101 protein-coding genes, 1 tRNA gene, 1 other RNA gene and 1 riboswitch (2 of these 104 only partly in view) are annotated in these 115,343 nt (G+C 62.1%); of the genes, 72 read left to right on the top strand and 31 right to left on the bottom strand.

The window, feature by feature from the left end; genetic code table 11:
- Positions 1–2,023 carry the 3' portion of a preprotein translocase subunit SecA gene (gene secA, locus QF015_RS10175; protein ID WP_429388741.1) on the top strand. Its footprint begins 719 nt before the window's first position, so only the last 2,023 of its 2,742 coding nucleotides appear in the window; its start codon lies beyond the left edge, outside the window; the stop codon is at positions 2,021–2,023.
- A 106-nt stretch (positions 2,024–2,129) separates the two neighbouring features.
- Here secA and QF015_RS10170 read toward each other — a convergent pair whose 3' ends face one another.
- Positions 2,130–2,552 carry an Rv3235 family protein gene (locus QF015_RS10170; protein WP_310209065.1) on the bottom strand — a complete coding sequence of 141 codons (423 nt, stop codon included), beginning with the start codon at positions 2,550–2,552 and terminating at the stop codon, positions 2,130–2,132.
- A 152-nt stretch (positions 2,553–2,704) separates the two neighbouring features.
- A complete protein-coding gene (locus tag QF015_RS10165) occupies positions 2,705–3,478 on the bottom strand; it encodes a LysM peptidoglycan-binding domain-containing protein (RefSeq protein ID WP_429388739.1) in 774 nt (257 codons plus the stop codon).
- 149 nt (positions 3,479–3,627) lie between these two features.
- Between QF015_RS10165 and QF015_RS10160 the strand changes: the two genes are divergently transcribed.
- Positions 3,628–4,215: a hypothetical protein gene (locus QF015_RS10160; RefSeq protein WP_429388737.1), complete on the top strand. Its 588-nt coding sequence runs from the start codon at positions 3,628–3,630 to the stop codon at positions 4,213–4,215.
- Here the strand turns inward: QF015_RS10160 and QF015_RS10155 are convergent.
- On the bottom strand, positions 4,212–4,433 hold the full coding sequence (locus QF015_RS10155) for a helix-turn-helix domain-containing protein (RefSeq protein WP_310209060.1): 222 nt from the start codon (positions 4,431–4,433) through the stop codon (positions 4,212–4,214). The genes QF015_RS10160 and QF015_RS10155 overlap by 4 nt on opposite strands.
- Positions 4,434–4,586: 153 nt before the next feature.
- Between QF015_RS10155 and QF015_RS10150 the strand changes: the two genes are divergently transcribed.
- Genes QF015_RS10150 through QF015_RS10135 form a run of 4 tightly spaced genes read left to right on the top strand, consistent with a single transcriptional unit; the run spans position 4,587 to position 12,953 of the window.
- Positions 4,587–5,231 carry an SAF domain-containing protein gene (locus QF015_RS10150; protein ID WP_429388735.1) on the top strand — a complete coding sequence of 215 codons (645 nt, stop codon included), beginning with the start codon at positions 4,587–4,589 and terminating at the stop codon, positions 5,229–5,231.
- Positions 5,228–6,538: an AAA family ATPase gene (locus tag QF015_RS10145; protein ID WP_429388733.1), complete on the top strand. Its 1,311-nt coding sequence runs from the start codon at positions 5,228–5,230 to the stop codon at positions 6,536–6,538. The genes QF015_RS10150 and QF015_RS10145 overlap by 4 nt, the downstream gene beginning before the upstream one ends.
- Before the next feature lie 57 nt (positions 6,539–6,595).
- On the top strand, positions 6,596–11,452 hold the full coding sequence (locus QF015_RS10140; protein ID WP_310209055.1) for an NAD-glutamate dehydrogenase: 4,857 nt from the start codon (positions 6,596–6,598) through the stop codon (positions 11,450–11,452).
- A gap of 31 nt (positions 11,453–11,483) precedes the next feature.
- Complete coding sequence (locus QF015_RS10135) at positions 11,484–12,953, top strand: sensor histidine kinase (RefSeq protein WP_310209053.1); 1,470 nt, start codon at positions 11,484–11,486, stop codon at positions 12,951–12,953.
- 76 nt (positions 12,954–13,029) lie between these two features.
- Here the strand turns inward: QF015_RS10135 and QF015_RS10130 are convergent, their stop codons facing one another.
- Complete coding sequence (locus QF015_RS10130; protein WP_003804966.1) at positions 13,030–13,278, bottom strand: WhiB family transcriptional regulator; 249 nt, start codon at positions 13,276–13,278, stop codon at positions 13,030–13,032.
- Positions 13,279–13,517: 239 nt separating this feature from the next.
- On the opposite strand from QF015_RS10130, the gene QF015_RS10125 reads away from it, so the two are divergent.
- Entirely contained in the window at positions 13,518–14,018 is a 501-nt protein-coding gene (locus tag QF015_RS10125) for a hypothetical protein (RefSeq protein WP_310209051.1), read from the top strand.
- Here the strand turns inward: QF015_RS10125 and QF015_RS10120 are convergent.
- The gene (locus QF015_RS10120; RefSeq protein WP_429388729.1) at positions 14,015–18,154 is read right to left on the bottom strand and encodes an FtsK/SpoIIIE domain-containing protein; all 4,140 of its coding nucleotides are present in this window, start codon (positions 18,152–18,154) and stop codon (positions 14,015–14,017) included. The genes QF015_RS10125 and QF015_RS10120 overlap by 4 nt on opposite strands.
- A 195-nt stretch (positions 18,155–18,349) precedes the next feature.
- On the opposite strand from QF015_RS10120, the gene QF015_RS10115 reads away from it, so the two are divergent.
- From QF015_RS10115 to QF015_RS10070, 10 genes are all read left to right on the top strand, one after another.
- Positions 18,350–18,967 (top strand): acyltransferase, encoded by a 618-nt coding sequence (locus tag QF015_RS10115; protein WP_397337363.1) that lies wholly within the window; start codon positions 18,350–18,352, stop codon positions 18,965–18,967.
- Positions 18,964–20,055: a DegT/DnrJ/EryC1/StrS family aminotransferase gene (locus QF015_RS10110; protein WP_429388727.1), complete on the top strand. Its 1,092-nt coding sequence runs from the start codon at positions 18,964–18,966 to the stop codon at positions 20,053–20,055. The genes QF015_RS10115 and QF015_RS10110 overlap by 4 nt, the downstream gene beginning before the upstream one ends.
- Complete coding sequence (locus QF015_RS10105) at positions 20,055–21,041, top strand: Gfo/Idh/MocA family oxidoreductase (protein WP_310209042.1); 987 nt, start codon at positions 20,055–20,057, stop codon at positions 21,039–21,041. Before QF015_RS10110 ends, QF015_RS10105 begins: the two co-directional genes overlap by 1 nt.
- A gap of 185 nt (positions 21,042–21,226) precedes the next feature.
- The gene (gene glf, locus QF015_RS10100) at positions 21,227–22,411 is read left to right on the top strand and encodes a UDP-galactopyranose mutase (protein WP_310209040.1); all 1,185 of its coding nucleotides are present in this window, start codon (positions 21,227–21,229) and stop codon (positions 22,409–22,411) included.
- Positions 22,408–24,411 (top strand): glycosyltransferase, encoded by a 2,004-nt coding sequence (locus tag QF015_RS10095; RefSeq protein WP_429388725.1) that lies wholly within the window; start codon positions 22,408–22,410, stop codon positions 24,409–24,411. Before glf ends, QF015_RS10095 begins: the two co-directional genes overlap by 4 nt.
- Positions 24,412–24,413: 2 nt before the next feature.
- Positions 24,414–25,271 carry an ABC transporter permease gene (locus tag QF015_RS10090; protein WP_310209035.1) on the top strand — a complete coding sequence of 286 codons (858 nt, stop codon included), beginning with the start codon at positions 24,414–24,416 and terminating at the stop codon, positions 25,269–25,271.
- On the top strand, positions 25,272–26,003 hold the full coding sequence (locus tag QF015_RS10085; RefSeq protein ID WP_429388722.1) for an ABC transporter ATP-binding protein: 732 nt from the start codon (positions 25,272–25,274) through the stop codon (positions 26,001–26,003).
- Between the two features lie 73 nt (positions 26,004–26,076).
- The gene (locus QF015_RS10080) at positions 26,077–28,188 is read left to right on the top strand and encodes a DUF6541 family protein (protein WP_429388720.1); all 2,112 of its coding nucleotides are present in this window, start codon (positions 26,077–26,079) and stop codon (positions 28,186–28,188) included.
- A gap of 2 nt (positions 28,189–28,190) precedes the next feature.
- Positions 28,191–28,676 (top strand): GtrA family protein, encoded by a 486-nt coding sequence (locus QF015_RS10075; protein WP_429388717.1) that lies wholly within the window; start codon positions 28,191–28,193, stop codon positions 28,674–28,676.
- A gap of 3 nt (positions 28,677–28,679) precedes the next feature.
- On the top strand, positions 28,680–29,636 hold the full coding sequence (locus QF015_RS10070) for a glycosyltransferase family 2 protein (protein ID WP_089595595.1): 957 nt from the start codon (positions 28,680–28,682) through the stop codon (positions 29,634–29,636).
- 71 nt (positions 29,637–29,707) lie between these two features.
- On the opposite strand, the gene QF015_RS10065 is transcribed toward QF015_RS10070, so the two are convergent.
- The gene (locus tag QF015_RS10065; RefSeq protein ID WP_429388714.1) at positions 29,708–33,151 is read right to left on the bottom strand and encodes a chitobiase/beta-hexosaminidase C-terminal domain-containing protein; all 3,444 of its coding nucleotides are present in this window, start codon (positions 33,149–33,151) and stop codon (positions 29,708–29,710) included.
- A 208-nt stretch (positions 33,152–33,359) separates the two neighbouring features.
- Here QF015_RS10065 and QF015_RS10060 point away from each other — a divergent pair, with 208 nt between their 5' ends.
- The 3 genes from QF015_RS10060 to QF015_RS10050 all read left to right on the top strand — a co-directional run bounded on the left by QF015_RS10060 (position 33,360) and on the right by QF015_RS10050 (position 36,317).
- On the top strand, positions 33,360–33,974 hold the full coding sequence (locus tag QF015_RS10060; protein WP_310209022.1) for a hypothetical protein: 615 nt from the start codon (positions 33,360–33,362) through the stop codon (positions 33,972–33,974).
- A 246-nt stretch (positions 33,975–34,220) separates the two neighbouring features.
- On the top strand, positions 34,221–34,757 hold the full coding sequence (locus QF015_RS10055) for a hypothetical protein (protein ID WP_310209276.1): 537 nt from the start codon (positions 34,221–34,223) through the stop codon (positions 34,755–34,757).
- Positions 34,758–34,970: 213 nt separating this feature from the next.
- Positions 34,971–36,317 (top strand): hypothetical protein, encoded by a 1,347-nt coding sequence (locus QF015_RS10050; RefSeq protein WP_310209020.1) that lies wholly within the window; start codon positions 34,971–34,973, stop codon positions 36,315–36,317.
- Positions 36,318–36,427: 110 nt separating this feature from the next.
- On the opposite strand, the gene QF015_RS10045 is transcribed toward QF015_RS10050, so the two are convergent.
- Positions 36,428–39,172: a GH25 family lysozyme gene (locus QF015_RS10045; RefSeq protein ID WP_429388710.1), complete on the bottom strand. Its 2,745-nt coding sequence runs from the start codon at positions 39,170–39,172 to the stop codon at positions 36,428–36,430.
- A gap of 285 nt (positions 39,173–39,457) precedes the next feature.
- On the opposite strand from QF015_RS10045, the gene QF015_RS10040 reads away from it, so the two are divergent.
- The 14 genes from QF015_RS10040 (at position 39,458) to QF015_RS09975 (ending at position 50,940) form a co-directional block, all read left to right on the top strand.
- Complete coding sequence (locus QF015_RS10040; protein WP_429388708.1) at positions 39,458–40,681, top strand: CpaF family protein; 1,224 nt, start codon at positions 39,458–39,460, stop codon at positions 40,679–40,681.
- Entirely contained in the window at positions 40,681–41,535 is an 855-nt protein-coding gene (locus QF015_RS10035) for a type II secretion system F family protein (protein ID WP_310208993.1), read from the top strand. Before QF015_RS10040 ends, QF015_RS10035 begins: the two co-directional genes overlap by 1 nt.
- The gene (locus tag QF015_RS10030) at positions 41,532–42,473 is read left to right on the top strand and encodes a type II secretion system F family protein (RefSeq protein WP_310208992.1); all 942 of its coding nucleotides are present in this window, start codon (positions 41,532–41,534) and stop codon (positions 42,471–42,473) included. Before QF015_RS10035 ends, QF015_RS10030 begins: the two co-directional genes overlap by 4 nt.
- Positions 42,474–42,587: 114 nt before the next feature.
- Positions 42,588–42,827, top strand: coding sequence for a hypothetical protein (locus tag QF015_RS10025; protein WP_310208990.1), 240 nt, complete (start codon positions 42,588–42,590; stop codon positions 42,825–42,827).
- Between the two features lie 3 nt (positions 42,828–42,830).
- The gene (locus tag QF015_RS10020) at positions 42,831–43,256 is read left to right on the top strand and encodes a TadE family protein (protein WP_429388704.1); all 426 of its coding nucleotides are present in this window, start codon (positions 42,831–42,833) and stop codon (positions 43,254–43,256) included.
- 124 nt (positions 43,257–43,380) lie between these two features.
- Positions 43,381–43,773: a hypothetical protein gene (locus tag QF015_RS10015; protein ID WP_429388703.1), complete on the top strand. Its 393-nt coding sequence runs from the start codon at positions 43,381–43,383 to the stop codon at positions 43,771–43,773.
- On the top strand, positions 43,770–44,243 hold the full coding sequence (locus QF015_RS10010) for a pilus assembly protein TadG-related protein (RefSeq protein WP_429388701.1): 474 nt from the start codon (positions 43,770–43,772) through the stop codon (positions 44,241–44,243). Before QF015_RS10015 ends, QF015_RS10010 begins: the two co-directional genes overlap by 4 nt.
- A 66-nt stretch (positions 44,244–44,309) precedes the next feature.
- The gene (gene prfB / locus QF015_RS10005; RefSeq protein WP_017198502.1) at positions 44,310–45,428 is read left to right on the top strand and encodes a peptide chain release factor 2; all 1,119 of its coding nucleotides are present in this window, start codon (positions 44,310–44,312) and stop codon (positions 45,426–45,428) included.
- Positions 45,429–45,623: 195 nt separating this feature from the next.
- Positions 45,624–46,388, top strand: a complete 765-nt coding sequence (ftsE, locus tag QF015_RS10000; protein ID WP_310208981.1) for a cell division ATP-binding protein FtsE — start codon at positions 45,624–45,626, stop codon at positions 46,386–46,388.
- Entirely contained in the window at positions 46,385–47,299 is a 915-nt protein-coding gene (ftsX, locus tag QF015_RS09995) for a permease-like cell division protein FtsX (protein WP_310208979.1), read from the top strand. Before ftsE ends, ftsX begins: the two co-directional genes overlap by 4 nt.
- A gap of 55 nt (positions 47,300–47,354) precedes the next feature.
- The gene (locus QF015_RS09990; RefSeq protein WP_310208977.1) at positions 47,355–48,770 is read left to right on the top strand and encodes a peptidoglycan DD-metalloendopeptidase family protein; all 1,416 of its coding nucleotides are present in this window, start codon (positions 47,355–47,357) and stop codon (positions 48,768–48,770) included.
- 77 nt (positions 48,771–48,847) lie between these two features.
- A complete protein-coding gene (gene smpB, locus QF015_RS09985; protein ID WP_017198498.1) occupies positions 48,848–49,318 on the top strand; it encodes an SsrA-binding protein SmpB in 471 nt (156 codons plus the stop codon).
- Between the two features lie 113 nt (positions 49,319–49,431).
- Positions 49,432–49,800, top strand: a transfer-messenger RNA (tmRNA) gene (gene ssrA, locus QF015_RS09980).
- 156 nt (positions 49,801–49,956) lie between these two features.
- A complete protein-coding gene (locus QF015_RS09975) occupies positions 49,957–50,940 on the top strand; it encodes a S1C family serine protease (protein WP_310208973.1) in 984 nt (327 codons plus the stop codon).
- A 22-nt stretch (positions 50,941–50,962) separates the two neighbouring features.
- Here QF015_RS09975 and QF015_RS09970 read toward each other — a convergent pair whose 3' ends face one another.
- Positions 50,963–51,292 carry a hypothetical protein gene (locus tag QF015_RS09970; RefSeq protein ID WP_310209274.1) on the bottom strand — a complete coding sequence of 110 codons (330 nt, stop codon included), beginning with the start codon at positions 51,290–51,292 and terminating at the stop codon, positions 50,963–50,965.
- A gap of 82 nt (positions 51,293–51,374) precedes the next feature.
- On the opposite strand from QF015_RS09970, the gene QF015_RS09965 reads away from it, so the two are divergent.
- Positions 51,375–52,823 carry an MFS transporter gene (locus QF015_RS09965; protein ID WP_397337319.1) on the top strand — a complete coding sequence of 483 codons (1,449 nt, stop codon included), beginning with the start codon at positions 51,375–51,377 and terminating at the stop codon, positions 52,821–52,823.
- Positions 52,824–52,841: 18 nt separating this feature from the next.
- Here the strand turns inward: QF015_RS09965 and QF015_RS09960 are convergent, their stop codons facing one another.
- The 7 genes from QF015_RS09960 to QF015_RS09930 form a co-directional block, all read right to left on the bottom strand.
- On the bottom strand, positions 52,842–53,555 hold the full coding sequence (locus tag QF015_RS09960; protein ID WP_310208969.1) for a metal-dependent transcriptional regulator: 714 nt from the start codon (positions 53,553–53,555) through the stop codon (positions 52,842–52,844).
- 9 nt (positions 53,556–53,564) lie between these two features.
- A complete protein-coding gene (locus QF015_RS09955; protein ID WP_429388994.1) occupies positions 53,565–54,389 on the bottom strand; it encodes a class I SAM-dependent methyltransferase in 825 nt (274 codons plus the stop codon).
- Between the two features lie 171 nt (positions 54,390–54,560).
- On the bottom strand, positions 54,561–55,970 hold the full coding sequence (locus QF015_RS09950; RefSeq protein ID WP_429388696.1) for an aminotransferase class V-fold PLP-dependent enzyme: 1,410 nt from the start codon (positions 55,968–55,970) through the stop codon (positions 54,561–54,563).
- Positions 55,971–56,002: 32 nt separating this feature from the next.
- Positions 56,003–56,116, bottom strand: a riboswitch (SAM riboswitch).
- Positions 56,117–56,299: 183 nt separating this feature from the next.
- On the bottom strand, positions 56,300–57,112 hold the full coding sequence (gene hisN / locus QF015_RS09945) for a histidinol-phosphatase (protein WP_429388694.1): 813 nt from the start codon (positions 57,110–57,112) through the stop codon (positions 56,300–56,302).
- 54 nt (positions 57,113–57,166) lie between these two features.
- Complete coding sequence (gene rsgA, locus QF015_RS09940) at positions 57,167–58,282, bottom strand: ribosome small subunit-dependent GTPase A (protein WP_310208963.1); 1,116 nt, start codon at positions 58,280–58,282, stop codon at positions 57,167–57,169.
- 2 nt (positions 58,283–58,284) lie between these two features.
- Positions 58,285–59,658 (bottom strand): 3-phosphoshikimate 1-carboxyvinyltransferase, encoded by a 1,374-nt coding sequence (gene aroA, locus QF015_RS09935; RefSeq protein ID WP_310208960.1) that lies wholly within the window; start codon positions 59,656–59,658, stop codon positions 58,285–58,287.
- A gap of 6 nt (positions 59,659–59,664) precedes the next feature.
- Positions 59,665–60,180 carry a DoxX family membrane protein gene (locus tag QF015_RS09930; RefSeq protein ID WP_310208959.1) on the bottom strand — a complete coding sequence of 172 codons (516 nt, stop codon included), beginning with the start codon at positions 60,178–60,180 and terminating at the stop codon, positions 59,665–59,667.
- 181 nt (positions 60,181–60,361) lie between these two features.
- On the opposite strand from QF015_RS09930, the gene QF015_RS09925 reads away from it, so the two are divergent.
- Positions 60,362–61,156, top strand: coding sequence for a sigma-70 family RNA polymerase sigma factor (locus QF015_RS09925; RefSeq protein WP_310208957.1), 795 nt, complete (start codon positions 60,362–60,364; stop codon positions 61,154–61,156).
- A complete protein-coding gene (gene rsrA / locus QF015_RS09920; protein WP_310208956.1) occupies positions 61,153–61,413 on the top strand; it encodes a mycothiol system anti-sigma-R factor in 261 nt (86 codons plus the stop codon). The genes QF015_RS09925 and rsrA overlap by 4 nt, the downstream gene beginning before the upstream one ends.
- Before the next feature lie 88 nt (positions 61,414–61,501).
- On the opposite strand, the gene QF015_RS09915 is transcribed toward rsrA, so the two are convergent.
- The 5 genes from QF015_RS09915 to QF015_RS09895 all read right to left on the bottom strand — a co-directional run bounded on the left by QF015_RS09915 (position 61,502) and on the right by QF015_RS09895 (position 67,779).
- A complete protein-coding gene (locus QF015_RS09915) occupies positions 61,502–61,576 on the bottom strand; it encodes a 50S ribosomal protein bL37 (RefSeq protein WP_369299106.1) in 75 nt (24 codons plus the stop codon).
- A 113-nt stretch (positions 61,577–61,689) separates the two neighbouring features.
- Positions 61,690–62,304 (bottom strand): PadR family transcriptional regulator, encoded by a 615-nt coding sequence (locus QF015_RS09910; protein WP_310208954.1) that lies wholly within the window; start codon positions 62,302–62,304, stop codon positions 61,690–61,692.
- On the bottom strand, positions 62,304–63,152 hold the full coding sequence (locus QF015_RS09905) for a DUF4097 family beta strand repeat-containing protein (RefSeq protein ID WP_429388690.1): 849 nt from the start codon (positions 63,150–63,152) through the stop codon (positions 62,304–62,306). The genes QF015_RS09910 and QF015_RS09905 overlap by 1 nt, the downstream gene beginning before the upstream one ends.
- An 85-nt stretch (positions 63,153–63,237) precedes the next feature.
- A complete protein-coding gene (locus QF015_RS09900; RefSeq protein ID WP_207593932.1) occupies positions 63,238–63,837 on the bottom strand; it encodes a GDSL-type esterase/lipase family protein in 600 nt (199 codons plus the stop codon).
- A 138-nt stretch (positions 63,838–63,975) separates the two neighbouring features.
- Positions 63,976–67,779: a multifunctional oxoglutarate decarboxylase/oxoglutarate dehydrogenase thiamine pyrophosphate-binding subunit/dihydrolipoyllysine-residue succinyltransferase subunit gene (locus tag QF015_RS09895; protein WP_310208949.1), complete on the bottom strand. Its 3,804-nt coding sequence runs from the start codon at positions 67,777–67,779 to the stop codon at positions 63,976–63,978.
- Positions 67,780–68,268: 489 nt separating this feature from the next.
- On the opposite strand from QF015_RS09895, the gene QF015_RS09890 reads away from it, so the two are divergent.
- The 5 genes from QF015_RS09890 (at position 68,269) to QF015_RS09870 (ending at position 73,659) form a co-directional block, all read left to right on the top strand.
- Positions 68,269–69,621, top strand: coding sequence for a hemolysin family protein (locus tag QF015_RS09890; protein WP_429388687.1), 1,353 nt, complete (start codon positions 68,269–68,271; stop codon positions 69,619–69,621).
- Complete coding sequence (locus tag QF015_RS09885; protein WP_310208945.1) at positions 69,618–70,688, top strand: hemolysin family protein; 1,071 nt, start codon at positions 69,618–69,620, stop codon at positions 70,686–70,688. Before QF015_RS09890 ends, QF015_RS09885 begins: the two co-directional genes overlap by 4 nt.
- 143 nt (positions 70,689–70,831) lie before the next feature.
- Positions 70,832–71,800, top strand: a complete 969-nt coding sequence (locus QF015_RS09880) for a metal ABC transporter solute-binding protein, Zn/Mn family (RefSeq protein WP_429388685.1) — start codon at positions 70,832–70,834, stop codon at positions 71,798–71,800.
- A gap of 164 nt (positions 71,801–71,964) precedes the next feature.
- Complete coding sequence (locus QF015_RS09875) at positions 71,965–72,768, top strand: metal ABC transporter ATP-binding protein (protein WP_310208941.1); 804 nt, start codon at positions 71,965–71,967, stop codon at positions 72,766–72,768.
- The gene (locus QF015_RS09870) at positions 72,769–73,659 is read left to right on the top strand and encodes a metal ABC transporter permease (protein ID WP_310208939.1); all 891 of its coding nucleotides are present in this window, start codon (positions 72,769–72,771) and stop codon (positions 73,657–73,659) included.
- Here QF015_RS09870 and QF015_RS09865 read toward each other — a convergent pair.
- Entirely contained in the window at positions 73,656–74,123 is a 468-nt protein-coding gene (locus QF015_RS09865; protein ID WP_310208938.1) for a Fur family transcriptional regulator, read from the bottom strand. The two genes, QF015_RS09870 and QF015_RS09865, sit on opposite strands and share 4 nt — an antisense overlap.
- A gap of 94 nt (positions 74,124–74,217) precedes the next feature.
- Between QF015_RS09865 and QF015_RS09860 the strand changes: the two genes are divergently transcribed.
- The gene (locus QF015_RS09860; protein ID WP_429388683.1) at positions 74,218–74,871 is read left to right on the top strand and encodes an MBL fold metallo-hydrolase; all 654 of its coding nucleotides are present in this window, start codon (positions 74,218–74,220) and stop codon (positions 74,869–74,871) included.
- On the opposite strand, the gene QF015_RS09855 is transcribed toward QF015_RS09860, so the two are convergent.
- The gene (locus QF015_RS09855) at positions 74,868–75,950 is read right to left on the bottom strand and encodes a PLP-dependent cysteine synthase family protein (protein ID WP_310208934.1); all 1,083 of its coding nucleotides are present in this window, start codon (positions 75,948–75,950) and stop codon (positions 74,868–74,870) included. The genes QF015_RS09860 and QF015_RS09855 overlap by 4 nt on opposite strands.
- A 72-nt stretch (positions 75,951–76,022) precedes the next feature.
- On the opposite strand from QF015_RS09855, the gene QF015_RS09850 reads away from it, so the two are divergent.
- From QF015_RS09850 to QF015_RS09840, 3 genes are read left to right on the top strand one after another with little or no spacing between them, the layout of a single operon-like run.
- On the top strand, positions 76,023–76,931 hold the full coding sequence (locus QF015_RS09850) for a sulfurtransferase (protein WP_429388680.1): 909 nt from the start codon (positions 76,023–76,025) through the stop codon (positions 76,929–76,931).
- On the top strand, positions 76,928–78,076 hold the full coding sequence (locus QF015_RS09845) for an NAD(P)-dependent alcohol dehydrogenase (protein ID WP_429388679.1): 1,149 nt from the start codon (positions 76,928–76,930) through the stop codon (positions 78,074–78,076). The genes QF015_RS09850 and QF015_RS09845 overlap by 4 nt, the downstream gene beginning before the upstream one ends.
- Entirely contained in the window at positions 78,073–78,501 is a 429-nt protein-coding gene (locus QF015_RS09840; protein WP_310208930.1) for an HIT family protein, read from the top strand. The genes QF015_RS09845 and QF015_RS09840 overlap by 4 nt, the downstream gene beginning before the upstream one ends.
- Positions 78,502–78,562: 61 nt before the next feature.
- Here the strand turns inward: QF015_RS09840 and hrpA are convergent, their stop codons facing one another.
- From hrpA to QF015_RS09825, 3 genes are all read right to left on the bottom strand, one after another.
- The gene (hrpA, locus tag QF015_RS09835; protein ID WP_429388677.1) at positions 78,563–82,516 is read right to left on the bottom strand and encodes an ATP-dependent RNA helicase HrpA; all 3,954 of its coding nucleotides are present in this window, start codon (positions 82,514–82,516) and stop codon (positions 78,563–78,565) included.
- A gap of 13 nt (positions 82,517–82,529) precedes the next feature.
- Positions 82,530–83,522 (bottom strand): helix-turn-helix transcriptional regulator, encoded by a 993-nt coding sequence (locus QF015_RS09830; protein ID WP_429388675.1) that lies wholly within the window; start codon positions 83,520–83,522, stop codon positions 82,530–82,532.
- A gap of 170 nt (positions 83,523–83,692) precedes the next feature.
- Positions 83,693–83,863, bottom strand: coding sequence for a hypothetical protein (locus QF015_RS09825; protein WP_310208924.1), 171 nt, complete (start codon positions 83,861–83,863; stop codon positions 83,693–83,695).
- Between the two features lie 81 nt (positions 83,864–83,944).
- On the opposite strand from QF015_RS09825, the gene QF015_RS09820 reads away from it, so the two are divergent.
- On the top strand, positions 83,945–84,913 hold the full coding sequence (locus tag QF015_RS09820; RefSeq protein WP_310208922.1) for a GlxA family transcriptional regulator: 969 nt from the start codon (positions 83,945–83,947) through the stop codon (positions 84,911–84,913).
- Positions 84,914–84,929: 16 nt separating this feature from the next.
- Here QF015_RS09820 and QF015_RS09815 read toward each other — a convergent pair whose 3' ends face one another.
- The 6 genes from QF015_RS09815 to QF015_RS09790 all read right to left on the bottom strand — a co-directional run bounded on the left by QF015_RS09815 (position 84,930) and on the right by QF015_RS09790 (position 89,588).
- Positions 84,930–85,232 carry a protealysin inhibitor emfourin gene (locus tag QF015_RS09815; RefSeq protein WP_310208920.1) on the bottom strand — a complete coding sequence of 101 codons (303 nt, stop codon included), beginning with the start codon at positions 85,230–85,232 and terminating at the stop codon, positions 84,930–84,932.
- A 79-nt stretch (positions 85,233–85,311) separates the two neighbouring features.
- Positions 85,312–86,355, bottom strand: coding sequence for a M4 family metallopeptidase (locus QF015_RS09810; protein WP_397337307.1), 1,044 nt, complete (start codon positions 86,353–86,355; stop codon positions 85,312–85,314).
- A 178-nt stretch (positions 86,356–86,533) separates the two neighbouring features.
- Positions 86,534–86,606: transfer RNA gene (locus QF015_RS09805), tRNA-Arg, on the bottom strand.
- Between the two features lie 123 nt (positions 86,607–86,729).
- Positions 86,730–88,232: an FAD-dependent oxidoreductase gene (locus QF015_RS09800; protein WP_429388671.1), complete on the bottom strand. Its 1,503-nt coding sequence runs from the start codon at positions 88,230–88,232 to the stop codon at positions 86,730–86,732.
- The gene (locus QF015_RS09795; protein WP_310208914.1) at positions 88,229–89,101 is read right to left on the bottom strand and encodes an FAD:protein FMN transferase; all 873 of its coding nucleotides are present in this window, start codon (positions 89,099–89,101) and stop codon (positions 88,229–88,231) included. Before QF015_RS09795 ends, QF015_RS09800 begins: the two co-directional genes overlap by 4 nt.
- A gap of 4 nt (positions 89,102–89,105) precedes the next feature.
- Positions 89,106–89,588, bottom strand: a complete 483-nt coding sequence (locus tag QF015_RS09790; protein WP_310208912.1) for an FMN-binding protein — start codon at positions 89,586–89,588, stop codon at positions 89,106–89,108.
- A gap of 217 nt (positions 89,589–89,805) precedes the next feature.
- Between QF015_RS09790 and argS the strand changes: the two genes are divergently transcribed.
- From argS to QF015_RS09665, 25 genes are all read left to right on the top strand, one after another.
- Positions 89,806–91,470, top strand: a complete 1,665-nt coding sequence (gene argS / locus QF015_RS09785) for an arginine--tRNA ligase (RefSeq protein ID WP_310208910.1) — start codon at positions 89,806–89,808, stop codon at positions 91,468–91,470.
- A 4-nt stretch (positions 91,471–91,474) separates the two neighbouring features.
- Positions 91,475–92,947, top strand: coding sequence for a diaminopimelate decarboxylase (gene lysA, locus QF015_RS09780; RefSeq protein ID WP_429388668.1), 1,473 nt, complete (start codon positions 91,475–91,477; stop codon positions 92,945–92,947).
- Positions 92,940–94,256, top strand: a complete 1,317-nt coding sequence (locus QF015_RS09775) for a homoserine dehydrogenase (protein ID WP_310208906.1) — start codon at positions 92,940–92,942, stop codon at positions 94,254–94,256. The genes lysA and QF015_RS09775 overlap by 8 nt, the downstream gene beginning before the upstream one ends.
- Entirely contained in the window at positions 94,257–95,360 is a 1,104-nt protein-coding gene (gene thrC, locus QF015_RS09770) for a threonine synthase (protein WP_310208905.1), read from the top strand. It abuts the gene before it with no gap.
- Between the two features lie 2 nt (positions 95,361–95,362).
- Positions 95,363–96,337, top strand: coding sequence for a homoserine kinase (thrB, locus tag QF015_RS09765; protein WP_429388666.1), 975 nt, complete (start codon positions 95,363–95,365; stop codon positions 96,335–96,337).
- Between the two features lie 305 nt (positions 96,338–96,642).
- The gene (gene rho / locus QF015_RS09760; RefSeq protein ID WP_429388664.1) at positions 96,643–98,838 is read left to right on the top strand and encodes a transcription termination factor Rho; all 2,196 of its coding nucleotides are present in this window, start codon (positions 96,643–96,645) and stop codon (positions 98,836–98,838) included.
- A gap of 253 nt (positions 98,839–99,091) precedes the next feature.
- Positions 99,092–100,165, top strand: coding sequence for a peptide chain release factor 1 (prfA, locus tag QF015_RS09755; protein ID WP_014922181.1), 1,074 nt, complete (start codon positions 99,092–99,094; stop codon positions 100,163–100,165).
- A gap of 33 nt (positions 100,166–100,198) precedes the next feature.
- A complete protein-coding gene (gene prmC / locus QF015_RS09750) occupies positions 100,199–101,071 on the top strand; it encodes a peptide chain release factor N(5)-glutamine methyltransferase (RefSeq protein WP_310208899.1) in 873 nt (290 codons plus the stop codon).
- 12 nt (positions 101,072–101,083) lie between these two features.
- Complete coding sequence (locus QF015_RS09745) at positions 101,084–101,950, top strand: L-threonylcarbamoyladenylate synthase (protein ID WP_429388662.1); 867 nt, start codon at positions 101,084–101,086, stop codon at positions 101,948–101,950.
- Entirely contained in the window at positions 101,947–102,732 is a 786-nt protein-coding gene (locus QF015_RS09740; RefSeq protein ID WP_310208895.1) for a WecB/TagA/CpsF family glycosyltransferase, read from the top strand. The genes QF015_RS09745 and QF015_RS09740 overlap by 4 nt, the downstream gene beginning before the upstream one ends.
- Entirely contained in the window at positions 102,733–103,689 is a 957-nt protein-coding gene (locus tag QF015_RS09735; RefSeq protein WP_429388659.1) for a glycosyltransferase, read from the top strand. It begins immediately after the preceding gene.
- A 283-nt stretch (positions 103,690–103,972) separates the two neighbouring features.
- Complete coding sequence (locus QF015_RS09730) at positions 103,973–105,085, top strand: MraY family glycosyltransferase (RefSeq protein WP_310208891.1); 1,113 nt, start codon at positions 103,973–103,975, stop codon at positions 105,083–105,085.
- Positions 105,086–105,204: 119 nt separating this feature from the next.
- Complete coding sequence (locus QF015_RS09725) at positions 105,205–105,696, top strand: hypothetical protein (protein ID WP_310208889.1); 492 nt, start codon at positions 105,205–105,207, stop codon at positions 105,694–105,696.
- Entirely contained in the window at positions 105,683–106,018 is a 336-nt protein-coding gene (locus QF015_RS09720) for a hypothetical protein (RefSeq protein ID WP_310208887.1), read from the top strand. Before QF015_RS09725 ends, QF015_RS09720 begins: the two co-directional genes overlap by 14 nt.
- A gap of 81 nt (positions 106,019–106,099) precedes the next feature.
- Positions 106,100–106,900 carry a F0F1 ATP synthase subunit A gene (atpB, locus tag QF015_RS09715; RefSeq protein ID WP_189013094.1) on the top strand — a complete coding sequence of 267 codons (801 nt, stop codon included), beginning with the start codon at positions 106,100–106,102 and terminating at the stop codon, positions 106,898–106,900.
- 80 nt (positions 106,901–106,980) lie between these two features.
- Complete coding sequence (atpE, locus tag QF015_RS09710) at positions 106,981–107,199, top strand: ATP synthase F0 subunit C (RefSeq protein WP_011775261.1); 219 nt, start codon at positions 106,981–106,983, stop codon at positions 107,197–107,199.
- A 49-nt stretch (positions 107,200–107,248) separates the two neighbouring features.
- Positions 107,249–107,806 (top strand): F0F1 ATP synthase subunit B, encoded by a 558-nt coding sequence (locus QF015_RS09705; RefSeq protein ID WP_281450310.1) that lies wholly within the window; start codon positions 107,249–107,251, stop codon positions 107,804–107,806.
- A complete protein-coding gene (locus tag QF015_RS09700) occupies positions 107,806–108,633 on the top strand; it encodes a F0F1 ATP synthase subunit delta (RefSeq protein ID WP_142938632.1) in 828 nt (275 codons plus the stop codon). Before QF015_RS09705 ends, QF015_RS09700 begins: the two co-directional genes overlap by 1 nt.
- 85 nt (positions 108,634–108,718) lie before the next feature.
- Positions 108,719–110,356, top strand: a complete 1,638-nt coding sequence (atpA, locus tag QF015_RS09695) for a F0F1 ATP synthase subunit alpha (RefSeq protein ID WP_310209269.1) — start codon at positions 108,719–108,721, stop codon at positions 110,354–110,356.
- Between the two features lie 76 nt (positions 110,357–110,432).
- Complete coding sequence (locus tag QF015_RS09690; RefSeq protein ID WP_011775258.1) at positions 110,433–111,323, top strand: F0F1 ATP synthase subunit gamma; 891 nt, start codon at positions 110,433–110,435, stop codon at positions 111,321–111,323.
- An 84-nt stretch (positions 111,324–111,407) separates the two neighbouring features.
- Entirely contained in the window at positions 111,408–112,859 is a 1,452-nt protein-coding gene (gene atpD / locus QF015_RS09685; RefSeq protein ID WP_014922173.1) for a F0F1 ATP synthase subunit beta, read from the top strand.
- Position 112,860: 1 nt separating this feature from the next.
- Positions 112,861–113,145, top strand: a complete 285-nt coding sequence (locus QF015_RS09680) for a F0F1 ATP synthase subunit epsilon (protein WP_018776341.1) — start codon at positions 112,861–112,863, stop codon at positions 113,143–113,145.
- 10 nt (positions 113,146–113,155) lie between these two features.
- Entirely contained in the window at positions 113,156–113,587 is a 432-nt protein-coding gene (locus QF015_RS09675; RefSeq protein ID WP_310208878.1) for a DUF2550 domain-containing protein, read from the top strand.
- A 5-nt stretch (positions 113,588–113,592) separates the two neighbouring features.
- Positions 113,593–114,891 (top strand): alpha/beta hydrolase, encoded by a 1,299-nt coding sequence (locus tag QF015_RS09670; protein WP_310208876.1) that lies wholly within the window; start codon positions 113,593–113,595, stop codon positions 114,889–114,891.
- Positions 114,873–115,343: the beginning of a bifunctional lysylphosphatidylglycerol flippase/synthetase MprF gene (locus QF015_RS09665; RefSeq protein ID WP_429388654.1), read on the top strand. 2,046 nt of this gene lie beyond the right edge of the window; 471 of the gene's 2,517 nt are visible here — the first part of the coding sequence; it begins with the start codon at positions 114,873–114,875; its stop codon lies beyond the right edge, outside the window. Before QF015_RS09670 ends, QF015_RS09665 begins: the two co-directional genes overlap by 19 nt.

Genomic DNA, 115,343 nt, shown 5'->3' with positions numbered 1-115,343 from the left:
CAAAGTTGTGCTTCGCCTGCAGCCTGAAGTCGACTACGAGGTCGATGAAAAGAAGCGAACCGTAGGTGTCCTTGAAGCCGGTATTGAAAAGGTGGAGGACTACCTCGGAATCCAGAACCTCTACGAATCGGCCAACACTCCCCTGATCGGCTTCCTCAACAACGCCATCAAGGCCAAGGAACTGTTCAAGAGGGACAAGGACTACGTTATCCTCGACGGCGAGGTCCTCATTGTCGATGAGCATACCGGCCGTATCCTTGCCGGGCGCCGCTACAATGAAGGCATGCACCAGGCGATCGAGGCCAAGGAAAATGTCGAGATCAAGGCGGAGAACCAGACCCTCGCCACGGTGACTCTGCAGAACTACTTCCGCATGTACTCGAAGCTTGCCGGTATGACCGGTACCGCTGAGACCGAGGCTGCAGAGTTCATGAGCACTTATAAGCTCGGCGTCGTCCCGATCCCGACCAACCGTGACATGCAGCGCATCGACCAGTCCGACCTCGTCTACAAAAACGAGGTTGTGAAGTTCGACGCCGTCGTCCAGGACATAGCCGAACGGCACCAAAAGGGCCAGCCGGTGCTGGTAGGTACCACCAGCGTCGAGAAGAGTGAGTACCTCTCCAAGCTGCTGGCCAAGGAAGGCATCCGGCACGAAGTCCTGAATGCCAAGAACCACGCACGGGAAGCGTCCATCGTGGCTCAGGCCGGACGAAAAGGCGCCGTTACTGTTGCCACCAACATGGCCGGTCGCGGTACTGACATCATGTTGGGTGGCAACGCCGAATTTACCGCCATCGCGGAGTTGGCGAAGCGCGGTCTCGATCCCGAAGAGAACTCTGAAGAGTACGAGGCCGCGTGGCCCGAAGCACTGTCCGCAGCCAAGCAGGCGGTCAAGGATGAACACGAAGAAGTTCTCGACCTTGGCGGACTGTACGTGCTGGGCACGGAGCGCCACGAATCACGACGGATCGATAACCAGTTGCGCGGCCGTTCAGGACGCCAAGGCGACCCCGGTGAATCCCGCTTCTACCTTTCGCTGACTGATGACCTCATGAGGCTGTTCAATTCCGGCGCGGCAGAACGCCTCATGAACAGCTCCGTACCGGATGACGTTGCCCTGGAATCCAAGCTCGTCTCCCGCGCCATCGCCTCTGCCCAAGGCCAGGTGGAAAGCCGCAACGCCGAGCAGCGTAAGAACGTGCTCAAGTACGACGACGTGCTCAACCGCCAGCGTGAAGCGATCTACGGCGACCGCCGCCGGATCCTTGAAGGGGACGACCTCCATGAGAAGGTCCAGTTCTTCCTCGAAGACACCATCAACGCCCTCATTGATGCTGCAACCGCGGAGGGTACGGGCGACGACTGGGACTTCAACCAGCTGTGGGCCAACCTGAAGACGTTGTACCCGGCAACTGTTACTGCTGAGGAAATCATTGAGGAAGCCGGCGGCAAGTCCCGCGTCACGGCCGAATTCCTCAAAGATGAGATCCTGTCGGACGCCCGATTGGTGTACCAGGCCCGCGAAGAGGCCATCGGCTCTGAGAGCATGCGGGAGCTGGAACGCCGCGTTGTCCTGTCGGTCCTCGGCCGCAAGTGGCAGGAGCACCTGTACGAAATGGATTACCTCAAGGAGGGCATCGGCCTCCGGGCGATGGCCCAGCGGGATCCCTTGGTTGAGTACCAACGCGAAGGCTTTGTCATGTTCCAGAGCATGATGGAAGCCATCCGTGAGGAGAGCATCGGGTTCTTGTACAACCTTGAGGTCGAGGTAACACCTGCCGAAGATGTCGTGGTGGTCGATGATACGGCTGCGGGCGCCCACACTGAACACCATGAACCTCAGATCCGGGCGGCGGGCCTGCAGGCACCGGAGAAGCCGGCCCAGCTGCAGTACACCGCCCCGGGTGAAGACGGCGCCACCCAGACGCGCATCGAGGGGCGTGCATCCGGCCGGTCCGGCAATCCTGCAAAGGCAGCAAGCCAGGACCAGCGTAAGCCGGCAAAAAAGAAGCGCCGCTAACCTCCGGCGGATGTGCCGTGATTGATAGGTGAAAGGGTGAACCCCGGACTCGTTGTCCGGGGTTCACCCTTTTCGTTTGCCGCCGAAAATGGTTGTTCGGGCCGGCCTACCCAATTTCCAGGGCAGTCACCCGCCACACGCCGTCGATGCGTTCCAGTCTCATGGCAACGGCCCGGCACCGCTGCTCCTCCGCAACAACGATGCTTGCTTCGCAAATGTCATCGGTGATGGGGCAGGTTCGAACAGACCGAACCATGGGGCTGCGGTGCGGTTGCAGGTTGCCGCGGACCCTTGCGGCGTGCTTACGGGTGAGGGCTGCTCTGTGCTGGAGAGCCAGGTAGCAGTCTGGGTCCAAGGATCGGGACAGTTGGCTCACCGCGCGGGTACCCGCAAGTACCTCCAAAGCTGCCTGGGCAATACTTCGCGCCACCAGCCGGACGTCGATGGCCGAACCGCTGGAACCGTAGGCAGCAATGGTGCGTTTGGTGCTCTGACGGCCCAGGGGCCGGCTGGCGGTTGCAACAATCATGGTCATACCTCGTGCGTTCACTACATGAACACGGCGTTGGGGAACGCGCGGCTCGGGTGGCTTCAGCTGGGATGACGTTGAAAGTGGTTACGGCATGGACCGTGCCCCTGAGCGGGTGGTGTCCATGGTGCGGGGGCCCGGGGACCAGCCCGTCAGCCAGGCGATGGTGGTCGCAGAACCAGACCCGGAGTCAGCACCGATGGGTCGTCGCCAATGGCCCCGCGATTTGCGGCATACCATTTCGGCCACATCAGCGCGACCTCCACATCTGTCGCAAAGGGGGCCAACCGTGACGCGGCAATCGACCACAGGGAGTCGCCATCCTTGACCACGACGGTGGTGTCATACGTAGTGGCCTCTTGGCGGGAGGAGGGGCGGCTCAGCAGCCCGGGATCAATCACGGGGGACAGAGGCTGCCAGCGCGGATCGCTCATGACCGACCCGGATGTATCGGCTCGGGGCGTTTGCGACACATGGGTGGCCCTGGCGAGGGACGTAGGTGTCCACGCAGGATGCGGCGACTGGCCCGTGGTCGCGGGTGCCGGATCCCAAGCGGGGGAGGGTGTGGCCGAAGCCGCTTGGGCCATGCTGGCACCGAGGAGATTCATGCTGACAAGTGCAACAGCAAGCCGCAGCATGAAAGCCGGGCTGCACTTGGCGACGGCATTGGCGCCACGGGTTCGTCCGCTTCGATGCAGCAACGAAGCGCATATGGCGAGCAACAGGGAGAGGGTCCACCACGCCACCAGTGTTACCCCGGCGGCAGTCGCTGCAAAACCGAGGAGGTGCTCAAAGGAAAAGCTTTGCTGGTGCTGTTCTGCCCGGCGCCACTGGTCCAAGAGCGTGTTGCCCATGTAAACGAGCAGCAAGGCAAGGCCAAGAATCGATGCCGCGAAGGCGGCATCGCTGCGGAAGGTTCGTGTCATTCAAAGCCCCCAAGCTTCGTTTGATGCAATTTGATGTCATTTGACATCGCTCGCCTTATTCTGACCATGTTTTGCTGCTGCTGTCCAATCGGGGCATTAAGGCACACGCCGGATTGGCCCGCCTCCTTGTTGCAGCCTAGTCTGACTACATGAGATGGGACTCTCTCTTTGACGATTTGGAAGCACAATTTTCTGCCGAGCGCGCCTTGGAGGTGGAAACCGAGATCACTGAGCGGGCCAGGGTCGAGCTTGCGGCGATCGAACTGGGGGACCGCCTTCGCGGTGCCGCTGGAGCCGACATCAAAGTGTTCCTGACCGATGGCAGCATTATTCACGGGCTGCTGCGGCACGCAGGCGGCGACTGGCTGGCCCTGTCCGAAGGTTCGCGGGAATATCTTGTTCCCCTTGCCGCTGTGCTCTCATTCCAAGGCTTGGGGAGGCTGGCGCTTAAGCCCGCGGTGCGAATGAGGCTTCCGCTGGGGATTGCGTCCGCTTTGCGGGCGCTCTCCAGGGATCGTTCCGAACTGGAGGTCCACCTCAATGCGCAGACCGGCCAGGGCTACAAGTTGCAGGGCGTCATCGACAGGGTTGGGCGGGATCATTTCGACCTTGCCGTTGTCCCGCACGGAGAGGTGAGGAGGGAGCGCAACGTGGCATCGGTCATGACCATCCCATTCACGGCCCTTGTGGCCCTGTGCTCCCTTGGGATCCAGGACACGCTGCGCGGTAACCGCTAAGGCTGGTTTGTCTTAGTTTTTGCCTCTTGGATCATGCGGCTTGCTTCTGCATAGCGATCCTGGATGTACTGCTCCAGCATCGTTTCCTCGATCCGCCATTGTCCCCGCCCGCCCACTTGGATGGCTTTCAGCTCGCCGCTTCGAACCAGGGCGTAAGCCTGCGGGGAGTTGATTTGGAGTTGTTCGGCGACGTCCGCCAGAGTCAGGAATCGGGGCATTGGACCATTTTGCCACCGTTGGCACTGTTTGGTGTAGTTATCCACAGTTTCAAGCCTTTTGGGCTCGTTGGCTTTGGTGCGTTGGCGAGCCGCCGGTAAGAATGGGAAGGCGGGTCTGCCGACCTCGCCATCACACATCGGGGGAGCAGGAACATGAGCCAACAGGCACCCGTCGCCGGGGCAAGACTGAGGAAGCCATCATGGAAAGATCCCCGGCTTCTTATCGGCGTGCTGCTGGTGCTGGTTTCCATTGCCGGTGTCATCGCCTTGGTTGGCTCGGCGGACAGGACTACCCAGGCCTACACTGCACGGGAAGATATAGCAGTTGGTCAGGTGGTTACGGTGTCAGACCTGTCGATCGTCAAGGTGCGCTTGGACGATATCGAGCCCGGTTACGTGACGGTGGAGGGCGGCTTGGCCGACGGCAAAGTGGCGCTGCAACGAGTAGCCAAAAACCAGCTCGTTCCCCAGGAAAGTCTGGGAAACGCGGACTCCTTGAACAGGAAGCCGGTCGCCATAACCATGGAAGGCGAACTGCCCGCCCAAGCCATTGCAGGTGCCCGCGTGGACGTTTGGGTCGCCTTGCCGGGTACGACCAGCGCGTTCGATAAACCGCAGCTGCTGTTGCCGGGAGCCGAGATCGCGCAGGTTGTCCCGGGCTCCACTGGGTTGGGAGCAATGAAAACCACCCAGGTGCTGGTACTCGTGACAGATGAGCAGATGCCCATGTTGCTGGGTGCTCAAGCCAACAAGGCCAATATTTCCGTGGTGTGGAATCCGGCAGGCCTCAATCCATGAGCATTCCGGTTGTCACTGTCGGCCCGGCTCAAGAGGCTGTAGTGGGAGGACTGGAAGGCCTTCACGGACCGGTGACCGTGGTGCGCAGGTGTTCAGAGCTTGCTGAGCTGATGGCTGTCTGCCAAAGCGGTCTGGCCATGGCGGCCGTCGTAGCGGAAGGCTGTGAGGAACTCACTACCACTCTGGTGGATCGGCTGGGGGCGGTGGGTGTGTCGGTCGTGGCCCTGACGGATGATCCGTCGGAAGTCCAACGGTTGCACTCCATCGGAGTTATCGCGGCCGCCTGTGGGGTGGAACCGTCCACGCTCGCCGCCAGGATTGCCGAAGCCGTTGGTGGTGAACGCACCCGCGGCCGTCTGGGGACAGGACAGGATGCCGCCTTCGCGGATGCCGGCGCTGATCCCCTCCCGCTGCCGGATTCTGGGACCGCTGAAGATGCGCCGGACGGTTCCGGCCGTGTCTTCGCCGTTTGGGGGCCCATAGGGTCCCCCGGCAGGACCATGGTGGCCGTCAATATTGCGGCCGAGTTGGCAGCAGAGGGCCAATCCGTCCTGCTCGTGGATGCTGACAGTTATGGTGCCAGTGTGTCTGCTGTTCTCGGGCTGTTGGACGAGTCGGCGGGACTCGCCCAGGCGTGCAGGCTGGCCGACCAAGGCCTTCTGGATGTCAGTGCGCTGAAGGCGGCAGCTATGCCGGTCTTCTTGAAGGGCGGTTCGTTTCGAGTGCTCACGGGAACGACGCGCGCAGATCGCTGGACCGAGCTTCGGGCAGCGGCCCTCTCAGTGGTCCTTGAACGGGCGAAGGACATAGCAGACGTCGTTGTCGTGGACACGGGATTCTGCCTTGAAGCGGACGAAGAACTGAGTTTCGATACCCTGGCGCCCCGTCGCAATGCCGCAACGCTTCGCAGCCTGGAACTGGCCGAAGTTGTTTTCGCCGTGGGGACGGCAGATGCGATCGGAATACCGCGTCTGGTCCGAGGCTTGGCCGAACTTGAAGCAGCGGTTCCGCAGGCCTCACCCCGGGTGGTGCTTAACAAGGTCAAGAAGGCAGCGGTGGGCCATGCGCCCAAACAGCAATTAGCGGAAGCTTGGGACCGCTACGGTCCGGGCCTGGGAATCGAAGCGTACCTGCCGGCGGACCCGGCGGCCTGCGACGCAGCGCTCCTCTCGGGTTCAGTTCTCCTGGAGGTTGCGCCCGAGTCTGAGCTGCGCGCGGCCATCGCGAAACTCGTCTGTGCGTCCGTACAGCAAAAATCGCATTCTTCTGGCCGAACTACCAGAGCCCGGCGTCTTCTTAAGCGCTAGGCTCGCATTGTGGGCTGCAGAGTCGCAGCAATCAACATGTGATGGAGGCGTTTGTAGATGTCGTCAGGATCCAGCGTGGAGGATCGGTCCGATGCAGCAGTTGTCCGTGAAGGGTTCTTCGGGGATTACTATGAACACCTCGCAGAGGAGGACTCCCGCGCCTATTCGCCCGAGCTGTTGATTGCCCGGGCTACGAATCACAGAAGTGTCGCGCAGTCCCGTCTGCCCGGGAACGCCGTGGTGGAGCTCTCCAGTGAAGCTGATCGAAGCGTCGTTTACATCGTCACGGACGACATGCCGTTCCTTGTCGACTCGGTGAACGCAGAACTCGTTCGCCAGAACTGCGCGATCAGGCTGGTCATGCACCCCTTGTTCGTCGTCACCCGCGACCGTGTCTCCGGGGAACTCCGCAACATCTCCCGGGTGCCTTCGAACGTTGGAATTTCCAGCGGCGACACCGCCGCACTTCCCAGCGTCGCCCATCTCCTTGGTGACGGTGACAATGCCTCGCACATGGAGTCGTGGATTGCCGTCGAGATCGACCGCGTCACGGACGATGCCCGCTCTGAACTGATCGCAGGGCTGCAGCGCGTCCTCGGTGACGTCAGGGCCGCCGTCGAGGACTGGCCCAAAATGCGTTCCAAGGCTCTGGAACTCGCCGAAGCCCTCGGCGGAATTTCCCACCCCGAGCAAGTCGCCGAACTCCGTCAGGCCCAGGACCTCCTGCGCTGGCTGGACAACGGCAACTTCACATTCCTCGGCTATCGCGAATACGACCTCGTGCAAGAAGACGGGGAAGACGTCCTTCAACTTCGCGAAGACAGCGGACTCGGGCTTCTGCGAGCAGGCGACACCACGCGTCAGGTCCAGCACCTCACGGACGCCGGACGCAAGCGTGCCCGGGAGAAGCGGGCCCTGGTGATCACCAAGGCCAATTCACGTTCGACGGTCCACCGCCCCGCCTACCTGGACTACATCGGCGTCAAGAGCTTCGACGCTTCCGGCAACGTCAACGGGGAGCGGCGCTTCATCGGGCTTTTTGCCACAAGCGCCTACACGGGCTCTGTGCGGAACATCCCGATTGTTCGCGACAAAGTCGATGCAGTCCTGCGGAACGCAGGATTCCCGATTGACTCCCACTCCGGCAAAGACCTCCTGGGCATCCTTGAGACCTACCCGCGTGACGAACTGTTCCAGATCGAGATTCCGGATCTCGCAGCGACGGCAACCGGTATTCAGCGCCTCCAGGAACGCCGCAGGACCAAGCTGTTCCTCCGTCCTGACATCTATGGCCGGTTCATGTCGGCAGTGGTGTACCTGCCCCGCGACCGCTACACCACCAGCGTTCGCCTTCGGATCGAGCAGGAACTCCGGGAAACGTTTCACGCTGAGAGCATCGACTACGAGGCCCGCATCACAGAATCTGCCCTCGCCCGTGTCTTCTTCAGGATCAGGCTTCCGCGGACGGCAGAGTTGGCGGAAGTCAATGTGGAGGAACTCGAGCACCGGCTGATGAGGGCTTCCCGTTCCTGGAGCGAAGGTGTCGCCGAGGTTCTCCGCGAGCACCGCCCTGCGGAGAGCGCCGATGTCCTGTCTGCTCTGTGGGCGGAGGCGTTCCCGGCAGGCTACCGGGTGGACTACGAGGTCGAAGACGCCTTGGAGGACATCGAACGCTTCGAGAAGTATGGTGCGCAGGCAGAGAGGGCCGGGGAGGCAACCAAGCAAGTCAAGCCTGGGGTCCACGTTTACCTGCCTGCGGGTGCCGGCGAAGCGCTGGAAGAGGACGCCCGCGTCAAGCTCTACCTCATGGAGCCCAAGAGCCTGAGCCAGATCCTTCCCTACTTCCATAATCTCGGTCTTGAGGTCCTGGACGAGCGTCCTTTCGAAATCGAAACCGCCGATCACCGCGACTTCTTCCTTTACGACCTTGGCCTTAAATACCCCGCGGGAGTCGATCCCCTTGCTACCGGGGACCTGCTGGCAGATTTCTTTGGAGCCGCCGTCACAGGAGCCGTCGAGTCGGACAACTTTGACCGGCTGGTCCTGCGGGAAGGCATGCACTGGCGCCAGGTTGTGGTGCTCCGGGCGTACGCCAAATACATGCGGCAAATGGGCAATACCAACTCCTTTGGTTTCATCGCGGACACACTTCTGGGTAACCCGGATGTCGCCCGTGGGCTTAACGCCCTCTTCGCTGCCCGCTTCGATCCCGCCGTGCCGGAAGAACTCAGGTCGGAACGCCAGGACGCAGCGCGGACAGCACTCGCGGAATCCATTGAGCAGGTGGCAACGTTGGACGCCGACCGGGTCCTGCGTACCTTCGTCAACCTGATTGAGTCCACCCTGAGGACCAACTACTTCCAGAACAAGGAATACCTCAGCTTCAAGCTGGACCCGACCTCGATTGACGGACTGCCTTTCCCGCGGCCCATGTTTGAGATCTGGGTCTATTCACCCAGGGTTGAGGGCGTGCACCTGCGTTTCGGAAAGGTTGCCCGAGGCGGCCTCCGCTGGTCGGACCGCCGGGAAGATTTCCGCACCGAAATCCTTGGACTGGTGAAAGCCCAGACGGTCAAGAACGCCGTCATCGTCCCGACCGGCGCCAAGGGTGGCTTCTTTGCCAAGAAGCTTCCCAACCCGGCAGTTGATCGTGCGGCGTGGATGGCCGAAGGAATCGAGAGCTACAAGACCTTTATCCGGGGCCTGCTGGACATCACTGACAACCTCGTCACCTCGGCTGACGGCGAAAGGCTGGTCCCGCCGTCGGACGTTGTTCGACACGACGGCGACGACTCCTACCTCGTGGTGGCAGCGGATAAGGGAACCGCAACCTTCTCCGATACCGCCAATGGGCTGGCAGCAGAGTATGGATTCTGGCTGGGCGACGCCTTCGCATCCGGTGGATCCGTCGGCTACGACCACAAGGCGATGGGCATCACCGCCCGTGGCGCGTGGGAGTCAGTCAAGAGGCACTTCAGCGAACTTGACCTGGACACGCAGACCGAGGAATTCACTGTGGTAGGCGTTGGTGACATGTCCGGCGACGTTTTCGGCAACGGCATGCTGCTTTCCCGCCACATCCGGCTCCTGGCGGCGTTCGACCACCGCCATATCTTCCTCGATCCCGCACCCGACGCGGCTGCATCCTTCGCCGAACGGCAGCGGCTGTTCGACCTGCCGCGATCTTCGTGGGACGACTATGACCGTGCGCTCATCAGCGAAGGTGGCGGTGTCTACCCGCGCCAGGCGAAGACCATTCCGGTCTCCGAACAGGTCCGGAAGGCGCTGGGTCTGCCCGACGGCACTACGCAACTGAGCCCGCCGGAACTTCTTCGCGCGATCTTGCTGGCACCGGCAGACCTTCTTTACAACGGTGGCATCGGCACCTACGTCAAGGCGAGCACAGAGACCCACGCAGCCGTTGGCGACAAAGCCAATGACGCCATCCGCGTGGACGGCCGCGACCTGCGCGTCAAGGTTGTGGGGGAAGGCGGCAACCTCGGATTGACGCAGCGCGGACGGATCGAAGCGGCGCTTCAGGGAGTCATCCTGAACACCGACGCAATCGACAACTCGGCCGGCGTGGACTGCTCCGACCACGAGGTCAACATCAAGATCTTCGTTGACCGGATGGTGGCGGCCGGCAAGCTCGAGGCCTCGGACCGCGCGTCGTTCCTGGCCGACATGACCGATGAAGTCGGACGACTGGTCCTGCAGGACAACATCGACCAGAACATCCTGCTCCTCAACGACCGGACACGGGTTGCGGACTGGAGCCCAAGCTACGAACGCCTCATGGACTGGTTGGAGAAATCTGCAGACCTCAAGCGTGACCTCGAAGCGCTGCCCACCACCGAGACCCTGCGCGCAAGGCTGGAGCAAGGCCAGGGGCTGACGTCTCCGGAGCTGGCTGTCTTGGCCGCCTACGCGAAGATCGAACTGGGTGCCGCACTCCGGGACAGCAACCTTGCCGACGATCCTTGGTTTGCGGACACCATCCGTGACTATTTCCCGAAGCAGTTGAGGGAGAAGTTCGACGCCGAGTTGGACACCCATCCGCTGCGGCGCGAGATTATCGCCACTGTCGTCGCCAACGACATCATCAACCTGGGCGGCATCACCTTCGCGTTCCGGGCCATGGAAGAAACGTCGGCGAACGAGGTAGCAGTTGCCAAGGCGTTCGTTGCCCTGCGTGAAATCTACGACCTCGATCCGATGGTGGCTGAGTTGAACGCACTCCCGGCCTCCTTCCCGACTGAACACTGGAGCGAAGTCCACCTGGATATTCGCCGGCTGCTCGATCGGGCAGTTCGGTGGGTACTGGGGCAGGGAATGGCGTCACAGCCAATTTCTGAGGTTGTGAAGTCCTTCAAGCCGATGATGGCTCCGCTGCGCGCCAAGCTCCTGGATTACCTCCGGGGCGAGGACAAGACGCGCATCTCGGGCTGGCTGGACAGGGCGCGGGGATGGGAACTTCCCGAGCATCTGGCCCACAGGTGGGCTGAACTCTTCGAGAGCTATGCACTTCTGGACATTGCTCGGATAGCGCAGACCAGGGATGACAGCGTAGAGGATGTTGCACATGTCTACTACACGGTGTTCAACCGCTTCCACGTAGATTCGCTCCTGGAGCGCATCAGCTCCCTGCCGCGTGATGACCGATGGCAGGCGCTGGCCCGGGCTGCGCTGCGGGATGACTTGTACTCAACAGTGGCAGATATGACGACGTCGGTCCTTGAATCGACGGAGCCTGGAACCGTGGCTGAAGATCGCCTGAAGGCCTGGGAAGGGCAGAACGCCGAACAACTCGGACGTGCCAAGACCATGTTTGATGAGGTCAACGCTCTCGAAGCCGACGACATGGCTTCACTGTCGGTAGCATTAAGGCTCTTGAGGTCAATCGTTCGACGCTAGGGATACTCCCGGCGTCGCAAATGGAGGTGCAGTGGCAATCTTTACAGACCCCATCAGGGAACACGCTGATTTCGGGCCTGGAGATGCCGAATGGCTGCACCTCCTCGTCGGTGACTGGCAGATGGTCGCCGACTTGGCTTTCGCGGACCTCGCCCTCTGGTTTCCGCACCCTGAGTTCGGTTACATTGCCCTCGCCCACGTCCGACCGTCGACATCACACACGGTGTTCCATGCGGACTTCGTGGGCGAGGGCATCCGTTCCGATCTCCGGCCGTTGGTGGAGAAGGCATGGAACAGCCGCTCGATCGAGCGATCCAGCGAAACCAGCTGGAGCAGTGAGATGGCGCTCCGTGTTGAGGCTGTTCCCATGGTGCGTAACGGCCGAACGCTTGCCGTCGTTACGTCCCATATGGATCTGTCCAGTTCCCGCATGCCGTCAAGGCTGGAACTGACCTATCGTCAGTGCGCCTATGATTTGCTGCGTATGGGAACTCTTGGGCTCTGGCCCGACTTCGCTTCTCCCACGGGCTCCCGCCGCGGAGCCCCACGTGTTGGTGATGGGCTTATCAGGCTGGACGCTGAAGGCATTGTGCAATACGCCAGCCCCAATGGGGTTTCTGCCTTCAGGCGACTCGGAGAAGTTGAATCGCTGGAAGGCCGGTCACTGGCGGAAGTGACAGCCGGGCTGCTGAAGGACCGCCGAATGGTGGACGAGACACTGCCATTGGTTGTCACAGGACGAATGCCGTGGCGCAGCGAGATCGAATCCAGGGGAGTCAGCCTTTCCCTGCGGGCCATTCCCTTGCGCGATGAACAGCACCGCTTTGGTGCCCTGGTCCTGTGCCGCGACGTCTCCGAGTTGAGGCGCCGGGAAATGGAGCTTGTCACGAAGGATGCCACCATCCGGGAAATCCACCACAGGGTGAAGAACAATCTTCAAACTGTCGCTGCCCTGCTGCGAATGCAATCGCGGCGTATGGTCAGCGACGAAGCGAAACAGGGCCTGGAACAAGCGATGCGCCGGGTTGCCACCATCGCACTCGTCCATGAAACCCTGTCGCAGGGACTGACCCAAAGTGTGGATTTTGACGAGTTGATCGGACGGCAGTTCAGGTTGTCTGCCGAGGTTGCCTCGCCGTCGCAGCAAGTACGAACAGAACGTTCGGGGATGTTCGGCGAGTTGCCCAGCGACTTTGCCACTCCTTTGGCCTTGGTCATTAATGAGCTGGTGACCAATGCCGTTGAGCACGGGCTTGAGGGACGCACAGGGACGGTGTGGCTGTTGGCCGACCGGGCAGACGGAGACGGCAACGACGAGTTCCTGACCGTGACCATAGCCGATGACGGCGTAGGCCTGCCCGACGGGCAGTACACCGAAGGCCTCGGCCTGCAGATCGTGCGGACTTTGGTGACCAGCGAGCTCGGCGGATCAATCCAGTGGAGCCCGCGCGAGGGTGGCGGTACCGCCGTCGAGATCGTGCTGAACCTGGCGCGCGCGTAAAGGCAGCCCTCGAAAGCAGGACTTAACGGGAAAGGCCGCGGACCATATGGTCCGCGGCCTTCGTTAATCCTGAGGTCTAGGAAGCGCGGCGTGCGCGGGCAGCGCGACGCTTGAGAGCACGACGCTCGTCCTCGCTCATGCCGCCCCACACGCCGGCGTCTTGTCCGGACTCCAACGCCCACTGCAAGCAGGTGTCCACGACGGGGCAGCGACGGCAGACGCTTTTGGCTTCCTCGATCTGCAGAAGTGCTGGTCCGGTGTTGCCGACTGGGAAGAAGAGCTCCGGGTCCTTGTCGAGGCAGGCTGCGCGATTACGCCAATCCATGCTGATCAGTCACTCCATTCGTGAGAACTAGATAGGGCCTTTTGTGAAAACATTCACGAGAGGCTCCAAAGGAAAGGGGCCCGCATGGGCCCCCTTGGTCGTCTGAGTCAAGCGTTTCATGTTAACGCCTTGTAAACAAGGGGTGTTAGTGGCCGAAATGCCCGGAATCCGTGAGCGATGCATCACATCCGCCGCCAGTGCCCTCACTGCTAGTTGACTATGTCGGGTAGTGTGCCAGTGTGTCAAGACCTCCCGTAAACCCTGCCCAACCCGCCTCCGGACCGGAGCCCGGTGAAAATTCCGAAGCGCAGGGGCGCCGCGAAACCAGTGCCCCTGCGGGCAGTCGCCGCCCCCGGGGGATCACCGTGATTTCGGCCGTTGTCCTGCTGGAAGCCCTCGCGCTGATGGGCGCCGCCGCGTGGTACGCCTATGAGCTTTTGACGGGGGCCCCCGTCCTGACCTTTTGGGGGGCCGTTTTTACGCTGGGGCTGCTCCTTGCTTTCTCCGTCTGGTTGTTTGCTGTGGGGCATTTCCTGTTTCGCGGCTATCGATGGACCCGGGCCGCTGCTTTGGTAGCCCAGTTGTTCGTCCTCACCATTGGGTTCCCCACCATGACAGCCGGCCTGGTGGTGCAGGGGCTGGCGATGATTGTCCCGGCCGCGGCCGCGATCATCTTCCTGTTCCACAAGGACGTCATCGCGTATGCATCACGCACTGGCGGAACGTCCGAGGTTCTTTAGCCGGACCCGTCCGGAACGGCCTGGGGTGAAGGGCCCGACGTAAGTACTGCGTGAAAGGGCTTCACGTCCCCTGCATCCACGATGTAGCCGCGTCCTGCGCGTGGTGCCCGGTCGACCTCCAGCCGAACTCCGAGGAGATCGGCGTCGTGGGGTGTTTGGGGTGCCAGGACCAAACCCATGCGCAAGGTTTGGATATCCCGTGCCAACGGCAGGTGATGAACGAGCGCCGGCCCTGGCGTGGCCGTGATGACGATTCCACGGACTTTTCCCAGCAGGGCGCCCAAGGCCTGGCGATCTGGGACATCCAAAGAGTCAGCGTCGTCGACCAACAGGATGCTGCCGGGATCCAGGATGCCTTGGGTTGCTTCGTGCCCGGTCAAGGACCAGAAGGTGCCCGCAGGTGTTCCAGCAGGCGGGTACACCCAAGGAACAGAGGGATTCAGGCGACGGAGTGACGCCAAAATCGAGCTCTTCCCCGAGCGTGGGCTGCCGAGGATAAGGCTCACTCCATTGGAACGGAGGGGCAACGATACCGGGTCGGCTTCATCGCCTCCAACGCCAATCCACAACAGATTGCCGGGATCCTTGCCTCCACGCTTTTGTTGAACGCCAAATGCCACATGTGCCTCACGGAAGTCCTCTTCACTGAGGCGGTCCGGGAGGGGCCGCACACGGAATGGCGATTCTCCGGGCGGGAGGTCGGCGAACGGCCACTGCCCGGCATCTGGAGCTTCGCGGAACTGCGTGACGGCGGTACGTCCTTCGACAAAGTTTCCTGTAGCGAAAGCGCGCCCGGAAATTCCTTCCACTTCGGGAAGGCGCGGCCAGTGAAACCGTGATTCTTCCGTGGAGCCATGGGGAAAGTAGGCGCGATTTTGTATCGCGGCGAAAAAGCGGGAACTAACCAATTCCCTCTCGCCACAGATCAGCACTGTGATGCCAAGAGAACGACCATCCCTCGCGATATCCTGCATTATGGCCTCCGCCCATGCCATGGGGCCGTTCCGGAATGCGGTCGCCCACGAGCACCACCCAGTGACTATCAAAGCCAAAGGCATCCGGGTCCTTTCGACTTCGCTGACGATGCGTCGACGGTCCATCTCCTCGGCCATGCGCCTGAGAACAAGGGCGGCCAGCGGCAGGTCGTACAGGCCCGCGACGGCGCCGACCCGTCGTTGGCCATTGAGGTCGCCCAAAATTCCGGCTCCGTCCAGAACATACGAATGGGGTTGGGGTCCGTGCGTGGCCAGCATTGCTGAGACTGCCCTGAAGCAAGCATGCATGCCACTCGATGCACTCCCAATCATGGCCAAGTGTCCATGTTCAGCCGGCAACCACCGTAAAGGCTTCACGCATTGCCGGGCCGGGATGTCAACCAACGCCAACGGCCCGACGTGCCATTGAGCTGCGGGAGTCCCCGCCGCGTCCGTGCAGTCTTCCGCGCTGGCGGGAAGCTCCTCACTCCACGGAATCAACGACGGAAGAGGTGCCGCCACAGGGTGCCGGGGCAGCGGCCTGCCGAGTCGCCCCCATGCGTCCTTGATGGTCGAAACGAGCTGTTGAACACCGGCATCGGAGCGCTCTTCCTGGAGCTTCGCGGTGGATGGGGCACCAGAGGGGTGGAGAAGTTGATGGCCGGCCAGAGCCCGTTCAGCGGCTTTGACAAGCTGTGGAGCAGCATCCCCGGGCCCCGGGGATGCCATGGCGACAGGCGGAACAGCCAGTGACGCCGTTTGGAACTCCTCCGGTTTGCCCGAGGCCCGGGCCAGATAAGCCCGCCCCGGGGTGTCGGCCCGTATGGAAGCAGCTTCCTTGGAATTGATGATGTCCACGGACTCTGCCTCGGATTGAACACGTAGAGCAATACTCGACGTCACGTTGGCGCGGATGTCGGCGGTTAGCGCTCCTTGGGGCCGTTGTGTCGCCATCACCAGGTGAATGCCCAGAGAACGGCCAATGGTGGCGACGCGCATGAGCTCGCGGATTGCGCCGGGAGCTTCGTCAATCAGCATCCGGAACTCGTCGATCACGAGGACAAGATGCGGGATGGACGGACGAGGGCCCGAATCGGCCCGGTGGTACTGGACCAGATCCGTGACGTCAGCGGCCGCGAACATCTCTTCGCGGTACCTGATCTCTCCACGAAGTGATGCGAGAGTGCGATCAAGGTGGTGTCCGCCAAGGTCGGTCAGGAGTCCAACACAGTGAGGGAGACCCGCAAGTGGGCGCAAACCCGAGCCGCCCTTGAAATCAAAGAACAGGAAAGTTGTGTGGTCGGGGGAGTACTTCAGTGCGATGGACGCAACGAGTGTCCTGAGGAGCTCTGACTTTCCAGCGCCTGTTGTGCCCGCGACCAACAAATGGGGGCCGTCGAGCTGAAAGTCGAAGGTCAACTCCGCCTCACAGCCCACGCCCAAAAGCGCCGTGAGTCCGTCCGTCTGAGCGTTCTTTTCCCAACTTAGGAGAATTCTCCTGGTCCCGAAGGAAAGCAGGTCCGCCAATGCGCTCTGCTCAGGAACAGCATGCGCCAAGCGGGAACGACCGGCGCCCGCCCGCAATGCCATCTGCCGGCAGAAGGCGTCAAAGACGTTCATCGGAACGAGGTCCGGAACGAACGCCCGGCGCTCGCCGGCCAGTTCAAGGTGTCCTTTGGTTCCGGATTGCGATATTTCGATCTGACATCCTGGATGGCGGGGCGACGGTCCACAATGCACCACTTGCCATCCCTCAGTGCGGGCTGCGCTCAGCAGTTGGGGAAGAGCGCCGGTGTTTCCATCCACCGGATGGTCGATGACGATCAACCTGCCCTTCAGGCTGGCGTTCAGGTGGCGGAGAGCAGAGAGGGCTGCCTCGGGTGACGTCGAAAGCACCACATGGGGGAGGAACCTCGCACTGATGGGCAGCCTCCCGCTGCTTCCGAGGAGGATGACGGGCGACCCTGCGGCCAACGGAAAGCCGGCAATCTGCATCACCATGAAGCGGATCACGGCATCCACATGATCAGGGGGCCCGTCAAGGCTGACTGTGGTCGGCCGCGGATCCAGGGTCACTGCCGCGGCGCCGATGGCCGGCGGGCGGAACAACGGGTCATCAGGTGCCAAGCGGACATTTGCCACGGCCTCAGCTATGCCGATCCTGATCCATATCCGGGGGGATTCTCCGCCGCTTTCTGCCGATGATCCCGCCAAGGATCGTGAAGGCAGCACAACGGCCGGCCCAACTACGGGCTGCGGAGCACACCCTGCTACGGTCCCTGAACTGCCTAGGACAGCCATGACCAACTCCGCAGCCGATGGTGCCGAATGTCGTCGCCGGACGCGATCTTCCGCTGCCGCGCGCGCTACCGCCACTCTGCATTCCCGGCGGCTCTTCCGCCCCGTGATAAAGGGGATGAGGAGGCTGACCGCCGAGATGGCGGTGAAACCCAGATACATCCACATCCCCGTGGCGATGGCCAGTCCCACCCCCGCCACCAACGGCAGCCCAGCTGTCAGGATGATCGCCACACGATTTCCCTGTCGCCCCGCATGCGGCACCTCAAGGGGTTCTTCCACGGAACGGCCGGCGTCGTTGGAAATTTCCGGAAGCGGGCCTCTTTCCGTGGCGACAGAAAAGGTCGAGCTGCCACACGCAATGGTTGATTCCGAGCTCACGGACCTGCGGCGGGTGGGCAGGCCGTCTACAAAGACAGGGTTGGCTGCGTCCGCCCCACTCAGCGTCAGGGCGCTGCTGGAAACATCCAGGAAGGCGTGCTCCCGGGACATGCCTGGGTCAGGAATGGAAACGTCGGCTTGGCCCCGCCCTATCCTGAACCGCCCGCGGTGAAGACGGAAGACAGAACCGGCACCCGGTCCCGAATGGGTTTGCAGCATCAGGGGCAGGGAGATCTCTGCGGGTTGGCGGAGTGGTCCACGGCCATCGACCATGACCGCCCCGGAAACCAGCGGCGGCGTGCCGACCGTAAGTCTGGACAGATCCTGTCCATCCACCGTCAGGCTTCCCGTGCCGCGCTCCTGCTTAAGGATGGACTGGAGCAGGGCGCCGGGCGTGCCCACGGAGACGGCAATGCTCAGTTCTTCCGGAGCATAAGAGGTCACCGCCTCCGGTCCACTCACCAACGTGCATTCCAAGGTCATTCGATTCTTCTTCCCGCCTGATCCGTGACGGTCACGCTCCTCAAAGGTGGCCCGTTGCCTTCGACGGTAGGTGCGCTGGACCCGGACCGCAGCCCTGGACCGGGCGTATGTGGACAACCGCAGCGGATCCACCCCTGGCCGGGCGTTTGACGCCGGGGCTTGGTGTCTCAGCTAAGATGAATCTCGTTGTCGCGTGTGCTCAATGAGGAAGGACCTTCACCGGTGATAGTGGTTGCAGAGACCGCCGATGTTTCAGACAAGGCGGTAATTGGTGATGGATCAAAGATTTGGCATCTGGCCCAAGTCCGCGAGCAGGCCGAGTTGGGCGTCAATTGCATCGTGGGACGAGGTGCCTATATCGGCACCGGGGTGAAGATGGGGGACAACTGCAAAGTCCAGAACTATGCACTTGTCTACGAGCCCGCGGAACTTGGGCCCGGCGTTTTCATCGGCCCGGCGGTTGTGCTGACCAACGACACCTACCCCCGTGCTGTCAGCCCTGACGGCAGCTTGAAGAGCGCTCACGATTGGGAGCCCGTTGGCGTCACTATTCGTGAGGGCGCATCGATTGGTGCGCGCGCTGTGTGCGTCGCTCCCGTGACCATCGGACGGTGGGCCACAGTAGCCGCCGGAGCGGTGGTGGCCAAAGATGTTCCTGATTTTGCCCTGATGGTCGGAGTTCCGGCCAAGCGCCATGGTTGGGTAGGCAAAGCTGGTTTCCCGCTGCAGCGCAGCGGAGACAACTGGGTATGCCCGGAAACCGGCGCCACGTATGTTGAACAGAACGAGACCCTTCGAGAGGTAGAGGCATGAGCCCCGAATTCATTCCCCCGGCCAAACCAATCATCGGCGATGAAGAGCGCAAGGCCGTTGATGCCGTGCTGGCTTCCGGCCAGCTCGCCCAGGGTACGGAGGTAGCGTCATTCGAGCAGGAATTCTCGCAGGTTCTCCTGGACGGCAGGGCAGCTGTTGCCGTTAATTCCGGTACTTCGGGCCTGCATCTGGGCCTTCTGGCTGCCGGCATCGGCGCCGGAGACGAGGTCATCGTTCCGTCGTTCACCTTCGCTGCGACGGCGAACTCGGTAGCGCTGACTGGTGCAACTCCTGTGTTCGCCGACGTGGACCCGGACTACTACACGCTGGACCCGGCTTCAGTGGAGTCGAAGATCACCGACCGCACCGCGGCCATCATGCCCGTTCACCTTTACGGGCACCCGTTCAATGTCGACGCCATTGGAGCGCTCGCAGCCAAACACGGCGTGAAGGTCTTTGAGGATGCCGCCCAGGCCCATGGCGCAGCTGTCAACGGACGCAAGGTAGGCACCTTCGGTGACTTCGCCATGTTCAGTCTTTACCCCACCAAGAACATGACCTCAGGCGAAGGCGGAATGGTCAGCACTGGCCTGGCTGACGTGGAGCGCCGCCTTCGGTTGCTCCGCAACCAGGGCATGGAACGCCAATACGAAAACGAGCTGGTTGGCTTCAACTGCCGCATGACCAACATCCACGCTGCGATCGGCCGTGTCCAACTGACCAAGGTCAATGCATGGACCACGACGCGCCAGGAAAATGCAGCCTTCTTCGACGCCAACATTGAAGGCGTTGTCACTCCGAAGGTCGCCGAAGGCTACGAGCACGTTTACCACCAGTACACGATCCGCATCGCTGAGGATCGTGACGGCTTTGCCAAAGCTCTGCGCGAAGAGTACAACGTTGGGTGCGGCGTCTACTACCCAATCCCCAATCACCGGCTGGCACCCTTCCAGACCTCGGACGACCTGCCCGTCACTGAAGATTCAGCAGCAAGCGTTCTGTCACTTCCGGTCCACCCTTCGCTCAGCCAGGATGACCTCGACCGGATTGTTGCGGCCGTCAACGCTGTCGCCAAGGCAGGAAGCTAGTGGCGAATCTGCGCGCCGGTCTCATCGGCCTGGGAATGATGGGCCGCCACCACGCCCGCGTCATCCGCGAGCTGGAGGGCGTGGACCTCGTCGCCGTCGCAGATTCCTTTGGGGACCCCCACAACGTTGCCGACGGCCTGACTGTTTTCAGTACAGTTGAGGAACTCATTGCCCAGGGCATAGACATGGCTGTGGCAGCAGTGCCCACCATCCTCCATGAGGAAGTGGCGCTGCAGCTCGCGGAGGCCGGCATCCACTGCCTCGTCGAGAAGCCGATCGCCAACGATTCCGAGTCTGGCCGGCGCATCGCCCAAGCCTTCGAATCCAGGGGCCTCATCGGGGCCGTCGGGCATATCGAGCGCTTCAATCCTTCGCTGCAGAGCCTCCGGGACCGCTTGGAGAACGGGGACCTGGGTGAGGTTTACCAGATCAGCACAAGGCGCCAGGGCCCCTTCCCGGCCCGCATTGCCGACGTCGGTGTGGTCAAGGACCTGGCCACCCACGATATCGACCTCACGGCCTGGCTTGCCCAGAGCAACTTCATCAACGTTGTTGCCCACACCACCTCCCGCAGCGGCCGCGAGCATGAAGACATGGTCACTGCCATCGGCCACCTCAAGAGCGGCGTGGTGACAAACCACATTGTCAACTGGCTGTCGCCGATGAAGGAACGCACCACAGTGGTTCTTGGTGAACGCGGCGCGTTCATAGCCGACACCATTTCAGCGGACCTCACGTTCGTCGAGAACGGAACCTTCCAGACGGACTGGGACTCCGTCGCTGCGTTCCGCGGTGTTTCCGAGGGATCCTCAACCCGCTTCGCACTGGCCAAGCGCGAACCCCTCAAAATGGAGCACGAGGCTTTCCGTGATGCAGTTCTCGGAAAGTCGCTGAACATCGTCACGATGGCAGAAGGACTTGAGACATTGAGGGTCGCGGAAGCTGTTTTGGATTCCGCGAAATCCGGCTCAGTCATCGCTCTTTGAGCAATCCGCACTAAGCAGGGCACTAAGGGAGGCTGGCCGTCGGGCAGCCTCCCTTAGCCGTTTCCCGACGTGCCCGGCCACCAGCGTGCGCCGCCCCGGATACGGGGAACACACGCCATGTCGGGTAGCCTTGACCAGTAGACGTGGGCATTTCTGTGCCCGCACGCCAATACACAGGAGAGTTTGTGAACGCTGATCTCGTCGTCGTCGGCTCGGGTTTCTTTGGCCTGACCATTGCAGAACGCGCCGCTACCGAGTTGGGGCTGAAGGTCGCGGTGCTTGATCGCCGCCACCATATTGGAGGAAACGCCTACAGCGAGAACGAGGCGCAGACAGGAATCGAGGTACACCGCTATGGTGCCCACCTCTTCCACACGTCGAACGAACGCGTTTGGGAATATGTGAACCGCTTCACCAAGTTCACCGGCTACCAGCACAAGGTTTACACCAGCCACAAGGGCGAGGTTTACCCCATGCCCATCAACCTGGGCACCATTAACCAATTCTTCCGTTCGGCAATGAGCCCGACGGAAGCGAAGGCACTTATCGCGGAACAGGCCGGCGAATTGGCCGGAACGGATCCGCAGAACCTGAATGACAAGGGCATTCAGTTGATCGGGCGCCCGCTGTATGAAGCGTTCATCAAGCACTACACCGGGAAGCAATGGCAGACCGACCCCAAGGACCTGCCGGCCGAGATCATTTCGCGCTTGCCTGTTCGGTACAACTACGACAACCGGTACTTCAACGACACGTACGAGGGTTTGCCGGTTGATGGCTACACGGCCTGGATCGAGCGCATGGCCGACCACCCCAACATCGAGGTTGTCCTGAACACGGACTTCTTCGACGACGGCGAGTTCGGAAGGTCCTCTGTCCTCGGCCAGGTGCCGGTCATCTACACCGGTCCGGTGGACCGCTACTTCGACTACGCCGAGGGTGACCTGTCGTGGCGCACGATCGACCTGGAAGAAGAAGTTCTCCCCATTGAGGACTTCCAAGGTTGCTCGGTGATGAACTACCCGGATGCCGATGCTGCCTTCACGCGTATCCATGAGTTCCGCCACTTCCACCCCGAGCGCGATTACACCAAGGACGCGACGGTCATCATGCGTGAATTCTCACGCTTCGCCGAAAAGGGCGATGAGCCTTACTACCCGGTCAACACTTCGGACGACCGCCAGAAACTGCTGGCGTACCGCGACCTTGCCCGCGGTGAGAAGTCCGTCCTCTTCGGTGGCCGCCTGGGAACGTACAAGTACCTCGACATGCACATGGCCATCGGCTCTGCCTTGTCCATGTTCGACAACAAGATCAAGCCGCACTTCACAGGCGGCGCCAAGCTTGAAAGCGGGGGAGTGGACGCATGACGGCTACTACAAACGAAAGTCAGAAGACTGCGATGACCACCAAGGAAGCCCCGGCACCTGCCAAGGAAAACCTGCGCATCGTTCAGCGTGTAGTCTTCCCGGCCAACCGCGACCTCGACACCCTTCCGCTGTATGTCGACCCGGACACCAGCAAGGTGAAAAAGGAAGACGGCGACAGCAGCGCCGTCGTGCAGGCTGTTGGCATGACGCGCAAGCTGCACCCGGAAGACATCCTTGACCGCGGCTCCGTCCAGGTTCGTCGCGGTGAAAGGCTCTCCTTCGGGTCCTATTTCAACGCTTTTCCCGCCAGCTACTGGCGGAAGTGGACCGTTGCCACGAAGACGGTCCTGCACCTTGAAACAGAAGGCGAAGGAACGGTCATTGTCTACCGTTCCAACGCCCGCGGCGCCTCACAGCGCGTTGACTCCGTTTTGGTAGAGGGCACGTCGACCAACGACTTCGAGCTGACCCTGGCTCCGTTTGGTGACGGAGGCTGGTACTGGTTCGACCTCATCGCCGGCGGTGACGGCATGACCCTCAAGGGCGCCCACTGGTCCGTTCCGGATGAGGGCCGCCCCCAAGGTAAGGTCACGCTCGGCGTGACGACCTTCAACCGCGCGGACTACTGCCTCGAAACCATCAAGTCGATTGACGCGGATGCTGGTTTGCGGGACATCCTTGCCGAGCTGATCATCGTCGACCAGGGCAACAAGAAGGTAGCCGACGAAGCTGGATTTGATGCGGTTGCCGAGTCCATGGGTGACCAGCTTCGTATCATCAACCAGGGCAACCTGGGTGGTTCCGGCGGATTCGCCCGCAACATGTACGAGATGGTCGTTTCCGACAAGAGCGACTACGTGATGCTGCTGGATGACGACATTGAGCTTGAAACCGAGGGCGTCATGCGCGCGGTGGCGTTCGCGGACCTCTGCCGCAAGCCCACCATCGTCGGTGGACACATGTTCGACATGTACAACAAGTCAGTCCTTCACGCCTACTCGGAGGTCGTGAACTTCTACCGCTTCCTGTGGGGACCGGTGGAAGGGCTCGGGAACCACGACTTCTCCTCTGCCGGCCTGCGGTCCACTCCGCAGCTGCACAGGCGTTGGGATGCAGACTACAACGGTTGGTGGATGTGCCTTATCCCCAAGACCGTCGTGGAGACCATTGGTCTTTCCCTTCCGGTGTTCATCAAGTGGGATGACGCCGAGTACTCCCTCCGTGGCAGGGCTGCGGGCTTTCCCACGGTCACCCTTCCCGGAGCAGCCGTCTGGCACGTTTCCTGGGCTGACAAGGATGACTCGGTCGACTGGCAGGCCTACTACCACGAACGCAACAGGCTCATCGCCACGCTTCTGCACTCGCCATTCCCCAAGGGCGGGCGGATTCTGCGCGAAAGCCTGAACACCGACGTGAAGCATTTGGTGTCCATGCAGTATTACCCGGAGCAAGCCCGCATCATGGCACTGCGTGATGTCCTCGCCGGCCCCGGGAACCTTCATGAGCAACTGCCCACCACGATGCCCAAACTCCGCGCAATGCGTGAGGAATTCCAGGACTCCCAGGTCAAGACGGATCCCGGGGCGTTCCCGGAGGTCTTCCGGAAGCGTCCCCCCAAGAAGCCCCAGTCCTACAAGCAGCCCGGCGCCCTCGGCTTGCTGCCCTGGGCCGTGAAGACGGTCCTCAAGCAGACGCTGGCTCCCGTGCGCGATTCCGCCAAGGAAAACCCCGAGGCGCAGGTTGCCCACCAGGACGGCAAATGGTGGAGTCTTGCGCACCTGGACAGCGCCGTCGTCTCCAATGCCGATGGCACGGGAGCTTCGTGGCATTTGCGTGACCCCAAGCTGGCGCGCCAACTGGTGGTCGAGTCCGCAAAACTGCACGCCCAGCTTTTCTCCAACTGGGAGTCCCTCCGGGCCCAGTACCGTGAAGCACTCCCCGAGATCACCTCGATGGATTCCTGGCGGAAAACGTTTGAAGCGTCGGAGCCCAGCAAGTAACGATGTCGAACTCCACTGATACTTACGCTGTTCCGGGGGTGGGTGCCGGACTGCTGGACGTCTACCGGCGGCGGTACCTCCTCAAACTGATTGTCCGCAAAGAACTTCGCGTCCGCTATCGCGGGTCGGTACTGGGCTTGGCTTGGTCGTACGTCAAGCCGCTCGTCCAGTATGTGGTGTTGTTCTTCGCTTTGGGCATTGTGCTGCGGGTCGGGGATCAAATTCCCAACTACGCGTTGTACATGTTCTCCGGCGTCATCGTTATTAACTTCTTCTCCGAGGCATTTTCGAATGCCACGCGATCAATCGTGTCGAACGCGGCACTGGTCAAGAAGATCTATCTTCCGCGTGAGCTCTTCCCCGTAGCCTCCGTCTGGGTAGCTGCGGTCCACTTCCTCCCGCAATTGATCGTCCTTCTGGCCGCTGCCCTGCTCAGCGGCTGGCATCCGGATGTCGCGCAGCTCTTTGGCGCCCTTCTTGGGTTTGTCATTGTGGCTGTTACGGCAACAGGTCTGGGGCTGTTGGCGGGTGCCATCAACGTGTTCTTCCGCGATGCCGAGAACATCGTCGACATGCTGATGATGATCGTGACGTGGACTTCGCCGGTTCTGTACGACTGGACGATGATCCGCCGGTTGGCTGCGCCTTGGGTGTTGACGGTCTACCAGCTCAATCCCATTACCGTGGCGGTGGAACTGTTCCACTGGGCCTTCTGGTATCCGACGGTGAATCAGCCTGTCGAACTGCCTCCGCACCTCCTGGTGACTGGTTTCATTGGCCTTGGCATGGCAGCACTGTTCCTTGTTATTGGCCAGATTGTCTTCCGACGGCTCGAGGGCCACTTTGCGCAGGAGGTCTAAATGGGTGCCGCAGTAATCGTCAAGGGCCTGAAGAAAACATTCAACCTTCGCCACTCGCATTCCATGAAGGAAACACTTGTGTGGCTCGTCAAAGGGCGAAAAGGGGACCTCACCAAGAAGTTCGATGCCCTGCACGACGTGAGCTTTGAGATCCAGCCGGGGGAGACCGTTGCGTTGTTGGGCTTCAACGGGTCGGGAAAGTCCACCCTGCTGAAGCTGATCTCTGGTGTCATCCTGCCCGATCAAGGCACCGTCCGCACCAAGGGCAGGGTTGCCGGTTTGATCGAGGTGGGGGCCGGGTTCCACCCGGATCTGTCCGGGCGGGAAAACGTTTATCTCAATGCCGCCATCCTGGGCATGACGGAGCAGGAAATCCAGGAGAAGTTCGACGACATTGTTGCCTTCTCCGAGATCGAACAGTTCATCGACACTGAGGTGAAGTTCTACTCTTCGGGTATGTTCCTTCGGCTCGCCTTTGCGGTGGCCGTTCATACCCAGCCTGATATTTTCCTTGTGGATGAAATCCTGGCGGTCGGTGACGAGCCGTTCCAGAGGAAGTGCCTGGCCAAAATCAAGCAGCTCTCTGACGAGGGCCGCACCTTGGTGGTGGTCAGCCATGACCTCGATATGATTTCGCGGATCTGCGACAGGGGAGTGGTGCTGTCCTCCGGTACGGTCCAGTTCGAAGGTCCGGCCGACCAAGCCGTGGCGTGGCTGCGGGAACGTAACTAACCCGCATCCAATTGCAAAGAGTCGTCTGTCAACGGATGGCTGGTGGAAGCATCTAAGAAAGGCGATCGTAGGAATGGGTATCGGCCCGCTGCTGTTGTGTGTACTCCTGATCGTTGTGTTGTGGTGGGGCCCAGGCTGGATCCTGGGGGAAGCGTTGGGTGTTCGCCGGATTCTGCTGCCCGTAGTGGCGCCATTGCTCGGGATGGGTGTACTAACCGTCATCGGAGTGATGGGAAACGCGCTCGGACTGAGCTGGCAATTGCTCCCCGTGACAGTGGTCCTGCTGGTCCTGTCGGCACTCCTGTTTGCCCTGCGGCTTACCCTGAGGCGGCGCTTCCCGGATAAGTTTGCTCCCTCCGAGCAGCCGGCCGTATTCGGCAAGCAGCGATTCGCGGGCTCATGGTGGATCCTCCTCGCAGGCCTGGTCGCAGGCGGAGCAGTAGCGGCTGTCTCATGGATAGTTGGAACTGAAGGCCTTCAAGGGATCAACCAGGACTGGGATATTCCGTGGCACGCCAACATGATCCGTCTGATCTCGGTGAACCACGAGTGGGATCCGAGTATCGCCGGCAACTTCGCCTACTACGACACCACGATTCCTGAGGCTCCCATCAGGAGCTACCCGATTGCCTTCCATGCAGTCTTGTCGCTGTTCTGGCCTATGAGCAGTGTCTCTATCCCGGTGTTCCTCAATGTCTTCGTGCTGGTGATGATGGCCGTGCAGTTGCCGTTGAGCACCATGGCGCTGACCATGCTGGTCACCCGCCGCCCGATCGCCGTCGCAGCTGCCGCTGCCGTCGCGGGTTGGTTCACGGTCTACCCTTACGATCTCCTGTGGCGTGGCCCCCTGATTCCGTTCTTTGCCGGCATGCTGTTGGTGGGTCCGTTCGCCCTCCTGGCAGTCAAGGGAGCCGTGGAACGGCAGAAGTTCTGGATCCCCGGCATTGCCTTTGGAGCAGTGGGACTGATCGCGGTCCATCCCTCGCTGGCTTTCGTCGTCCTGCCCGTTCTGGTCTTCTGGCTGCTTTCCGCGCTGATTCGTCGCAAGGGCAGGATCCTTGGCATCACGGTGTACCTTGCGGTCTCCGGTGTCCTGGCAGTGGTCCTCGGCTGGCCTATCATTGCCCAGATGCTGAAGGAGTCCGAGCGGGTATCCAAGCAGGTCTGGGCCGCGGACACCGATCGCAACGGTGCTATCCAGAACGTCATTTTCCTGAACCACGGCTCCATGGCGATGCCGATCCTGACGGCCCTCGTGGCACTGGGCTGCCTGGCTGTAGTCCTGAGAATCCGCATGTGGTGGTACTTCGGTCCTGTGTTGGCCTTTGCCTTCCTTTCGGTCTACACCATGGGTACGGACAATCCCCGTTTCATGACGTTGACTGCCCCGTTCTACGACGACCAATGGCGCATCTTCGGCATTCTGGTGATGCTCCTTGTACCGCTCGCAGGTTTGGGAGTGGCACAGTTTGCCGAGGCCATCGCGTGGTTGGTCGCAAAAATACGCAGCAGGTCGGGGAACTCCACCACGGAGGGGACGAAGGCTGTCCGGCGCAGGCCCAGCCATGTGGTGACGGCTGGTGCCGCAGCAGCGGTGCTCCTTGTCAGTGGTATTGCAGCGATCCCCTACTTCAAGCAAAATGCCCAGCGCATCAACATCAATACCAAGGTGGACGGGGCAACCTTGAGCGCATCCGAGGTAGGACTCCTCAGCAAGATCGACCAGTACGTGCCGCAGGATGCGACAGTGCTGAACGATTCCTGCGACGGCTCCGTCTGGATGTACGCTCTCGGCAACCGCATGCCCATGATCCGACACTTCGAGATCCTTCCTACCAACCGTCAGCTGCTGGTTCTCCAAAAGCTTCCGGAGCTGGCCACGGATACTGAAGTCCGGGACGCTGCAGCTGAACTGGGCATCGAGTGGGTCTACATCGCGGACGGCAGGATCAGGGCATGGGACGAGCCCAAGGCAGGGCTCACACAGCCTGACAGCATTCCGTACCTTAAACTCGTGGTGCGCGAAGGAAACGCCGCCCTCTATAAGATCGATTGGTCCCAGTTGCCTGGTGGCAAGGAAGCATTCGATGCCGCCGCCAAGGACCGTGTCCAACTTGATGGGGTATCGGGGATCCTTGAGAACCGGAATCCGGACGGCATAGCACCGCTAGGAAGGATCTGCTGATCATGAAGGCATTCATCTCCAAATTCCTTGCGTCCAGCCTGTTCAAGTTCCTGCTGATCGGCGGTCTGAGCTTCCTTCTGGACCTCGGGCTGCTGGCCTTGTGCTTCCAGGTCTTCGGGTGGCCGCTGTGGCTGGCCACCGGCGCCGGATTCTGGGGCAGCTTCTTCTTCAACTACTTCCTGCAGCGCCATTTCGCGTTCAACGGCGGGGGAACGGCCCTGGGTGGCGTGCTTCGCTACTCCGGACTCCTGGTTTTCAACACGCTGGCTGTGATGGGCATTGTTGAGCTTTTCGAGTTCATCGGCGCCGGGTACGTGGTGGGTAAAGTGGTTGCGACGATCGTGACCATGGGGTGGAACTACTTCATCTACAAGCACTGGGTTTTCCCGCAAAAGAAGCAACCGAACAGCGGCAGCGAACAGCTAGATGGCCAGTCGGACACCGACACGCCAACACAGAAACTCACACCAAACAGCAGCGAAGGATAATCGATGTATCGAGGCGTTCGAATTGCCGCGGTAGTACCGGCCTACAAAGAAGAAAACCACATCGCGCAGGTCATCGAAACGATGCCTGATTTCGTGGATGACATCGTCATTGTTGATGACTGCAGCCCGGACGACACCTCCGGTGCCGCACGCCGCGCCGACGACGGCCGTGTCACCTTGATTCGGCACGAAGTCAACCAGGGCGTGGGAGGCGCAGTCCTCACGGCACACAAAGCTGCCATGGAACTCGGTGCCGACATCAATGTGGTCATGGCCGGCGATGCCCAGATGGATCCCGATTACCTGCCCCAGCTTCTTGATCCCGTGGTTGATGGCTATGGCTTCGCCAAGGCAAACCGTTTCTTCTCGGGCGAGTCGTTTGCAGGGATGCCTGGCTACCGGATCTTCGGCAACATCGTGTTGTCCTTCATGACGAAGCTTGCCTCCGGCTACTGGCACATCTTCGACCCCCAGAATGGCTACACGGCCATCCGCACCGAGGTACTCCGCCGTCTTCCCATGAACAAAGTGGCGGCGCGGTACAGCTTCGAAAACGATCTCCTGATCCACCTCAACATCCTTGATGTCCCGATCGTGGATGTGCCGATCCCGGCCGTTTACGGCAACGAAGTCTCCAGCATCAAGCTGCGGAAGGTCATTCCCGAACTTCTTGCCATGCTCTTCGGTGGCTTCTGGCGCCGTGTGTGGTGGAAGTACATGGTGTGGTCCTTCTCAGCCGTAGCACTTTTGCTGATCGCCGGTATTGCCCTCATCGTCATGGGCTTGGTGGCGGGCATTTGGGTCCTCGCCGCAAGCGTCGGCTCTCCGACCGCAGGATCGGTGATGCTGGCTGTGGTGCCCTTTGTGCTGGGCGTGCAAATGCTGCTGGTGTCCCTCCAGTTGGATATACAGGCGAGCCCGAACCGGCCGACCATGCATCCCATGAAGGAGCGCACGTAAGGCGTGGCCTGACAGAGACAAAAGGGAGGGCCTGGACGCTTGGCGTCCAGGCCCTCCCTTTTTCCCAGTGCCTAGGGAAGCGAAGTGAATCCGCCCCAGCCCCAGCCGATTTGGCTGCGGGAGAGCCATCCCGAAGTTCCGTTGCCGGGATACAGGAACAGGTTCCCACCTGCGTCGCGGGCCAGGACATCGTTCTTGCCGTCGCCGTTGAAATCGCCCGGCCCAAGGATGGCTGTCATCCCGCTCCAGCCGCTTCCGACCTGAACCCGGCTAAGCCAGCCGCCTGTTCCGTTGCCGGGATACAGCCAGAGAATGCCTGACGTGTCCCTGGCCAGGACATCGGTTTTGCTGTCGCCGTTGAAGTCCCCGGTACTGAGGATGGCATTCATGGCATTCCAGCCCGTGCCGACCTGGGCACTTGAGGCAAAGCCGCCGGTGCCGTTTCCGCGGTACAACCACAAGACTCCCGCAGAGTCCCTTGCCAGGACATCGGCCTTGCCGTCACCGCTGAAGTCGCCTGGTGCCAGGATCAGCGTCATGCCACTCCAACCAGTACCGGCCTGGACGCGGGTTTGGAGGCCTCCGGAACCGTTACCGGGGTACAGCCAGAGGACGCCGTTGGTGTCGCGTGCCAGTACGTCACTGCGTCCGTCGCCGTTGAAGTCCTTCGTAGGAACGATCGCATTCAAGGAGTTCCAGCCGGTCCCCAGTGAACGTTGGGTCAGCCAGCCTCCGGATCCGTTACCCGGATACAGCCACAGCGTGCCTGCGTTGTCGCGTGCCACGACGTCGTTCTTCGCGTCACCCGTGTAGTCCTTCCACGTATTCGCCGGTGGTGCTGTCACGGTGTAGGCCTGGGTGACGATTGCTGAACTGTTGTTGGCGGCGTCCACGGCAAAGTACTTCAGTGTCATCGCTGCCGTGAGGCTGATGGCCGTTGTGTACTTGTTGGCTGCCGTAGCGGTCGGATTCGTTCCGTTGGTGGTGAAGTAGATGCTCGCACCTGCCTCATTGGCCGTGAGCGTGATTTGTTGGTTGGCAGGGTAGCTGCCCGCTGGCGGCGTCACCGTGACCACTGGAGGTGTCGTGTCCAGTACGGTGTACACCCGGGTGGTTACCGGAGAGGCGTTTCCGTAGGCGTCAACAGCGAGGGCCTTGACTGTGGTGTTCGCTGTCATGGCGAATGCCGCTGTGTAGGCCTTGGTGCTTCCCGAAGCAGCGGTAGCCGGGGTTGTGCCATCGGTGGTGTAGAAGATGCTGCCCGGTTCACTGGCAGACATCGTGACGAGCTGTCCCGAGGCATAGCCACCCGCCGCTGGAGTGATCGTCAACGTCGGAGCCGTGGCGTCCAGTACGTAGGTCTGCGTCACAACCGCCGAGGAATTTCCTGCGGTGTCCCGCGCGAAGTACTTCAGGGTCATTGACGTCAACGGAATCGGGCCCGCGTAGACGGGACTCGTCGTCGTGGGCGCCGTGCCGTCGGTCGTGACGTAGATGGTCGCTGCTTCATTGACCGACAGGGCGATGGTCTTGCCGCCCCCATAGGTCCCTCCAGCCGGGTCCACAGAGACGACTGGTGCCGCTGTGTCAGGGGCGAAGACGGTCACGTTCCTGGAAGCCGTGGACGTGTTTCCTGCGTTGTCCCTTGCTTCCACCGTGAAGGTAACCGGACCACTCGGAACGTTCGTGTAGACCTTGGGCGACGTGCATGCCGTGTAGGCGTTGGAGCCGAGCTTGCACCTGAATCCTGCGATGTCCGTAGAGGTGGAAGCGAACGTGAACGACGGCGAGATGCCCACGGTAGCGCCCTCTGCTGGCGAACTGACGGATACCTGTGGTGCGGTCAGGTCTGCCGTGACAGTTACCGAGGCCACTGTGCTGACGTTTCCGGCCATGTCGGTTGCCCGGACCCGGAGTATGTGTTGACCTGCCGTAGCCAGGCTGAAGACCTGCCCGTTGGCACAGGCGTTAAACGTGGTGGTCGAATCCACCGAGCAGGACAGGGTTGAGTCGGGGTCCGACGTCACGCCGAGGACCGGCGAGCCGTTGACCGTTGCGCCGGCAGTGGGTGACGTGATCACCGGCGCGGCGGGAGCGGTCAGGTCGACCGTGAAGGTCCTGGAGACGGGAAGACCCGACGGCGCCGCCCTCACCGAGAACGTATAGGCGCCGTTGGCCAAAGCCGTTGACGGTGTGAAGGTCCCGCCTGAACATACCTGCCAGACCGGCGTCGCAGTGCTCAGCTGGAGGCTGCACTCAAGGGCGCCGCCCGGCGGCGTCGAAGCTATGGTGAATGTCGGTGTCGAGTCGTTGGTGAAGGCGGGGTTGGCGGCCTGGTTTCCGTTTGCCGACGTCGGGCCGCTGACGATGGATGGTACGACGCCACCGAGCGTGAGCAGCCTTCCACGCTCAGAGGGCTTGGCAGGATCCAGTTGTCCCGGATCTTCCATGACCAGCAGTTTGCCGTCCCGCATGGCCAGGCCGCCGATCTTGCTGAAGCCGAGGGCCCATTGGTTGTCCACGGTGTCCGTGCTCAGGTCGATGCGAGAGACCGTGTCCTTGCCGGCATCGGCCGTAGTGGTCCCGCCACCGGTTCCTGTGTAGAGAACCAGGGGCGACTGCCAGTCGTAGTAGATGGCCGTCGGCTTGCCGACGTTGTAGAGGGGCGCCGGGACAAAATTGGTCAGGACGCCGTCCTCGGGTGCGGTGAAGACCGTCAAGCCGGAGGTTTCGGCGACATACACCACCACGTTCCCCGCGCTGTTGCGATGGGTGGCAGCCAGGCTGAGGGCCTTGCTATTGACGGAAGCGATGGATTCGATGCTCGGATGCAGCGCCGTAGGATCGACGATCTTGACGATTGACCGCGCATTGGCGAAGGAGAGGTAGATGTTGCCGTCCGGGCCGTCGCTGACGGCGTTTGGACGCAGGTCGCCGTCGAAGATGGTGAGCGCGCCGTCATACTCGAAGACGCCGTTGCCAGGATTCCAGAGGGCGCGTACGACGTCGGAACTTCCGACGGCGGCGTCCGGAATGAACGCGATTTCGTCACCATCGCCGTGGTTGGCGGGGGACGGATCAATGAGTGCCGGAGTCCCGGCCAGGGCGGGGCCGCTGCCGTGGCCAGCGAGGGTTCCGCCGAGGCAGGTGTCCGTTTCGATGCCACCGGCGGTGGCACCGGAGGCTTCCGTCACACGGCAGAAGCCGGCGCGCGCATCGGAAACCCACAAGCGACCGTCCGGGTCAACCAAGGTGCCGGAGGCTTTTGTCAGACCTGAGGCCACGGTTTGGCGTGCTTGGTCCGCAAAAGCCGGCCCTGCCGCGAGAACGCCCGTGAGCGCAGCGGTTGCGAGGCTGGCAGTGGCCAGGACTGCGGTCAGTTTGTGGCGTTGCTGTCCTCCGGCCGCCTTGCTGAGCGCAAAGGGGCGGGGAGTCTTATGAGAGGTTCTTGAGCGACCGGCGAAGGCAAGACATGCCAAACCAAGCTGAAGAACACTGCGATTGCGCGTGTCCACCGAGGGATCCCCACTTCATTCGGATGCTCCCCAGCTCCGCATGCATTGGTTATTCGCCCCACGCCGTTTCCGGCTGCGTCTACGTACATCTTCCACCAATTTTCACATTTGTCACTAGTGAATCCCGTTAATGTCCGGATGCGCTGGTCCCAACCCCTCCGTCTTGACCGCGCAACCGACGCACCGCACGATTGAGGTGGAGGTCACAATGCGCAGACTGTTCCTCATGGCAATGCCGGTGGTGATGCTGTTGGCCGCCTGTACGGCTCCTTCGTCCCAGCCAACCCCTGGCGCCACTACGGCGCCCCCAAGCAGTGCCAGCGCCACAGCAGAGCCCAGCCAGTCGCCGTCGTCCATTCCCGGAACCGGCGAACCCGGCGACCCCGGAACTTCAGCAGGCGACCCGGGAGCTTCAGCAGGCGACGACGAACCGGGCCGGTATTCATATCGCTGCACCAGCCTCGACGCGTCGCCTGAGGTCCAATTGTCCAGCCTTGCCGAAGTATGGGCCGCCAACAACTACACCCGCATGGCCTCCTGTGAGGTCGCTTTCGAGGGCGATGGACCGTTCGAGCCGACGCCGCGGGAAGCAGAAGCCATTGCGACAGCCGCAGCACAAGGAGTGGCGGCCGACGACGCTCTTTCAACGATGTTGGACATTCTCCGTCTCTGCACACGGATCAGCGATGAAACCGGTCCGGGTGGTTTCGCGGAAGCGGGCCAGGGAACGTTGATGGCCGCGGCGGAGTTTTGTCCGGACGCTCCACAGGGGAAGATCCTCGCCGCCTGGGCGGCAGGGACCAGGACGGGTGCAGCTCGTTAAACCGTCTGCTGGGGACAACGGATGGGCGTGGTCCGTCACGGGTCAGGACGGCTCCGTCGCGGCCAGCGGCGGACGCCCGGAGGCGGGCAATACTATCGATCCGAAAGCCGGCCAGAACTTTACTAGTGACAAATGCGGAATTTGGGGGAAGATGTACTAAGACGCAGCCGGAAACGGCTTGGGGCGAATAACCAATGCATGCGGAGCTGGGGAGCATCCGAATGAAGTGGGGATCCCTCGGTGAACATGCGCAGGCGCAGTGTTCTTCAACTCGGTGTGGCAACTCTTGCCTTGGCCGGCTGTTCAGGAACCAAAGTAGATACTTCCCAACCCGCCGGACTCGATATGGCGCCCGTCGTCGCGAACGATGACAAGGTCCCCATTGAGCGTCCGGAACCACTGATCCGGTACCAATTCACCTGTACTGCGGCCGACGGCAGCCTCATAGGCAAATTTTCCAGTCTCGAAGAGGTGTGGGCCTCCACGCGGTACATGCACGTCACCGATTGCCAAGTGGCCTACGTTGGAACCGGACCGCATATCCTGACCCCCGAAGAGACTGCCGCCGTCAACGCGGCCGTGGCGGCGGGAGCGGCTCCCGGCCAGGCATCCGCCCTGTGCCTGCTCATCATCAGAGCCTGCACCCGGACGGACCACAGGACATTGGCAGCTTCCCTGGCGGCCTACGGGATACCTGTAGTGAAGGGTGCGTTGACTTTGGCCCCGCTGGCGCCGCAGGCTGCGCTGCTCACCCGATGGCTCAAGACGGCAGTGCCTCGTTAGACCTGGATTGGTGCTGATCCACGGAGCGGTTTCCCGCTCCCGGACGGCGCTCTAAAGGGTGATATTTATCGCCTGCAACCACACAAAAGGGTGGGATCACATGGTCTAATGAAAGTGGTCTCACGTATTGGCTGTTCAGCGTATCTGGGAAACGGACTTTGTTTGGGAACAAACAGGAATCACCCGTTGCGCACAATCAAGGAGTGATCTTTTATGGCGTTTAGAATAGGAACTGCAAGCGCTGACATAACGCCGTCGCTGAGCACCAATCCTTATATGGCTGGATATGGTTCTACCGATGGCGGACGCGAGGCCACCAGCAGTTCGCCATTTGAGCCCTTGTATGCCCGGGCAATCCTCATCTGGGAAGATGCCAACCCTCACATCATCATCAGCCTGGACGTCCTGGCGTTGCCACGGGCCATGCACCAGCGGATTCGCGACCGGATCATTGGGCTTACTTCGTGGTCAAGCAGCGACATCCTGATCCAGGCAACACACACCCACAATGGGCCTGCCCTGATCGACACACTCCACCCGTTCATGGCATACGGGCTGGCAGATTTGGGCCTGGTGCGTTCCTACAGCGCCGACCTTGAGGACACCATTGTGGACCTTGCGCAGGAAGCGTTGGAGGCCGACGAGACAGCGGTGACCTTCGACTATAAAGTCTCAACACAGAATTTTTCGGCAAACCGGGTGGGTCTGCCTTATACGGAAACTGCTGTCCCCATTCTTGTGGCCAGGCGTGGAAATGGCACGCCGGCCGCGGTGATTTTCAGTTATGGATGCCATCCCATCAGTGCAGGTTTGCGGACCCTTTTTGATGGCGATTTTGCCGCTGGAGCCTGCAATTACATCGAAAACCGGAACCCGAATTGTTTTGCGATGTTCCTGCAAGGGCCAGCCGGCGACCAGGACCCGGGCGGAGTACGGAGCTGGGAACTCCGGGACCAGCATGGGGACGCACTCGGCGCGACCGTAAACTCCGCCATGCAGTCAGCCGGGCGTGCCTTGAGCGGCCCTCTGGTGACGCGGTACCAGGAAGTGCAACTGCCGCTGGACATTACTCCAACAGCTGGAAACCTGGCAGCCGTCCGCGCCTCCTACGTTGCCCGCCTGGCGAATCCCAACGGCCAACCCCAGTGGTACCAGAGGCACGCCCAGGTCATGATCGGCCGGATCGACAGCAACAGCTTCGACACGGCAGTGCCGTCTCCCTTCCAGGTATGGAAGTTCAACGGAAGCCCCCAACTGAAGATCGCCATGATCGGTGGCGAACTCGTCAGCGGTTACGCCGCCTATTTCCGCGGCCGGAATGGCGGGACCAACGGAATAATTGTTGGGGGATATGCCAACGAATCATGCTGCTACATCCCCAGCAATGAATTCTTTCCACCGTCCATGCCCCTTGGCAGCTATGAGGGTGGATGGGAGCCGGATTTCCCAGGAATTGCCGGTGGCTCAATGACCGTTTACGGCCATTTGGCACATTTCAAAGCGGGTGCCAATGGAGTTGAGACCACGCTGATAAATGCGATGAACGCACTGCTGGCTTAGGCAGCGTGGCTTTAAAGCCAGTGGCCGGTCCAGGATTCCCTGGACCGGCCACTGGCCACCGTCTTACTTGGCCACCGCCTTACTTGGCCACCGCCTTACTTGGCCACCGCCTACTTGGCGGCCGGGGCGAAAATGGTGAGGTTACTCCAGCCGGTGCCGATCTTGGTGGGAGTGCCCCACGACCTGTTCGACCCGACGGGGTAGTACCGAAGTTCTCCAACGGTGGTCCGGGCGATGACACCTGTTGAGCCGGAACCCGCGAAACCGCGAACTGCAGCGAACCCCGAAATCACGTTCCAACCTGTGCCAACGACGCTTGCGGCTTCCTGAATGAAGTTTCCGGTGCCGTTTGAGCGGTAGAGCTTAAGGTCTCCGGTGGCTGTTTTGGCGAGGAGGTCGGCATTGGAATCCTTGTCGAAATCCATTTGCACAATGTCCAGTCCAGTCCAGCCAACGCCGATGGATATTCCAGTGGAAACTGTCTTCCCGGACGGGTTGTTGAAGTAGTACAAGCGCCCGCCGGCGTCATACCCGACGATTCCGGGATGCGCATCTGCCTTCTTCCAGGTACCGACGCTCAGCGTCCAGTCCTTCCAGTTGCTGCCGAGGGCGATCGCCGTTCCGAAACCGCTGCCGTTCCTGCCCGGGTACACATTCAGGCGCCCGTCAGACCACTGCGCCACGATGTCCAGTGCGCCGTCGCCGTTCCAGTCGGTGACGAACCCGGCCTTCAACCCCGCCCAGCCCGTGCCAATGAGGTCTTCCGGCAGCAGCGCTGTTGTACCGGTGCCCGGGTATCGGTAGAGATTGGCGTCGGGACGGACTGCAATGACGTCTTCCTGGTCGATGCCAAGGGTGGATTCCACGTCAAGGGGTGCGCCGCTGATGAGGGCTGCATCGTTCCACCCCAAACCGATGAGGCTGCGGTTGCCCCAGGAACCGGAACCGGCGGGGTAGTAGTAGAGGTCTCCGTTGGAAGCCCGGGCGTGGAGTCCTTGGGAGTCCGCTCCGTTGAAGTTTATTGCAGAGCTCACGGCCGTCATGCCGCCCCAGCCGGATCCGATCACCCTGCCTGGCTCGTTGACGAAGCTGCCCACACCATTGGAGCGGAACAGGCGAAGGGTGCCGTCCGCCGTGCGGGTGACGATGTCTTGGTTGCCGTCGCCGTCGAAATCGATCTGGTTCAGTTGGTGGCCGCTGAACCCGGTTCCGATCAGGACACCGTTCCCGAGACCGCCACCTCCACTGTTCGGGTATCGGTACAAGTTCCCCAGGTAATCCTGTCCAATGACGCCTGGATAGGCATCCTTGGAGTTCCACCACCCGACAGTCAGGGACATTTCCTGCCACCCGGAACCGACTTGGATGGGGTCATAGAAAGAGCCCCCGGGAGCACCACGGAAGACCTTCAGCGTCCCGTCGGACCATTGGGACATGATGTCCTGGACGCCGTCCTGGTTCCAGTCCACGACGTAGAGCGCCTTCGCGCCGGACCAGCCTGAGCCTATGGCGACAGGTCCGGTGATTCGGCCGGTCCCACTGGCAGGGAAGGCGTCCAGGCGTCCTGACGGGCTGGTGGTGAGGAGGTCGGCAGCAGACTTGATAGATGGGTTCGAGGGGTAGGAAACTCCCCGGGCGAAAGTCCGCAGCTGGTCGTAGCTGCCGTTGAAGATGTTTGAATCGCCTTCGAACGGGCCGGTGCTGCTGTACTGCCACATGGTGTAGTTGCCCCAGCTCGCCGGCATGGAGCCGGGCGAATTGGTGGGGTTGTTCCAGTAGGAAGCGATCCAGAGCGGATAACTCCCGAACGTGGAGTTGCCGACGCAGGTGTTCCACCAGTCAGTGGTGCTGTAAATGACTGGGAAGCGACCGGTCAGGGCTTTGACGGTGTTGCCGAAATCTGCTGCCCACTGCCCCAATTGCGCCTTGGACATGTCGTAGCAGGTGTTGCCGAAGTAGAACCCGTTGATGGTTCGCCCCGCGTAGGGGTTGTATTCGATGTCCAGGACTGGGGGAAGCGTGTATCCGTCGGACGTCCAGGCACCGCCGTTGGCCACGAAGTACCTTGCTTGGTCGGCACCAGAGGACCAATTGGGGATGGCGAAGTGATAGGCGCCCCGTACCATGCCCACGTTGCGGGACCCGTTGTACTGCTGGGTGTAGTTCTCGTTGAGGTAGTAGTTGCCTTCGGAGGCCTTGACGTATGCCCAGCGGGACCCTTGGTTCCACTGGCTTTGCCAGTTCACGTTCCCCTGGTGGGCGCTGACATCCTGTCCGGCGACGCCGATGGTGGGGCGCCAGTGGCCGGGGTCCGCTGCCATGGGTACGGCGGCGCTGACCGCGCCTCCCACTGCCCGTGAGCCCGGGGCCGCCGTCGTGTCGTGGCCCTGTTTGGCCGCCAGGACCCTGGGGGACCGTTGCCCCATTTCGGCGCCGCCCGCGGGGATGGCGGCCCGCATCGCTGCCTTCATGGCTTCTGCGTCAGGGGCGTTGCCGGGCATGGCCATCGTTGAGGGCGACTGCGCTTGGGAATCGTTCGTTGACCCGGCTGCCGGCAGCGGCACTGTTGCAGGTGAAGGCTCGACGGCGGGCAACGGCTGCTGCTGCCCAGGCACCTGGACCTGGGTCTCCGCGGGAGTCGGGGTGCCGGGGGATGCTGCTGGGGCACCGGTACCTGCCGGTTCCGGTACCGGAATTCCTGACTGGGTCTCCGGTGGAGGAGCTGGACGTGGTCCGGTCGTCTCCGCCCAGGCGGGAGATCCAAGGCAACTGCCCGCTACCAGGGCGATCGTCAGCGCTAAGCCGGCCCGGGCCAGCGGAGTCCGGCGGGACGGGTCACTTGAACGTCGTTTCATCTTCATATCCGGCCCTGTACCGCGGCTCAGCGGCGCATGGGGTGGCTTGCGGACAAGCTCCGGGGCGGGCGCTTGCGCATGAGACCAAAGGCCAGCTCCTAACGGCCTTTACCCTAACATCCTGAAACTGGAGTGACTAGTGGGATTTAGGTTGCTCACGTGACTGATGTTCCATGGTTATCCACATGCCAAGGTAAACGGCTTGTAGGGGTCCCGGAGCTCGCCTAGCGTGAATGATTCGAGATGTTTCTCTCGTTTGCAGGCTCGCGAGCAGTTGGGGAAGATGTGGATGCTGTAAGGATCGTTGAGGGAGAAGTCCGTGAGCTCATTCGACGACGTGGCTTGGATCCCCTGCAGCAGGCAGCGGACGTCAGGCGCTTGGTGGAAGCGGCAGTCAACGACTATGACGAACGTGCACTGCTGGCCCCGCTGCCTTCGTTGGGACACCTTGAAACGGCCCGCCGACATATTTTTGATGCTGTAGCTGGCTTCGGCCCGCTGCAGCCGCTCCTGGATGATGCCGCCATAGAAGAGGTGTGGATCAACGCCCCGCACGAAATCTATGTTGCCCGGAACGGCGAATCTGAACTGACGGCCATCAGCCTTGACGAGCAGCAAGTCAGGGACCTTGTGGAACGAATGCTCAAAAGCTCCGGGCGAAGGCTGGATCTTTCATCGCCTTTCGTGGACGCAGCCCTTCCGGATGGCTCCAGGTTGCATGTGGCAATCCCCGACATTACCCGTAAGCATTGGGCCGTCAACATTCGTAAGTTCATCGCGAGGGCAAGCCGCCTGGAGCACTTGGTCGAGCTGGGAAGCCTCACGCCCCAAGCCGCGCGGTTCCTGGGAGCCGCAGTGGCCAGCGGGCTCAACATCCTGGTTTCGGGGGCCACCCAGGCAGGAAAAACGACCATGCTGAACTGCCTCGCGGCGCACATCGGTTCCCGGGAACGGGTCATTACGGTGGAAGAAATCTTCGAGCTGCAGCTCCCGTTGCGCGACGTCGTGGGGTTGCAGTGCCGGCAGCCCAATCTGGAAGGTCAAGGCGAAATCCCGCTTCGGCGGCTGGTCAAGGAAGCGCTGAGAATGCGGCCGGACCGGCTGGTGGTGGGAGAGGTCCGTGAAGCGGAGAGCCTCGACATGCTGATCGCACTCAATTCCGGCTTGCCGGGCATGTGCACCGTCCATGCCAATTCCGCGCATGACGCCGTGACCAAGATCTGTACCCTCCCCCTGCTCGCGGGAGCGAACATCTCCAGCGCGTTCGTGGTGCCAACGGTGGCATCCTGCATCGACCTGGTGGTTCACTGCAGCCGCCACTCCACCGGGCGCAGGCAGGTGACCGAAATTCTCTCCCTCGGCCGGAGGGTCGAAAACGGCATCATCGAGTCCTCAGGAGTTTTCGGAATGGTTGGCGGGCAGTTGCTGCCACGGACGAACTCCATGCCCGCCGCCGAGAAGTTTGCCCGGGCGGGATTCGACGTCGCAGCGCTGTTGGAGCTGAACTGATGGCACCCCTCCTCGGGATCCTGTGCGGCTTGGGTGTCTTCCTCGTGTGGTGGTCGGCGTGGGTCCAACCAGTTGCAGAAGCAAAGGCAGCCAGACCCCGACGGCTGGACCTCCTGCTGATGTCGGCCGGAATTGAAAAAGTTTCGGGTGGGGGACTTCTGCTCACGTGTGCCGGCTTTGGCCTTGTCGGCCTGCTCGTGTTCTTCGTTCTCACTGGATCGCCCCCGGTGGCATTGTGCTTTGCCCTCTTTGGTTCCTGGGTTCCGTTCGCCGCCGTCCGCTGGCGGGCGCGGAAGCGCCGGGCGTCGCTTCGGCAACTGTGGCCCGATGTTGTTGACCACCTGCGCTCAGCCATCCGCGCCGGGCTCGCGTTACCGGAAGCGCTGATTCAACTCGGACACAAAGGGCCGGAGGAGCTCCGGATATTGTTCCTGGACTTTGGGGCCGACTACAGATCCGGCGGTCAATTTGAGGCTGCCCTGAACAGGCTCAAGGAACGGCTGGCTGATCCGGTGGCAGACCGCATCATTGAGGCACTCAGAATGACCCGCGAGGTGGGTGGCTCGGATCTCGGCCGGATGCTGGGTATTCTCTCCGAGTTCCTGAGGGACAGTGCCCGCACGCGAAGCGAACTTGAAGCCCGGCAGTCGTGGACCGTCAACGCAGCACGGCTTGCTGTTGCTGCGCCGTGGATTGTCCTGGTCGTGATGGCGAGCCGGCCGGAAGCGATGCTGGCTTACAACTCCGGTCTGGGGGCCATCGTCTTGCTTGGTGGACTGGTGATCTCCGTTGTGAGCTACTCCGTGATGCTTCGGGTTGGTGCCTTGCCAGAGGATGAACGGGTGCTTCGATGAACACGACTGCCGCGCTCGCCGTGCTGTGCGGGCTGATTCTTGGGGCAGGGTGTTGGTTGATTCTGGTGCGCCTGCCCTTTATGCGGAAAATGACCTTTTCGGACCGGATCGAGTCCCAGCTGAGGTCCCGGAACCTGGAATCACGCCTTCTGCACACACCAACGCAGAACATCACGCCGTTCGGGCCACTGGAGAGAATTCTGCGTCCCATCATCGGTGACGCCATGACGTATCTGTCCCGCTTCAGTGGCGGGACCGCCGCACTGGCCAAGCGGCTGGCCCGCGCCGGCTCGCCGAAATCCACAGTGGATTTCCGGGCCGAGCAGCTCATGTGGGCGGGTGCAGGCTTCGTGGGCGCGGTGCTCGCCGTGGCAGTCAGTGCTGCCGCAGGGCAATTCAGTCCTGCTTTCCTGTTGATCTGTGTCATCGCGGGCGCCGTGGGCGGCTACATGCTGCGCGACTACGTGCTGGGACAACGGATCAGGCGCCGTGAGTCGGCCATGCTGTCGGAGTTTCCGAGTCTCGCGGAGTTGATGGCCCTCGCCGTTGCAGCGGGCGAAAGTGCCATGGGCGCCATGGACAGGGTAAGCCGCTGTTCCCATGGTGAACTCTCGGCAGAGTTTGCCCTTGTCCTCGCCGATACCCGTTCGGGCACGCCGTTGGCCGAGGCACTCCAGGCTTTCTCTACTCGGTCGGAGCTGCCTCCGCTCGTCAGATTTTTCGACGGCCTGGTCATTGCCGTGGAGCGCGGAACTCCCTTGGCTGATGTCCTCAGGGCGCAGGCGGCGGATGTCCGCGATGCTGCAAAACGCGAACTGATGGAGTCCGCCGGAAGGAAGGAGATTGCCATGATGGTGCCCCTTGTCTTCGGAGTACTCCCACTTACCGTCGTCTTTGCTGCTTTCCCGGCCATCGCGGCTCTGGAAATCAGCCTGTAGGGCCTGGGACGGTCAAGCACAGATGCCCAGTCCAGAAGCAACCGATCGGCCGATCCAGTTGATCCCGACAACGCTATAACCGCAAACAGAGAACTATTCATCTAGGGGAGAACCATGAAAAGCATTCCAACAAGACTGTCCGTCGCATCCGCCCTCACCCTGGGCTGCACGTCCTGGGTTGCGGCGGTCACGCTGCGGGGGTTGTCCGGTAACGAAAACCGTGAGCGAGGTGACGTTCCTGGTTGGGTCATGATCACACTGATGTCGGCTGTCCTGGTCGCTGGACTTCTTGCCTTGGCGGGACCTGCGCTGCAGGACCTCTTTAACCAGGCGATAAGCAAGGTGGGCAAGTAGGGGATGCGGCCGGATCACCCCGGCGCACGTCGGGCGCTTTCCCAGCAGAGGAGGACCATCGTCGAGGAACGGGGGTCCGCCGTCGTCGACTTTGTACTGGTCGGTGCACTGTTGACGCTGTTCTTTATGGCGATCGTCCAGCTCACGCTGGTGCTGCATGTCCGGAACACCCTGATCGATGCCGCTGCCTCAGGGGCAGGATATGGAGCACTTGCAGACCGCACCGCGGCGGATGCCCGGGCCAGAACCGCGGAGCTGATCCGTACCTCCCTCAACAGCGAATTTTCAGGAGACATTGTTTCTGCCGATGTCATCGTGGACGGAATCCCTACCTTGGAGGTGACGGTCAAGGCGCCGTTGCCGGTTGTCGGGTTGATCGGTCCCAGCGGTCTGCTGGAGGTGAAAGGGCATGCGGCCCTCTCAAGCTAGCCCAGGCAAGAAGCTGTTGAATGCCGTATGCCAAAGGATGCGCGAGGCGTTGTGCCTGCCGGCAGGGCCGGCAAACCAGTTCGGGCCAGGCCAGGGCGAATCGAACGCGCAAAGGGGCAGTGCGGTGGTCGAGTTTGCTTTCCTCGCGGTGTTGCTCATGGTTCCCGTGGTCTACTTCGTGGTGACCATGGGCCAGATCCAAGGCGGCTCATTCGCAGTGGTTGGGGCTGCTGACCAGGCCGCTAAGGTCTTTGTGGCCCGTGGGAACCTGGCCGACGCGAGGACTGCTGCGGAGCGCACTGTCCTCCTCGCGTATAGGGACTATGGGCGCCCCCAGGACCAAGCCCGGGTAGAGATCTCATGCGACCACGCGGACTGCTTATCAGCAGGGGCCAAGGTGACAGTCGCGGTCGCCTTGGATGTTCCTTTGCCGTTGATGCCTTTCGGAGACTCACTGCACGTGAAGGCCGCCCACCTGAGTGCGTCGGCTACGCAGGTCGTGGGACGTTTTCGATGAAACCGCCGTATCCCGCCGGTGAACCGTGTCCCGCCGCTAACGCACGCGAAGACGGCCAGATCGCCGTTCTTGTTATTGGCTTCGTTGTTCTGGCCCTTCTTTTGGTCACCGTGGTCACTGCCGTCTCTGCGGTTTACCTGGAGCACAAGAAGCTGTTGTCCCTGGCAGACGGAGCCGCACTGGCGGCTGCGGACTCGTTCATGGTGGGGGATATGGGAACAACGAGTCAGCCCGCCACCCCCTTGGTGGACGAGCGCGTGCGGGCAGCGGCTGGCTCTTACCTGGTCGGCAGCGACGCCTATACCCGCCACGATCATCTGGTGGTTGCGGCAGGTACAGGCAGCGAATCCGGCGGTACGGCGGTAGTGGTCCTGGCTGCGGTGGCTCATCCTCCCGTGATCAGCTTCCTGCTGCCCGAGGGGATACCTCTTGAGGCCAGGTCCGTAGCCCGGTCGTCCCTGACGCAGTGACGTTCCGGCATGCAGCAGTCCATTGCCGTCGGGGGAGGGCGACGAATAGCGTACGCTGGGATGACCATGGCTGAAATAGATTTTCCCGCAGAAATCCGCGCACTTCGCGCAACTTACAGCTCCATCGAGAACGTCACCGATGTTGATGCACTAAAAGCTGAGATCGCTGAGTTGAGCGAGCAGGCCGGAGCCCCGGACCTTTGGGATGACCCGGCTTCAGCCCAGGTGATCACGTCCAGGTTGTCGCACCGCCAGTCCGAAGTCGAGCGGCTTTCGAAGCTTGCTTCCCGGATTGACGACCTCGAAGTCCTGGTGGAACTCGGCCAGGACGAGGGCGACGAGGACTCCATGGCGGAGGCAGCGAAAGAACTGTCGTCCATCCGCAAAGCTTTGGCGGAACTCGAAATCACCACTCTCCTGTCCGGTGAATACGACGAACGCGAAGCCGTTGTCACTATCCGCGCCGGTGCCGGCGGCGTCGATGCCGCCGACTTCGCCGAGATGCTGATGCGGATGTACCTTCGCTGGGCAGAACGCCACGGGTACCCGACCACCGTGATGGACACGTCCTACGCCGAGGAGGCAGGGCTGAAGTCCGCCACTTTCGAAGTGAAGGCGCCGTACGCGTTCGGAACCCTGAGCGTTGAAGCAGGCACGCACCGGCTGGTCCGCATCAGCCCCTTCGACAACCAGGGGCGTCGGCAGACATCCTTTGCGGCAGTCGAAGTTATTCCGTTGATCGAACAGACGGACTCGATCGAAATTCCCGACAACGAGATCCGCGTTGACGTGTTCCGCTCCTCCGGCCCGGGCGGCCAGTCGGTCAACACCACCGACTCTGCGGTGCGGTTGACACACATTCCTACCGGCATCGTGGTCTCGATGCAGAATGAAAAGTCCCAACTCCAGAACCGGGCAGCGGCCATGCGTGTGCTTCAGTCGCGCCTGCTGCTGGTTAAGAAGGAACAACAGGACGCCGAAAAGAAGGCCCTGGCCGGGGACGTCAAAGCGTCCTGGGGTGACCAGATGCGTTCCTACGTCCTGAATCCTTACCAGATGGTCAAGGACCTGCGAACGGAACATGAAGTGGGAAACACCTCGGCAGTGCTGGATGGCGACATTGATGATTTCATCGACGCCGGGATTCGTTGGCGCACAGGCAACCGCAACGCCGCCGCCAACTAACGCCGCTGCCAACTCAAGGCTGAAACCCGGGAACTGACACTCCGGATTACGCGACACGCCCTCCAAAGCCCCGTAATACCGGCCTGCCCGTGCGTATAGTCGAGTGGCCGGTGCTCTCACTTCCCCCATCGAAAGCCCGCGCTCCGGCTGTTGGACTGGGCAACTATGTCATGTCCGGCGGGGTACAAAAGGGCCATGATCAGTTTCGAGAATGTCACCAAGGTATACGAGCAGAATGCCCGACCGGCGCTCGACTCTGTCAGCCTTGAGATCAACCGCGGCGAATTCACCTTCCTGGTGGGCGCGTCCGGTTCAGGCAAGTCAACTTTTCTCCGATTGATCCTGAAGGAAGACAAAGCCTCCTCCGGATCCGTGTATGTCGCCGGCCAGAATGTTGCCAACATTTCCAGCTGGCGGGTACCCAAGCTCCGCCGCGGTATCGGCGTCGTCTTCCAGGACTTCCGCCTGCTCCCGCAGAAGAACGTCTTCGCCAACGTTGCGTTCGCGATGCAGGTCATCGGCAAGAGCCGCTCGATCATCCGCGAAACAGTTCCTGAAGTCCTGAAGACTGTCGGCCTGGAGGGCAAGGAGCGCCGCATGCCCCACGAGCTGTCCGGTGGCGAGCAGCAGCGCGTGGCGATCGCCCGTGCCGTCGTGAACCGTCCCGGCATCCTGCTGGCGGACGAGCCAACCGGAAACCTGGACCCCATCACGTCGATGGGGATCATGGGGGTCCTGGACAAGATCAACCAGAACGGCACCACGGTAGTCATGGCAACCCACGACGACGACATCGTCAACGAGATGCGCCGCCGCGTGGTGGAGCTCAAGAACGGCAAGGTCATTCGTGACGAAGCCAAGGCACTTTATACGTCGATGATTCCGGTGGTTGGCGAATCGCGCCGGCTGCGGGATGCCAGCGGCGAAGAACTTAACCGTGCACAGGGGGCACAGCTGTGAGGCTTCTGTTTATCCTGGGGGAAATCGGCAGTGGCCTGCGCCGGAACCTCTCGATGGTCATTTCCGTGGTGCTGGTGACCTTCGTGTCCCTCACCTTCGTGGGTGCGGCTGGAATGTTGCAGATGCAGATCAACCAGATGAAGGGCTACTGGTACGACAAAGTCCAGGTCGCTGTCTTCCTCTGCAACGACGGCTCGACGGCGGTCGGTTGCGCTTCAGGGCCGGCCACCAAGGAGCAGCAGGCCAACCTTCAAGCCATGCTGGAGTCCCCGGCCGTCAAGCAGTACATCAACGATTTCCAATTCGAATCACAAGCTGAGGCGTACACACACTTCAAAGAACAGTTCTCCAATTCCCCAATCGTGGACTCGGTGTCTGAGGACCAGTTGCCGGCCTCGTTCCGGATCAACATGAAGAATCCGGAGAAGTACCAGATCATCAGCGAGACGTTCTCCTCCCAGCCCGGAGTGGAGACGGTCAGTGACCAGAGACAGGTGCTGGAACGTATCTTCTCCTGGATGAACGGGGCGTCGGTTGCGGCGATGGGCGTGGCCGCAGTCATGATCTTCTGTGCGGTCCTGCTGATCACCACCACCATCCGGCTTTCTGCCTTCAGCCGACGGCGGGAAACAGGGATCATGCGGCTCGTCGGCGCCTCCAAGACGGTCATCCAACTGCCCTTCATCCTGGAAGGAGTCATCGCTGCCGTCGTGGGGGCGGTGCTGGCGTCCGTCACGCTCTGGCTCATGGCTCACTTCTGGTTGAATGGCGAGCTGTCGACGCAGTTCCTCAATACCCCCTTTATTTCATCTACCCAGGTGCTGGTGATCGCGCCCGTGCTCATTGCCCTGGGCGCAGGTCTTGCCGGGATATCCTCACTGTTGACCCTCCGGCGTTACCTGAAGGTCTAGCGATGAATCCCCGGACCGGCCGAACAATCATGCTGACAATCGAAAAGGACTCCTGATGACCACGTTGGACCCGAACTCCATGCGTCGGCGCTTCGCGTCGGGCAATGCTCGGATTCTGGGTGCCGTTCTGGCTGTGGGTCTGGCTGTCAGTCTCCTGTCAGGCGCCCCCGCGGCCCAGGCCGACAATCTTGAAGACCAGCAAGCCGCACTGGAAGCTGAAGCTGCACGGGTCCAGGCATCCCTCGAATTTGTTGATGCGAACATCGCCAAGGCCGCCGGTGACCTGGTGATCTACCAGGGCCGCCTTCCCGGTGCGCAGCAGGCTTTGCTGGAAGCCCAGGGGCGGGTAGCGAGCGCGGTCAAGGAAGTTGAGGCGTTGGCGGCCAGGGTTGAATTGGCCCAGCAGAACAAAGCCAAGATCACCGAGCAGTTGGAAAGTGACAAGCAGAAGATCACTGATACCAAGAAGCTGATCGGCCAGATTGCTTCCCAGGCCTACAAGTCCGGTGGCGTCCCCACCAACGTTGCGCTGCTGTTTGGTTCCAGTGAGTCCGGCAACCTCACCGAGTCCATGGATCTGGCTGACCAAGCCATGCGCAGCCAGAACGCCGCCATGACCAAGCTGACCCAGCAGAACGCCACGAACGTCAATTCCCAGGCACGGCTTGTAGCTGTCGAAGAAGAAATCCAGGACCTGAAGGCGAAAGCGGATGCTGCCCTTGACCGGGAGAAATCTGCCCGGGACGAGGCAGCAAACAAGAAGGCTGAAGTCGATAAGCTGATCGAAGACACCACCCGCCTCAACGGACAACTCCAGGCTGCCAAGCCCGGAATCGAAGCCAACCTGGCCCGGGTGAAGTCTGAGCAGGACACCGTGGCCGCTGAAATCGTTGAGCGCGACCGGAAACTCAGGGAAGCCTGGGAAGCAGAGCAGCGCCGTCTTGCGGAAGAAGCCGCAGCCGCAGCAGCAGCCGCCGCAGCGTCGCAGGGACGGCCGGCACCTCCGGAACAGCCGTATGTTCCGCCTGCAGCGGGTTCCCCGTCTGCCTTCGGTTTGCGGCACCCCTTCGCAAGCTACGTGCCCATCACGTCCGGATTCGGATGGCGTGCAACCCCACCCGGCACCATTGATTTCTACGGTACCGGCGGCTATATGCACACCGGCATCGACTTCGGTGCAGCCTGCGGCACCCCTGTTTATGCGGCAGCGGCAGGCGAGGTCTTCAACTCCGGATGGAATTCCGCCGATGGCGGTGGCTGGCGCGTGAAGTTGTCCCATGGCGTGGTGCAGGGTAATTCGCTGACCACCATCTACTACCACAACAGCAGCATCGTGGTGGCCAATGGTCAGCGGGTCTCGGCAGGCCAGCTCATTGCCTATTCCGGGAGTACTGGTAACTCAACGGGCTGCCACGCGCACTTCGAAACGTGGCTGAACGGCTCCGCAGTAGATCCCATGAACCTTCTCTAGAACGTGGGGGAGTGCACGGCACGCCCCCGACGCTGGCGTACACTAGTTGAAATCCGCATCTAACAAGGAGTTCTACCGTGCCCAAGGAAAGTGGCCGTAAGGTAGTGGCCACCAATCGGAAGGCCCGGCACAACTACCATGTCCTGGACACCTATGAGGCCGGCATTGCCCTCATGGGAACAGAAGTAAAGTCCCTCCGTGAGGGCCATGCCTCCATGGTGGACGGCTTCTGCACCTTCTACAACGACGAGTTGTGGATGGAAGGTATCCACATCCCCGAGTACCACCAGGGGAGCTGGACCAACCATGCCGCGCGCCGCCGTCGTAAGCTGTTGCTTCATCGCGACGAACTGGACAAAATTTCGCAGAAGATCCGCGAGTCCGGTTTCACCGTGGTACCGCTTCAGCTCTATTTCCTGGACGGCAGGGCCAAGGTGGAAATCGCCATCGCCCGCGGTAAGAAGGACTACGACAAGCGCCAAACGCTTCGTGAGCAGCAGGACAAGCGGGAATCACTGCGTGAGCTGCGGGAACGCAACCGCCGGTAGGCGCCACGCCCACCGCATCCGGGGAATGTTCCACTGGATGAATGCGTTATGATGGGTAGTCCGACGGGAATTCGATGACATCGATGCTCCGGTCGGGTTTGGTAACAAAATACGGGGATGATCGGTTTCGACGATGTTAGTCGCGACAGGTGAAGCGGGCCGAGGATGCAGAATTATCTCGTAAACGCTGTCTGCAAACCAATAAGTGCCGAATCTAAGCGCACTGACTTCGCTCTCGCTGCCTAAGCAGTAAGACAGTCCGTCAGCCCGGGGTTGCTATCGCCCCGGTTCCTGGCGTCATTTAGGTAGCCACTGCTGTTTGCCTTCGTCATTGAGGTAAACGGGACTTTTAGATGACTGGGCCCGGATCAGCCACCTGTTCGCAGGATGGCTGGGGCCGAGAAAATCCGACGCGAACTGCGCCCGGAGAAGCCCTGACAAAACGACATCGGACGGGGGTTCAATTCCCCCCATCTCCACCTCGGAAAGCCCTCGGATCCTCGTGATCCGGGGGCTTTTTCATGCCCTGACACGGCCGCGTTCACCCACGGCGTACCGGATGGAGGACTACCAGCAGCCGGTTGGCCGTTGAACTGGGTAAGCGCCGAACATGGCGGAGCGGTGGCGGGAGGCATGTGATGAGCACTGAGCCGGAGTTCGAACTCCAGGACCCTGAAGACGAACAGGCCCTGGACGCGTATTCCACGATTGTGGTTCGCGTGGCGGAATCAGTCACGCCCCATGTTGCAGCCATCGAGATGACCAGTACCGGACGCCGGGGCCAGACCCGCATGGGCAGTGGGTCGGCCGTCGTCTTCACCGGTGACGGGTTTATGCTGACCAACGCCCACGTCGTGGCCGGCATCCGCTCGGGCCGGGCCGTGTTTGCTGATGGCAGGCACACGGATGTGGAGTTGGTGGGGGCGGATCCTTTGTCGGACCTTGCCGTGGTCCGTGGCGTGAAGTCCACACCACCGCCGGCAACGCTGGGCAATGCCGACACCTTGAGGGTGGGCCAGCTGGTAATCGCCGTGGGCAACCCCTTGGGCCTGGCCGGATCGGTGACTGCGGGTGTGGTCAGTGGCTTGGGCAGGTCCATTCCTGTCCGGGCCGGCGAACACAGGAGGGTCATTGAAGATGTCATCCAAACGGATGCCGCGCTGAATCCCGGTAATTCCGGAGGTGCGCTGGCAGATACGCGGGGTCGCATCGTGGGCATCAACACCGCGGTGGCCGGATTGGGCCTCGGGTTGGCGGTACCGATCAACACGACGACCCAACGAATTATCGCGTCCCTGTTGAGGGACGGGCGCGTGCACCGCGCGTACTTGGGGCTGGTGAGTACGCCGATCCCATTGGATGCCAGTGCTGTAGTGCGGACAGGGCAGAAGGAGGGACTGCGCGTCGTGGAGGTGATTTCCCAATCGCCGGCGGAGCTGTCCGGACTTCAACCGGGGGACGTGGTGCTGCGGGCACAGGGGAGGGCAGTGTCCAGTGCCGAGAGCCTCCAGAAGCTGCTGTTCGAGGAAGCCATTGGGCAACCTTTCCCGCTGACTGTGCTCAGGGAAGGAAAGACGCTTCAGGTGGTGGCTGTTCCGTCGGAAATGAGCCAGCAGCCGTGAAACAAGCCAGCGGGAACTGAAGTTAGGCCTTGGTCTCCGGCACATCGACGACGCCCACGAAGCGACTGCCTACACCTTCGTATTCGCTGCGGACCTCGCCCAGGAAGAGCTTGGGAAGGTCACTGTTCCTGTGGGTGCCACAGTAGACGAAGGAAAAGTCCGGCCACCATTTTTTGGGACGGATCGCTTCGGAGTAGCCGCATACAGCGCAGGTGAGGTGAACCCAGACGGGTCGCTTGCCGGTCCGGTTGGCGCGGGACTGCACCAGCCAGGCCGGTGGATTGTCCTGGATCTCGCGGAGTTCTGCTTCGGAAAGCCGGGACGGAATACCGTGGCGCTGTGCCATTTCCATCGAAATATCAAGGGCCAATGCGGCATCACGTCTGCTGATCACCACTCAACGATACGGGACGTGGCGGGCGTAGGCTGTGCTCATGACTGACGCAGTGACCCTACCGCCGAGTACTCCTCTTCAGAAACGTGTGCTGGTGGTCGCGATCGTGGCGTCGTTCATCGCGATCCTGGATGGATTTGTGGTCAATCTCGCACTACCGGCCATCGGGAGGGAGCTCGGTGGCGGCCTGGTAATCCAGCAGTGGGTGGTGGACGCCTACCTGCTGACGTTGGGTGCCTTGATTCTGGTGGCTGGCTCCCTGTCCGACCATTTCGGCAGGGCAAGGATTCTTGAATGGGGCTTGGCGGGTTTTGCGGCAACGTCGGTGTTGTGTGGACTGGCGTGGTCGGGCGAAGTCCTGGTGGTGTCGCGGGCGCTCCAGGGAATTGCCGGCGCCCTTCTGGTACCGAGCTCCCTGGCCATGATCATCACCTCGTTCTCCGGGCCCGCCCAATCCAAAGCCATCGGCCAGTGGTCCGGCTGGACCAGTGCTGCCGCGATCGTGGGTCCGCTCATTGGCGGCATGGCGGTAGACCTTCTCTCCTGGCGTGTCATCTTCTTCATCAATGTCATCCCGGCAATTGCCATCTGGCCTATGCTCGCAGGCCTCCGCGCTTCCGATGCAGCGAGGGATAAGAGTAAACGCATCGACTATGTGGGAGCCTTGCTGGCCATGGTGGGCCTCGGGGGTCCTGTCTATGCCTTCATCGAGCAAGGGCGCATGGGCTGGGGTAGCCCGCAGGTGTGGGTGCCCCTGGTGGTCGGTATTGCTGCCATGGCGCTGTTCCTGGTCCATGAGGCAAGGGCTGCTGAGCCCATGTTGCCCTTGAGGCTCTTTGGCATCGGCAATTTTGCCTGGGGTAATCTCGCAACCCTTGCCATTTACGGCGCGATATCCCTCGGATTCTTTGTGTTGGGGATCTATCTGCAGCAGGTTGGCGGTATGGCAGCCACGCTGGCTGGTATTGCGCTGCTGCCGGGTACGGTCATCCTCATGCTGGGTGCCTCGTATTTCGGTGGCCTGGCGGGCAAGTATGGGCCGCGGTGGTTCATGACGGTGGGGCCGCTGCTGTGCGCGGTGGGATTCCTGATGTCGTTGTCGGTCCAGGAGCCACTGAACTATTGGACCCAGGTGTTGCCGGGGCAGATCGTCTTCGGCCTCGGTCTCGCCACACTTGTTGCGCCCTTGACGGCCGCCATTCTGGGCGCCGTGCCGCCCGAGGAAGCCGGGATCGGTTCAGCAGTGAACAACGCGGTGGCCCGCATTGCCGGGTTGATCACCATTGCCTTTGCAGGACTGATCGTGGGGCCGGTTTTTGCCCGGCAAGGCTTGTACAACGCCCTGCTGGTTACGGCGGGACTGTTCCTGATCGGGGCCTTGGCCTCCGCCGTCGGGATGAGAAACCCTGCCAAGGGGGCGTCCGCTGCTGCTGACGGCGAACCGGATGCAGCGTCCGACGACGACGGCGCGGCCGGGCAGCGTACGTGACCTTTCGCCGGGCCCGGGTCAGCGGGCGGGGAGGATGCAGCCTTCGTGGACCCCAGCGCTCTGAACCCAGAGCGCGGATGTTACTTCGTCCGCAAGATCGAACTCGCGGCCTTGGGAACCGCTTCCAATCCGAACCACCAGTGCCCCGCCGAAGGGCTTGCGTCCGACGACTTCGACCGGTGCGTCCAGGGCAATCTCTTCCGCTGCCAGGTACCTGAGGAGATCCGGGTTCTCGTCGCTGATCCTGGTGATGCGGCCCGAGTGGCCCTGGTCCAGCTCAATCATGCGGTAGGCGTGCGGCAGGTCAACGGAACCATCGGCCGAAGGGATCGGATCGCCGTGCGGGTCCCTGGCGGGATGGCCAAGTTTGGCGGACATTCGCTCGATGAACGTATCCGACACCGCATGTTCCAGCATCTCGGCCTCATCGTGGACCTCGTCCCAGCTATAGCCGAGTTCTTCCACCAAGTAGGTCTCAATCAATCGGTGGCGGCGCACCATGGCCAGGGCCAGGCGCATGCCCGCAGGAGTCAAGCGGATGGCGCTGTAGGGCTGGTGGTCCACCAAGCCCTGGTCCTTGAGCTTGCGGACCATCTCTGAAACCGATGAATTGGCCACACCCAGGCGCTGGGCAAGCTGGGAGGACGTAATGGGTTTGTCTTGCCACTCCGTGAAGGAGTAGATGACCTTGACGTAGTCCTCGATCGAGGAGGAGGGCGTACTGGTCTTCACCCTCCCAGCCTACCGCGGCCCGGCACTGTGGATCTTGAACGCCCGCCAGGTCTGCGTCACGTAGGGCAAGTGGATGGTTTCGCCAGGCTTGTGCCCGAGGTGGTCGTAGAGGTACCACTCCAGGTTGCCCATGACCTTGGCCCTGGTAGCGTCGTTGGCGCGGAGGTAGTAGCTCCGTGACTTGGTCAGCTCCATGATGTCTTCGGGCGACGATGCGTCTTCCCACTTGGTGAAGTGGCTTTCCAAGCCTGCGAACTCCGGGCCGATGACTGGCCGGAAGCCGGGCTTGTGGACGTCTCCGGCGTGCATGATGCGCGAGAGCCGGTGAACCCAGGGAACCTCAGTATCCAGTTGGTTCCAGATCAGTCCCAAGGTTCCTTGTGGCCGAAGAATCCGGGCAATTTCGGTGCTCGCCAGGAGTGGATCGCACCAATGCCAGGCCTGGGCAACACTGACGACGTCGAATGCTGAGTCCGCCAGTCCAGTTGCCTCGGCCGTCCCTTCCAGGGCAGTGACCTGTTGATGCGCCTTCCGCAATTGCTCCAGCATGTCGGCGGAAGGATCGACGGCGGCGACCTCCAGCCCCCGCGCGGCGAGGAGCGCCGTGAACTTGCCTGTCCCCGCGCCGACGTCCGCAGCTGCCTTTGCCCCTTCGGGAACCAGCCAGTCCACGGAGTCCAGCGGATATCCGGGCCGCACGCGGTCGTAGTGCTCTCCGCCGTCTTGGAAGCTCTGGCCAAATTCGTTGCGGCGGGCAGCATGCAGCTTGGGACCACGTGGTCCGGCGGGCCCCGGGATGCCGGGCTGTCCGCTCGAGGCGGCCGGAGAACGCAATGCCACGCCAAGACTCCTTCAGAGGGTCGCGAAAGATACCCTACGAATTTACCGCAGCTGCCGGACGGCCGGTCCAGGGGAACTCATCGTGCTTGGCCGAGTCCGCCGTGGCCGAGCCTTCCAGTCGAGCGTGCCGTACAGCCAACCGCGCAGTCCAGCGCGCCGCGCCTTTTAGTCGACAGTGCAGGGAGCTGCGCCTGCTGTGCCGGGAGTGTTGGGAGCCCACTCCGGGTAGCTCCGGTGATCGTTGGCGGGGACCCAACGGCCCTCGTCCACCACGTAGTCCCAGCCCAGTCCGTTGCGCTTGAGGCCTTCGATGCCTGCGAGCAGCCTTGTGGCGTCCTCCAACCGGGAGCCGACGCCGAAGCTGGCACGCAAGGAGCCGGACGGCAGCCCGAGTCGCTTGAGCAGGGGGTGGGCGCAGAAGCGGCCGTCACGGAGCCCGACGCCGTGCTCAGCAGCCAGATAAGCGGCGACCAGTCCGGCGTCGAAACCTTCCACGGAGAAGTTGACGACGCCGATGGTGTCCACGGAGTCGGTGAAGATCCGGTGAACGGTCACGCCGTCGATGGTTTCAAGACCGGACACCAAGTACGAACGGATGGCCGATTCGTGGGCGTGCCAGGCCTCTTGGTCCAGGGCGGCAAGGACCTGCGTGGCCCGGGCGAGGGTTGCGGCTCCGAGGACGTTGGGTGAGCCGCCCTCGTGGCGCGCAGGACCACTGGCCCAGCTGACCGAGTCCAGGCGTGCCTCACGTACGGCGCCGCCACCGGCCAGGTGGGGCGTCCCGGCGTCGAGCCAGTCCGGACGGCCAACCACGACACCTGCACCGAAAGGCGCGTAAAGCTTGTGACCGGAGAACACGACGTAGTCGACGTCGGCCTCGGTGATGTTGATCCGGCGGTGGGGGGCCAGTTGGGCGGCATCCACCACGATCCGGGCACCGTATTCGTGGGCCAGCGAAGCAAGTTCGGCGATGGGCAGGATTTCACCCGTGACGTTCGAGGCACCTGTCACGGCGAGCAGGCTGACCCCTCCTTGCGACAATTCCGCGCGGAGTTTGTCCACGGTGGCCGTCAGCGTTGCGGCCGCGACCACACTGCGGTGGGGGACGCCCTGCCAAGGAAGCAGATTGGCATGGTGTTCGATGTCCAGGTAAAGAACTTCCCCGGCTGGCCGTCCATCGATCTGGGGAAGGCAACCGGCCAGAAGGTTCAGTGAGTCCGTGGTGTTACGGGTGAAAATCACGGAGTCGTCGGGGCGCCCGCCGACGAACTCACGGACAATGTTCCGGGAATTTTCATAGACGGACGTGCTGATCTGGGAGGCATATCCCGCACCGCGGTGAACGCTGGCGTAATAGGGCAGGACTTCGTTGAGGTACGCGGAGACGACGGTCAGGGCCGGTGCCGATGCGCCGTAGTCGAGGTTGGCGTAGCGGACGTGTCCGCCCTGGATCAGCGGAGCCTGCAACTCGGCTCCCGTAACCGCAGCGAGCGGGCGCGTTGCGGCAGCTGACGTGGACGGGATGTCATCGGCAAAAGACGGAATGATGTTTGAGTTGAACGTGACAGTGCTCATGGGACCTCACTCAAGAGGGACCCCCATAGGGGGATCCGCGCTTGCCGCATCCGTTCCGGACCGGCCGGGTCGTCACCCGGGGCACCCCACCGCGAATGGAGGGTTGCCGGCCAGCAAACCGGGGTTTAGCGCTGGCACTCGTGACCTGTAAAAAGGTTAGGGCACCTCCGGCAGGCCTTCCAAAGCCACGTCGGATTATTAAGCACTTTGTTACGCCGGGTGGAATTTGGCCGATCAGCCGAAGAAAAAACGGCGGATGCCACATTAAGGTGGCATCCGCCGTCGAATATTCGCTGAACTGCCATCTACCGTCAGTTCGGCAGGTAACGCTAAAGGAGGTCGTCGAGGCCCGGGTTGAGTCGCTTCAGGACCTCTGAGTGCAGGATCGAGTTGGTGGCCAGGGCATTGCCCCCGAACGGTCCGTCCTCGCCTTCCAAGGAGGTAAAACGGCCGCCGGCTTCCGTCACGATGGGGACGAGGGCTGCCATGTCGTACAGATTCAACTCAGGCTCGCACGCAATGTCCACCGCACCTTCCGCCACCAGGCAGTACGACCAAAAGTCCCCGTAGGCACGCGTACGCCAGACGTCATCGGTGAGACCCAGGAACTCGTCGAAGTTTCCCCGTTCCTTCCAGCCGGTCAGGCTCGAGTAAGACATGGACGCGTCGGCCAGATTGGAAACGTTGGAGACCTTCAGGCGGGTAGCAGAAGCCAGGGACCGGCCCGTGTAGGCGCCCATGTCCTTGGCGGCCCACCACCGTTTGCACAAGGCGGGGGCACTGACGACGCCCACAACGGGTTCGCCTTCATCCACCAGTGCGATCAACGTGGCCCATACCGGAACGCCGCGGACGAAGTTCTTGGTCCCGTCGATGGGATCGATGACCCAACGGCGTGAACCGTGCCCGCTGCTGCCAAACTCCTCGCCGAGGACGGCATCGCGCGGGCGGGAGCGCGAGAGCTGTCCACGGATTGCTTCCTCCGCGGCTTTGTCCGCGTCAGTGACAGGCGTGAGGTCTGGCTTGGTTTCGATCTTCAGGTCCAGAGCCTTGAAGCGATCCATGGTCTGGGCATCGACTGAATCAGCGAGGACGTGGGCAAGGCGCAGGTCATCGTTGTAGGTGGAAACGGGATGGGTCATGCCACCAAACTATCCTGAAACGTTCGCTGCAGTGGGGACGTGAAGCCGCAACGATCAGTTGACGGTGCCCAGTTCCTTGGTCTCTTTCGCTTCCAACCGTGGGTCCGCACCCAGCAACCGGCGCAGCGACGCCAGTCTGGCTTCTCCCGAGGGTCCTGCATGGCCTTCGCGCACCCAGGGATCCAGACCGCAGTTAACGGCGGTTGCATCGTGCTTGCACCCACGTTCGCAGGCCTCCGTGCCGGGCTCAAGGTCCGGGAAGGAATGCAGGATCCGGTCCGGGTCAACGTGGGCGAGGCCAAAGGACCGGATGCCGGGAGTATCGATGATCCAGCTGCCGGCCGGAGCGTCGGCAAGTTTCAGGGCCAAAGCGGAAGAGGAAGTATGCCGACCACGGCCCGTCACGGCATTGACGCCGCCGGTGGCCCTCTCCGCACCTGTGAGGGCATTGACCATGGTGGACTTTCCTACGCCCGAGTGGCCAAGCATGACGGTTACTTTTCCGCCAAGATGGGAGCGCAGCTGGGCTACGGCGTCCCTGTCCAAACGTGCCGACAACCCGTCATCGGAGCGGGCATCAATGCCGCCTGCCCCGGAGTCCGCCGTGCGGCTGATGATCACCGGGAAATCCAGGCTGAGATAGTTGGCCAGCAATTCCGCCGGATCCTTGACGTCGGCCTTGGTGATGAGCAGCAACGGCTCGATGCCGGCGTCGTAGGCAGCGACCAGGGCGCGGTCGATGAATCCGGTGCGCGGCTCAGGGTTGGCGGCGGCCACGACGATGACCAGTTGATCGGCGTTGGCCACCACCACGCGTTCGATGGGGTCGGTGTCGTCCGCGCTGCGCCGCAGGAGCGTCCGGCGCTCCTCCACCCGGACCAGCCTTGCAAGGGTATCCGGGGCGCCGGAAACGTCCCCCACCAAAGCGACGAAGTCGCCGGGCACTACGGGGTTTCGCCGCAGTTCACGGGCGCGGGCGGCGATAATGACGCGTTCATCCGCGGAATCTTCGTCCACAATGGCCCTGTAGCGCCCGCGGTCCACGGTGATGATCCGGCCAATGACGGCATCATCATGGCTGGGCCGGTCCTTGGTACGGGGCCTTGAACCTTTTTTGTTGGGTCGTATCCGGACGTCGGACTCATCCCAGGAACGTGCATCGCGGCCCATGGTCAGTTGCTGGCCCCATCCGTACCGGGGATCGTCTCAAGCATTCGAGCCCACATCTCCGGGAACTCCGGCATGGTCTTTGACGTCGTGGCGATGTCTTCCACCTGGACGCCTTCGACGGCGAGGCCCAGGATGGCGCCCGCAGTGGCCATGCGGTGGTCGGCGTAGCTGTGGACCACTCCGGCGTGCAGGGCAGCGGGGCGGATGACCAAGCCGTCTGCGGTCTCTTCGGCGTCGCCGCCCAGGGCGTTGATTTCGGTGACAAGTGCCGCCAGCCGATCCGTCTCGTGACCACGGAGGTGGGCAATGCCGGTCAGCCGCGAGGGGCCGGCAGCAAGTGCGCACAAAGCGGCGACGGTGGGGGCGAGTTCGCTGGTTTCGTCGAAGTCGGCGCCTTTGATCGACGGGCCGCCGGTCACTGTCAGGGTCCCGTCTTCGAGCGTGACGGTTGCTCCCATGGTGGCGAGGATCGTCCTCCACATGTCCCCGACCTGGGTGGTTCCGGACGGCCAGTTGGTGATGCGGACAGTTCCTTGCGTCGCCAGTGCTGCAGCAAGGAAGGGCCCCGCGTTGGATAGATCCTGCTCGATCCTCTGGTCGAAGGCCCTGATGGGTCCGGGGGAGACCCGCCAGTGGTTGGGCACGGAGTCATCCACGGTGACCCCCACGCTGCGGAGGACCTCCACAGTCATGGTGATGTGGTCAAGGCTGGGTACCGGCTTTCCGACGTGCTCCAAGTGGAGTCCCTCGGTGAAGCGGGCGCCCACCAACAGCAAGGCGGACACGAATTGCGATGAAGCGCTGGCATCGATCACCAAGTGACCGCCCCGGACCTCGCCGGTGCCCTCCACGGTGAAAGGAAGGGCCGACGGCGTCCTGCCGCCTTCGTCTGCGACAGGGACGCCGAGGGCCATCAACGCCTCGATGATGGTACCCATGGGCCTGTTGCGGGCATGCGGATCACCGTCGAAGACGGTGGAACCCCTGCGCAACGCCGCCAGCGGGGGAACGAACCGCATGACAGTTCCTGCGAGGCCACAATCAACCGTTGCTCCGGCGCCCGCGGCGGCGGGGTCCATGGGGGTGATCTCCAGGTCCGGCCCATAGTCGCCGTCGCCCGGGACCTCGTTGACCGTGGCACCCAAGTGACGCAGGGCCTGGATCATGAGGGCGGAATCACGGGAATGAAGCGGCGCCCGCAACCGGGAGGTACCATCCGCCAAAGCAGCCAGCACGAGGAACCGGTTGGTCAACGACTTCGAACCAGGCACTGTCACTGTGGCGTTGACCGGCCCCTTGGCGTAGGGGGCCGGCCACAGGGGCAGCGAGGCAGCCGTTGTGGGTGATCCGGTGTTTGCGGCGGTGGTACCTGTCATGCTTCCTTATGCTCCAACTGCGTTGTCTACGGCCTTGCGTACAGCTTTGTCTGCCCGTTTGATCTGCTTGCCCGTCACCTTCTTGGCATCGGCGGCCAAGTGCTCGGCACGCCAGGCGATGCTCGGACGTCCGGCGGTATCCACCGAGGCGAGGAGGACTCCGCCCGTCAGTGAGATGTTCTTCAGAAGCTGGGCCTTACGTGCGCTCCGTCCCTCCTTGGTGCTGATGTCAGCTGAACGCCATTCCACGTAGGAGTTCAACGCTGACGTCACAGTCAGAACGGTCGCGGCAAAACGGGAGAGCTTGCCGAGGCCGAGCAAGGCTCCGGCCCCCAGCTGGGCGCCACCAATAAGACGCGCGAGGGTTTTCTCGTCGGTCTTGAAGGGCAGGGATTCCGATGCCCGTCGAAGGACGGGCGAGAGCTGCTTGGCGGTGTCGTCAGCGTTCCTGAGCTTGTCCAGACCTGCGACGACGAAGCTGGATGCGAGCATGGGCCGCGCGAGAAAACGGATAACAGACATGTCTTGCCTCCTGGATGGCTTGCCACACTATGTCAATGAGTGTTGTGTTCACGGGGTGCAGTCTGCTCTAGTCTTGCACCTTTGCGGAATATTTACCCAGCAGCCGCCGTTGTGAACTAGTGGTGCGGTGGAGACCGGACTGCGGCACGGTGTTGCCGCCTTGGTGAACGGAGTTGGTTTTTTGACTTTGGTTAAGGACCGTGCGGTTCTGCCGGAGCTCGGGTACGGCATGCAGCCGGATTCCCCGCAGCTGACAGTAGACTTGGCAACGATGAGCACCACGGAACCGGCCGCAGCGGCCATGTACCAGGCGGCCGGCGCGGACGACGCCGCGGCCGCACCCGACGTCGATGTCGCTACGGAGACTCCCGAGCAGCGGCGGGTGCGCTTTGAGCGCGACGCCATGCAGTATGTGGACCAGTTGTATTCGGCCGCCATGAGGATGGCACGGAACCCTTCAGATGCAGAGGACCTGGTTCAGGAGGCCTACACCAAGGCATTTTCGGCCTTCCACCAGTACAAGCCGGGAACCAACCTCAAAGCATGGCTGTACCGCATTTTGACCAACACCTACATCAACCTCTATCGCAAGCGGCAGCGTGAGCCCCTGCAGTCCAACTCGGACACCATCGAGGATTGGCAGTTGGCCAAGGCAGAGTCGCACACGTCCGCAGGGCTGAGGTCAGCGGAAACCGAGGCGCTGGACCACCTGCCCGATTCCGACGTCAAGAATGCGTTGCAGTCGATCCCGGAAGAATTCCGGCTGGCTGTCTACTTCGCAGACGTTGAGGGATACGCCTACAAGCAAATCTCGGAAATCATGAATACTCCCATCGGCACGGTCATGTCACGGTTGCACCGCGGCAGGAAGATGCTGCGGGACATGCTGGCGGACTACGCCACCGAACGGGGCTTCAGGGCCCAAACCGAAGATCAGGCCGCGGCCGGAAGCAACAATCAGGAGAAAGAGAAATGAGCGACTGCCAGGGATTGGGCGATTGCGACGATACGCGAATGCAGCGGATCTATGAATACCTCGACGGCGCATTGACCCGGGAGGACCTCAGCGAAATCAAGCAGCACTTGGACACCTGCGAGGAATGCGCTGAACAGTACGACCTCGAGTGCCTCATTCGAACCATGGTTAAGCGGTCCTGCACCGAGTCGGCACCGGAAAACCTCAAGAATTCCATTCTGGACAGGATCCACTCGATCAAGCCAGTAGAGGCCTGACCAGCTTCTGGCACCAACGCCAAGGGCCCCGGAAACCGCATGGTTTCCGGGGCCCTCGCTCTTAAGCCTGTGACACTAAGCCGCTGGCTTAGGTGTTGGGACGCTTGCCGTGGTTCGCGCCGCCGCGCTTACGGTCACGACGCTTACGTGCACGCTTGCTCATAGCTGGCCTCCTTCAATGATTGATACTCAATAGAGCTGCCCTCCAGTTTCGCACATCAAGGTGCCGCGTCGCGAACCGGGAACGGTGTGCGGCCGGCTGAACCCACCACTGCGTTAACTCCTCAGCGAATTCCTGATCGAGATGCGTGCTTGGTCCAGCACCGTACGCACGGTTTCCAGTGCCACGGGCGTCAAAGGCTGCGAAGCGCCATGCAGCCGCAACTCCACCCGGATATCGTCCCTGAATGACTGGACCATCAATTCTGCTTCCTTCAGCAAGCGCTGGCCCTCCGGAGTGTGGCCGGCGGTCCTGCTTCTGGCAGTCGCGGTGGCTGCGCTGGTGCGCGCCGCCTCTGCTGTTGCCGCCAGGTCTGCCCGCAAGCCGCGCATGTTGGTCCGGATGTCTTCGCGCAAGTTGTCGGCCAACCGTCTGACTGAGGCCGAAATGGAATTTTCGACGTCCGCCAACTCCTCACGGCGGCCATCAAGTTCGGCACGGCCGGCCTCCGTGATGAAGTACTTGGTACGGCGGCCTTCGCTCTCCGTGGCCACGAGTCCTTCTTCTTCCAACTTGCCCAAGCGTGGATAGATGGTTCCCGCGCTGGGGGAGTACGTACCACCGAACCGGTCACCCAGGGCCTTGATCACTTCGTATCCGTGTTTGGGCCCTGCTTCAAGCAACGCCAGCAAGTAAAGGCGCAGGGCGCCGTGGGCGAACACGGGAGGCATCAGAGGCCCGCCTCGCCGGGAACCTGGTGGTTGCTGTCCGTCTCCGGCGCAGACCCATGCATGATGTAGGTTTTGCCGGACACCGTGTTGGTGCGCACCAGCATGAGTCTTTCGTCCGGACCCACGATCGTGTGCACGTTGCTGCCGGGCTGGGCGTACATCTGGTCGTCAATCACCACGGTTCCGCTGGCCGACTTCGCCACGATGTCCAGGCCGACGTCATGCGGCAGCCTGATGGTCAAGTCCCCGGAGACGGAGTTGGCTCCAAGATCGTTTGTATAGTCCTGCAGATCGAAGCTGAGGTCGCCACTGACGGTGCTGGCTCGGACGTTCTTGAACGTGCCCGAAGCAGTGACCTCGCCTGAGACGCTCTTGGCGGTCAGGACGCCGTCGTGGTTCCTGGCGATGACCTCGCCGCTGACGGTGTTGACGTGCAGTTCGCCGCTGGTTCCATCCGCCATGACGGAGCCCGAGACGGTGTTCAGGCGGGTCCGTTGGCTGGTCCCGGAGACCATGCCGTCGCCGCTGACAGTTCCAGCTTCCACATCGACGCCGGACGGCAGGGCGATCCCGACCACCACGGAGTTGGTGCTGGTGTTGTTGACGGTTCCCATCAAGTTGCGGAACCAGCCTTGCGGGCCCTGCAATTGATGGCGTACTTCCAGGCGGCCGTCGACGAGCGTTACTGTCAAGGGATCGCCCGTGATCTCGGTGATTTCGATACGGACAAAAGGTTCATCGTGGGTCATGACGTCAAAGCGGCCCTTGACGATTCCCAGTTTGAGAGAGCGGACGTTGTCCACTTCGATGGTTTGCGGACTTGTCACAGTCCATAGTTCCTCAGACATGATCCCTCCAGATTGCGATATATCGCGTCAATGAACTCACGATATATCGCGTATGTCCGGAAGGCAATGGTGTCCTCGGAGCCGGCTACTCCGGCTGGGCGATGTTAAGCCACTGGAACCAGCCGCGGTGCAGGACGAGCCAGGCGATCAATCCGTAGCCTGCCTGGCCCGGCGTTCCGCCATTGGCGGCGAGGTCTGTCCTCCACTGCTCGTGGTTGAGCAGGGGGGAGAACGTGTCAACGTAGTGGTGGTTCCGCCTGGTAGTGACGTCAGCAAAAGCCGTGTTGAGTTCTGCGAGGCGCTTGTTCCGTGCAGGGTCCAGCGTCGGGGGCGGCCCCACCACGAAGACCTCCACGCTGCTGTGCGAGGCTCCATCCAGGATGTTGGCCAAGTTCAATCGACTGCGCGCCGTGGACAGGCCAAACTCGAGGTCGCGGCCCGATAGTCCGATCACCAGGCGGTTCTCGTGGGTGTCGCTGAAGCGCCTTCCGGCTTCATCCTGCCACCGTGCGGCCAGGCCTTCAGTGCCTTCCATGGGGCAGGGGAGTGGGAAACTCTCCACTACGACGGCATCCTGGGGCGTACGGGCCAGCACTCGTCCGAGCCAACCCAAAGCGCGGGGATCCCCCAGGCCCGCGAGTAGTTCATCTCCAACAGCTGCGATGCGCAGCTTCCTGTCTTCCACGGTTACCTCTTCACACTCGTTACGGTCCTTGCACAGTTTGCCGGATCATCGGCCGGTTCTGGAACCTGATACCTGTCCCATTAAACAGAACTGCCCGGCCTAAGGGGCGCATTCGCTCCTCAGGCCGGGCAGTTTTGCCTACTTGCGTTCGAACGCCTGCTTGATCAGGGCGTCCTGCTCAGCGGCGTGGCGCTTCATGGAACCGGCAGCCGTGGAGGCCGACGCCGGACGCGAGACCAACCGGAGCTTGCGGTCAAGTTCCGGCGCCAGGTTCAGGCCCATGAACGGCCACGGACCCTGGTTGGCGGGCTCGTCCTGCGCCCACACGATGTCGGCGTTCGGGTACTTGGCCAGCTCGGCGTCGATCTCAGCCTTGGGCAGCGGGTACAACTGCTCCACGCGGATGATTGCCGTCGAGGTGTCGCCGGACTTCTGCCGGTTGGACAGGAGGTCGTAGTACAGGCGGCCCGAGACCAGGATGACCCGGTCCACGTTGGCCGGCTGAACTTCCGGATCGCCAATGACCGGCCGGAAGCCGCCCGTGGTGAAGTCTTCGACGGCGGATGCGGCGCCCTTGAGGCGGAGCAGCTGCTTCGGCGTGAAGATGATCAACGGCTTGCGCGGACGGCTGTAGGCCTGGCGACGCAACAGGTGGAAGTGTGAGGCGGCCGTCGTGGGGTTGGCCACGATCATGTTGTCCTCGGCGCACATCTGCAGGAAACGCTCGATGCGTGCAGAGGAGTGGTCCGGCCCCTGGCCTTCGTAACCGTGCGGGAGCATGAGCACCAGCGAGGAGCGCTGGCCCCACTTCTGCTCCGCCGAGGAGATGAACTCGTCGATGATGGTCTGGGCACCGTTGACGAAGTCGCCGAACTGGGCTTCCCACAGGACCAGGGCGTCCGGGCGTTCCACCGAGTAGCCGTATTCGAAGCCCATGGCTGCATATTCGGACAACAGAGAGTCGTAGATCCACAGCTTGGCCTGGTCATCCGAAAGGTTGCCCAGGGGCAGCCATTCGTTGCCGTTGGCGCGGTCGTGGAACACGGCGTGACGCTGCACGAATGTGCCGCGCCGGGAGTCCTGGCCGGCCAGACGAACGGGCACGCCCTCCATGATCAGCGAGCCGAAAGCTGCGATTTCACCGAAGCCCCAGTCGATTCCGCCTTCGCGGGACATCTGCTCACGCTTCTCCAGGAGCTGCTTGAGCTTGGAGTGCACGGTGAAGCCGTCCGGAATTTCCAGGTGGGCCTTACCGATGCGGGCAAGGGTCTCGGCGGAAATGGCGGTGGACGCCGGGGAGTTGGTCCCGAAGTCGGCCTGCTGGGCGATGGGACGCTCTATGTCGGAGACGGCTGCGGAATCCGCGGTGATGATCGGAATCGGCGAGGTCTGCGCTGCGTGTGTCTCAGCGAAGACACGCTCCAGGCGCTCCTGGTAGTCGCGGAGCAGCTGCTCCGCTTCTTCCTCGGTGATGTCGCCACGGCCGATTAGCGACTCGGTGTACAACTTGCGGACGGAGCGCTTGGCTTCGATCAGGTTGTACATGAGCGGCTGGGTCATCGAGGGGTCGTCGCCCTCATTGTGGCCACGACGGCGGTAGCAGACCATGTCGATGACAACGTCCTTGTGGAAACGCTGGCGGAACTCGTAAGCGAGTTGCGCGACACGAACCACTGCCTCGGGGTCGTCGCCGTTCACGTGGAACACCGGTGCCTGGATCATCTTGGCAACGTCCGTGGAGTACGTGGACGAACGCGATGACGACGGCGCCGTAGTGAAGCCAACCTGGTTGTTGACGATCACGTGGATGGTACCGCCGGTGCGGTAGCCACGCAGCTGGGAGAGGTTGAGGGTCTCAGCCACAACACCCTGGCCGGCGAACGCGGCGTCACCGTGGACCATGATCGGCAGGACAGGGAACGACTCACCCTGGTCCAAGCGGTCCTGCTTGGCGCGGACGATGCCCTCGAGTACGGAATCGACGGCTTCGAGGTGGGACGGGTTGGCAGCGAGGTAGACCTTGGTCTGCTTGCCGTTGTCCGAGGTGAAGGTGCCTTCGGTACCGAGGTGGTACTTGACGTCACCGGAACCCTGGACCGAGCGCGGGTCCTGGGTACCTTCGAATTCGCGGAACACCTGTGCATAGGTCTTTCCGGCGATGTTGGTGAGGACGTTGAGGCGGCCGCGGTGGGCCATGCCGATGGCGACCTCGTCCAGTCCGTCGTCAGCTGCGTCCGAGATGACTGCGTCGAGCAGCGGAATCAGGGACTCGCCACCCTCCAGGGAGAATCGCTTCTGGCCAACGAACTTGGTCTGCAGGAACGTTTCGAAAGCCTCTGCGGCGTTCAGCTTGGAGACGATGCGCAGCTGCTCTTCGCGGCTCGGCTTGGAGTACGGGTGCTCCAACTGGTCCTGGAACCATTTGCGCTCAGCGGGCTCCTGGATGTGCATGTACTCGATGCCCGTGGTGCGGCAGTAAGCATCACGCAGGACACCAAGGATGTCGCGGAACTTCAGCTGCGGCTTGCCGCCGAATCCGCCGGTAGGCCATTCGCGGTCCAGATCCCACAGGGTCAGGCCGTAGGTCAGGACATCGAGGTCCGGGTGCTTGCGCTGGACGTATTCCAAGGGATCGGTGTCGGCCATCAGGTGGCCGCGCACGCGGTAGGAGTGGATCAACTGCTGGATGCGGGCAACCTTGTTGATTTCATCGGCAGGATCCACCTGGAGGTCCGGGCTCCAGCGGACGGGCTCGTACGGGATGCGCAGGGCTTCGAAGATCTCGTCGTAGAAGTTCTGCGCACCGAGCAGGAGCTGGTGGACCAGCTTGAGGAACTCTCCACTTCCGGCACCCTGGATGACCCGGTGGTCGTAGGTGGAGGTCAGGGTGAGGATCTTGCTGATCGCGTTCTGGGCGATGATCTTCTCGCTCGCGCCCTGGAACTCCGCCGGGTAGTCAAGGGCGCCGACGCCGATGATGGCGGCCTGGCCCTTGGAAAGACGCGGTACCGAGTGCACGGTGCCGATGCCGCCGGGGTTGGTCAGGGAGACCGTGGTGCCGGCGTGGTCGTCCGCCGTCAGCTTGCCGTTGCGGGCACGCTTGATCAGGTCCTCGTAGGTGTGCCAGAACTCGGCGAAGTCCATGGTCTCGGCCTTCTTGATGTTGGGAACCATCAGGAGGCGGGTGCCATCGGGCTTGGGCATGTCAATGGCGATGCCGAAGTTGACGTGTGCGGGTTGCACAGCGCTGGGCTTGCCATCGATTTCGTCGTAGTAGACGTTCATCGACGGGAACTGGGACAAAGCCCGGACAACGGCGTAGCCGATGAGGTGGGTGAAGGAGACCTTGCCACCGCGGGCACGGGCGAGGTTGGAGTTAATGACCACCCGGTTGTCGATGAGCAGCTTGGCGGGAATGGCGCGGACACTCGTTGCCGTGGGTACTTCAAGGCTGGTCACCATGTTGGTGGCAATGGCCTTGGCCGGACCCCGGAGAACGGAGACGACATCTTCCTCTGGTGCCGTCGGTGCCTTGGTGCTCTTGGGCAGCTGGGCCGGAATGGGCTGTGCCGCAGTGCCGGCGGCGGGCTTCTTTGCTCCGTCCCGGGCAACAGTGGCCGGTGCCTTCTTCGCCGGGGCGGGTGCGGCCGGAGCGGCCGGTTCCGCGGCAGGCGCAGCTGCAGGAGCGGTCGGCGCCGGTGCCGTCGCCGCTGCAGCCGGGGCTACCACGGGAAGTACTTGGGTAGGGGGATTGGCAGCTGATGGAGCTGCGGAGGTTCCGTTGGAAGAAGTGCCGTCAGCAGAAGCAAAGGATTCAAAGAGCGGCCACCACTTGGTGTCGACCGAATTCTTGTCCTGTTGGTACCGCTCGTACAGTTCGTCAACGAGCCACTCGTTTCCGCCAAATTCCTCTGGTAGACGGTGGCTGGGCTGCTCTGGCACTTGAAATACGCCTCTTCCATGAGTGTTGTTTTCCCGCTGGCCAAAGTTGCTTTTCCGCAACGATGGGACAGGGTCCGGGTCCCGCGAACTCAGACCCCTGACAGTCTAGTTAGGATCGTTGGTTAACTGCCAATAGTGGTGACCTAAATCATGTTGCGGCTGACTTAGTGGGGTGGCCCTGCGTTTTTGTCGCGGAGTTAAGCCTGCCGTTGGAGGGCCTCAGGGGCTGGACTGTAGACTGTAACCCTTATGGACAGTAAATCTAGGTGCCGGCCTGGGAACTGTCGGGGGAGCCAAACTGGCAACTCCGCACAGCGTGCCCGTCGAGCCGGCAATACCCGTTCACATGCCCATCACGCGCCGGCGCTTACAGCCGGTGGTTCCACGGACCACGTGTCCGCGGGGCCCGACCAGCCTCCGCCGGGTCCAGACCCCGCGCCAGAGGCATTCTTTCCCTTGCACGTGCCCACTCGTGGAGTGATGCGCTAAGTGGAATGGATTCTTCTTCTCGCCGGCTTTGCCTTGATTCTGGGCACCGGTTTCTTTGTAGCAGTTGAGTTTTCCCTGGTGGCGCTGGACCAAGCGAGCGTTCAGCGCGCGGTTGACAACGGCGACCACGCTGCCGCCCCGCTGCTGAGATGTCTCAAGTCACTCTCGACGCAGCTTTCCAGTTGCCAGCTGGGCATCACCCTGACCACATTGTTGACAGGCTTCGTGATGGAGCCCTCCGTGGGCCAGTTGCTCCGTGGCCCGTTGGGCCTGCTGGGCCTTGCCCCTGAGGTGGCCCATTCGGTCGCGCTGATCGTGGCGATGGCTTTTGCCACGCTGCTGTCGATGCTGATCGGCGAATTGGTCCCGAAGAACATGGCCATCGCCCTCGCGTTCCCGCTGGGCAAGCGCCTTGCCCGCCCGCAGCTGATGTTTACGGCCGTTTTCAAGCCGGCCATCGTGGTTTTGAACGGGTTCTCCAACAAAGTGCTGAACCTGTTTGGTCTGGAAGCCAAGGAAGAGATCTCCGGGGCGAGGACACCCGCTGAACTCGCCTCCCTGGTGCGGCGTTCTGCTGAACTTGGGACCTTGGACGCCGGTACCGCCAACTTTGTTGCCCGCACCCTGAACTTTTCAGGGCGCACGGCCGCTGATGTGATGACGCCACGCATCCGCATGGAAACGATCGACGCCGACCAACCGGTGGCCGACATCCTCGACGCTGCGCGGCGCACCGGATATTCCCGGTTCCCCGTCATTGGCGATTCCACAGACGACATCCGCGGAGTCGTGCACATCAAGAAGGCCGTGGCCGTGCCTGCCGAGCGGCGGGCCAAGCTGCAGGCGGGAGCGATCATGACCGACGTCCTCCAGGTTCCTGAAACCATCCACCTGGATGCGCTCCTTTCGGAACTGCGCGAAGGGAACCTGCAGTTGGCCGTCGTACTGGACGAGTACGGCGGAACAGCCGGCATTGCCACCCTCGAAGACCTGGTGGAAGAGATCGTTGGCGAAGTCGCTGACGAGCATGACAAGGTCCGCCCGGGAGTGCTGCAGAGCGCCTCCGGCGACTGGTACTTCCCTGGGCTCCTGCGGCCGGACGAAGTCTCGGAACAAATTCCCAACCTGACGGTTCCTGATGAATCCGCCTATGAAACTGTGGGTGGCTACGTGATGAGCCAGCTGGGGCGCATTGCCAGGACAGGCGACGTCGTGGACACGGTGGGCGGGACGCTCACGGTGACCAGGATGGATGGCCGAAGGATTGACAGGATCTGTTTCCATCATGTGAAGACGGACGAGTCCTCTCCGGAGGATGCGGAAAACCCGCGTCATGAAGCGGGTGCTGTATGAGCGACTGGGTAGGTATCGTATGGCTCGTCGTCCTCCTGATTGGCAACGCCTTCTTCGTGGGTGCCGAGTTTGCCGTCATGTCGGCCCGGCGCAGCCAGATTGAGCCTTTGGCCGAGGCCGGCTCCAAGCGCGCACAGACAACGCTGCGCGCCATGGAAAATGTTTCTCTCATGCTCGCGTGTGCGCAGCTGGGTATCACGGTTTGTTCACTGTTGATCCTCCAGGTGGCCGAACCGGCCATCCATCATTTGCTGGCCGAACCCCTTGAACTCGTGGGCGTTCCTGTTGAGCTGGCGGACATCATCGCGTTTGCGATTGCCTTGTTGTTCGTCACGTTCCTGCATGTCACCTTCGGTGAGATGGTTCCGAAGAACATTTCGGTTTCGGTGGCGGACAAAGCTGCCCTGCTGTTGGCGCCGCCATTGATGTTCATTGCCCGCCTGGTGAACCCCATCATCTGGACACTCAACTGGCTGGCGAACCACATCCTGAGGCTCATGAAGATCGAGCCCAAGGATGAGGTGTCCTCCTCGTTCACGTTGGAGGAAGTCCAATCGATCGTGCAGGAGTCCACGCGCCATGGGCTGGTGGACGACGACGCAGGCTTGTTGAGCGGTGCCTTGGAGTTCTCGGAACACACCGCTTCCCACATCATGGTCCCGTTGGACAAGCTGGTTGTTCTGAAGACGGCTTCAACTCCGGTGGACCTGGAAAAGGCGGTCAGCCGCACGGGATTCTCCCGTTTCCCGATGGTTGACGACGACGGCGAACTCGCTGGCTATCTGCATGTGAAGGACATCCTGTCCATCCCGGATGAGGGTCGCAGGCATCCCATTGCCGAAGGGCGGATCCGCTCGTTTGCCAACCTTGCGCCGGATGACGAAATCGAGCAGGCCATGTCCGTGATGCAGCGGACGGGATCGCACCTCGCCCGTGTTATCGGCACCGGCGGAGAAACCCAGGGCGTGCTGTTCCTCGAGGATGTCATCGAGCAGTTGGTTGGTGAGATCCGCGACGCCACGCAGGCGACGGGCATCCGTCGCTACGGAGACCAGCAAGCTAACTAAATAAATCAGTAGAGAACAGACTGGCGCCGATCGAATCCGATCGGCGCCAGTCTGCTCTAAATAGGAATGATTCCCATTTAGGGCTACACTGGTGTGAGCCAGTTATTGTGTCTGATTCTCATTGTGAGTAGATCGAGGTTCCCGTGCGCCGTTCCGCCGCCCGCCTGTCCATGGCCGCTTCCGCAGGTATTGCCGCCCTGCTGCTTTCCTCCTGCGCGGGTACCGCAGGAGCAAACAACTCCTCGTCGTCCGGGGCCATTGAAGTGGTCACGTCAACGAACGTCTACGGAGACGTGGTGAAGGCAATCGGCGGGGACAAGGTCAACGTGAACGCCATCATCACCAAGACGAGCCAGGACCCGCACTCGTACGAGGCAAATGCCCAGGACAAGCTGGTGATCTCCAAGGCCAAGCTTGTCGTGGAGAACGGCGGGGGCTACGACGGGTTCCTTCACAAGATTGCTGACGAGACCAAGGTCGGCCATGAGAACATGATCAGCGCGGTCGAAATCTCGGGCCTCGCCCCGGAAGAAGAAGCCCATAGCGACGAAGCCCACGGCGAAGAAGGCCACACCCACGACCACGGCGAATTCAACGAACACGTCTGGTACAGCCTGGAGACCATGGGCAAGCTCGCAGACGCGGTGGCCGGCAAGCTCGGCAGCCTGGATGCGGGATCGGCCGCAACGTTCACAGCCAATGCCGAAGCCTTCAAGGCCAAGCTCGCCGACCTCACGGGCAAGCTCGATGCCATCAAAGCCGCCAACGAGCACGCGCCGGTAGCCGTCACGGAGCCCGTGCCCCTGTATCTCCTGGAAGCGGCCGGACTGGAGAACAAGACTCCAGAGGCGTACAGCGCAGCCATTGAAGAAGAAACTGATGTCCCGGCCGCCGTGCTGAAGGAAACCACTGACCTGGTCAGTGCCAAATCCGTGCGGTTCCTGGCCTACAACCAGCAGACAGAAGGACCCCAGACGGAAGCCGTCAAGCGTGCCGCGGAGGCCGCAGACGTGCCGGTGGTGAACTTCACGGAGACGCTGCCCGACGGTAAGGACTACCTGCAGTGGATGGCTGACAACGTGGAGTCCGTGTCCTCCGCACTGAAGAAGTAGCCTTCCCCGACACCGGCTATGCGGTGGAGGACCCTGCCGGCGTCCTAAGATATTCAGGATGGCTGCGGGGCCTTTCGCCTGCCACCAGCACAGCGGCCGACACCAGCGGCACACAACTGCGTTCCGAAGAGCGCGTGGATCGAGGACAACTTTTGACACCGGTAGTGAGCCTGCGTGGAGCCAGCCTTCAGTTCGGCAAAAGAACGCTCTGGCGGGACCTCGATCTGGACATCAACCCGGGCGAGTTCTTCGCAGTCCTGGGGCCCAACGGCAGCGGTAAGACCAGCTTCCTGAAGGTTCTCCTTGGGCTGCAGGAACTGCACTCGGGAACAGTTTCCCTGGGCGGTCATCCGGTGGAGCGGGGCAGCAAGCGGATCGGGTACATACCGCAGCAAAAGTCCTTTGCTCCGGATACCCCCTTGCGTGCCCGCGACCTGGTGGGCCTGGGCATTGACGGCCACCGGTGGGGCATGCGGCTTTCCTCGGGGAAAGTCAACCAGCGCATCGACGAATTACTGGAGCTGGTGGGCGCTTCCGACTACGCAAAGGTGCCCGTAGGGCAACTGTCCGGTGGAGAGCAGCAACGGCTCAGGGTGGCGCAGGCATTGGCAACGGAGCCACAGGTCCTGCTGTGCGACGAACCGCTCCTGTCCCTGGACCTGCATCACCAGCAGGGCGTGAGCTCGCTGATCAACGAGCAATGCCATGAGCGGAACAGCGCCGTTGTCTTTGTGACCCACGAGATCAACCCTGTGATGGATTACGTTGACCGTGTCCTCTATTTGGCCGGCGGCCAATTCCGTGTAGGCACGCCCCAGGAAGTCATGACCACGGAAGTCCTCTCGGAGCTGTACGACAGCCATGTGGAGGTCATCCATACCAACGGGCGGATCGTCGTCGTCGGTCTTCCCGACGCAACCACGCACTTCCATGACGATGCCCACGCAACCGCCAACGAGGAGTTCTAGATGGACCTCGACACCATCCTGCAGACCATTTTCAACTTCGAGAATTATGGTGAGCTGCTGGTCCTGGTTCAGAACTCCATCTGGGCAGGTGCCGTGCTGGGGCTGCTGGGCGGACTGGTGGGCACCTTCGTGATGAAACGGGACCTTGCCTTCGCCGTACACGGCATCTCCGAGCTGTCCTTTGCCGGTGCTGCGTTCGCGTTGCTGATCGGTGCCGACATCATTTTCGGTTCGTTGATCGGCTCGGTTGCTGCGGCCGTCCTCCTGGGCTTCATGGGCGTACGGGCGCGGGACAAGAACTCGATTATCGGCGTCATCATGCCTTTCGGCCTGGGCCTGGGGATACTGTTCCTGGCACTCTACGAGGGCCGGGCAGCCAATAAGTTCGGCTTGTTGACCGGCCAGATTGTGTCAGTGGACACCGTGCAACTGCAGGTGCTTGCGGGCACGGCTGTGGTGGTGATGATCGCTTTGGCGGCCATCTGGCGTCCACTGAGCTTCGCCAGCGTGGACCCCGAAATGGCCGAGGCCAGGGGAGTCCCGGTCCGTGGGCTGGCGATTGGGTTCATGGTGCTGCTGGGTGTGAGCGTGGCGCTGTCCATCCAGATCGTCGGTGCCCTGCTGGTCCTTGCGTTGCTCATTACGCCCGCAGCCGCGGCGTTGCGGGTGACGACGTCGCCCCGCCTGGTCGTGCTGCTGAGCGTGGTCTTCGCGATGACAGCTACCGTGGGCGGAATCCTCCTGGCCCTCGGCAGCCGGATCCCGATCAGCCCGTACGTCACTACCTTGTCATTCCTGATCTACGTGGTGTGCAGGGTGATCGGACGTGTCCGGGCCACCAGGGGCCTCAACGGCAGGGTGTCCCGGGACCAGCCCGCGGGAGCTCTCTAAAGCGTCCCGGCTGCTTTCTTCGCGGTGCATTCCGGGCACAGCCCGAAGATCTCCACTGTGTGGGCCACCTCCGTGAAGCCGTGCTCCGCGGCGGTCCGCGCGGCCCAGGTTTCGACGGCGGGTGCCTCAACTTCAACTGCCTTGCCGCAGTTCCGGCACAGCAGGTGATGGTGGTGCCCGGTGACGGTGCAACGACGGTAGACCGCCTCACCCTCACCGTTGCGGAGGACATCGATGAGTCCGTCCTCGGCCAACGATTGAAGGATGCGGTAAGCGGTGGCCAGAGACACGGAAGTGCCCTTGTTCTGCAGCAGCCGGTACAGTTCCTGCGTGCTGACGAAGTCATCCAATTCGTCAAGGGCTGCGCTGACGGCCAAACGCTGCTTGGTAACGCGCTGCTCCTTAACGCCGCTGGTGGCCGGCGCCGAGGGGCCGGTCGTGGCGGAATGGGTGCCGTGGGGCATTGAAGGACTCACTTCCCTGGGGATGCTGGCAAACCCCAATTTTACCAGCAGGGCAGGCTTGGAAACTGTCAGCCGGTGGTCCTAGGCTTTGGTCATGTTGCTGACCAAATACACCCACGCCTGTGTCCGGTTGGAAAAAGACGGGAAGGTTCTGGTGATCGATCCCGGGACGTTCTCGGAATCGGGAGAAGCGTTGACCGGAGCTGATGCCGTCCTGGTCACGCATGAGCACACTGACCACATTGACCGGACCGCGGTACTCTCTGCGCTTCGGAGCAATTCTGCGCTTGAGGTCCATGCGCCTGCCGGTGTCGCAGGCACGCTGCGGGAAGAGGCAGACATCGCAGACCGGGTTCACATCTCAGAGCCAGGTTCAAGCTTCGAAGCCGCAGGTTTCAACGTTCGGACGTTCGGCGGCCAGCATGCAGTGATCCACGCGCAGCTCCCGGTGGTGGCCAACATCGGCTACCTGGTGGATGAGAACGTCTTCCATCCCGGGGACTCCTTCGTGGTCCCGGATGGGATTGATGTCAAGACACTCCTGGTGCCCATCCATGCCCCGTGGTCCAAGGTGGGGGAGGTGGTGGACTACGTCATTTCGGTCCGGGCCCCCAAGGCGTTCCCGGTTCACGATGCACTGCTCAACGAGCTGGGCCGAGGCATCGTGGAAGGCCACGTCACCCGGATCGGCGCCCGCTACGGGACCACGTACGAGCGTCTTGCTCCCGGGGACTCAGTGGAGGTCTAGCCGGTCCAGACCCCTGTTTCGTGGAACCGATCCAGGACGGCCTCGTGCGGCAAGGGGTCCAGCCCCTTCGCCGCCAGCCAGGCAGCGTCGTTGTAACTGCCCGCATAGCGGTCGCCGCCGTCGCACATCAGCGACACGATGCTGCCCCGGCGACCTTCGGCGACCATCCTGGCCACCAACTGCCAGACGCCCCACAGGTTGGTGCCGGTGGAAGGTCCTGCGTGCAGGCCGGTGAGTTTGCGGAGGTGGCGCATGGCGGCCACGGAGGCGGCGTCAGGAACCTGGATCATGTGGTCGATGACCGCCGGCACGAAGCTCGGTTCGGACCGGGGACGGCCGATGCCTTCGATCCGTGAAGGCAGCCCTGTAGCTGCCGCTGTGTCGCCGTCCCGCCAAGCAGGGAAGAATGCGGAGTTTTCCGGGTCCACCACGGCAAGGCGGGTGGGGTAGCGGTTGTATCGCAGATATCGGCCTATTGTTGCGCTGGTGCCGCCGGTGCCCGCTCCGACGACGATCCATTCCGGGACCGGGTGTTCTTCGAGGGCCAGTTGGTCGAAGATCGATTCCGCGATGTTGTTGTTGCCGCGCCAGTCAGTGGCGCGTTCCGCGTACGTGAACTGGTCCATGTAGTAGCCGCCGGAGGTTTTTGCGGTTTCTTCGGCCACGGCGTAGACCTCGGAAGCATGGTCCACCAGCAAGCAGGCGCCGCCGAATTCCTCGATCAGGGCAATCTTTTCCGGACTCGTGGTCTTGGTCATGACCGCGATGAAGGGCAGTCCAATGAGCCGGGCGAAATAGGCCTCGGACACTGCCGTGCTGCCGCTGGAGGCTTCAACGATGGTGGTGCCTTCAGTGATCCAGCCGTTTACCAGTCCGTAGAGGAACAACGAACGCGCCAGACGATGCTTGAGGCTGCCTGAACGGTGGGTCGACTCGTCCTTGAGGTACAGCTGGACGCCCCACTGCTCAGGGAGGGGTACCGCGTAAAGGTGCGTGTCCGCCGACCGGTTGTTCTCGGCCTCGATGGTGCGGATGGCCTCGCTGGCCCATGCCCTGTCCTGAATGCACGAATTGCTCACCGGATAAGCCTAGGCTGGAAAGCGGGCGCCGGCAGCACCGGGAGCCCATGCCGCGGGAAAGAAGGAGAAGATATGGCCACGCTGATCAGTGCCTCGGAACTGCGCGGGCGCCTCGAAGCCGGGAGACGGACGGTGCTCCTGGACGTCCGCTGGGTGCTCGGCCGGACTGACGGACACAGTGAATACTTGGCTGGGCATCTTCCCGGGGCAGTGTTCGTGGACCTTCCCGGTGAGCTCGCCGACCACGCGCAGCCTCGGCGTGGACGGCACCCGTTGCCGTCTCCGGAACTGTTTCAGGAGTCAGCCCGACGGTGGGGAATCGACGACGGCGACACGATCGTTGCGTACGACAACAGCGGCAGCATGGCCGCGGCCCGTGTCTGGTGGATGCTGCGCAACGCCGGTGTTGACTCCGTGTTCCTGCTCGACGGCGGCCTGGCCGCCTGGCGCTCGAGCGGTTACCCCGTGGAGGCGGGGGAGGTAAACCCCGCTGCCGGCAAGGTGACATTGGGGGCGGGAGGCATGAGCACCATCGATGAGCAGGAAGCCGCGCAGTGGCATGACAGGGGAGTTCTGCTCGATGCGCGGGCCGGAGAGCGCTACCGGGGCGAAGTCGAGCCGATTGATCCGCGGGCAGGGCACATTCCGGGGGCAGTGAGTGCCCCAACCACAGGGAACCTTGCAGCCGACGGAACATTCCTGCCGGCGGAGGAACTTCGTCGCCGCTTTGAAGCGCTGGGAGTTGAAGAGTCGTCCACCATTGCGGTCTATTGCGGGTCTGGAGTTACGGCGAGCCACGAAATTGCGGCACTGGAGATCGCGGGGTACCAGGCGGCCCTTTTCCCTGGCTCCTTCTCGCAATGGTCCAACAATCCTGACAATCCGGTGGCGATGGGCGCTGAACCGTTCGACCACAGCACTGAGGATGCCGGCGGACCAAGTGGCACAAGCACAGCCGCCGGGAGTAGCGTCGGATCATGACTCCCGGACGCCCAGTACCCCCGCCCCTTGCCAAACCCATCACCCTGGACACCAGCGAAACCGGAACCGCCACCTTGGCGGCAGCGTACGGCGCGACGTCCCCCGACAGTGGATTGGTTCCCCTCACCGTTTCCCGCCGCGCACCCACCGAGGATGACGTAGAGATCGCCATTGAATTCTGCGGGCTGTGCCACTCCGACGTCCATGCGACCCGGGGGGAATGGCGCACTCCGCCCTACCCGCTGGTTCCCGGCCATGAAATTGTTGGCCGGGTAACCCGTGTCGGCTCCGCGGTAACGGACTTCGCCGCCGGCGACCACGTAGGCGTTGGCTGCATGGTGGACTCCTGCCGCGAATGCGAAAGCTGCCTTGAAGGCCTTGAGCAGTACTGCGAGCGGGGGAACATCGGCACGTACGGTGCCCCGGACCCACGTCATGGGGACGCCATCACCCAAGGCGGGTACTCGACGTCGGTGGTAGTGGACCGGCGGTTTGTTGTGCGTGTCCCCGAATCCCTGGACCCGGCAGCGGCGGCGCCTTTGCTGTGCGCCGGGATTACGACGTATTCTCCGCTGCGATATTTCGATGTGGAAGAAGGCGACGCCGTAGGTGTCGTGGGATTGGGCGGACTGGGACATATGGCCGTGAAGATCGCCAAGGCCATGGGGGCGGAGGTCACCGTCTTCACCACCTCCGAATCAAAGTTTGGCGCTGCCCGGGAGCTTGGCGCGGACCACGTGGTCCTGTCCAAGGATGCAGACGCCATGGAGGCCGCCAACCGGAGCATTGACGTCATTATCGACACTGTGGCAGCGCCGCACGACCTCAACCCCTACTTCCGGACCCTTCGCTTGGACGGAGCCCTCTTCCAACTGGGCTTGCCTGCCGACGACATGCCTCCGGTCAGCCCCGGGCTGCTGATCCGCCGCAGGCTCGCATACGCGGGTTCGTTGATCGGCGGCGTTGAGGAAACACAGGAGATGCTGGACTTCTGTGCGGAACACGGAGTTGCCAGTGACATTGAAATTGTGGGAGCCGAACAGCTGAATGAGGCATATGACCGCATGGTAGCCGGCGATGTGAAGTACCGTTTCGTGCTGGACACTTCGACACTCCAGGAACCATCGGAAAGGGCCGACGCATGAGCACGCTGTTTACCAAGATCATCAACGGGGAGATTCCGGGCCGCTTTGTCTGGAAGGACGAGGACGTGGTGGCGTTCCTGACCATTGCGCCGCTTACCCAAGGTCATACCCTGGTGGTGCCCCGCGAGGAGGTGGATTCCTGGACCCATGCAGGCACGGAACTGCTGGCGAAAGTCATGAATGTCGCCCAAAGCATCGGGAAGGTCCAGGAAGACCTGTTTGACGCCAAACGGGTAGGAGTCCTGATGGAAGGCTTCGAGGTGGACCACCTGCATGTCCACGTCTGGCCGGCATACTCCACCGCGGATTTCGAGATCCACAACGTGGACCATAACCCGGATCCCGCCGTCATGGATGCCACCGCTGTGAAGCTCCGTGCCGCGCTCCGGTCGGCCGGGCATGGGGACGCCGTTCCCCGGGATTGAGGTCTGCGACCAGTTAACCCGGCGGTGCCAAACAGCACCGCCGGGTTTTCTTTTCCCGGCGTTAGGCCGGGGCGAGGGCTTGGTTCAGTGCCGTACGGATACGCTTCTCCGAGACGGAATATGCGGTGCCGAGTTCCACGGCGAAGAGGCTCACCCGCAGTTCCTCGATCATCCAGCGCACCCGGGTTAACTCCGCACCTGCGCGTCGTCCCGGCAGCAGCGCGGACACGGCGTCGTCGTAGTCGTCCTCCAGCGCCTGCACGATGGCCATATTCAGGCTGTCGCGCTGCACGTTGCCGGGAAGCTTCTCCAGGCGCTTCTCGATCGCCTGCAAGTAGCGAGGCAGTTGACTGAGCTGCGCGTAGCCCGTCTGTGCCACAAAGCCAGGGAAGACCAGCTGCTCCAGTTGGCTCTTCATGTCGTTGAGGGCGCTGATCAGCGGCAGACTGGCGTTGGACTTCAGCTCCTTCTGAATGCGTCGGGTACTCGCCAGAATCCGTTCGACGACGGCAGTGACCGTAAACACGGTATCGATCAGTTCTGCACGGACGACTTCATACAACGCATCGAAGGATTGCCTGTCCCACGGCAGATCCTGCGGTACCAGTTTGTCGATGGCTGCCAGGGCGCAGTCGGCAATCAGGGCACTGACGGATCCGTGGGGGTTCTGGCTGAAGGTCAGTTTTTCCGTGTTGCTCAGGTGTTCCAGGACGTAGCGGTCCGGAGGCGGGATCCGCAAGGCCAGGAGCCTGATCACGCCACCACGCATGGCGGCTTCCTGCTCTTGACGCGTTTGGAACACCCGAAGAGCCACGGATTTTCCTTCGTCCACTATTGCCGGGAACCCGGTGACGGCATGCCCCTTGACCGTCCGGGTGACCTGGCGCTCCACGGTGCCGAAGTCCCACTGGGTGATTCCGCTGCGTTCAGCCACCACTCCATCGGCGCTGCCGGCGGTCGAGGCGGCGTGGTGTGCCGCCGTCGACGGTTTGCTGTCCGTGGAGCCGGCCCCCTTGCCCAGCTTGGCGCGCTGGGTCGTGGCCGGGGTCGCGCCCAGTGATTCGGCGATGGCACGGCGCGTGGCCGGAGCAAGTCTTTCCTGGAGTTCGGCAAGGTCCTTGCCCTCATCCAGGACTTTGCCCTTGCTGTCCACCACCTTGAAACTCACGCGCAGGTGCGACGGTACTGCGTCCCAGTTCCAGGAACCTGGCGGAATGATGTGCCCCCGGAGGCGGCGCAGCACCAGTTCCAAGGACGGCTCCAGCTCATCCGATGCGGGGTCGAAGTCCGCTTCCAAAGCGGCGGTTGCCTGCCGTGCGACATCGGGGGCCGGAACGAAGTTCTTCCGCACCTGCTTGGGCAGCGACTTGATGAGCGCTGTCACAAGCTCCACCCGCTGGCCCGGGATCTGCCAGCGGAAGGGGGCGTCGTCCAACTGGTTGAGGAACAGCACGGGAACCTCAGCGGTGACGCCGTCCGATGGATTGGGGGCAGACCCCGGTGCCACGGGATGGAACTCATAGCTCAGGGGGAGCTCGAAGCCCTTATGCAGCCACGTCTTGGGATAAGCGGAGTCGTCCAAGGCGTCGGCGTCTTCGCTCATCAGGAGGGACTGGTCGAAATCCAGCAGCGTGGGATCCGCTTGGCGGGCATCCTTCCACCACTTGTCAAAGTGCCTCTCGGAGACCACGTCCTTGCCGACACGGGCGTCGTAGAACTCGAAGAGCGTCTGATCGTCCACCAGGATGTCACGGCGCCGCATGCGTGTCTCGAGTTCCTCGATTTCCTGGAGGAGGGCACGGTTGCGGTGGAAGAATTTGTGATGGGTCCTCCACTCGCCCTCCACCAGCGCATGGCGGATGAACAGCTCACGGGAGAGTTCCGGATCGACCCGTCCGTAGTTGACCCGGCGGTTGGGAATGATGGGGACGCCGTAGAGTGTGACTTTCTCATGGGCCATGACGGCGCCCTGCCGCGAGGACCAGTGAGGTTCGCTGTAGGACCGCTTGACCAGGTCGGGAGCTACCTGCTCAGCCCACAGGGGATCGAATTTGGCAGCAACCCTGGCCCACAGCCGGCTGGTTTCCACCAGTTCGGCTGCCATGACAAACGCCGGAGACTTCTTGAACAGGGCCGAGCCCGGGAAGATGGCGAAGCGGCTGCCACGGGCACCGGCATATTCACGCTTGCGCTCATCCAGCAGCCCGATATGGCTGAGCAGACCCGAGAGCAAGCTGATGTGGATGCCCTCGTAGTTGCCCACAGGATCGGCTTCGCGTTTGTTGTCCAGGGCGATGCCCAACGGCTTGGCCAGTTGCCGGAGCTGGGTGAAGAGGTCCTGCCACTCCCGGACGCGCAAGTAATTGATGAACTCGTTGCGGCACAACTTACGGAATTGCGTAGAGGACAGCTCGCGTTGCTTTTCCTGGATGTAGTTCCACAGGTTGAGGAAGCCAGTGAAATCCGAGATCTCGTCGCGGAACCGGGCGTGCTTTTCCGCGGCCAGCTGTTGCTTGTCCGTGGGCCGTTCGCGGGGGTCCTGGATGGTCAGGGCGGCCGCGAGGATCATGACTTCGCGGACACAGCCACGTTTACCAGCCTCTACGATCATGCGGCCAAGCCGCGGGTCGACCGGAAGCTGGGCAAGCTTCTGCCCGACGGCGGTGAGGCCGCTGCCGCTCCGGCCGCCGCCGCCCGCGTCACCGGACTTGGGCGAACTCAAGGCACCGAGTTCGCGCAGGAGCGTGACGCCGTCGTTGATGGCCCTGGAATCCGGCGGCTCCACGAAGGGGAAGTTCTCGACGTCCTTGGGGCTGCGGGCAACGCCCATGGCGGTCATCTGGAGGATGACCGCTGCGAGGTTGGTCCGGAGAATTTCCGGGTCCGTGAACTGTGGACGCGACTCGTAGTCCTCCTCGGAGTAGAGGCGGATCGCGATGCCCTCGGACACTCGCCCACAGCGGCCCGAACGCTGGTTGGCCGAAGCCTGGGAGACTCGTTCGATGGGCAGGCGCTGGACCTTGGTCCGGTGGGAGTATCGGGAGATTCGCGCGGTGCCGGTATCGATCACATATTTGATGCCCGGGACCGTCAGCGAGGTCTCGGCGACGTTGGTAGCCAGGATGATGCGCCGCTTGCCGCCGGGATTGAAGACCCTGTGCTGCTCTTGCAGGCTCAACCGGGCAAAGAGCGGCAGTACTTCCGTCCCGGCCAAGCGGCGGTTCGTTTGGATGCGGCCGTTGATGGCCTCCGCAGCATCACGGATTTCGCGTTCACCGGAGAAGAAGATGAGGATATCGCCCGGAGCTTCCTTGGCGAGCTCGTCCACGGCATCGCAGACAGCATCCAGGGGGTCGCGGTCTTCTTCCAGTTCGTCGTCCGAGCTGTCGTCGTCCGCGCCGGCGGGCTGGGACAGCGGACGGTAACGGATCTCAACCGGGTAAGTCCGCCCGGATACTTCGATGATCGGCGCCGGATCTTCCTCGCTGCCAAAGTGCTTGGCGAAGCGTTGGGGGTCGATGGTGGCCGAAGTAATGATGATCTTGAGGTCCGGGCGCTGGGGGAGGATGCGCTTGAGGTAGCCCAGGATGAAGTCGATGTTGAGGCTGCGCTCGTGGGCCTCATCAATGATGATGGTGCTGTACTTCCGCAGCAGCTTGTCCCGTTGGATCTCCGCGAGGAGGATGCCGTCGGTCATCAGCTTGATCTTGGTGGACGCGCTGACCTCACCGGTGAATCGGACCTGGAAACCCACCTCCTGGCCGATCTCCACGTCCAGTTCCGAGGCGATGCGTTCTGCGACAGTACGGGCTGCCAGCCGGCGGGGCTGGGTGTGCCCGATCAAGCCCTTGTCTCCAAGGCCAAGTTCGAGGCACATCTTGGGGATCTGCGTGGTCTTACCTGAACCGGTCTCGCCGGCAATGATGGTCACCTGGTTTGCGGCGATGGCCGCCATCAGATCCTCGCGGCGCTCGGAGACGGGCAGCTCAGCGGGGTAGGAAATATGAAGTGTCATGGCTGCTGCCAGTCTACTGTGGCTGCGGTTCCACGTCCGTTGGCCCCGTCACAGTCCCCGCTGCAGCATTGAGCCGGTGGGAGAGATGCCGGGCGAAGGACCTGAACTCTTCCGGTTCCAGGATTTCGAAGTCCATGTCCAGCGCGGCGAGATAGGCGGCCGGTGCAGCCAGGTTGTCCCATCCGGAACGCAGGATTGTTGCTGCCGGACCGTCAGCTGTCAGCGTCGCGTACTGGGAACTGACGACGGCGGCTACCTCCGGGAGCGGCGCGCGGAGCCGCACCACGACGTCGAACCTGTAGGGGGAACGGGTGATGGACTGCTGCACGTACGCCGCAAGGTCTTCAGCAGGCAGGGGCCGGGGAAGGTATTTCCTGCGTTCGGACGGCAGGGAAACGAAGCGATCGGCGCGGAACGTCCGCCAATCCTCCCGCTCCACATCCCACGCCACCAGGTACCACCGGCGCCCGGTATCGACCAGCCTGTAGGGCTCCACGAGGCGGCGGGCCGACTCGCCGTCGGATTTGACGTACTCAAAGGAGATTTGGCGGCGGTCCGATATCGCGGCTGAAACGACGGTCAGCTGTTGAGGATCCACCGTGGCCGCATTGCTGGGCAGCGTGGTGACGGCGGCTTTGAGCATGGCGAACCTGGGGCGCAGGCGCGAAGGCAGGACCTGTTCCAGCTTGGCGAGGGCCCGGACGGAAGCCTCACCGATGCCGGCAACAGGACCGGCAGCAACTGAGTTCAGGCCCAAGGCGACAGCCAGGGCTTCATTGTCGTCCAGCAGCAACGGTGGCAGCTGGGCGCCTGCCCCCAGTTGATAACCGCCCGCGATGCCCGGGGACGCATGGATGGGATACCCCAGGTTGCGCAGCTTATCGATGTCGCGCCGTACGGTCCGCTCGGTCACGCCCATGCGGTGGGCCAGGGCAGGGCCGGTCCATTCCCTTCGCACCTGCAACAGTGACAACAGCTGGAGGAGGCGGGCAGAGGTTTGGATCATGGAAGTGAATCTAGTCCATGCACCAGGCCTCGTGGCCTTGTCGGCGTTGCGCCAAACAGGAGCGCCAGGCATAGGGACGCCCGCCGTTCCGGAAATCCTGCAGGATTCCTTGAACGGGCGGGCGTCGGTTGGATATGGCGTGGTGGTCCTGGCAGTGGCCTGTCATGCCCCTAGTAGATACGGGGGTTCCAGTACGGGCTGCTCGGAGCGTCGAAGGCGCTCCAGGGTTCCTTCGAGTGGATGGGCGGGTTGTGTCCGCGGCCATCCTTCAACAGGGCTGAGATGGTGGCTGCGACGGCGATGAGGAGGACGATGAAGAGGATGATTCCGAAGATTTCCATGTCTCAAGCCTGCTCTTGTGAGAGATCAAGAAACAGTGGCAGAAATGCCCCATTTAGATAATTTTCTGCCACACTGGAACTATGTTGAAATCAGTGGCAGTGATCGTTGTTCCCAACTTCTCGGTCTTCGAGTTTGGTACGGCGTTCGAGGTCTTCGGTATCGACCGATCGGACCGCAACGCCGGAGTTCCAGCCTTCGACTTCCGTGTGGTGACGCCTGAGCCTGGCGACGTTCGCATGAAGTCCGGCCTGTCCCTGCACGTAAACCTCGGCCTCGAAGCAGCGGCCGATGCCGACCTGGTCATCATGGCGCCCTTCGGCCGGGACCAGGAGATCCCCGAACCGGTGATGGACGCCTTGCGTGCAGCCCATGACAGGGGTGCGTGGGTGATGTCCATCTGCTCCGGGGCTTACGCGCTGGCCCGCGCCGGCTTGCTGGACGGGCGGCGCTGCACCACCCACTGGCACTATTCCCAGGACCTGGCCAGCCGCTATCCGCGGATCATCGTCGATGAGAACGTCCTCTACGTCCAGGACGGAACCATCATCACCAGTGCAGGCACCGCAGCAGGCATCGATGCCTGCCTCCACCTTGTCCGTGTTGAGCTGGGAGCAAACGTCGCCGCCGCAATTGCGCGGGACATGGTGGTTCCGCCGCACCGCGACGGAGGCCAGGCCCAGTTCATTGACAGGCCAATGCCCACGTGTGGGTCGGCGCCCATGGAAGCACTTTTGCGGTGGATGGTCGAGCACCTCGACGAGGAACACAGCGTTAACGAATTAGCGGGCCGGCTTCATATGTCACCGAGGACCTTCGCCCGCCGCTTCAGGGCAGAAACAGGAACCACTCCTGCTGCGTGGCTGAATTCGCAGCGGGTGCTCAGGGCCCAGGAACTCTTGGAGACCACCGAGTTGAACATCGACGAAATCGCCCGGGAAGCAGGGTTTGGGCATTCGGTGCTGCTGCGCCACCATTTCACCAAGGTGTTGGACACCAGCCCCCAAAGCTACCGGCGAGCCTTCCGAGGGCAGTTGGCCGAGGCCATCTAACGGCGGTCCCGGCCTCTCAGCGACGGGTCCTGAGGCGTCCGAGGGATTCCGAACCTTCAGCTTTGGCGCACTCCACCAGTTCCTGCCAGGGACCGGTGACGGCGCGGTCAGGAAGGGTGGCGCGCCGTTGGCCGGCCCTGATGGAGTACATGAACCGGTCAGGTTCATTGGCCGCCCGCTGTTGGCTCTTGGCTTCGTCCCACGGGCAGGCCTCAACGATCGGAACCCATCGCTCCTTGTCATCAGGGGAGACGGCGTCCACGCTCCAGACGCGTGTCATCGCGGCGATTCCCCCACTGCGTTGGACGGTGATCTTCATGACCGGCTGCTTTTCGTTCGACGTTCCATCGTCAGCCAGCCGGCGGGACCACAGCAATCAGCCCGGTCCCGCCATCCGACTAAACCTTGACCTTCACAGTCTCCCACGCCTTCAGGACGGCGTCATGCTCCGCTGAGCCTGAACCGAAGAGTTCCTCAGCGGTGGACACCGTGGTCTTGGCGAACTTCCCAAACGTGCATGTCGCAGGCAGGGCCCCACTGGTCAGCGTGCCGTACCAAATCTGGCCGGGTGCCTCCCAGGCATTGCCACCCAGTTCCGAGGCAACCACGTAGAAAGCCTTGTTGGGAATACCCGAGTTGATGTGCACTCCGCCGTTGTCCGCGCTGGTCCGCACGTACGTGTCCATGGAGTCCGGCTGGGGATCCTTACCCAGCACATCGTCGTCGTAGGCGGTCCCCGGTGCTTTCATGGACCGCAGGGCGGCGCCCTGGACCTGATCCGTGAAGAGGCCCTCGCCGATCAGCCAACTGGCCTGCCCCGTGGACTCCTGCTTCAGGTACTGCTCCACGAGGACACCGAAGACGTCAGACATGGACTCATTAAGTGCCCCTGCCTGGTTCCGGTAGGCCAGATTGGCCGTGTACTGGGTGACGCCGTGGGCCAACTCGTGGCCAATGACGCTGACGGACTTGGTGAAACGCTGGAAAATTTGGCCGTCACCATCGCCGAAGACCATTTGGCTGCCATCCCAAAAAGCATTGTCATAGAGCTTGCCGTAGTGGACGGTTGCATCCAGGGCGAGCCCGGCATCATCGATGGAGTCCCTGCCGAACACCTCGCCGTACAGGCGGTGGGTGCTCCCAAGGCCTTCGTAAGCCTCATCGGCTGCCACGTCGCCAACGGGCGGGGCCCCTTCCTTACGGACAACACTGCCCGGTAGTGCTTCCGTGGACCCGGCGTCAAAAATGGTCCGCTTGGGAGGGCCGGGCTTGGCTTGGCGGGCACTCGGCGGCGCCGCCGGGATCGGGGCTGTGCGGATGGCCTGCAGGTCCTTGATATGCAGCAGCGACTCTTTGGCGGCCCTGGCGACGGCCCTGAACCGTGGCTCATTCTGGGCAGCTATCTTGCGAAGCATGTACGGCGGAACGATCGAGCACATCATGGCAAACCCCTTTTGGCTGTCGGAAGACCAACTGGATTCAGCCTAAAAGCAGCTGCAGACAATATTGCGGTGTGTGCCCGGCAAGCCCCGAACTGATAGTTGGGCGCCGGGTTGGGCACTTGTGTGGCTGCCGGCAGACAAAAATACCCCGCCAGCACGGCTGGCGGGGTATTCGTTGTGCCCTCGATAGGATTCGAACCTACGGCCTTCTGCTCCGGAGGCAGACGCTCTATCCCCTGAGCTACGAGGGCATCCAGGGTTTCCCCCCGTTGCCGGTGGGACGTCCTAGAGCTTAGCAGCCACTGCACCGCAAATGAAAACGCGGCGCCACGGCGGCGATCCCTCTCCGGGACGACCTGGATCGCTCTCGCGGATCAGTAGCCGGCGAACGAATCCACATGGACCCGGCGCGCTCCCGCCGAGCGGGCCGCAGCCCGCAGGGAATCGACGCTCGCGGGGGATCCTGAGACAAAGACTTCCCGGTCCGCAATGTCCGGAACCAGCTCCTTCAGGCGCACGGCATCGATCCTGGAGGCACCGGCGTCGATCATGAACTCCGGGGGAGCGGAGCCGTCCGCCAACCGGGCGATCACCTTCGCGCCGGAGGCTTCCAACTGCTCCACGCCGGCCAACTCCTCGCGGCCCTTCGCCAGGTACACCACTACGGTGTCCCGCGTTGGGGTGTCGGACGCCAGCTGCGAGAGGAAAGGCGTGATGCCGATTCCAGCAGCGATCAGCAGGACCGGCTTACCGGGCTCGTGCGGCAGGAGGAAGTCTCCACCTACGGCCGTGGCGGAGAGCTTGTCGCCGGGTTTCAGGGCCAGGAGGGCCTTCTTGGCCGTGGACAGAGGCTCGGCGGTGCCAACGCCGAAGGTCACCTCCGGGGCGCCGGGCGCGCTGGTGATGCTGAAGACACGCCGCCGTCCTTTGCCGTCGGAACGCGGGTGTGGCAGGTTCAGCTCCATGAACTGGCCGGCTGCAAACCGCACCGGGCGTTGGGGCTCGAACCTGAACTCCGTAGTGCCCGGAGTGAGGGCCCGCGAACCTTTGAAGGTCAGTTCAACCCCTCCCCGCTGGCCCAGGAAGAAGGCCAGGAGGTTGCCCAGCAACAACGCAAGCTCAGGAGAGTTGGCAACGAAACCGAAGTTGTAAGGAACCGCAAAAACAACGCCGACGACGCCGGCAAGCGTCAGCTGCTGCCAGCGGCGCGGAGGGAGGGTGAGCGGCTCCGACAGCATGAAGCCCACGAAGAACAGCAGCGGCCTCTGTGCCAAGGACTGCCACAACGCCTGCCCGAAAGTCATGCTCCGGCCCATGAGTTCCACTGTGATGATGCTGGTTGCCGCCACCAGGAACACCGTCGCCATCATCAATTTTCGGGTGCGGTACAGGACAACCAGCACGCCGGGGACCAGGAGCCATAGCATCGCCGGAGTGGCGGCCCACCACGTGGCGATGTTCAAACCTGTCAGGCCCGTGATGAACGCGCCGGCCGCTGCTGGATTGAAGATGTGCCGCCCACGGAATGCCAGCGCATATTTGGAAACGCTTGCCACCACGCAGGCCAATGCCACGCCCGCCATGTCAGTGACCGCGAAGGAAGGCCAGAACAGGAAGTACAGCAGCAGCCCCGTGATCAGTGAAGACTCCGTGTGTGGCTTCACACGGAAGACCAGGGCCAGCAACCGGCTGGACGCATAGGTCACCGCCAGGCAGAGTGCCAGGTGCACCACCATCTCCGGAATGCCGAACGTCAACCATCCCAAGGCATCGAGGACCATGCTGTAGGCCACCAGCACGCCCAGCACCCATAGAATCAAGCGGTACATGGTGAAGCGGCCCAACCAGGTGTCCACGCGGGACTTAGCGGCAATCATGTGAACAGTCTCCCCTCGAAGCGGTTCGAAAACGCGGCGGCACCACTGGATGACACCCTGAGCCAGGAGAAGTCGAACTCATCCTCCAATGTGGCCGGTTCCAGCATGAACAGTGCGGTTGCCAGGGCATCCGCCTCCAAGGCGCTCGCAGCCATGGTCCACGTAGCCACCGTCGTGTGGACGGGCCTCCCGGTGGTCCCGTCCAGGACGTGGTGCAGGCCATCGCCCCAGGCTCGGCGATTGGACGCTGAGGCGCAGAGGGCCGAATTACTCAGTTCAACGGTGCCGATGGCCTGGGCGGGGTTATAGGGATGCTCCAAGGCGACCGTCACAGGGTGGGGTCCCGCGTGCAGCATGTCACCGCTCCCATCGACCAGGAACTCAGGATGGCCGTTCGAGCGCAGGACACCGCCCAGCAGGTCCACCAGCTGTCCCTTTCCGGCGGCTCCAATATCCAGGATCACGGGCTCCGAGGAAGTCAACGCTGTGCCTGACCACCGAAGGACGTCCTCCCAGCGCGGCGGGGCCTGGGGAGCGCCGGACGGGGCCAAGGTGTAGGCAGGATCGTAGCCGAGCCGTTCGAGGCTGCTGCCGATCAGGGGCGTCATGGCACCGCCGCTGAGCCGATACAGGACGGCGTAGATGTGATGGAGGGCTATGGCGTGTCCGGGCAACGTAATACTGCCCGGTTCGCGGGACAGGCGGGCCACCAAAGAGTCCGGCCTGAACCGCGAATATGTCCGGTCGTAGTCACGCACTGTTTCCAGCAATTGGTGCCGCACCGCGGGTGCCAGCGCCTCCGGCGTCGAAACCTCCCAGCGCGTCCCGATGCCATCGAAACTGAAGGCGCTCCACTCCGGATCCGGCATGGTGTTACTTGGCCTGGGACTTGATCTGTTCCACGGCCTCGTTGAACCCGCCGGAGGTCAGGGATGAACCAGCCACCTTGGAGACGTTGAGCTCATCGATGTTCTTGCCAACGATTTGCGCCGAGATGCCGCTGGCAAACTCGCCTTGGAACTTTTTGGTGTTCGGGTTGGAGGGGTGTGTGGTGATGTTGACCGCTGACACCGTGCCGCCGGCCAGCGTAAGTTCCACGCCCACGGTCTCCTGGCCGTTGGGGGAGGCGTAGGTGCCATCGGCGCTGTACGTGCCGTCCTTGTACGTCGTGGAGGTGGATCCGGACGCACTGGAAGAAGACGTGGGGCTGGTGGTGCTTGCCTGGCCGCCGTTCTCGGCTGCGGGCGTGGACGCCGTGGATGGCGCCTGCGCTGAGGGGGCGCACCCGGCCACGGCGCCAATCAGTGAAAGGCCGGCAAATCCGGCGTAGAGGCTCTTGCGGAGTGGCGTAGTCATGGTTCTGCTCGTTTCAACTGGACAAGAAATGGTCAAGGGATTGGTACTCGCGGGATGACGGACGATGCCACCTCCTACGTCTTCACAACGTTGAAGTCAGCGTAATGGTTCAGTCTGTGGCGCCCGATATGCGTTCCTGTGCGTTGGCTGTGTCCACATTGTCCACATAAGCGACCCTCAATTCCGCGACTTTGCGGGCCCCCGGTAGGCTAGATGCGTGACTCCCGAAGAACTCTCTGCTGCCATATCCGCCTGCCTTAAGGACGCCGTCTCTACGGGCGAAATCGCCTTGACGGAATCTGCCGTGCCCGACGCTGTGCGAGTGGAGCGACCAAAGAACCGGGATCATGGAGACTGGGCCACCAACATCGCCCTGCAACTCTCCAAGCAGGCCGGGATGAATCCGCGCGAATTTGCCGGCATACTCAGCAATCACCTTCAGGGCATCCCCGGTGTCACAGGGGTGGAAATTGCCGGTCCCGGCTTCCTGAACATCACAGTGGACGCTGCCACAGCCGGTGCCCTGGCCAAGGCCATCGTTGAGGCCGGACCCAGCTACGGCACCAACAAGGCGCTCGCGGGACGCGTGGTCAATATGGAATTCGTGTCCGCGAACCCCACAGGTCCTCTTCATATCGGCCATACCCGCTGGGCGGCCCTGGGCGATGCGATCGCCAGGGTACTGCGCGCCTCAGGGGCCGACGTCACCGCTGAGTACTACATCAACGACGCCGGATCGCAGATGAATGTCTTCGCGAACTCCGTCCTTTCCCGCCTGCACGGCCGCGGCGTTCCGGAGGGTGGCTACCCCGGCGAGTACATCCGCGAGCTCGGCGACGAAGTCCTGAAGGCCCACCCCGACATTCGTGAACTGACGGACGAGGCCGCCCTGCCGGTGATTCGTGCTGCGGCCTACGAGGCCCAGATGGCGGATATCAAAACCACCTTGGCTGAGTTCGGCGTGGAGTTTGACGTCTTCTTCTCGGAGAAGGAACTGCACGACGCCGGTGCGATCGAATCCGCCGTTGCCCGCCTTCGCGAGCAGGGGCACGTCTTCGACGACGGCGGTGCCGTGTGGCTGCGCACCACCGACTTCGGCGACGACAAAGACCGCGTGATGATCCGCGCCAATGGCGAACCGACATATTTCGCCGCGGATGCTGCCTACTACCTTTCCAAGAAAGACCGCGGCTTCACTGAGAAGATCTACCTGCTCGGTGCCGACCATCACGGATACATCAACCGCCTGAAGGCCATTGCGGCCTGCGCGGGCGATGATCCCGAGGTCAACATCGAAGTCCTCATCGGCCAGCTCGTGTCCGTCAACGGCGCCAAGCTGTCCAAGCGTGCCGGCAACATCATTGAGCTCAAGGACCTCATCTCCTGGCTGGGCAAGGACGCCGTGCGCTACTCCCTGGCCCGGTTCCCGGCAGACTCGCCTCTGACGCTGGATCCGGAGTTGCTGAAGAAGCACAGCAACGAAAACCCCGTGTTCTACGTGCAGTACGCCCATGCCCGCTCCCGTGGCACGGCCCGCAACGCTGCCGAGGCCGGCGTGGAGCGCCAGGTCAATGGAGTGGACGCCTTTGACGCCTCGCTTCTTGACCACGCTACCGAAAACGAGCTCCTTTCCTACCTCGGCAGCTACCCGTCCATCGTGGCCAAGGCTGCTGAACTGCGGGAGCCGCACCGTGTGGCGCGCCACCTTGAAGTCATTGCCGGCGCCTACCACCGCTGGTATGACGCCTGCCGTGTGTCGCCGCAGGGTGACGATCCCGTCCTTGATGTGAACCGCACGCGCCTTTGGCTCAATGACGCCACCAGCCAGGTGCTTGCCAACGGACTCGAACTGCTGGGCGTTTCGGCGCCGGAACGGATGTAGGGCAATGAACACAGCAGCTGATCACGCTTCTCCGCTCGCCCCTGAATGGTTGGCGGTTCCCGGAGACCTCAACGCATTGCAGGAACCCATGTGGGCTGCCGGGGTTGAGAGGAACGACGCCGGTGAAGTCACCATAGACGGCATCTCCGTCAGTGAGCTCAAGAAACAGTTCGGAACTCCGCTGTTTGTCATGAGCGAATCGGACTTCCGCTCCCGGGCCAGGGCGTTCAAGGACGCCTTCGATGCCGCCTTCGCGGACATTTGCGGGGGAGTGGACGTCTACTACGCAGGGAAGTCCTTCCTGTGCACCGCTGTAGCCAGTTGGGTGGCAGAGGAGGGCCTGCGACTGGATACGTGTTCCGGAGGTGAACTCGCTGTCGCCGCACGCGCCGGCATCGAGGGACCCCACCTTGGGCTCCACGGCAACAACAAATCCGACTCCGAGATCAACCGCGCGCTGGACATGAAGCTTGGCAGGATCGTGGTGGACAGCCTCGATGAACTCGAGCGGGTTGCCAAGACAGCATCCAGCCGCGGCGAAGTTGCCAAGGTCATGCTGCGCCTGACCCCCGGTGTGCACGCGCATACCCATGAGTTCATCGCCACCGCACACGAGGACCAGAAGTTTGGCCTCTCCATGGCAGAAGACTCCACCGAAGAAGCAGGTCTTTCGGCAGCGGAGGAAGCTGTGGCTGCTGCCACCTCCTATCAAAGCGTTGAGCTGCTCGGCCTGCACTGCCACATCGGTTCACAGATTTTTGAACCGGACGGTTTCGCCGTTGCGGCGGAAAAGCTCCTGGGCTTCCTGGCCGCCATGCAGGCCAAGTACTCCATCGTGCTGCCGGAACTGGACCTTGGAGGCGGCTACGGGATCGCCTACACCCCGGTGGACACTCCGCGCCCGCCGGCCGAGATCGCGCAGGCGATGGCCGCCGTCGTTCGTTCCACGTGTGCCGAGCTGGATATCACGCCGCCGCGCATCTCCATCGAACCCGGACGCGCGATCGTGGGCAGCACGACGTTTACTCTCTACGAAGTCGGCACGCTCAAAACCGTTCGGGTCGACGCCCCCGAGGGTGATGAAGGGCAAAAGAACGTTACGTATCCGCGCCGCTATGTGTCAGTGGACGGCGGGATGAGCGACAACGCCCGTCCGGTGCTGTACGACGCGGATTATTCGGCGATTTTGGCTTCCCGGGGCTCCTCAGCGGCTCCGCAGCTGTCCCGCGTAGTGGGCAAACATTGCGAGAGCGGCGACATAGTTGTTAGAGATGTATATCTGCCCGCGGATGTGGCAGCCGGTGATTTGCTCGCAGTACCGGGTACCGGCGCCTACTGCTGGGCCCTCTCCAGCAACTACAACTACCTGGCCCGGCCCGGCGTTGTCGCTGTACGCGACGGAGCCGCCCGGCTGATTGTCCGCGGGGAAACCGAAGAAGATCTCTTGAACCGCGACATGGGAGTGGCGAATGTCTGAAGTGCGAACCTTGAAGGTGGCCCTGCTGGGCTGTGGCAACGTGGGGGCCCAGGTCGCGCGGATTCTGATTGACGACGCCGAGGCCCTTGCTGCCCGCAGCGGCGCCCGCCTGGAACTTTCCGGCATCGCCGTGCGCACCATCGACGCCCCGCGGGACGTCGAACTGCCCCGTGAACTTTTCACCACGGATGCCGACACGCTCGTCAAGGACGCAGACCTGGTCATCGAACTCATGGGTGGCATTGAGCCTGCCCGTTCGCTGATCCTGACGGCCATCCAGAACGGCGCATGCGTCGTCACCGGCAACAAGGCCCTGCTCGCGCAGGACGGCCCCACCTTGTACGAAGAAGCTGACAAGGCCGGCGTCCAGTTGTCCTACGAGGCCGCAGTGGCCGGTGCCATCCCGATCCTCCGGCCCATCCGCGACAGCCTGTCGGGAGACCGCATCACGCGTGTCCTGGGCATCGTCAACGGCACCACCAACTTCATCCTTGACCAGATGGATTCCACCGGCGCGCAGTTCGCCGACGCGTTGGCTGAAGCCCAGCGTCTTGGATACGCCGAAGCGGACCCGACCGCCGACGTCGAGGGCCATGACGCTGCAGCGAAGGCAGCCATCCTCGCATCGTTGTCCTTCCACACCCGTTTCTCCCTGGACGATGTCTACTGCGAAGGCATCACCAAGGTCAGCGCCGCAGACATCGCTTCGGCCAAGGAAGCCGGGTTCGTCATCAAGCTGCTTGCCATTGCCGAAAAGATCGAAGCCTCCGGGAACGGGAGTGGCATTTCGGTGCGCGTCCACCCCACGCTCCTGCCGCGCGAGCACCCGCTGGCAGCCGTCCGCGGCGCTTTCAACGCCGTCTTCATCGAGGCGGAGAACGCCGGCGAATTGATGTTCTACGGCCAGGGTGCAGGCGGCACCCCGACGGCTTCTGCTGTTCTGGGCGACCTCGTGTCCGCAGCCCGGCGCCTGGTGCTGGGCGGCCCCGGCCGCACGGAAACCACCACGGGGCATGTCCCCGCGCTGTCCATCGACGCCTCCAACACCAGTTACTACATCGGCTTGGACGTAGCTGACCAGGCCGGCGTTCTGGCTCGGATCGCACACATCTTTGCGGAAAACGGTGTCTCCATCGAGATCATGCGTCAGACGATCCACCGCGACTCGGAGTCGAATGTTGAATCGGCTGAGCTGAAGATCGTGACGCACCGGGCATCCGAAGCTGCACTCGCAGCAACCGTCGAGGCCGTCAAGGGCCTGGACGTCATCAATTCTGTGACATCCGTACTGCGGGTAGAAGGGGTCTAAGTGGCTCACCAATGGCGCGGAGTAATCCGCGAATACGCTGATCGTTTGCCCGTAACGGAAGCCACCAAGGTCATTACCCTGGGCGAGGGCGGTACTCCGCTCGTCCACGCGCAGAAGCTCTCCGAGCTCACTGGCTCGGAGGTTTACCTCAAGGTTGAAGGCATGAACCCCACGGGTTCTTTCAAGGACCGTGGCATGACCATGGCCATGACTGCGGCCGTGGAGGCCGGTGCCAAGGCCGTTGTCTGTGCCTCAACCGGCAACACCTCTGCCTCGGCAGCGGCCTACGCAACCGCCGCAGGGCTCAAGTGCGCAGTGCTCGTTCCCGAAGGCAAGATCTCCATGGGCAAGCTGAGCCAGGCCATCGCGCATGGTGCCACCTTGCTCCAGGTAGACGGCAACTTCGATAACTGCCTGGACATCGCGCGCAAGCTTGGCGAGTCCTACCCGGTGTTCCTGGTGAACTCAGTCAACCCTGCCCGTATCCAGGGCCAAAAGACCGGCGCGTTCGAGATCGTCGATTCTCTCGGCGATGCTCCGGACATCCACGTGCTGCCTGTCGGCAATGCCGGCAACATCAGCGCCTACTGGAAGGGCTACAAGGAGTACTCTGCGCCGTTTGAGACAGCCAACGGAACGCTCCCGGCTGTTGCCACCAAGACACCCATCATGTGGGGCTTCCAGGCTGCCGGTGCTGCGCCTTTCGTTGCCGGCCACCCGATCACTGAGCCGGACACGATTGCAACCGCCATCCGCATCGGCAACCCGGCGTCCTGGGACACCGCTGTGGCAGCCCGCGACGAATCCGGTGGTCTGATCGAAGCCGTCACGGACGATGAAATCCTTGCAGCCCACCGTTGGTTGTCCGCCAAGGAAGGCGTCTTCGTGGAGCCAGGCTCGGCCGCCGGCGTCGCAGGCCTCATCAAGAAGCACGCCGCAGGCGAGGTTCCCTCCGGGAAGACCATCGTCATCACCGTTACCGGCCATGGCCTCAAGGACCCCCAGTGGGCCCTCCGCACCGAAGACGGCAGCGATGTCCAGCCCGTCAAGGTGCCCAACGACGTCGTCACCGTTGCCGCGGAACTGGGACTGGAAGAAAAGTAAAAGTGGAATCAACGCAGCCCACCGCGACAGATCGTGCACTCGTCGCGGCAGGCCAGCGGCTGACAGTCAGGGTCCCCGGTACGAGTGCCAACCTGGGCCCCGGTTACGACAGCCTCGGCTTGGCCCTGTCCATTTACGACACCTTGACAGTGGAAACCCTCAGCACCGGAGAGCTCGAGTTCGAGCTCTCCGGTGAGGGGGCTGACACCCTCCCGCGCGACGCCAGCCACTTGGTGGTTCGTGCCATTGACCTGGCACTGGACCGCCTGGGCTTCCAGCGCTCGGGACTGAAAATTACCGCGGACAACGTCAATCCGCACGGGCGTGGCCTCGGGTCGTCGGCCTCTGCCGTGGTCGCTGCTGTGACAGCTGCCAACGCGTTGGTGCCGGAGGAATCGAGGAAGGACCGCGATTGGATCCTGCAGCTGACAAGCGAGATGGAAGGCCATCCTGACAACGTCGCACCGGCGATATTCGGCGGACTGGCGCTGTCCTGGCAGGACAGCGAGCAGTACAGCAGCACGCACGCCGACGTCGTGCCGTCGGTCATCCCGGTCGTAGCGGTCCCGGACTTTGAGTTGTCCACGGAGACCGCACGCGGGTTGCTCCCCGCGTCAGTTGGCCATCATGCGGCAGCCATGAATTCCGGACGCGCAGCCCTGCTGATCCACGCCCTGACGGCGCAGCCGGCGTTCCTGCTCCCGGCTACCGAGGACTATCTCCACCAGAGCTACCGCGCCCAAGCCATGCGCCCCAGTGCCGACCTCATTGGGGCGCTGCGGTCGGCGGGCCATGCAGCCGTTGTTTCCGGTGCAGGGCCTACTGTGATGGTGCTGGCCAACGGGGAAGCCGAAGCCGCCGCAGTGGCCGATTTCATCGTTTCCTACACCGCGGCCAACACACCCGGCATTGGCTGGCGTGTGATGACGCTGGCTGTGGACGTTCAAGGTGCTAGAGTGGAAGTGCACCGCCGGTAAAGCCGCGGGCAGTTCCCTGATTTTGGATCTCGGTGGTTTCGCCGTACCTTTCGTCAACTGTGCCAACGTTGGTGGTGTCGTCTCTTTCCGGCCTGTCTCAGGTGCCGAGATCTCTCTCTGTTCCCTGAATATTCAGCCGGCTGTCCGGGTCACCGGATCCAGTGATGGCGATCAGTATCCGGCCCTGTTGGCCACAATCCATCAGGCACGGCCGAAATCACCGGCTGCAGATCTGAACTGCAGCCCAGAACAAATCATCGCGTCCAGCTCTCGCTCTGGACGCCGTCGAGGGGGAAGGATCCTTCGTGACAGAAACCACTGAGCTGGCTTCAGCTGTGGACACAACATCTTCTGCTGCTGAGTCGTCAACAGCAGCAACCACCAAGAGCAGCGGCCTTGCAGGCCTTAAGCTCGCGCAGCTTCAGGCTCTTGCGAGCCAGCTGGGCATCTCCGGGGGATCGCGGATGCGCAAGGGGGATTTGGTGACAGCCATTTCCGCCCACCGTGCCGGCACCTCGACTACCAAGGCACCTGCCAAGGCCAGCGCCTCGGCCAAGAGTGCCACTACGGTGGCCAAGGAAGCCCCGGCAGTGGAGACGAAGCCTGCCGTGGAGCCCAAGGCCAAAGCCGCCGATAACGGCGCCGTTGCCGAGGCAACCTCCGAGGCTCCGGCCCAGGAAGCTCCCCGCGGCCGTGGTCGTGGCCGTAGCCGCCGCGCCACCAGCGATGGCGTTGTAGCCGCTGCTGAAACCGCAACGGCACCCGCCGAAACCGCAGCTGCCCCTGTAGCTGAGGCTCCGGCAGCAGCCGAAGCCGGCGAGTCCGGCACCGAGCGTCGCCAGCCCCGCACCCGCAACCGCCGCCGTGGCGAAGCGGCTGCGGCCCCGGCCGAAGCTGCAGAGGCTCCGGCAACCGAGCAGCGCACTGACCGCACTGAGCAGCGTGCTGACCGCGCTGAACAGCGTGAGCAGCGTGCTGACCGCGCTGAACAGCGTGAGCAGCGTGCCGACCGCACTGAGCAGCGTGCTGACCGCGCTGAGCAGCGTGCTGACCGCACCGAGCAGCGCGAACAGTCCGAGTCCGGCGACCAGCAGCGTGAACGCCGGGATAACACCCGCGGTCGCCGTGATGACAACAACGACGGCGATGACACCGGCAACCGCCGCAACCGTCGCAACCGTCGCGACCGCAATGACCAGAACGACCGCAGCGACCGTCGCGGGGGTCAGGACAGCCGTGACGGAAACACCCGCAGCGACCGCTTCCGCGACCGCAACGAGCGTCGCCGTGGCCGTGCTCAGGGACCGGACGTCGACGACGTCGAGGTAACTGAAGACGACGTGCTGCTGCCCGTAGCAGGCATTCTTGACGTTTTGGAGAACTACGCGTTCATCCGTACGTCCGGTTACCTCCCCGGGGCAAACGACGTCTACGTTTCCCTGGCACAGGTCAAGAAGTACAACCTCCGCAAGGGCGACGCCGTCGTCGGTGCCATCCGTGCGCCGCGTGACGGCGAAGACCGCAGCCAGCAGTCCGCCCGCCAGAAGTTCAACGCGCTGGTTCGCGTTACTTCCGTCAACGGCAAGACGCCGGAAGAGCTCAAGGACCGCGTCGAGTTCGCCAAGCTCGTACCGCTGTACCCGTCAGAGCGCTTGCGCCTCGAGACGGATCCCAAGAAGATCGGTCCGCGTGTCATCGACCTCGTGGCCCCGATCGGCAAGGGCCAGCGCGGCCTGATCGTCTCCCCGCCGAAGGCCGGTAAGACGCTCATCCTGCAGTCCATCGCGAACGCAATCACCACCAACAACCCTGAGGTCCACCTCATGATGGTGCTGGTTGACGAACGTCCCGAAGAAGTCACGGACATGCAGCGCACCGTCAAGGGCGAGGTTATTGCCTCCACCTTTGATCGTCCCGCTGACGACCACACCACGGTTGCCGAACTTTCCATCGAACGCGCCAAGCGCCTCGTGGAAATGGGCATGGACGTCGTGGTCCTTCTGGACTCCATGACCCGTCTGGGCCGTGCCTACAACCTGGCAGCACCGGCCTCCGGCCGTATCCTGTCCGGTGGTGTGGACTCCGCAGCCCTGTACCCGCCCAAGCGCTTCTTCGGTGCAGCACGCAACATCGAAAACGGTGGCTCGCTCACCATCCTGGCAACGGCCCTCGTCGAGACAGGCTCCAAGATGGACGAAGTCATCTTCGAAGAGTTCAAGGGCACCGGCAACATGGAGCTCCGCCTGTCCCGCCAGCTGGCAGACAAGCGCATCTTCCCGGCTGTGGACGTCAACGCGTCCGGTACGCGCCGCGAAGAGAACCTGCTCTCGCCTGAAGAAGTCAAGATCATGTGGAAGCTGCGCCGCGTCCTTTCCGGCCTGGAGCAGCAGCAGAGCCTTGAGCTGCTGACCAACAAGATCCGGGAGACGCAGAGCAACGTCGAGTTCCTCATGCAGGTACAGAAGACGACGCTCGGAGCGAAGTCGGACAACGACAAATAGCGTTAAGTGGGGTGGGGCCGTCAAGTAATTTTGCCGGCCCCGCCCCTTCGCGTTGCTGCTGACGTACTGCGTACGTCGGCAGCAACGCTACGACAGGCCCGATGCCACTCCCGGGCCGGAAAAATTACTCGACGGCGGTCAGGTCACCTTGGGCGTTGCCGTCACCTTCGCTGGCCGGCTTATTTGAGCGGTTGGTCGTTAATACACCAATCGTCGCAACTAGACTTGTCTGCGAGTCGAAAGAGGTTTGAAAATGTTTGAGTCCGTACAGGGATTGCTTGATGAGCATGCTGCTATTCAGGCGCAGTTGAGCGATCCTGCTGTTTATGCCGATCAATCTGCTGCCAGGAAGTTGGGGCGGCGGTCTGCTCAGCTTCAGGGCATTGTGGAGGCGTACAACAAGTGGCGCGGGCTCAATGATGATCTGGAAGCTGCCAAGGAAATGGCTGACGAGGATCCCGAATTTGCGGCCGAAGTTGTTCAGTTGGAAGAGCAGATCCCCGCGGCCCAGGAGCGGTTGCGCCGTCTGCTGATCCCGCGTGACCCGGACGATGCCCGCAACGTCATCCTCGAGGTCAAGGGCGGTGAAGGCGGCGACGAAGCTGCTTTGTTCGCCGGCGACCTTCTCCGCATGTACATGCGATATGCCGAATCGCGTGGCTGGAAGACCGAAATGATTTCCGCCACCGAGTCCGATCTTGGTGGCTACAAGGACGTTGCAGTCGCCATCAAGGGCAACTCGAACGACCCCGCGCAGGGCGTCTTCGCGCGCTTGAAGTTCGAAGGTGGCGTGCACCGTGTGCAGCGCGTACCCGTGACGGAATCCCAGGGACGCATCCACACCTCGGCTGCCGGCGTGTTGGTTCTCCCGGAAGTCGATGAGCCCGAGGAACTGGAGATCAACCAGAACGACCTCAAGATCGACGTTTACCGTTCGTCAGGTCCAGGCGGCCAGTCCGTGAACACCACCGACTCCGCAGTGCGCATCACCCACTTGCCGACGGGCATCGTGGTGGCCATGCAAAACGAGAAGTCCCAGCTGCAGAACCGCGAAGCCGGCATGCGCGTCCTCCGTGCCCGCCTCCTTGCCCATCAGCAGGAGCAGATCGACGCCGCCAACTCGGAGCAGCGCAAGTCCCAGATCCGCACCATGGACCGTTCGGAGCGCATCCGTACGTACAACTTCCCGGAAAACCGCATTGCGGACCACCGCACCGGGTACAAGGCCTACAACCTTGACGCCGTCATGAACGGTGACCTTGAGCCCGTGATCCAGTCGGCCATCGAGGCGGACGAACAGGCACGCCTGGACGCCATCGGCGAATAGCACCCTGCCTCATAGCAAGAGCAGAGTAGATCCATGACGTTTTACCAAGGCCAGAGCCTCGCGGACGCCGTTCGCGAGGCTACCGCCGTTCTCACCGACGCCGGTGTCCCCACACCGCGCGTGGACGCGGAATTGCTCGCCGAACACCTGCTGGGCGTAGGACTGGGACGCTTGCGGGCGATGTTGCTGGGTGATGCTCCCGCGCCTGACGGTTACGAAGAGCTCGTGCAGGAGCGGGCCGGCCGCGTCCCCCTGCAGCACATCACCGGCGTCGCATATTTCCGGTATCTGGAGCTGCGCGTCGGTCCGGGCGTCTTCATACCCCGTCCGGAAACGGAATCGGTGGTGCAACTGGTTATAGACCACGTCGCAGGAATGTCCAACCCCAAAGTCGTGGACCTTGGCACGGGTTCCGGAGCCATCGCAGGTTCGATCGCCCACGAGGTGCCCGGCGCTGAAGTCCACGCTGTGGAATACAGTACTTTTGCGCATGCTTGGGCTGCGAAAAACCTCAAGCCGCTGGGCGTCACGCTCATACAGGGCGACCTCAGGGATGCGCTGCCCGGGCACAACGGAACCTTCGACGTCGTCGTCTCCAACCCGCCCTACATACCGGCAGAGGCGATACCCACAGAACCGGAAGTTGCGCTGCACGATCCTCCTGAGGCCCTGTACGGTGGGGGAGCGGACGGCATGGAACTCCCGACGGCGGCGGCGGCCTCAGCGGCCCGGCTCCTGAAGCCCGGCGGCTACTTCGTGATGGAACACGCAGAAGTCCAGGCAGGCTGGATCGCCGGGATGCTGCAACGCACCGGACGTTGGACCGAAGTCACCACACACTTCGACTTGAACGGCAAGGAACGTGCAACCAGCGCGGTGCTGGCAAGCACCGCCCCTGATGAGTGAAAGAATAGCGCTGTGACCACAACCTACAATTGCACTTCCGATGACCAGCGGGCTGAAGGACTTCAGCACGCACAGCGTGCCATCAGCGAAAAGAAGTGCATCGTGCTGCCGACGGACACTGTGTACGGTATTGCCGCTGACGCCTTTTCGCCCTTGGCGGTGACCATGTTGCTGGCCTCCAAAGGACGCAGCCGGCAGATGCCTCCTCCCGTCCTCATTCCCAGGATCAATGCCTTGGACGGCCTGGCCACCGACGTGCCGGCCGATGCCCGAGCGCTGGCGCAGGCATTTTGGCCAGGCGGGCTGACCCTGATCCTTCATGCACAGCCGTCCTTGGATTGGGATCTGGGCGACACCAAGGGCACCGTCGCACTCCGTATGCCCGACGACGAAATTGCATTGGAGCTCCTGGGGCTCACGGGGCCGCTGGCTGTATCGTCGGCCAACCGCACGGGGCAGGAAGCAGCCCAGACTGCTTCGGAAGCGCGCATGCAACTCGCCGAATCCGTGGAGGTCTACCTTGAGGGCGGCTTCCGTCCCGTGCAGGGTACCGCGGCACTGCCTTCAACGATTGTTGACGCCACCGCCACCCCGTTCCGTGTAGTCCGCCAGGGAGCCATCTCCCTGGAAAACCTGCGCGCGATCGTTCCGTCGATCCTCGGTTTCGGCGAGACCGTTCCCGCCGACATTGAGGTGCCGGCAGACGAGACCGCAACTGACGCTGTCGCGGAGACGACGGCGGTGGATGATGTGCCTACAGCTGACGATGCGCCCACTGAAGTGACCGAAGCCGGTGTGGCTGACGCATCGCCCCACGAGGATGTGGTCTCCGACGACTATGTGGATCCGCAGCCCCCGCGAGAAGCCAAGCCCGAATGATTCCGGAGCGCCAGCGCGTCCCCGTCCTTGACGTCGACGCTACTCCGTTGCGCGTCAATGAACTTCTTGACGCCCTGGGTGAACTGATTGCTGCCGGGACCACCAGCACTGTCCTCGGACATAACCTGCACAGCATCACGCTGTTTCATTCATGCCCCGATGTCCGTGCACTCTATGAGGAAAGCTCGATAGTCCTTCTGGACGGTGCCCCGGCGACACTGTTGTGGGGAGTGTCCCGCAAGCGTCCGCTGTCGCCCTTGAGCGAAGGAGCCATGGCCTACCGTCTTGGTTCGATGGACTGGATCCCCGAACTTGGCAAGGTTCACGGGCTGCAGCGGGTTGCTGTGGTTGGCGCAGGCAGGGCGGCCAATACCGAAGCGGTAGCCCGACTGCGGGACATCATCCCCGGGGCCACGGTGGATGGCATGCCCGGAGAAGACTGGAATGATGCCCTTGAAGACGCCGTGGTGGGCTGGCTGGCCACGTTCCGGCCTCAACTGGTGCTGTTGGGTTTGGGGATGCCACTTCAGGAGCATGTTCTGCACCGCAGGCTGAAGGAATTGCCGCCGGCGACCTATTGCGCAGTTGGAGGCGCTATCGAGCAGGTTGCCGGCATCCAGAAACTGGCGCCGCGTTGGCTGGGGCGTCTGGGTCTGGAATGGGCCTGGCGGCTGATCCTGCATCCAGGACGGGTTGCTTACAGAGTTTTTGTTGAACCTTGGAAATTGGCCGGCCTGTTGGTTCGCCGCCGTTTTCAACCACCCCAGACCAAAGGCAAGTAAATGACGTCCCAATCTGTTGTGGTTGCTGTCGTGGTGACTTATAACCGGCGCGAACTCCTCCAGACGACGTTGGCGGGCATCGCCGCAGGCAGCCGGGTTCCCGACGCCGTCGTCGTGGTGGACAACGCCTCCACTGACGGAACTGCAGAGTACCTGCGGGGCTATGACGGGCCGCTGGCCACTGATGTGGTGACGCTCAACGCCAACGTGGGCGGTGCCGGTGGGTTCGTGGTCGGCATGGAACGCGCACTGCTGGATCACCGAGCGGACCACGTCTGGATCATGGACGACGACACCGAGCCCCAACCCGGCACGCTTGCCGAAGCGTTGGACGTTTCCAACGCCTATCTGCAGGAAACAGGAGATGAGCCCGCCTTCATCGCCAGCCGGGTCGTCTGGACCGATGGCCGCGACCACCCCATGAATCGGATGCGGCCCCGGATGGGTGCCAGCGAAGAAGCACGCAACGCTGCTGCGCGGGTCGGTGCCACGCAGATCCGCAGTGCTTCCTTCGTGTCAGTCCTGATCCGTGCCGAAGAGATCCGGAAATACGGCCTCCCCATCGCGGACTACTTCATTTGGAATGACGACCTTGAGTACACCGCCAGGGTCTCGCGCCGGGGGACTGCGTTAACCACCAACGCATCGGTGGCCAATCATCACACCAAGGTTTTTGGCGATGCAGGCGCGGACCCGGGCCCTCGCTTCTACTACGAAGTGCGCAACAAGCTGTGGGTGTACACCCGTTCCAGCGCGCTGGCACCGTGGGAAAAAATTCTCTTTACCGGTGCCTCGTTGCGTAACTGGACCCGTACCATCGCTGCTTCGCCCAACCGCAAAGTGCTGCTGGGCGGGCTCTTGAAGGGCTTGCGCCATAGCCTCAAAGCCCCACGCTCCAACGCACAGGTGCTTGAGGGAATCTACGCGTTGCGGAACGTGCAGGAGCCGGCGAGCTGACAGCAACGCAGCCCAACACCAGCCAAAACAGGCGGGGTAGTTGCGGCTGCGTCACAGGGTGGTCACGGCCGTTGGCATTAGTATCGTGACTAGAGTCCACAGAAATCCCGCAACATTCGGCACAGCCGGTGCAGGCATGGCGACGGAGTAGTTCCATTTATCCACAGACAGAATTCCACACCTCAAGGTGCCCGGAAACCACCGGCTTTCACGCGACGCACCGGCTGCGTCCGCTGGTGACCACCTCCGGAACAGTGGGCGGGCTGCTCCCGGGAGCCGCGTCATGATCATGTATCTGCTGATGGCACTCACGGCTGCCGTGGTGTCATACGCGGGAACGTGGGGTGCCCGCGTGGCCGGAAACAAACTGCGCCTGTATCGACCCATCCGCAGCCGCGATATGCATTCCGCCCTGATTTCCAAACTCGGGGGACTGGGCATCTTCGCCGGATTCTTCGCTGCCTTGGTGGTGGCCAGCAACTCTTTCTTCGTGAAGGACATCTTCAGGCACAACGACGCGCCGTGGGGGATCCTGGCCGGTGCCGTGGTGATTGTCGCCGTGGGAGTGGCGGACGACATCCTCGACATCCGATGGTGGATCAAACTGCTGGGGCAGGGTGCCGCTGCCTTCATCGTGGCCATCTGGGGCGTCCGGATGTCGGTGGTGCCCTTCATCCCGGAGCCGATATTCCTTGAGTCTGAAATCCTTCAGATTGTCCTTACAGCTGGACTGATCGTCACCACCATGAACGCCGTCAACTTCATCGACGGCCTGGATGGTCTGGCAGCAGGAGTCGCCATCATTGGTGGCGGAGCCTTCTTCCTTACCGCCTACTGGGTTCACCGGAACAACCCCTCCACGGACAACTCGGACCTTGCGACGCTGCTGATGGCGATCCTCGTAGGCAGTTGCATCGGGTTCCTGCCGCACAACTGGTTCCCCGCGAAGATCTTCATGGGCGATTCCGGGGCCATGCTGATCGGCCTGCTCATGGCCTCCGCCGGCGTAGTAGCCACGGGGCAGATTGGGTCCGGTCTCTACGACCGCGCCAACGGTATCCCCACCATTGTTCCGATTCTGCTTCCTTTCGCCGTCCTGTCCCTTCCCCTTCTGGATTTGGGGATGGCCGTTGTCCGGAGGACGGCCAGGGGGCAGTCGCCGTGGTCGGCCGACCGCGGGCACCTCCACCACAAGCTGGTGGACCTCGGGTACTCGCACCGCACCGCCGTCGTCATGCTGTACGTCTGGACGTGCATCCTGGCCTTCGGTGGTGTCGCCTTTGCCGTCTTCCCATGGCAAATTGTGCTCATCGTGATCATCGCTGCAGCGCTGATCATGGCTGCAGTGACGGCCTGGCCCTACTTCACGCGGAACTCGACGCGACCGGGGGAGTAGTTGTGACGGTCGGTTATGGTCACAGTTCTATCTCATGTAGAATTCTTTCTGCGGACAGTCACTCGCCCGTAACCCCACTTTGAGAATATGGCACCTGTGCCACGAGGATTGGTATCCCCATGACATCCAACGCCGAAACCGGACGCCCGTCCGGTAAACGTGGTGTTGGATCAATGGGCCAGCCATCCTCCTTGTGGCTTCGGCTGCTTTTTCTAAGCGCGGCAGCAGCCGTAACGGCTACTGCCGTCACGTGCGTGATCGCAGCCATCATGAACGGCGGGCAGGGCGCGCTTTCAGCCGCGTTCGGCGCCGCGCTGGTCATGCTTTTCTTTGGCATCAGCCTCTTGATCGGCCATTTCGTTGGTCGAAACAACCCTTCCGGCGCTGTTGGACTCTTTGTTGCCACGTACTTCATCAAAGTGATCGGGTTCGCTGTCGTGCTGTTTGTGCTCGGCGCACCGGACTGGCTTCACCACCGCTGGTTCCTGATTGGAGCCGTGGTTGCCGTTGTCTTCTGGCAAGCTGCCGAAATCTACGGTTTCAGCAAGGCCCGCCTCCAGATCTACAACGATCCTGCTGAGCAGAAGGGTAGCCCGGATGTCTCCGCGTAAGCGTTACTCACGCCCGGCTGCAGCTGCCCGGCAATCTGGAAAAGCCAATGAATCCGCTGAAGCCGGAAACGACGGCGGATACAACGCCGGCATAGCCGTCTTCAGCTACATCATTGGCGGGATCATTGTCTGGAGTTTGATAGGCTGGGGTCTGGATAATCTGTGGGGGACCCGCTGGATTGTGCTCCTTGGCGCTCTGCTGGGAGCCGCAGGAGGGTTCTATCTTTCCCATATGCATGGCCTCACCAGGCAAAGCTCCTCTTCTGGCGAGAGCAACGCAGACAGCGGTCCGTCCACGGACGGGGACAGTAATGCCAAATAATTTCACATGGATTGTGGATGCGTCCAACGCGTCCGGATTCCAACCAATGCCCAATGATGGACACAGCAGAGAGGAAACGCGTTGATCGCGCTTGCGCTCCCCGCCCAGGATTCGGGGTCATTCACCCCACCCGGAATCGACGAAATGCACCTGCCGGCAATCCTGCCTTGGGGTGCGCACGACGGATTCTCCAAGCAGATGCTGCTGGTGATCCTTTCGGTCGTCATTATCGCTACATTCTTCATCCTCGCTGCACGTAAGCAGCAGCTGGTTCCCGGCAAGCTGCAGTTCGCAGGCGAGATGGCCTACGGCTTCGTCCGCAACAGCATCGCCAAGGACATCATCGGCGGCAAGGACTTCATCAAGTACGTCCCGCTGCTGTTCAGCTTGTTCTTCTTCATTCTGGTGAACAACATCTACGGCGCCATCCCTGTGATCCAGCTGCCGAGCTTCTCGCACGTCGGCGGCGCCTACGTCATGGCCGCCATCGTTTATGTCACCTGGATCGCGATCGGTCTGAAGAAAAACGGAATCAAGTACTTCAAGCTCGCTACGGTTCCGTCCGGCGTGCCGTGGTACATCCTCCCGATCGTTGTTCCGATCGAAATCATCTCCAACTTCCTGGTCCGCCCTGTCACGCACAGCCTCCGTCTGTTCGCGACCATGCTGGCCGGCCACTTGATCGTGATGCTCGCCGGCTCCGGCATCGAGTTCCTGGTCATGCAGGAGAACGTGCTGCTCAAGGGCGCGTCGGTTCTGGTGCTTGTCGGCGCCATCGCCATGTACATGCTTGAGGCATTGATCATGGCGCTGCAGGCCTACGTGTTCACCCTGTTGACCGCGATCTACATCGAAGGCGCCCTGCACGCCGACAGCCACTAAGGCTCCCAACACTTCCCCTCGCGGGGATGAAGCAACCCAAACAACCTGCCGCACGGGCGGCATCTTGAAAGGAAGAAAAAATGGAAGGCACCATCAACGGCTCCCTCAACCTCATCGGCTACGGTCTCTCGGCCATCGGCGGTGGTATCGGTGTGGGTCTCGTGTTCGCCGCGTACATCAACGGTGTTGCACGTCAGCCGGAAGCTCAGCGCGTGCTGCAGCCGATCGCGTTCCTCGGCCTGGCACTGACTGAAGCTCTTGCCATCCTCGGCCTGGTCTTCGCCTTCGTTCTTTCCTAGTCCTAAGAACCAAGCGAATCCAAGCACGAGTAGATAGGACGGGTGAAATATGAATCAGCTGATCATCTCAGCCGCCACTGAAGGCGAGGCCAAGGGCAATCCGCTTATTCCCAATGTCTGGGAAATGGGCGTTGTCCTCGTCGGCTTTGCGGTCCTCATGTACATCGTGGTCAAGTTTGTTGTCCCGATGTTCGAGAAGACCTTCGCAGAGCGTGCCGAAGCGATCGAAGGTGGCATTGCAAAGGCCGAAGCGGCCCAAGCGGAAGCTTCTGCAGCTCTTGAAGAGTACAAGCAGCAGCTCACCGATGCCCGTGCCGAAGCCAACCGCATTCGTGAGGAAGCACGCGCCGAAGGCGCGCAGATCCTCGCTGATCTGAAGGCAAAGGCTGCGGCAGAGTCTGCACGCATCACTGAGCAGGCACACGCTGCCATCGAATCGGAGCGACAGGCAGCTGTTGTCTCGCTTCGTTCCGAGGTGGGCACGCTGGCCACCACGCTGGCCGGCCGCATTGTTGGTGAAGCACTCACCGACGATCAGCGCGCCGCACGTGTTGTGGACCGCTTCCTGGCAGATCTGGAGACCCAGAGCGCAGGTGCAGCTAAGTAATGGCAGGTATATCGAGCGAATCGCTGACCACAGCGCTGGCGCAGTTGGAAGCCAAGCTTCCCTTTGCCTCGCTGCAGTTGGCTAAGGACCTCTTCGGAATCCTGGGAACGGTGGACAGCTCGGCTGGCTTGCGCCGCGCCCTGACTGACCCGTCCCGTTCCGGTGACGAGAAGTCGGCGCTGGTCAAGCAGCTGGTTGGCGGAAAAGTCTCCGCTGATGCTGCTGAAATTGCGGGCGGACTGGCCAGCTCACGCTGGGCATCGGCACGCGATATCGGCGATGCACTCGAGACGCTTGCCGCCACGGTTGTCATTGCCGTAGCTGAAAACAAGTCGGCCGTTTCTGCCTCCGGTATCACGGGGCTGGAAGAGCTGGAAAACGATCTGTTTGCCTTCAACCAGGCCGTCGCTTCCAGCCACGAAGTACAACGTGCTCTGTCTGAGCCGCAGGCATCGCCCGCGGCAAAGATTGCACTGGCCGAGAAGCTTGTTCCTGGCAGCAGCGAGGAAGCAAAGGTTCTCATCAGCCAGGCAGTGACGCAGCCGCGCGGTGTCAAGCCGAGCAAGCTCGTCGAGTCTTTCGCCAAGCTTGCAGCCAAGCGTCAGCAGCGCTGGATTGCAACTGTCAGCGTTACCCGTCCGTTGACGGAAACGCAGGCCAGTCGTCTGCAGGCCGGGCTTGACGCCCTGTATGGCCGCGAATTGAAGGTCAACGTCAATGTTGACCCCGCACTGATCGGCGGGATCCGTGTTCAGGTTGGTGACGAAGTACTCGATGCTTCAGTTATCGCCCGCCTGACCGAACTCCGCCGTCAGCTCGCTGGCTAGCGAAGACAAAGCACAACTTAACTGATATAAAACCCGGTCATCGTGAGCAACGATGATCACGAAAACAGGAGAGCAGGGACTGCAGATGGCCGAATTGACCATCAACGCCGACGACGTCCGTAATGCGTTGAACGAGTTCGCGGCGTCCTACGAACCCGGTAACGCAGAGCGCGTAGAGGTTGGTCGTGTGACCACCGCAAGTGACGGCATCGCCCGTGTTGAGGGTCTTCCCTCGGTCATGGCGAACGAGCTGCTTCGCTTCGAAGATGGCACGCTGGGCCTGGCCCAGAACCTTGACGTCCGCGAGATCGGTGTCATTATCCTCGGTGACTTCACCGGTATTGAAGAAGGCCAGGAAGTTCACCGCACCGGTGAAATCCTGTCCGTTCCGGTTGGCGACGCCTTCCTGGGTCGCGTTGTCGACCCGCTGGGCCAGCCGATTGACGACCTTGGCGAAATCAAGGCCGAAGGCACCCGCGCACTGGAACTCCAGGCTCCGGGCGTTACCGAGCGCAAGTCGGTTCACGAACCGATGCAGACCGGCCTCAAGGCTATCGACGCCATGATCCCGATCGGCCGTGGCCAGCGTCAGCTGATCATTGGTGACCGCCAGACCGGTAAGACGGCCATCGCCGTTGACACCATCATCAACCAGAAGGCCAACTGGGCTTCGGGAGATGTCACCAAGCAGGTTCGCTGCGTCTACGTAGGTGTCGGCCAGAAGGCTTCCACCATCGCAGCCGTCCGCCAAACCCTTGAGGACCACGGCGCACTGGAGTACACCACCATCGTGGCATCTCCGGCATCTGACCCCGCTGGCTTCAAGTACTTGGCACCGTATGCAGGTTCGGCCATCGGCCAGCACTGGATGTACGGCGGCAAGCACGTTCTGGTGATCTTCGATGACCTGTCCAAGCAGGCCGAAGCTTACCGCGCCGTGTCCCTGCTGCTTCGTCGTCCGCCGGGACGCGAAGCCTACCCGGGCGACGTCTTCTACTTGCACTCCCGTCTGCTGGAGCGTTGTGCCAAGCTCTCCGACGAGCTCGGTGCAGGTTCGATGACCGGTCTGCCGATCGTCGAGACCAAGGCAAACGACGTCTCCGCCTACATCCCGACCAACGTGATCTCCATTACCGATGGCCAGATCTTCCTCCAGTCGGACCTCTTCAACGCCAACCAGCGCCCCGCTGTTGACGTTGGTGTGTCTGTCTCCCGCGTTGGTGGTGCTGCACAGGTCAAGTCCATGAAGAAGGTCTCCGGTACCTTGAAGCTGGACCTGGCCCAGTACCGCGACATGCAGGCATTCGCCATGTTCGCCTCTGACCTGGATGCTGCTTCCCGTCAGCAGCTGACCCGTGGTGCACGCCTGATGGAACTGCTGAAGCAGGGCCAGTACTCGCCGTTCCCGGTCGAGAACCAGGTCGTGTCCATCTGGGCCGGCACCAACGGCTACTTGGACGACGTTCCGGTTGAGGACATCAGCCGCTTCGAGTCTGAGTTCCTGGAGCACCTCACGCACAAGTCCTCCATCCTGACCACGCTGGCCCAGACCAACGTCCTGGATGACGACACCGCTGCAGCCTTGAAGGAAGCAATCGTTTCCTTCAAGAAGGGCTTCTTCGGCGAAGGTGACAACCACTTGGTTGGCGCCGGCCACGAAGAGCACGCAGCGATCTCCGGCGGCGACGTCGACCAGGAAAAGATCGTCAAGCAGAAGCGCTAGTTCCGAAAACCTGCTCTGCCGGGGTCCTCAAGGACCCCGGCAGGGCAGCACATCGGGAACTTAGGAAAGGATAAGTATGGGAGCCCAGATTCGGGTCTACCGTCAGAAGATCAGCTCGACGACGTCGATGCGCAAGATCTTCAAGGCGATGGAACTGATCGCTACCTCGCGCATCGGTAAGGCCCGCGCCCGCGTAGCAGCTTCACTGCCCTACGCGAACGCGATTACCCGCGCCGTTTCTGCTGTCGCAACTCAGAGCGAAATCGACCACCCGCTGACCACCGAACCGGAGCAGATCCGCCGCGCCGCTGTCCTGATCATTACATCGGACCGTGGCCTTGCAGGATCCTACTCCGCGAGCGTGCTCAAGCAGGCTGAAGGTCTCACCGAGCTTCTTCACGCAGAAGGCAAGGAAGTCAAGGCGTACCTGGTTGGCCGCAAGGCGCAGGCGTACTTCGATTTCCGCAACCGATCATACGCCCGCGTATGGACCGGTGGCACGGACGCACCGGAATTCGAAACCGCGCAGGAAGTCGGAGCTGCACTTCTTGAAGACTTCTCCACAGACTTCGAAGAGGGTGGCGTGGACGAAATCCACGTTGTTTACACCCGCTTCAAGTCCATGGTCACGCAGGAGCCCACGGTCATCCGTTTGCTTCCGCTGGAGGTCGTCGAAGAGGAAGCAGCCTCGGAATCCGAGCTGTTGCCGTTGTACGAGTTTGAACCGGAAACAGAGCAGGTGCTTGACGCACTGCTTCCGCGTTACATCGAGTCCCGCATCTTCGCAGCCATGCTGCAGGCCGCTGCTTCCGAGCTCGCAGCCCGCCAGCGTGCCATGAAGTCGGCCGGTGACAACGCTACGGATTTGATCAAGAAGTACACGCGCCTTCGCAACACGGCCCGCCAGGCCGAGATTACGCAGGAGCTTTCCGAAATCGTTGCCGGCGCCGACGCCCTCGCGTCCTAGCCTGCACCGGATTCGGCTCGAAGCCGCACCTGCAACAAACAGATAAACTTAACCCCACGCCATCTACTGAGTGAAGTGAGAGAGATGACTGCCACTGCTACCGAACACGTAGCAACGGCCGGTGCCACCGGCCGCATTGCCCGTGTTATTGGTCCGGTTGTCGACGTCGAATTCCCGGCTGACGCAATCCCCTCGATTTACAACGCTCTGACCACTGAGATCACTCTCAACGGCCAGACCAAAACCATCACGTTCGAGACCTCCCAGCACCTGGGTGACAACCTCGTCCGCGCCATCTCCCTGCAGGCTACCGACGGACTCGTCCGCGGCACCACTGTCCAGGACTCCGGCGCTCCGATCTCCGTGCCCGTCGGCGACGGCGTCAAGGGCCACATCTTCAACGTTCTCGGCAAGCCGCTGGACGTCGAAGAGTCCGAGATCAAGGCTGACGCCTACTGGCCGATCCACCGCAAGGCTCCGTCCTTCGCTTCCCTCGAGGGCTCCACGGAGATGCTCGAGACCGGCATCAAGGTCATCGACCTTCTCACCCCGTACATCAAGGGTGGAAAGATCGGCCTGTTCGGCGGCGCCGGCGTTGGCAAGACCGTTCTGATCCAGGAAATGATCACCCGTGTTGCCCGCAACTTCGGTGGTACTTCCGTCTTCGCCGGTGTCGGCGAGCGTACCCGCGAGGGCAACGACCTCTGGGTTGAAATGGAAGAAGCCGGCGTCCTCAAGGACACCGCCCTTGTCTTCGGCCAGATGGATGAGCCGCCGGGAACGCGTCTGCGCGTGGCCCTGTCGGCGCTGACCATGGCGGAGTACTTCCGCGATGTTCAGAACCAGGACGTGCTCCTCTTCATCGACAACATCTTCCGCTTCACGCAGGCTGGTTCGGAAGTTTCCACGCTGCTCGGCCGTATGCCGTCGGCTGTGGGTTACCAGCCGAACCTTGCTGACGAGATGGGCCTCCTCCAGGAGCGCATCACCTCCACCAAGGGTCACTCCATCACGTCGATGCAGGCCATCTACGTGCCGGCTGATGACTACACCGACCCGGCTCCGGCAACGACCTTCGCACACCTCGACGCGACCACGGAACTTTCCCGTGAAATCGCATCCCGTGGTCTGTACCCGGCCGTTGACCCGCTGACGTCGACCTCCCGTATTCTGGATCCCCAGTACATCGGCAAGGACCACTACAACACGGCTGTCCGTGTAAAGCAGATCCTGCAGAAGAACAAAGAACTCCAGGACATCATCGCCATCCTCGGTGTCGACGAACTGTCTGAAGAGGACAAGATCGTCGTGTCGCGTGCACGTCGTATCCAGCAGTTCCTCTCCCAGAACACCTACACCGCCAAGCAGTTCACCGGCGTCGAAGGCTCCACCGTTTCCATCAAGGACACGGTTGAAGGCTTCACGGCTATCTGCGACGGCGAGCTGGACCACATCGCAGAGCAGGCGTTCTTCAACGTCGGCGGCCTGGATGACGTCGAGCGTAACTGGGCCAAGATCCAGGAACAGACCAAGTAGTATGGCTGAGCTCGAGGTTGAGATTGTCGCAGCGGACCACTTCGTGTGGTCCGGTGCGGCCAAGATGGTGAAGGCCCGCACCAGCGATGGTGAAATCGGAATCCTGCCGGGCCACTCGCCCCTTTTGGCCATCATGGCTGAGGGCGAGCTGGCAATCCAGCCGGTTTCCGGTGATCGCATTGCAGTAGTTGTTGACGGTGGATTTTTCTCCGTAGACAACGATCGCGTGGTCATTGTTGCTGACAACGCCAAATTGGGCGAAGCGGCTACAGCGGGGATCCGATAGCACGACCTTGATGGACGATTCCCTTATTCCGTTCATCGCTTTGGCAACAGCGTTCACGTTGCTGATCATTTCACTGTGCCTGTTCGGGGTGCGCCGCTTCAACCTGCGGCGTGCCCTGGGCACGGTAGACGCCTCCATTTGCACGGCTGGAAACAGCTGGCAGATGGGGGTTTGTCGTTATCAGGACAATGAGCTGGAGTGGTTCCGCTTGATGTCCCTGAGCGTGATCCCCAAGCACAGATTTACGCGCAGCTCGCTCGAACTTCTGGGGCGGCGCAAACCCACGGATGATGAACTCGTCAAAGTGCAGCCCGGCGTCGTGGTGGTTGAACTGCAGTACGAAGGCAAGAAGTTCATGTTGGCCATGAACTTTGATGCGTATGCAGGATTGTCCTCCTGGCTGGAGGCCGGGCCGGTCATCGGCGTCGGCACCTGGCGTTAGGCGCCATGGATTTTCTTTCGGACGTCAGCCTCGTTGGTGGTCCGTTCCTCTGGTTCAGTATCGCCTGCGGTGCTGCCGGTGGGGCGTACCTCCTGTGGCGACGACGCCGTTCGTGGCCACTCGTCGTGGTGGCCTCGCTCGCGATATCCGCCGGCATCGTGACGCTGGTTCACTGGATCCTGGTGGACCTCATGGCCGCGTTTTCGGAGAACCTGCCCTTTGAAACGCTGGCTTGGTCCGTGCCGGCTGTTGCCGCCATCCTCCTTTGCGTTGCGCGCTTTCCCCGCACGGCCGCAAGAGGGCGTTGGCTCAGCGTCCTTGCGATGCTCGGTGTCGTGCTTCTGAGTGCGGTCCAAGTGAACCTCTACTTCGGGTTGAACAACTCGGTAGGCGATTTGCTGGGTACTGCAGTGGCCCGCATTCAGCCCTTGGAAGCCAGCCTCAAACGGAGCCCCGAGGGCAAGGCCCATCCAGCCCTTGACGCGTGGAAAGCGCCCGAGGGTATGCCCGGCAGCGGGATCCTGCGCAAGGCCGACATCCCCGGAACCACCTCCGGATTCACTGCGCGGGAAGCGTACATCTACCTACCCCCCGCTTATCAGACGGAATCCCGACCAAAACTCCCTGTGCTGGTACTTTTCTCCGGCCAACCCGGTGGCCCCGCGGACTGGCTGACGGGCGGCCAGCTTCGTATGCAGCTCGACCGCTTTGCTGAAGCCCACCACGGCGTGGCCCCGGTGACAGTTGTGGTGGATCCGAACGGGTCCAGCAGTGCCAACACGATGTGCATGGACAGCCACATTGCCCCGGCGGACACCTATCTCTCCCACGACGTTCCTACCTGGATCAGCTCCACACTTGATGTCTCCGATGACCACAAGCAGTGGGCTGTAGGCGGCTTTTCGTTCGGGGGCACATGCGCGCTGCAGATGGGTACGTCCCACCCGGATATTTTCCCGTCGATTCTCGCCTTCTCGGCAGAGCGGGAGCCGGCGCTGGCCAAGGATCGAAACAAGACCATTCAGGACTCGTTCGACGGCGACGTCGAGGCTTTCGAGTCCAAGACGCCTTTGGTGTTGATGCAGGAGCGTCAATACCCGGGAAGCGGCGTGTATCTCGCCGCCGGCGAAACCGACCATGAGTTTACCGACTACATGCATGAGCTCGCCGCTGCGGCAAGGAATGCGGGCTTCGAAACCGAGGAGCACTCCATCCAGCACGCAGGGCATTCCTGGGATGCTGTGGTCAGAGGGATGCCGGGCGCCTTGGGCTTCCTTTCGGACCGGTGGGAGTTGCCGCAGTGAGCCTGGCCCTCAAGGGTGTTATCAAGCCTGCCTTGCTGCAGGCAGGCAAGCATTTGCGGGCCACGCCGTTCACCCTGCTGGTGCTGGTCTTGTTTGTGGCGTTGTCCCTGGTGTCCGGGAGTTTCCTGTCTGGTCCGCCTGAGCAGTGGCTTGCCTTCGCTGGAGTCTCATTGGAGGGCCTCCGGTCCGGCGAATGGTGGTCCATCTGGACATCGCTGTTCTTCACCACCAATCCACTGGCTTATGCCACGGCCATCCTGATGATTCTGTTCCTTCTGGGCCTTGCTGAGCGGCGCCTGGGGTCCCTCAAAACAGCAGGGGTTTTCCTGGGCAGCCAGTTCGCGTGTGTGTCTGCATTCCTGCTCGTCACGCAGGTGGCACAGCATTCCGACGACGGATGGCTCTCCCGGATGGCAGACACCCGCCTCATTGGACCGTACGGTGCGGCGCTG

It is taken from the genome of Paenarthrobacter sp. TE4293, assembly GCF_050435325.1.
GTDB lineage: Bacteria > Actinomycetota > Actinomycetes > Actinomycetales > Micrococcaceae > Arthrobacter > Arthrobacter nitroguajacolicus_C.
This window is presented reverse-complemented; position numbering and strand designations above follow the sequence as displayed.

Bases quoted from the DNA above. Each gene is read 5' to 3' on its own strand.
- QF015_RS10170 (WP_310209065.1), bottom strand. From the start codon at position 2,552: ATGATTGTTGCAACCGCCAGCCGGCCCCTGGGCCGTCAGAGCACCAAA.
- QF015_RS10165 (WP_429388739.1), bottom strand. From the start codon at position 3,478: ATGACACGAACCTTCCGCAGCGATGCCGCCTTCGCGGCATCGATTCTT.
- QF015_RS10160 (WP_429388737.1), top strand. From the start codon at position 3,628: ATGAGATGGGACTCTCTCTTTGACGATTTGGAAGCACAATTTTCTGCC.
- QF015_RS10155 (WP_310209060.1), bottom strand. From the start codon at position 4,433: ATGCCCCGATTCCTGACTCTGGCGGACGTCGCCGAACAACTCCAAATC.
- QF015_RS10150 (WP_429388735.1), top strand. From the start codon at position 4,587: ATGAGCCAACAGGCACCCGTCGCCGGGGCAAGACTGAGGAAGCCATCA.
- QF015_RS10145 (WP_429388733.1), top strand. From the start codon at position 5,228: ATGAGCATTCCGGTTGTCACTGTCGGCCCGGCTCAAGAGGCTGTAGTG.
- QF015_RS10140 (WP_310209055.1), top strand. From the start codon at position 6,596: ATGTCGTCAGGATCCAGCGTGGAGGATCGGTCCGATGCAGCAGTTGTC.
- QF015_RS10130 (WP_003804966.1), bottom strand. From the start codon at position 13,278: ATGGATTGGCGTAATCGCGCAGCCTGCCTCGACAAGGACCCGGAGCTC.
- QF015_RS10120 (WP_429388729.1), bottom strand. From the start codon at position 18,154: ATGACCTTGGAATGCACGTTGGTGAGTGGACCGGAGGCGGTGACCTCT.
- QF015_RS10110 (WP_429388727.1), top strand. From the start codon at position 18,964: ATGAGCCCCGAATTCATTCCCCCGGCCAAACCAATCATCGGCGATGAA.
- QF015_RS10095 (WP_429388725.1), top strand. From the start codon at position 22,408: ATGACGGCTACTACAAACGAAAGTCAGAAGACTGCGATGACCACCAAG.
- QF015_RS10090 (WP_310209035.1), top strand. From the start codon at position 24,414: ATGTCGAACTCCACTGATACTTACGCTGTTCCGGGGGTGGGTGCCGGA.
- QF015_RS10085 (WP_429388722.1), top strand. From the start codon at position 25,272: ATGGGTGCCGCAGTAATCGTCAAGGGCCTGAAGAAAACATTCAACCTT.
- QF015_RS10080 (WP_429388720.1), top strand. From the start codon at position 26,077: ATGGGTATCGGCCCGCTGCTGTTGTGTGTACTCCTGATCGTTGTGTTG.
- QF015_RS10075 (WP_429388717.1), top strand. From the start codon at position 28,191: ATGAAGGCATTCATCTCCAAATTCCTTGCGTCCAGCCTGTTCAAGTTC.
- QF015_RS10070 (WP_089595595.1), top strand. From the start codon at position 28,680: ATGTATCGAGGCGTTCGAATTGCCGCGGTAGTACCGGCCTACAAAGAA.
- QF015_RS10060 (WP_310209022.1), top strand. From the start codon at position 33,360: ATGCGCAGACTGTTCCTCATGGCAATGCCGGTGGTGATGCTGTTGGCC.
- QF015_RS10055 (WP_310209276.1), top strand. From the start codon at position 34,221: ATGCGCAGGCGCAGTGTTCTTCAACTCGGTGTGGCAACTCTTGCCTTG.
- QF015_RS10050 (WP_310209020.1), top strand. From the start codon at position 34,971: ATGGCGTTTAGAATAGGAACTGCAAGCGCTGACATAACGCCGTCGCTG.
- QF015_RS10045 (WP_429388710.1), bottom strand. From the start codon at position 39,172: ATGAAACGACGTTCAAGTGACCCGTCCCGCCGGACTCCGCTGGCCCGG.
- QF015_RS10035 (WP_310208993.1), top strand. From the start codon at position 40,681: ATGGCACCCCTCCTCGGGATCCTGTGCGGCTTGGGTGTCTTCCTCGTG.
- QF015_RS10030 (WP_310208992.1), top strand. From the start codon at position 41,532: ATGAACACGACTGCCGCGCTCGCCGTGCTGTGCGGGCTGATTCTTGGG.
- QF015_RS10025 (WP_310208990.1), top strand. From the start codon at position 42,588: ATGAAAAGCATTCCAACAAGACTGTCCGTCGCATCCGCCCTCACCCTG.
- QF015_RS10020 (WP_429388704.1), top strand. From the start codon at position 42,831: ATGCGGCCGGATCACCCCGGCGCACGTCGGGCGCTTTCCCAGCAGAGG.
- QF015_RS10010 (WP_429388701.1), top strand. From the start codon at position 43,770: ATGAAACCGCCGTATCCCGCCGGTGAACCGTGTCCCGCCGCTAACGCA.
- prfB (WP_017198502.1), top strand. From the start codon at position 44,310: ATGGCTGAAATAGATTTTCCCGCAGAAATCCGCGCACTTCGCGCAACT.
- ftsE (WP_310208981.1), top strand. From the start codon at position 45,624: ATGATCAGTTTCGAGAATGTCACCAAGGTATACGAGCAGAATGCCCGA.
- QF015_RS09990 (WP_310208977.1), top strand. From the start codon at position 47,355: ATGACCACGTTGGACCCGAACTCCATGCGTCGGCGCTTCGCGTCGGGC.
- QF015_RS09975 (WP_310208973.1), top strand. From the start codon at position 49,957: ATGAGCACTGAGCCGGAGTTCGAACTCCAGGACCCTGAAGACGAACAG.
- QF015_RS09970 (WP_310209274.1), bottom strand. From the start codon at position 51,292: ATGGAAATGGCACAGCGCCACGGTATTCCGTCCCGGCTTTCCGAAGCA.
- QF015_RS09965 (WP_397337319.1), top strand. From the start codon at position 51,375: ATGACTGACGCAGTGACCCTACCGCCGAGTACTCCTCTTCAGAAACGT.
- QF015_RS09950 (WP_429388696.1), bottom strand. From the start codon at position 55,970: ATGAGCACTGTCACGTTCAACTCAAACATCATTCCGTCTTTTGCCGAT.
- hisN (WP_429388694.1), bottom strand. From the start codon at position 57,112: ATGACCCATCCCGTTTCCACCTACAACGATGACCTGCGCCTTGCCCAC.
- rsgA (WP_310208963.1), bottom strand. From the start codon at position 58,282: ATGGGCCGCGATGCACGTTCCTGGGATGAGTCCGACGTCCGGATACGA.
- aroA (WP_310208960.1), bottom strand. From the start codon at position 59,658: ATGACAGGTACCACCGCCGCAAACACCGGATCACCCACAACGGCTGCC.
- QF015_RS09930 (WP_310208959.1), bottom strand. From the start codon at position 60,180: ATGTCTGTTATCCGTTTTCTCGCGCGGCCCATGCTCGCATCCAGCTTC.
- rsrA (WP_310208956.1), top strand. From the start codon at position 61,153: ATGAGCGACTGCCAGGGATTGGGCGATTGCGACGATACGCGAATGCAG.
- QF015_RS09910 (WP_310208954.1), bottom strand. From the start codon at position 62,304: ATGCCTCCCGTGTTCGCCCACGGCGCCCTGCGCCTTTACTTGCTGGCG.
- QF015_RS09905 (WP_429388690.1), bottom strand. From the start codon at position 63,152: ATGTCTGAGGAACTATGGACTGTGACAAGTCCGCAAACCATCGAAGTG.
- QF015_RS09885 (WP_310208945.1), top strand. From the start codon at position 69,618: ATGAGCGACTGGGTAGGTATCGTATGGCTCGTCGTCCTCCTGATTGGC.
- QF015_RS09870 (WP_310208939.1), top strand. From the start codon at position 72,769: ATGGACCTCGACACCATCCTGCAGACCATTTTCAACTTCGAGAATTAT.
- QF015_RS09865 (WP_310208938.1), bottom strand. From the start codon at position 74,123: ATGCCCCACGGCACCCATTCCGCCACGACCGGCCCCTCGGCGCCGGCC.
- QF015_RS09860 (WP_429388683.1), top strand. From the start codon at position 74,218: ATGTTGCTGACCAAATACACCCACGCCTGTGTCCGGTTGGAAAAAGAC.
- QF015_RS09850 (WP_429388680.1), top strand. From the start codon at position 76,023: ATGGCCACGCTGATCAGTGCCTCGGAACTGCGCGGGCGCCTCGAAGCC.
- QF015_RS09845 (WP_429388679.1), top strand. From the start codon at position 76,928: ATGACTCCCGGACGCCCAGTACCCCCGCCCCTTGCCAAACCCATCACC.
- QF015_RS09840 (WP_310208930.1), top strand. From the start codon at position 78,073: ATGAGCACGCTGTTTACCAAGATCATCAACGGGGAGATTCCGGGCCGC.
- hrpA (WP_429388677.1), bottom strand. From the start codon at position 82,516: ATGACACTTCATATTTCCTACCCCGCTGAGCTGCCCGTCTCCGAGCGC.
- QF015_RS09830 (WP_429388675.1), bottom strand. From the start codon at position 83,522: ATGATCCAAACCTCTGCCCGCCTCCTCCAGCTGTTGTCACTGTTGCAG.
- QF015_RS09825 (WP_310208924.1), bottom strand. From the start codon at position 83,863: ATGGAAATCTTCGGAATCATCCTCTTCATCGTCCTCCTCATCGCCGTC.
- QF015_RS09820 (WP_310208922.1), top strand. From the start codon at position 83,945: ATGTTGAAATCAGTGGCAGTGATCGTTGTTCCCAACTTCTCGGTCTTC.
- QF015_RS09815 (WP_310208920.1), bottom strand. From the start codon at position 85,232: ATGAAGATCACCGTCCAACGCAGTGGGGGAATCGCCGCGATGACACGC.
- QF015_RS09810 (WP_397337307.1), bottom strand. From the start codon at position 86,355: ATGATGTGCTCGATCGTTCCGCCGTACATGCTTCGCAAGATAGCTGCC.
- QF015_RS09800 (WP_429388671.1), bottom strand. From the start codon at position 88,232: ATGATTGCCGCTAAGTCCCGCGTGGACACCTGGTTGGGCCGCTTCACC.
- QF015_RS09795 (WP_310208914.1), bottom strand. From the start codon at position 89,101: ATGCCGGATCCGGAGTGGAGCGCCTTCAGTTTCGATGGCATCGGGACG.
- QF015_RS09790 (WP_310208912.1), bottom strand. From the start codon at position 89,588: ATGACTACGCCACTCCGCAAGAGCCTCTACGCCGGATTTGCCGGCCTT.
- lysA (WP_429388668.1), top strand. From the start codon at position 91,475: ATGAACACAGCAGCTGATCACGCTTCTCCGCTCGCCCCTGAATGGTTG.
- QF015_RS09775 (WP_310208906.1), top strand. From the start codon at position 92,940: ATGTCTGAAGTGCGAACCTTGAAGGTGGCCCTGCTGGGCTGTGGCAAC.
- prfA (WP_014922181.1), top strand. From the start codon at position 99,092: ATGTTTGAGTCCGTACAGGGATTGCTTGATGAGCATGCTGCTATTCAG.
- prmC (WP_310208899.1), top strand. From the start codon at position 100,199: ATGACGTTTTACCAAGGCCAGAGCCTCGCGGACGCCGTTCGCGAGGCT.
- QF015_RS09740 (WP_310208895.1), top strand. From the start codon at position 101,947: ATGATTCCGGAGCGCCAGCGCGTCCCCGTCCTTGACGTCGACGCTACT.
- QF015_RS09735 (WP_429388659.1), top strand. From the start codon at position 102,733: ATGACGTCCCAATCTGTTGTGGTTGCTGTCGTGGTGACTTATAACCGG.
- QF015_RS09730 (WP_310208891.1), top strand. From the start codon at position 103,973: ATGATCATGTATCTGCTGATGGCACTCACGGCTGCCGTGGTGTCATAC.
- QF015_RS09725 (WP_310208889.1), top strand. From the start codon at position 105,205: ATGACATCCAACGCCGAAACCGGACGCCCGTCCGGTAAACGTGGTGTT.
- QF015_RS09720 (WP_310208887.1), top strand. From the start codon at position 105,683: ATGTCTCCGCGTAAGCGTTACTCACGCCCGGCTGCAGCTGCCCGGCAA.
- atpE (WP_011775261.1), top strand. From the start codon at position 106,981: ATGGAAGGCACCATCAACGGCTCCCTCAACCTCATCGGCTACGGTCTC.
- QF015_RS09705 (WP_281450310.1), top strand. From the start codon at position 107,249: ATGAATCAGCTGATCATCTCAGCCGCCACTGAAGGCGAGGCCAAGGGC.
- QF015_RS09700 (WP_142938632.1), top strand. From the start codon at position 107,806: ATGGCAGGTATATCGAGCGAATCGCTGACCACAGCGCTGGCGCAGTTG.
- atpA (WP_310209269.1), top strand. From the start codon at position 108,719: ATGGCCGAATTGACCATCAACGCCGACGACGTCCGTAATGCGTTGAAC.
- QF015_RS09690 (WP_011775258.1), top strand. From the start codon at position 110,433: ATGGGAGCCCAGATTCGGGTCTACCGTCAGAAGATCAGCTCGACGACG.
- atpD (WP_014922173.1), top strand. From the start codon at position 111,408: ATGACTGCCACTGCTACCGAACACGTAGCAACGGCCGGTGCCACCGGC.
- QF015_RS09680 (WP_018776341.1), top strand. From the start codon at position 112,861: ATGGCTGAGCTCGAGGTTGAGATTGTCGCAGCGGACCACTTCGTGTGG.
- QF015_RS09675 (WP_310208878.1), top strand. From the start codon at position 113,156: ATGGACGATTCCCTTATTCCGTTCATCGCTTTGGCAACAGCGTTCACG.
- QF015_RS09670 (WP_310208876.1), top strand. From the start codon at position 113,593: ATGGATTTTCTTTCGGACGTCAGCCTCGTTGGTGGTCCGTTCCTCTGG.